Genomic DNA, 114,835 nt, shown 5'->3' with positions numbered 1-114,835 from the left:
CGGTCATCTCAAGATTTCCTGATGGTCGGTCAGAACAGTTCGAGCTCGCCGCCGGAATCCACCGTCGCCGTTTCCGGCACATGGAAATCGACCGGCGCGTTCGCGCACACGCACAGCGTCGCACCGACCCGCACGTCGCCATCGAGCGTCAGGTCGTATGCCGCCACGTAATCGGGGGCGAGCGCGGGCATGTAGTCGATGCTCGCACCGCTCAGCAGATACGGCGTCGACATCCCGAGATCGGGAAACGGCGTGGTCAGCGCCTGGTTGATCGCGCCGCAGCACAGGTTCGCAACTTCCATGAACGCTTCGGGCAGCGGCCGCTGGCTGCTCGTGCCCGCCGTCGTGCCGGCGAAATGGCGGCGGGTCGCGTCGTCGTCACTGAAGCGCAGCGCGAGCAACAGGCGGAAATGCAGCGCGGAGATCGTCAGCACCGTGACATGCTCGGGCACCTTCGGCTTCGAGCGCGGCCGCGCAGACGAGCGATCGGGCCCGTCATGTTCGTGGCCGGCGGACGGCCGGATGTCGCACGCGCCGCCGGACGCGAGCCGCGTACGCGCCGCGTCGAAGAAGATCCGTTCGAAGCCTGCCTTCGCCTGCTCGCTGATCACGCCGCCTCTCCTTCGATGCGCGCGTGCAACTGCCCGGCCAGCGTCTCGACGGTCGCGAGCGCGGCCGTGATCATCTTGCCGCCGGCCTGGATGTCCTGGAACGTCGCGGCCGTCACGAGATCGTTGCGGTTCAGGCTGTCGCGATAGCTGTTCGACAATTGCTGCGAGCGCGCGGCCAGCCCGCGCACCTCGCTCGCGACGATCGAGAAGCCGCGCCCGGCCGACCCTGCGCGGGCGGCCTCGATCGATGCGTTGAGCGACACGATCGACACGTGCGCGACGATCGCCGACAGCTCCAGGTTCTTCGTGCGCATGTCATGGTTCTGCGTGGTCAGCGAGATCATCTGCTCGTGCCAGCGCTCGAACGTGCCGGCGAGCCCGCGCAGCCGCGCGGCTTCGTCGGCGATCTTCATCGCATGCTGCGCGAGTGCGGCGCGGTCGGCCGACAGCGCCTGCAGCGCATCGCGCTGCGTGCCGGCCGCGGATACCTCGCTCGCGAGCGCGTCCTGAAGCTGCGCCTCACGGTGCGCCCACGCGTCGGCCGCCTCCGCATGCGCCGACACCGCCTCTTCCGCACGTGCGTCGGCTGCGTCGAGCGCGCCGCGCAACGTATCCGCATCGCGCTCCAGCGCAGCGACGAGCCGTGTGCGCGTCACGCGGAACACGACGGCCGCCACCACCGCGACCACCACGCCGCCCGCCAGCGCGGCGGCCATCTGAATCATCCAAGCCTGCACGATCACTTCGTCACTCCGCTGCGCCGATATCCGCGATGCGCGCACGCGGCTCGTGCACGGTGCCGTGAGCGGCACCATCTGCCGCGAAACGCGCCGGCAGCGACACGATCGTCTCGAACGCGCGATACGGCGCGCCGGCGCGATCGTCGGTGAAGCGCAGCGCGATGTCGCCGCCATCGCGTTTCAGGAAGTTGCGCACCGCGTCCATGCCGACGCCGCGCCCCGACACTTCGGTCACCGTTTGCGCGGTCGAGAAGCCCGGCCGGAAGATCAGCTCGGCAACGTCTTCGTCGGACAGCGCCGCTTCGTTGCCGGCATCGATCCAGCCGCACTCGCGCGCAATCCCGCGAATCCGGTCGAGCGCGAGGCCGCGGCCGTCGTCGCCGAGCACGAACCACAGCTCGCCGCCGCCCACGCCCACCGCGATGTCGATCGTGCCGGACGCCGCCTTGCCGGCCGCGCGCCGCTCTTCGGACGATTCGATGCCGTGGTCGATCGAATTGCGCAGCAGGTGCATGAACACGTTCTTCAGCGTCGCGGCGATCTCGCTGCGCACGCGCTGGCCGTGGCTGTCGATATGCACGACGGGCGCCGGCTTGCCGAGTTCGGCCGCGAGCGACGGCAGCGACTCGATCACGCCGCCGAGCGCGTCGCCGATGCCCTGCGTGCCGAGCTGGCTCAGCATGCGGCGCACGGCATCGCGTGCCGCGTGCCAGTCGGACGCGTTCGCCGGATCGGCGCCGTCGAGCACGCGCAGGCTCTCGCTGATGTGCGCGCGTTCGACCATCAGGAAGTCGGCGCCGTCCTGCACCGGTTCGCCGCTGCGGCCGAGCGTGACCGCATTGATCGTCGCGTAGTGTTCGACGGCGTCGCGCACCCGCGCCAGGTCGTCCATCAGCGCGTCGCGGTTCCACTCGGGGCCACCGTCCGCGCGGCGCAGCGATTCGTACGCCTGCTCCGCTTCGTGGACGATGTTCGTCAGGTGCTGGAGGCTGTACGTCCGCGCATTGCCCTTGATCGTGTGCATGTTGCGGAACAGCGCCGCGACGATCGAATGATCGGCGCGCTCGTGCTGGCGGATCATCCGTTCGTTCTCGCTGAGGAAGCCCTTCGCGCTGTGCACGAAGTCGTGGAACTTGTCCTGGCTGATCGACAGGATCTCGCCGATCATCTCGAGGCGGCGCTGCTGCTCGCCGGCCTGCGCGGTCAGCTCGCGGATTTCGGTCACGTCGCGCACGCACAGCATCAGGCGCACGACCGTGTCGGTCTCGTCGGTGATCGCCGACCAGCTCAGGTCGAGCCACTTCTCGCGGCCGTCGGGCATCCGCTTCGCGACTTCGTTGACGAGCAGGTGCTCGTTGAATTCGAAGTTCATGCTGTCTTCGCCGAGGCACGCATGCACGGCCGCATCGACCTGCGAGCGCGCATCGGCGCCGATCGCCGAATCGTCGAACACGAGCGCCATCAGGTCGCGGCCAGCGATGTCGTTCGTCTCGAAGATGGTTTCGAGGTACGCCGAATACTCCGCATGCACGACACCGCCCTCGACGACGGTCAGGATCCCCTGCTGCATGTTCTGCAGCATCGCCTGGATGTCCGCCGTCTTCTGCTTGAGCTGCGCGGCGTTCTCCTGGATCTTCTCGATCATCCCGTTGAACGCGACGATCGAATGGCCGATTTCGTCCATCCGGCCCACCGGCACGCGGCGCGTGAAATCCTGGCTCGTCGCGATCTCGCTCATCGCCGTCTGCATCCCGATCAGCGGGCGCGTAATCTGGCGATACAGCACGAAGCCGAGCGCGGTCAGCAGCACGATCACCGTGCCGGCGACGCCTGCGATCGCGGTCGCCGTGGTTGCGAGCATCCCGTTCAGCGCGCTGATCGCATCGTCCTTCTGGCGGTTCTTCTCGACCCGCAGCGTGTCGACGATGCTTTCGAGTTCGTCGCGATACTGCGCGACGTTCGCGAACAGGTACGCCTGCGCCATCTCGGCCTTGCCGTCCGCCTTCATCTTCACGGTGTCGTCGATCGCCGCGAAATAGTTCGCGACGCTGTCCTTCGCCTGCGTGACGAGGCCTTCCTGTGCGCGGCCGACCGCCGATTTCGCCTGCACGTCGAGCGCGGCGCGCAGCGCGGCCTGCTTCGCCTTCAGCTCGTCGCGCGCCTGCGCGGCGGTGTTCGCGTCGGGCGCGTAGACGAGCGTCATCGTCGCGATCTGGATGTTCTTCACATCGGCGACGAGATCGGCCGACGCGAGCGCGCTCGGCACGATGCCCTGGGTGACCTGACGCACCTCGGACGCGCTCTTGCGTGTCTGGTACACGGCATAGATGCCGATCGCGGACAGCGCGAAGAACGTCAGGACGACTAGCAGCGTAATGCGATGACGGATGGTCATGAGTACAGCTCCCCGCAGCGATCCGGCTTCGATCGCCCTTTGGTCTATTGAAAGAATGTGAGCGCCGAATTATCGGGGATGGTGTATGACTGTCCGATGACCGAAAATCAATCGGTCATTGACGAAAATGAAATGAATAATTGCGACGGAAAAAGCCTAAAGTTTTTTTCGGATTAGCCGTTAACTTCCGGCTGCCAAGGCCGGTGTGGCTGTGGAGGTTGCAGGATCGGCGAAGTAGCGGATATTCGTTGTTTTATTCGTGTTCCGCAAAATCAATTTTATTGAATGCCGGTAAAACGTTTGCGCATTATCCGTGAGGCGGTTTGTTTTGGCATCTTTTTATAACCGCGGCGGCGCAAGCGCAAAAGTTTCAGGTTGCGCGTCGTTCGCGCGAGCGTTCCGGCCCTGGCGCACGCGACCGGATTCATTCCATTCAGGAAACAATCAATCGCCTCCCGGCGATTCACCTCCCCGTCCGCACGATCTAGACTGTCGCATCGTTTCTCTCTCCGGACCCACGCGATGACCGACGCCCTGCCGCTGACCACCGATCCCGATTCGGGCCTCCAGTACCGGCTGCGCCCGGCCGCCGGCCGCCCCGTCGCGCGCCTGTTGCTGCTGCACGGCGTCGGCGGCCACGAAACCAACCTGCTGAACGTGGCCGACGGGGTCGATCCGCGCATCGAAATCGCGTTCGTGCGCGGCCCGCTCACGTTCGGGCCCAATCAGCATGCGTGGTTTCCGGTGCGCTTCGGCCCGAACGGCCCTGAAATCGATGCGGCCCGCGCGGACGCGAGCCGCGTGCAGCTGATCGCGCTGCTGCGCGCCTTCCGTGCGCAGGACGGCGCGGCATCGCGGTTGCCGGCCGTGATCGCCGGCTTCAGCCAGGGCGGCATCATGAGCGCCGCCGTCGGCCTCACGTCGCCGGACGACGTCACCGCGTTCGCCGTGCTGTGCGGGCGCATCCTGCCGGAAATCGATCCGCTGATCGCACCGCGCGACGCGCTTCGCCCGCTCCATGCGTTGATCGTCCACGGCCGCTTCGACGACAAGCTGCCCGTCGCCTGGGCCGACACGGCCGACGCGAAGCTCACGGCGCTCGGCGTCGCGCACGATACGCGCCTGTACGCGGCCGGGCACGAACTGACTGCGGAAATGGCCGGTGATTTCGGTCGGTGGGTCGGCGAGCGTACCGGGCTGAACCGACCTTGAACTGACCGCGCCGGCAAGCCGGCCCGCGAACGGGCCAGCGCATGCCGTCAAGCGTTCTGCGCAGGATCGGCAACGGCACGCGCAGAGGCAGGCGCGGCAACCGCCGGCTCGCGCTCGGCGCCGCGCTTCGCCAGCTTCCAGCCGACCGCCAGTGCAAGCACCACCACCGGAATCGTCGCGACCGTCCACGTGCCGCCCGGATAGTCGAACGCCATCAGCACCAGCACACCGGCCAGGAACGCGAGCGTGAGCCACGACGTGACCGGCGCGCCGGGCATCCGGAACGACACGGCCTTCAACTCGCCGCGATCGACCGCGCGGCGGAACAGGATCTGGCACATCACGATGAAGCCCCACGTCGTGATGATTCCGAGCGACGCCATGTTCAGCACGATCTCGAACGCCTGCGCCGGGACGATATAGTTCAGCGGCACGCCGATCGCATTGATCGCGACCGTGATCAGGATCCCGCCGTACGGCACGCCGCGCGCATTCATCCGCGATACGAAGCGCGGCGCCGATCCGCCCATCGCGAGCGAGCGCAGCACGCGTCCGGTCGAATAAAGGCCGGAATTCAGGCTCGACAGCGCGGCGGTCAGCACCACGACGTTCATCACCGTGCCGACGTACGGCACGCCGAGCTTGCTGAAGAACGTGACGAACGGGCTTTCGTGCGCGCTGTACGCAGTCCACGGCAGCAGCATCGTCAGCAGCACGACCGAACCGACGTAGAACAATGCAATGCGCCACATCACGCTGTTGATCGCCTTCGGCAGCACCTTGCGCGCATCGGCGGTCTCGCCCGCCGCGACGCCGACGAGCTCGATGCTCGCATACGCGAACACGACGCCCTGCACGATCAGCACGGCCGGCAGGATGCCGTGCGGAAAGATCCCGCCGTGATCCGCGACGAGATGAAGCCCCGGCATCTGCCCCGCAACCGGATGGCCGCTCGCGAGAAACACGGCGCCGACCGCGAGGAACACCGCGAGCGTGCCGACCTTGACGAGCGAGAACCAGAACTCCATCTCGCCGAACACCTTCACGCCGATCATGTTCATCACCGACACGATCCCGAGCGCGCCAAGCGCGAACACCCATTGCGGCACGTCGGTGAACACGGCCCAGTACTTCATGTAGATCGCGACCGCGGTGATGTCGACGATGCCGGTCGTCGCCCAGTTCAGGTAGTACATCCAGCCGGCGACGAACGACGCGCGCTCGCCCATGAACTCGCGTGCGTAGGACACGAAGCTGCCGCTGGTCGGCCGGTGCATCACGAGCTCGCCGAGCGCGCGCATGATCAGGAACGCGAACACGCCGCACACGAGATACACGAGCGCCAGCGCGGGCCCCGCGCTTTGCAGGCGCCCGCCCGCGCCGAGAAAGAGGCCGGTGCCGATCGCACCGCCCATCGCGATCATCTGCACGTGCCGCGGCTTCAGCTGTTTCGCATAGCCGGCTTCGTGCGCCGCGAACATCGCATCGGGATCGGCATGGCGGGAATCCGCGCCGCCGGCCGCATCGGCCGGGCGCTCGCTGGTGTGTTTCATCGTCAGTCTCCGTTGTTTGTTGGTGTGTCGCGCCCCGCTCCGGGGCGCTTTCGGACCGGCCACGCGCCGGCCGCCGTCAAAGCACGCGCGGCCGGATCAGCGCTTCGGGTTGCAGCGCCTCGTCGAGCTGCGCGACGGTCATCAGCGCGCGCTCCAGCACGACCTCGCGGATCGATTTGCCGGTTGCGTGCGCTTCGGCGGCGACGGCGGTCGCACGCTTGTAGCCGATGTACGGGTTCAGCGCGGTGGCCAGCGCGACCGAGCGCTCCATCGTGTCGCGCAGCCGCTCGGGGTTCGCGGTGATCCCGCTCACGCAGCGCTCCGCGAGCGTCGTGCAGGCGGCCGTCAGATGGCTGAAGCTGCGGAACAGCGCGCTCGCGATCACCGGCTCGAACGCGTTGAGCTGCAGTTGCCCGGCCTCGGCCGCGAAGGTCACGGTCAGGTCGTTGCCGAACACCTCGAACGCGACCTGGTTGACGACCTCCGGAATTACCGGATTCACCTTGCCGGGCATGATCGACGAGCCGGCCTGCATGGGCGGCAGGTTGATCTCGCCGAAACCGGCGCGCGGGCCGCTCGACAGCAGCCGCAGGTCGTTGCAGATCTTCGACAGCTTGACCGCGATGCGCTTGAGCACGCCCGACACCTGCACGAACGCGCCGCAATCCTGCGTCGCCTCGATCAGGTTCGGCGCTGTGCTCAGGTCGAGCCCGGTGAGGCGCCGCAGCGCGGCCAGCGCCTTCTCCGCGTACTGCGGATGCGCGGTGATCCCCGTGCCGATCGCAGTCGCCCCGAGATTGATCTCGCGAATCAGCCAGCCGGCTTCCTGCAGCCGCGCGATGTCTTCCGTCAGCATCACCGCGTAGGTCGAGAATTCCTGACCGAGCGTCATCGGCACCGCGTCCTGCAACTGCGTGCGGCCGAGCTTCAGCAGGCCCGCGAATGCGTCGGCCCGTTCGGCGAACGCATCGCGCAGCCGCGCCATCGCTTCGAGCAGGTGTTCGACCGCGAAGCACGTCGCAACGCGGATCGCGGTCGGGTAGACGTCGTTGGTGCTCTGCGCGAGATTGACGTGCTCGTTCGGGTGCAGGTATTCGTACTGCCCGCGCGCGTGCCCCATGATTTCGAGCGCGCGGTTGCAGATCACCTCGTTCGCGTTCATGTTGGTCGACGTGCCGGCGCCGCCCTGAATGACGTCGACGACGAACTGGTCGTGCAGGCGCCCTTCACGGATCTCGACGCACGCGGCGGCGATCGCATCGCGGTGTGGCCGCGACAGCAGCCCGAGTTCGCAATTGGCGTCGGCCGCCGCTTCCTTCACGGCCGCGAGCGCCATCACGAGGTACGGCAGCGACGCAATGGTGCGGCCCGAAATGTCGAAATTCTCTTTCGCGCGCAGCGTATGGACGCCGTAATAGGCATCCACCGGAATGCTTCGTTTACCTAAAAGATCCGCTTCGACGCGGAAGCCGTTTTCTGTCATCGTGCCCTCCTGAATGTCTCGTGCCGCTCGCCGTGAACCGCTTCCCGACGCGACGGGTTCGCATTCTATGCCTTTGCAAAAACAAGCTCGCCTCTGTATTATCGAAAGCGGTTTTGCGTGGGATGCAACAGCGAGAATCGAATGAAGAAAGGCGCAAGAGAAACCGGCATCGATCATCTGGGCGCGATGCGCGCGTTCGTGAAAGTGGTCGAAACGGGGAGTTTTTCGGCGGTCGCGAAGGAGATGCACGTATCGACGTCGACCGTCGCGCGCAAGGTCACGGCGATCGAGGACGCACTCGGCGTCGCGCTGCTGCACCGCTCCACGCACAGCGTGACGCTCACCGAAGCCGGCCACATCTACCTGGAACGCGCGGTCACGCTGATCGCCGATCTCGACGACACGCTGCGTGTCGTCGCCGAGCTGAATGCGCAGCCGAGCGGCCCACTGAAGCTCACCGCGCCGGTCGCGTTCGGCCGCCGCCATCTCGCGCCGCTGGTCGCGCCGTTTCTCGCACGCTATCCGACGATCCAGCTCGACGTGCGGCTCACCGACAACCACAACGACCTCGTGGCCGGCGGGTTCGATCTCGACATTCACGAAGGCGAGAATTACCTGGACAACCTGGTCGTCCACCGGCTGTCGCGCAACGACAGCATCCTGTGTGCGACGCCCGGCTATCTGGATCGCTGCGGTCGCCCCGCGACGCCGGACGACCTGAAGCAGCACAACTGCCTGCGCTACGCGCACCCGGAAGGCGATCCGCGCTGGCATCTCGCGAGCGACGACGCGCAGCACAGCGTGCTGCCGGCCGGCAATCTCGTCACCGATCATTCGGAACTGCTGCTCGAAGCGACCAGCGCGGGGCTCGGCATCGCGGAGTTCGAGATCTGGCTGGTACGCGACCTGCTCGCGAGCGGCCGGCTCGAAGCCGTGCTGCCGCGTTACCGGCTGCAGAACCGGCTGACGGGCGAATTCATCTACATCGCGTATCTGGCGAACCGGCGCAGCTCGGCGAAGCTACGCGTGCTGAAGGATTTTCTCGCGGAACACCTCGCGCAGATCGGCGAGCTGTCGGAACTGGAGCTTGCGAGGATTCGCGGGGGGCGCGTGTAACTCGCGCGTTCATTCGTACCCGCCCGCCAGCCGGTCAGCGAGCGGGCGCGCGCCGCTGCAGGCGCCCCGGATCGCGGGCCGGCGGCAGCGGCGCGGCGACGGCGCTCAGGCCGCCTGCAATTCGAACGGGAACGTTGCGTGACCGAACTCGACGCCCTGCGTGTTGAGCATCGGCGGCCGGTGGAAGCCGGCCAGTTGCGCGCGCTGTGCGGCCGTTCCGATCCGCAGCCGCTCGAGGACTTCGCTGACGACCATGTAGAGCACGTCGACATTGCCGTCCTCGATCTTCACCGAGATGCCGAGCGCGCCATCCGCGCCGAGCTGCCGCGTGCGCTCCGATGCGCGCACGCCGATCCCGTAGCACGCATCGGCGCCGAGCTTGCCGACCACCTGCCCGTCGAACGCGTTCATCAGCACCGTGCAATAGCGGCCGTCGCCTGCGACCAGTTCCGGATAGGCCGTCATCGCGCGATGAATGCGCGCCAGTGCGCGAACGCGATCGGTTACCGCGCCGCCCGCCTCCACCGCGTCCGCGCCGTCGGCCAGCGACGCGTACAGACGCGCGAGCCGATCCAGCGGGAACGCCGGCGTCGGCAGGTTGCACCCGTCGATACTCCAGTCCACCTCGTCGTCGCGCAGGCCGCACGCGTCGGCCACCCCATGCTTGACGCGCACCTGCATCGGATGGTCCGGCAGATGGTAGTCGGCGATTGCCGCGCCGATCGCCTGCGCGCCGGCCAGCATCCCGACATGCTTGCCCGAACAGTTGCTGCACACGCCGGTCGGCGTGTAGTCGCGCTTGATCCATGCTCGATACACCGCATCGGACAACGGCGGATGGCCGCCGCAACGCAGATCCGATTCGTGCGCGGCCACCTTCGCGAGCATGGCCCGCGTGCGTTCGATGTGACGGTCCTCGCTGCTGTGCGACGCGCACATCAGCGCGATGTCCGCATCGTCGAAGCCGAAGCGCTCCACCGCGCCCGTCTCGATCACCGACAACGCCTGCGCCGGCTTGGCCGCCGAGCGCGCGAGCGTCATCCGGAACGGATCGCCGAACCGGGCCAGCAACCTGCCGCGTGCGTCCACGACCGCCACATGGGCGACGTGCGTGTTCTCGATCGTATTGCCGCGGTACGTGACGACCGCTGCGCGTGGGGTGTCCATCGTGTCTTGTCTCCTTGCTCCGGGCCTGACTGCCGGGGCCCGTCCAACCGGTACCGCAGTGTAGCGAGTCGCCGCCGCCACGCGCCGGCCGTGCAATGGAAAGCGGTGTTGCACACGACGCAAAGGCAATCGCGCCCCCACGAATGCCTGACTGAATTAGTACAAAAACCATTCGATCGTTTACATATTTGGTACTAATCCGTACAATTGCGACCGCAAACGCGAATCATACGCATTTACATTGACGTTTTCCGATGCTGCGGACTGTGCTGTCCGCATCGCGAAAACGCGCCCGTTCACCGAACCTTCCGCTGCTTCCCGATATGCCTGCCCAGTTCAAGACGAGGCCTCGCGCCCTCGTGTCGGCGCTGACCTGCTCCGTTTTCCTGACGCCGCTGCTCGCTTCCGCCGCAACCGCTCCCGCTGCCGTTCCTGCCCCTGCCGCCGACCAGCCCGCGCCGGCCGCCGACGTACCGGCGACGCTGCCGACGATCGCGGTCCAGTCGTCCGCGCTGTCGGACATGCAGGTGAAGCGTTCGCCGTCGTACAAGTTCACCGCGCCGCTGCTCGACACGCCGCGCTCGGTCACGGTGATTCCCGAGCAGCTGATCAAGGAAAAGAACGTCACGTCGTTCGCGGACGCGCTGCGTTCGGTGCCCGGCATCACGTTCCTCGGCGGCGACGCGGCCGCGAACCCGTCGGCCGACCGTCCGGTGATCCGCGGCTTCGAATCGCGCAACTCGATCTTCGTCGACGGCATGCGCGACTCCGGGCTGCAGAACCGCGAGACGTTCGCGGTCGAGCAGATCAGCGTGATCAAGGGCCCCGACTCGGTCTACGCGGGCCGCGGCTCGGTGGGCGGCAGCATCGACATCGTCACGAAGACGCCGAAGAACGACGATTTCATCAACAGCAGCATCGGCTTCGGCACCGACGGTTACAAGCGCGCGACGGTGGACGCGAACCGCAAGATCAACGACACGACGGCCGTGCGCCTGAACGTGATGGGGCACGACGCGAACCAGGCCGGCCGCAACGACGTGTACAACAAGCGCTGGGGCGTCGCGCCGTCGATCGTGTTCGGGCTGAACACGCCGACCACGGTCACGGTCAGCTACTACCACATGAACTCGTACGACATGCCGGACTTCAGCGTGCCGTTCCGCGCGTCGGGCGGCACGCCGGTGCCGACCGATCGCGGGCAGTTCTTCGGGCTGAACACGCGCGACTACCGCTACGGGCAGACCGACACCGGCGAAGTGCGCGTCGAGCACAAGATCAACGACGACTGGAAGCTGAAGAACACGACGATGTTCGGCCGCTCGACGCTCGATTACGTCGCGACGAATCCGCAGATCCTCGCGTCGAACCCGAATATGCTGAGCCTGCAGGCAAAGAGCGGCAAGTACGCGCTCAACGGCTTCTCGAACCAGACCGAAGTCACCGGCAGCGCGAGCCTGTTCGGCATGAAGCACACGTTGACGGCCGGCGTCGAGTTCAGCCACGAACAGGCGCGCTACGAGGGCTATCTCGTGTCGGATTCGGCCGGCAACAACATCCGCTCGGGCGGCCCGTGCTCGGTGGCCGGCAACTGCACGCCGCTCGCCGGCGGCTGGAACCCGAACATGCCGTGGACCGGCAACATCGTGCTGAACGGCGACAAGGGCTTCCCCGGCGCGACGACGAACACGCGCACCGATACGGTGTCCGCGTACCTCTTCGACACGGTCAAGCTGTCCGAACGCTGGCAGTTCAACACGGGGCTGCGTTTCGATCGTTACGACACGACCGGCAAGCAGGCCGGCGTCGCCGACCTGTCGAATACGTCGAACCTGTTCAGCTACCAGTTCGGCCTCGTGTTCAAGCCGGTGACCAACGTGAGCCTGTACGCGTCGTACGGCACGTCGTCGAACCCGCCGGGCTCGAACGGCGGCCTCGGCGGCGGCACCGACCAGATCACCGCGACGAACCAGGACCTCGCGCCCGAGCGCTCGCGCAACATCGAGATCGGCGCGAAGTGGGACGTGCTGCAGGACCAGCTGTCGCTGACGTCGGCCCTGTTCCAGACCGAGAAGACCAACGCGCGCGTGAGCGACGGCCTCGGTCATACGGTCAACGCGGGCAAGCAGCGCGTACGCGGCTTCGAATTCGGCTTCGCGGGCAACCTGACGCCGAAGTGGCACGTGTTCGGCGGCTACTCGTACCTGAACGCGATCACGACCGACGCAGGCCCCGGCAGCCCGGGCGCCTCGGGCCTGCCGATGGTGATGGTGCCGAAGCACAACTTCACGCTGTGGACGAGCTACGACGTGATGCCGAAGCTCACGCTCGGCGCGGGCGCGACGGTGATGAGCCAGACCTATGCGTCCGTGTCGGCGACGACCAGGAAGTGGACGCCCGGCTATGCCCGTTTCGACGCGGCCGCGACGTGGCGCGTGAACAAGACGATGGACGTGCAGCTGAACGTGCAGAACCTGTTCGACAAGAAGTATTACGCGAGCGCGTACCCGATCTACGCAACGTGGGCGCCGGGCCGTTCGGCGATGGTCACGCTCAACTTCTATCAGTAACGCCGATGGCGGCGGGAGGGGGCGATGCGCCCTTCCCCGCCTCGCTCACCACGGCAGCGAATACGTCTTCACGTTCGTGAAGCTCTTCATCGCTTCCTGCACGCCCTCCTTGTATCCCAGCCCCGAATCCTTCACGCCGCCGAACGGCGTCACTTCGAGCCGGTAGCCCGGCACTTCGCGCACGTTCACGCTGCCGACTTCCAGCTCGGTGATGAAGCGCGTGATGTGGTCGAAGCGGTTCGTGCACACCGACGACGACAGCGCGTAGTCGGTGCTGTTCGACATCCGGATCGCTTCGTCGATGTCGCGAAAGCGCATGATCGGCGACACCGGGCCGAACGTCTCGTACTTCACGAGCGGCATGTCGGGCGTCACACGGTCGATTACCGTCGGCGAATACAGCGCGCCGTCGCGCACGTTGCCGACCAGCAGCCGCGCCCCGCGCGAAATCGCGTCATTCACCTGCTGCTCGCAGAACTTCGCGGCCGCCTCGTCGATCACCGTGCCCATGTCGACCGACGGATCGGATGGATTGCCGTACGACCACGCACGCGTCTTCTCGACAACAAGCTCGGTGAACCGATCGGCCACCGACTCGTGCACGAGCATCCGCTTGATCGCCGTGCAACGCTGCCCCGAATTCTTGTACGAGCCCGACACCGCGAGCGTGCTCGCCTCGTCGAGATCGGCGTCTTCCATTACGATGATCGGATCGTTGCCGCCGAGTTCGAGCACCGCGCGCCGGTAGCCCATCCGCGATGCGATCGACTTGCCAATCGACACGCCGCCGGTGAAGGTGATGAGATCGATCGCCGGGTTCGTGATCAGCTCGTCGGCGATTTCCCTCGGATCGCCGGTGATCACCTGCAGCATCTGGGGCGGCAAGCCGGCCTCATACAGGATGTCGGCAAAGAGGTAACACGACAGCGGCACCTTCTCCGACGGCTTCACGACGATCCGGTTGTTGGTCGCGACCGACGGCACGATCTTGTGCGCGACCTGGTTCATCGGGTGATTGAACGGCGTGATCGCCGAAATCACGCCGAGCAGCGGATCGCGCTGCGTGTACACGCGGCGCTTCTTGCCGTGCGGCGTCAGGTCGCACGAAAAGATCTGCCCGTCGTCCTTCAGCACTTCACCGGCGCCGAACGTCAGCACGTCGGCCACGCGGCCCGCTTCGTATGTCGAATCCTTGATGCACAAGCCGGCCTCTGCCGTGATCAACGCCGCGATCTCCGCCGTGCGCGAGCGCACGATGTCGGCCGCACGGCGCAGGATCGCCGCGCGGTCGTGGCGCGTAAGCGTCGGCCGGTACGCACGCGCAACCGCAAACGCGCGGCGCACGTCGTCCAGCGTCGCCTTCGGCACGGTGCCGACCAGCGTGCCGTCGTACGGGTTGCGCACGTCGATGACTGCGTCGCGCCACACGCGCTGCCCGTCGATGCGCAATGCTTCGTGTCGCACGCCGGATGCGGGAATCGGTTTCAGGACCGTGCTCATGTCGTCTCCGTCTTGGGGGCGCGTGATCGTGGCCACGCTTTCGGTTAATGCAGTAATTGCCGCGCGGGCTAGCGAACCACCACCAGCCCTTCGTATTCGAGGCAGCGGCACAGCGTCGCCCATGCCGGCGTATCGGGCCATTCACGCGCGCGGGCGTCGATGCGAATCGGCCGCCCGAATTCGCGCGACACGCACGCCAGCAGCGTGTGCGCGATGCCGCTGCGCCGGTAGGCCGGTTCGACGTACAGCCGCGTGAGCGACGGCGATCGCGCGGCACCACCGCCGTCGTCGATACCGAGTTCGCCGATCGCCTCGTCGTCGCGATATGCGACCGCTGTCGCGCGCGCGTCGTCGAACACGATGCGGATCACGCGCGCGCAGCGATCCCTGAACACGACGACGTGCATGGCGCCCTCCGGATGTCGATGCCGGCGAACGCGACACGCGCACGCCTCCCTGCGCCCCCGTACCGGGGAGTTATCCGGATCGTCCGGGCGCGACGAGTTGAGTATCGTCTTGCCACGTCGGCACGCAGTAGTGCCAGTCGACACATTTCATTGAGTCCACATCCGCGGCGCGACACGCGTATTCTCGCGACACCGCGCCCCTCGCGGGCCTGCGCCCCACCGCGCGCACCGCCTCGCGTTTTCCGTACCGATCACAGGAGGAAGCATGCCGAGTCGTACCCCGACCGCCCTATGGGCCCAGCAGTTCCGGCGGTCGTCGGCGTCGAGCCTGCAGGACCAGATCCGGCGCATGCTGGTGGCCGCGATCCTCGACGGCCAGCTCGCGCCCGATGCCGCACTGCCGTCGAGCCGCGAACTTGCCGACCAGCTCGGCGTCGCGCGCAACACCGTCGTGCTCGCGTACCAGATGCTCGTCGAAGAGGGCTACCTGATCTCGCGCGAACGCAGCGGGCACTTCGTGAACCCGAAGATGCTCGAGGGCGTACCGGGCTTCGCGACTGCCAAGCCCGATGCGCAGGCTGCCGGCAACGACGACACGCCAGGCCGCCCCGCATGGGAGAAGCGCATCGCGCATCCGCCGTCGAGGCAGCGCAACATCGTGAAGCCCGCGAACTGGCAGCACTATGAGTTTCCGTTCATCTACGGGCAGTTCGACCAGTCGCTGTTCCCGACCAACGACTGGCGCGAGTGCTGCCTGAAGGCGTTGTCGGTGATGGAGATCCGCAACTGGGCGCCCGACCTGATCGAGCGCGACGACGAATCGCTGATCCAGCAGATCCGCACGCGCGTGCTGCCGCGGCGCGGCGTGTTTGCGATGCCCGACGAGATCGTCGTCACGAACGGCTGCCAGCAGGCGCTGTACCTGATCGCGGACCTGCTGTGCGGCAAGCACACGACGGTCGGCTTCGAAAACCCCGGCTATCCCGACGCGCGCAACATCTTCGAGAACCGCAATGCGCGGCTGCTGCCGCTGCCGGTCGACGGCCACGGGATCGCGCCCGACGCGCTCGGCGACACGCTGTCGCGCTGCGACTACGTGTACGTGACGCCGAGCCACCAGTGCCCGACCACCGCGACGATGCCGGTCGAGCGCCGCCGCGCGCTGCTCGATTGCGCGCAGCAGCATGATTTCGTGATCATCGAGGACGACTACGAGAGCGAGAACACGTTCTCCGGCACGCCGCATCCGGCGCTGAAGAGCCTCGATACGGCCGACCGCGTGATCTACGTCGGCAGCCTGTCGAAGACGTTCGCGCCGGGCCTGCGGCTCGGCTACGTGGTCGGGCCGCGCGAGCTGATCCGCGAATTGCGCGCGCTGCGGCGGCTGATGGTGCGCCATCCGGTCGCGTACATCCAGCGCGCGTTCGCGACCTTCCTCGCACTCGGCCATCACGACGCGCTGCTGCGCCGGCTGGCCCATGCGTACAGCGAACGCTCGCAGGCGCTGATGGCCGCGCTCGATGCGCATGTGCCGGAAGCGCGCCATGTGCGCGTGACGGGGGGGGCTTCGTGCTGGGTCGAGGGGCCGCCGTGGCTCGACGCCACGCGTCTCGCGACCGACGCGCAGGAAGCCGGCATCCTCATCGAGCCGGGGAACGTGTTCTTCATGGACGACGCGGGCGACGCGCGACGCTGCTTCCGGATGGGCTTCTCCGCGATTCCGCTCGAGCGGATCGAACCCGGCGTGCGGGCGCTGGCGGAATGCATGCGGTCGCAAAAGCCGGGCGCCTGACCGGATGCGGACAGGTATCGCGCAGCGGATCGCGCGACGTCCCTCTCTCATCGATCAGCATCACGCATCCGGCAACGATCCCGACTTTCGTTGCACTGGAAGCATGTCATCCGTGCCGCGCGCGTCGCTCCCCTGCGACGCGCGCGGATGCCCGTCGCAACGACCGATCGCGCTGCCCTGAAGTGCAACTCGCGGTGTCGCGCCTGTGGGTTGCCTTTCAAGTACCGGCCGCCCTCACGCGCGCACGCAACACGCCTCGACTCGATCGGCACATTGCCACCCGCCTCGTCGCACGACACCGCGTTCGCCGCTCGCGCTCCGAATCCGTTTCGCTCGCCGATACCGCGCCACTACCCGTTCATCGTTTCCATTCGTTTAGTAAATCTAATAAAAACATTACAAACCCGTTATTCGGATTGACAACGAATTCATACGAATCCTAGTGTTACGACGCAACCAGACAGCAACAACCCACAGCGATCCCGGGATTCGATCGTCGGGATCGTCAAGGCAAAAGATGCATCTCCGACTGGAGGGGGCGATCATGAATCGATTCACGACGCTTGCGGCGTTGCTGGCCGCGGCGTGCGCGTTGAGCGGATGCGGTGGCGGTGACGGCAGCGACGGAACAGCGGCGTCGATACTGGCCGCCCATCCGGCGGAATCCTCGGCCGATGCGGCCGACACGACGAATCTCGACGACAACCGCAGCCTGTCGTTGACGCAGTACGTCGATCCGTTGATCGGCACGCTCGCGAGCAATTCACCGAACCCGGTGCCGGCGGGACAGGCCGGCAGTGTCGAACCGGCCGCCGGCCTGCCGTCGGGCATGGTGCAGTGGGCGCCCGACACCAACACCACGCCGGCGCCGAACAGCAGCCAGGAGCCGAACTCGCCCGCCGGCTACTACTACGACATCCACTCGATCCAGGGTTTCAGCCTGACGCACATGCCGGGTGCCGGTTGCAGCGGCAACAACGGCGAATTCCCGGTCATGCCGACCACCGACCCGGCGCAGCTCGCGCCAACCTTCAGTCATGCGAATGAAACGGCCAGACCGGGCTACTATTCCGTGCTGCTCGACTCGCAGATCAAGGTCGAGCTGACCGCCACCCTGCGCACCGGCTTCGGCCAGTTCGCGTACCCGGCCGGCAAACCCGCGCTGCTGGTGCTCGACGCGACCCGCACCAACACCAAGACGTCGACCACCGGCGCCATTACGCAGGTTTCCGGCAGTGCGATCTCGGGCAGCACGGTCGGCGGCGGCTTCTGCGGCAACTCGGTGCCGGTCCCCGTCTACTTCTACGCCGCCTTCGACCAGGCCTTCACGTCGGCCGCGATCTCGCACGGCGTGGCGCAGCTCGGCTTCCGCTCCGGCCAGACGGTCAGGATGAAGATCGGCCTCTCCTACGTCAGCGTCGCCAACGCAAAAGCCAACCTCGACGCGGAGAATCGCGGCTGGGACTTCGCGGGCGTACGCACGCAGGCCGACCGCATCTGGAACGACCGCCTCAACGGCATCCGCGTGGCGGGCGGCACGCTCGACGCGAAGAAGAAATTCTATACGGCGCTCTATCACGCGCTGTGGGCGCCCAGCACCTTCAGCGACGTGAACGGCCAGTACATCGGCTTCGACAACACCGTGCATCAGGTCGCCCAAGGCCAGCACGCGCAGTATTCGTCGTTCTCGGGCTGGGACATCTACCGCTCGCTGATCCAGCTGAAATCGATCCTCAACCCGTCCGAAACCAGCGACATGATCCAGTCGCTGATCAACGACGCGGATCAATGCGGCGCGATTCCGCACTGGGTCAACGACAACGTCGAGGACGGCGTGATGCCCGGCGACGCCGGTTCGCTGATCGTCTCGAATGCCTATGCGTTCGGCGCGCGGCGCTTCGATACGCGGTCCGCCCTGCAGCACATGGTGAAGATGGCGAACCTCCCCGGCACGGCGTGCAACAACGTGACCACCAACGGCGGTCGCGCGAGCTACCTGCAGACCGGCTACATCACCGGCGGCGAGTGGGGGCAGGCTTCGTCCACGCTCGAATACACGGGCAGCGATTTCGCGATCTCGCGCTTCGCGGGAGCACTCGGCGATACCGCCACGCAGCGCATGCTGCTGGGCCGCTCGGCCTACTGGCAGAACCTGCTCGACACCGCGCTGACGCCGCCGCTGATCGCGGCGCGCCAGTCGAACGGCGCGTGGATTCCCGAGACGCCGGGCAGCGGCGACAACTATGTGGAAGGCAATGCCGAACAGTACACGTGGATGGTGCCGTACGACGGCGCCGGCCTGTTCGCGCAGCTCGGCGGCAATGCGGCGGTGACGTCGCGGCTCGACCAGTTCTTCACGGTGCTCAATGCCGGCCTGAGCCTGCCCAACTTCTACATGGGCAACGAGCCGACCTTCGAGGTGCCCTGGCTCTACAACTGGGCCGCGCAGCCGTCGGGTACGCAGCGCGTGGTGCAGCAGATCCTGGGCAGCGCGTTCGGCACCGGCCCCGACGGCCTGCCGGGCAACGACGATCTCGGCGCCGTGTCGGGCTGGTATGTCTGGGGCGCGCTGGGCCTGTACCCGCAGATCCCCGGCGTGGCGGGCCTGGCGATCGGCAGTCCGCAGTTCCCGCAGATCGACGTACGGCTCGGCAACGGCCGCACGTGGCGGATTCGCGCCAAGGGCGCGCCCGCGTCCAATTATGTGCAGTCGCTGTCGATCAACGGTCGCACCCACGATGTACCGTGGGTCGCCTACGACGACATCGCGAACGGCGCGACGCTGCACTTCGCGATGGGCAGCGCGCCGTCGCAATGGGGCAGCCGGAAGCAACCGCCGTCGTTCGGCGTGCCGGTGGCGATCAACGCGGTCGACAGCTACAACAATCGTGGCTTCAGCGCGGACGGCGCGACCAATCCCGACGGCCAGGGCGCGGACTTCGACGGCAGCCTGTTCAGCTACTCGCTGAATGCGCTGGCAGCAGCGGGCGTGCAGCCCGGCAAGCCGTTCGTGGTGGCCGGCGCCAGCGTGGCGGTGGCCGGCGGGCCGCTCTCGCTCGACAATACCGTGACCGTCGGCCAGACCGTGATGCTGCCGCCGGGACCGGCCGGCACCGGCGTGGTGGTGCTCGGCTCGTCCAACAATGGCCCGAGCAGCGGCGCCGCGCAGCTGAATTTCGCGGACGGTTCGAGTCAGGCCGTCACGCTGACCTTCGACGACTGGACCCTGAACGGCGGCAGCGCACACGCCAGCGCGGCGGTCGCCGTCACGATGGCTTACCGCAACTCGGGCAGCGGCCAGCAGGACAACGTCAAGACCTACATCTTCGCGCAGAAGATTCCCGTGCCGCCCGGCAAGGTGGTGACGAGCATCGTGCTGCCGCGCCAGGTGAGCGCCGGCAAGATGCACGTGTTCGGCATCGGCATGACGGCATCCTGACGCCCGCATGACCGACGGGGATACATCGGGCCTCCCGATGTATCCCCTCGCCGGCCGGCGCTGCTGTCACGCGATCCCCGGCCGCCGTGACGTCATCGCGCAACGGCAACGGTTTCGCGACATGCCCCGGCGGCAGCTCTTCTTGCTCATCGCTCCGCGTCGATGATTTCCATCGATGCGCGTCAACGAACCCGCCGTCGGGAACCCACGGGGCACCGGTAGACCGGCGCACCGGGCCGGCTTTCCCCCTGGCCCAAGCGAAACCTCCCGACTGGCGCTACCGCCAAAAACGAGCGCTCACTAACGTGTCGATACCGCGTGCCGCATGCGCGCCCGCGCCTTGCGCACCGCCCACCATTCGACAGGAGACACGTTATGGCAGACACGCTCACCGGCCCCGTCACGGCCGCCACGCTCGCGGCATTTTCCGACGCATTCAACCGGCACGACGCCAATGCGTTGATGGGCTTCATGACCGAGGACTGCGTATTCGACGCGGCCGGTGGCCCCGACATTCACGGTACGCGCTTCGTCGGCCGCGATGCGGTACGCGCCGCGTTCGAAGCCGTGTTCAAGACCTTCCCCGACGCGCACTGGGGTCACGGCCGCCACACCGTCGCCGGCGAACGCGGCGTCTCCGAATGGGTGTTCACGGGCACGCACGCCGAAGGCTGGCGCATCGAGGCCGAAGGCTGCGACCTGTTCGAATTCCGCGACGGACTGATCGCCGTCAAGCGCGCTTTCCGCAAGGAACGGCCGAAGCAACCGGCCTGAGCGCGCCCCCCGGGCCACCATGCCCCGCGCGCATTTTGAAACGAATCATTTCATTTCATTCCACATTCCCCGGTAGCAGGTGCAATGGCTTGACCGGCTTTCCCAAGCAAATAGCATCTGGAACAAGACGTTCCGTTAATTGAACAATCGGAGACAACCCATGAGCGAACAATCCACTTCCCTGCGTGCATCGACCAGCGGCCCGCAGGACATGACGCCGTCCGAAGCCTTCGTCGAGACCCTCGCGGCCAACGGCGTGACCGACATGTTCGGCATCATGGGCTCCGCGTTCATGGATGCGATGGATATCTTCGCACCGGCCGGCATTCGCCTGATCCCGGTCGTGCACGAACAGGGCGCGGGCCACATGGCCGACGGCTATGCGCGCGTGTCGGGCCGCCACGGCGTCGTGATCGGCCAGAACGGCCCCGGCATCAGCAATTGCGTGACGGCGATCGCAGCGGCTTACTGGGCGCACAGCCCGGTCGTGATCGTCACGCCGGAAGCCGGCACGATGGGCATCGGCCTCGGCGGCTTCCAGGAAGCGAACCAGTTGCCGATGTTCCAGGAATTCACGAAGTACCAGGGCCACGTCACGCACCCGGCGCGGATGGCCGAGTTCACCGCGCGCTGCTTCGACCGCGCGCAGGCCGAGATGGGCCCGACGCAGCTGAATATCCCGCGCGACTACTTCTACGGCAAGGTCAAGGTCGAGATTCCGCAACCGCGCCGCCTCGATCGCGGCGCCGGCGGCGAGCAGAGCCTCGACGACGCGGCCGAGCTGATCGCGCAGGCGAAGTTCCCGGTGATCATCTCGGGCGGCGGTGTCGTGATGGCCGACGCGATCGAGGAATGCAAGGCGCTCGCCGAACGGCTCGGCGCACCGGTCGTCAACAGCTACCTGCACAACGATTCGTTCCCGGCGAACCACCCGCTGTGGTGCGGCCCGCTCGGCTACCAGGGCTCGAAGGCCGCGATGAAGCTGCTGTCGCGCGCGGACGTCGTGATCGCGCTCGGCTCGCGCCTCGGGCCGTTCGGAACGCTTCCGCAGCACGGGATGGACTACTGGCCGAAGGACGCGAAGATCATCCAGATCGACGCCGACCACAAGATGCTCGGCCTCGTGAAGAAGATCTCGGTCGGCATCTGCGGCGACGCGAAGGCGGCCGCCGTCGCGCTCACGCAGCGCCTCGAAGGCCGCACCCTCGCGAGCGACGGCTCGCGCGGCGACCGCGCCGACCAGATCGCGACCGAAAAGGCCGCGTGGGAAAAGGAACTCGACGACTGGACGCACGAACGCGACGCGTACAGCCTCGACATGATCGACGAGCAGAAGAACGAAAAGACCTTCAACGGCGGCCGCTACCTGCATCCGCGCCAGGTGCTGCGCGAGCTGGAAAAGGCGATGCCCGAGGACGTGATGGTGTCGACCGACATCGGCAACATCAACTCGGTCGCGAACAGCTACCTGCGCTTCAACAAGCCGCGCAGCTTCTTCGCGGCGATGAGCTGGGGCAACTGCGGCTACGCGTTCCCGACGATCATCGGCGCGAAGGTCGCCGCGCCGCACCGCCCGGCCGTGTCGTATGCGGGTGACGGTGCGTGGGGCATGAGCCTGATGGAAACGATGACCTGCGTGCGCCACAACATCCCGGTGACGGCCGTCGTGTTCCACAACCGTCAATGGGGCGCGGAGAAGAAGAACCAGGTCGACTTCTACAACCGCCGCTTCGTCGCCGGCGAACTCGACAACCAGAGCTTCGCGGCGATCGCGCGGGCGATGGGCGCCGAAGGGATCACGGTCGATCGTCTCGAGGATGTCGGCCCGGCGCTCAAGCGCGCGATCGACATGCAGATGAACGAAGGCAAGACGACGATCATCGAGATCATGTGCACGCGCGAACTCGGCGATCCGTTCCGCCGCGATGCGCTGTCGAAGCCGGTGCGCATGCTCGACAAGTACAAGGACTACGTGTGATGCCGCGTCGCTGACGCAAGCGCTGCCGGCCGTGCCCTCCCCGCACGGCCGGCACCCGGCCGGACGCCGTGCCCCGTGCGGGCCGCCGCATCCGGCCTTTTTTACTTCGAATTCCCGATGAAAGCCCTCGACCGCATTCTCGAATCCGCGCGCCGCCGGCCGATGCGCATCGCGCTGTGCGAAGCCGACGATCCGCGCGTGCTGCACGCCGCCGCGCGCGCGACGCGCGACGGCATCGCCCGCATCGTGCTCGTCGGCGACCGTGCCGCCATCCATGCGGCGGCCGCGCGCGACGCGATCGATCTCGACGGCATGACGCTCGTCGATCCGGCCGCCGCCGCGCACCGCGACGCGTATGCCGATGCCCTCCATGCGCTGCGCAAAGACAAGGGCATGACGGCCGACGCCGCACGCGACGCGGTGCTCGACCCGCTCTGCCACGCGAACCTGATGGTCCGGCTCGGCGACGCGGACGGCTCGGTTGCGGGCGCCGTGCATGCGACGGCCGACGTCGTGCGCGCGGCGATCCAGCTGATCGGCGTCGATCCGGCGTTCCGGATCGTGTCGAGCTTCTTCCTGATGATGCTGTGCGAGCCGTTCCACACGATCAAGGGCGGGCTGATCTTCTCCGACTGCGCGCTCGTCGTCGATCCGGACGCCAGCCAGCTCGCCGAAATCGCGATGGCCGCTGCCGACAGCGCGCACGCGCTGCTCGGCGAGGCACCGCGCGTCGCGATGCTGTCGTTCTCGACGAGCGGCAGCGCGCACCATGCGGCGGTCGACAAGGTGACGGCCGCGACGGCGCGCGTGCGCGAACTGCGCCCCGCGCTCGCGATCGACGGCGACGTGCAGCTCGACGCGGCGATCGTCGCGGAGATTGCCGAACGCAAGATCGCGCATTCGCAGGTCGGCGGCCATGCGAACGTGCTCGTGTTCCCGAGCCTCGAAGCCGGCAACATCGGCTACAAGCTTGCCGAGCGGATCGGCCGCGCAAAGGCCGTCGGCCCGCTGCTGCAAGGGTTGCGCCGGCCCGCGAACGACCTGTCGCGCGGCTGCAGCGCCGACGACGTCTATCACGTGATCGCGGCGACCACCGTGCAGGCGCACGCGGCCGCGCAGCGAGCCGCGGCCGGCGAGGCGGCACACGCATGACGGCAGACAAACTGGCGATCCTGATCGCGGTGATCGGCGCCGGCAGCTATTTCCAGACCGTCACGGGGTTCGGGCTCGGGATGATCGTGATGGGCGCGACGAGCGGCTTCGGGCTCGCGCCGCTCGCCACCGTCGCGACGCTAATGAGCGTCGTGTCGCTCGCGAACGGCGCGACCGCGCTACCCGGCCGGCTGCATCACATCGACTGGCGTGCGGTCGGCGCCGCGACGCTCGGCATCCTGCCGTCGGTCGTCGCCGGCGTGGTGCTGCTCGAATGCCTGAGCCGCTCGGCGGCCGACCTGCTGCAGCTGATCCTCGGCGCGGTCGTGCTGTACGGTGGCCTGAGTGCGGCGCTGCGCCCGACGCCGTTGACGGAGCGCTCGGACAATCGCAGCTTCTTCGTCAGCGGCCTGTTCGGCGGACTGCTGAGCGGGATGTTCGGCGTGTCGGGCCCGCCGCTCATCTTCCAGTTTTACCGGCAGCCGCTGACGCTCGTGCAGATCCGCTGCGCGCTGATCGTGCTGTTCACGACGACCTCGGCCACGCGCGTGCTGTACAGCGCATGCGAAGGCCAGCTCGATCGCGATATCTGGCTGCTGGCCGCATTCGCGACGCCGGTCGTGATGCTGACGACGATCGCCGGTCGCCACTACCCGCCGCCGCTGTCGCCGGTCGCGCTGCGACGGCTCGCATTCGGCGTGCTGATGGCGATCGGTGTCGGGCTGATCGCGACGTCGCTGCCGCCGCTGCTGCATCGCGGCTGATTCCTCGTCTCTTTCACCGCCGCGCACCGATCCAGCGCGCGATTTCGACGAGCCGCTTCATGTCGGGCGCCGACACGAGATCGATCGCGAGCCGGTGCCGGTAGTACGGGCCGAGATCGAGCCCGACGCCGAGCCCGAGCACTTCGATCTGGCCGGCCGCCTCCTGTCGCGCAACCACCTGTTTCAGATGGTTGTCGAGATAGAACGGATCGTTCGCGAGCGCCGTCGCGCCGTCCATCGGGCTGCCGTCCGAGATCACGACGAGGATCTTTCTGGCCTCCGGCCGCGCCGCGAGCCGCGCACACGCCCATTCGACCGCTTCGCCGTCGATGCCTTCTCGGAACAGGTCGGCCTTGAACAGCGCCGCAATGCCGGTGCGCGCATGCCGCCAGCGCGTGTCGGCATCCTTGAACACCAGGTGGCCGGTTTCGTTGAGCCGGCCCGGATGGCGCGGCTTGCCGCACGCGAGCCACGCCTGCCGCGCGCGGCCACCGTTCCACGCGAGCGTCGTGAAGCCCAGCACTTCGGTCGCGAGCCCCGCGGCGTCGCCCGCGCGGGCCAGCGTGTCGACCATCAGCGCGACGCCGTCGATCCACGTCTTCATCGAGCCCGAACAGTCGATCAGGAACGCAACTGCGCAGTCCGCATGCGGCCGCACGCGTTCGAGCCGGAACAGCCGCCGTTCGGCCGGCGAGCTGACGAGCTGCGCGAGCCGGCGGCCATCGAGGCGGCCATGCTCCTCGCCGAACGACCAGCCGTCGGCCTGCGGCACGACGAGCGCCGCACGCAGCACGCGGGCGAGCCGGGTGACGTTGATCCGCTGCGCGGCGACCTGCGCATCGAGCCGCTCGCGGTACTCGCGCAGCAACGCCGCGCGGATCTGCGCGGCCGGCCGCAACTCGCGGTCGTAGCGCGTCGTGTACGCGCGATAGACGGCGCCGCCGCCGTGCAGCACGACGCTGTCGCCCGTCTCCACCAATGCCGGCAAGTCGATGCCCGTGTCGTCGAAATCGACCCACAACGAGAAATTCGTAAGCGCATCGTCCTGCTCGCGTGCGTCTTCGGTCTCCGGATCGACGACGGCCGCACGCGCGTCCCGGATCATCGACGCAATGCGCCGCGCGAGCGCCAGCGCATGTTCCGCGAATTCACGCTGATCGTGCCGGCACCGGCGCAGCCCCGCGAGCTGCACGCCGATCTCGGGCACGATCGCCGCGCGCGACGCTTCGATCAGGTCTTCCGTTTCCTCGAGCACCGGCCAGCCCGTCAGCCGCGACCACGCGATCTGCGCGACCGTGTAGACCAGCATCCCGACATGCGTATCGGCCTGTCCCGACCGGTGAAACGCACGCGACCAGGTTTCGAAGCGATGGCGCAGGTTCTGCACGACGCCGCGCATCGCGGGTGGTGCAAGCGATTCGCAGCGCAGTTGCTCGAGCATCTCGAACAGCACGCGTTCGACGGGATCGCCGCCGGAGAACGCGCGATGCAAATCGGCATCGGAATGCAGGATGCGCAACGCGGCGCCATCGGCCGCGCCGCGCCACGACGCGAGATCGTCGTCGGCGGCCTGCGCGCGCAGGTGCGGCGCATGGATCGGCAACGGCCGCAGGTCGCGGCACACACGGCCCGCGCGGTAATGCAGCGCCGCATCGCGCGTCAGCGCACGCACGGTCGACGCGCCCAGCGCTTCGCGCGCGGAGGCACGGCGTGCCGCATCGCGACCGGCGCTCACCGCCCCGCCCCCGGCTCGCCGCCGCCGGCACGCGACGCGACCGCCAGTTCCTCGCCGAAGCAGCGCTGGTAATACTCGGCGACGACCGGCCGCTCGGCGTCGTCGCACTTGTTCAGGAACGTGAGCCGGAACGCGAGCGCCGGATCGCGGAAAATCTGGCAGTTCTCGGCCCAGTTGATCACCGTGCGCGGCGACATCAGCGTCGACAGGTCGCCGGTCGCGAAGCCGTTGCGCGTCAACTCCGCGAGGCTCACCATCGATTCGAGCAGCGGCCGGCCGGCTTCGTCCGCGAGTTCCGGCACGCGGGCGCGCACGATGCCGATCTCCTCGTCGCGCGGCAGGTAGTCGAGCGTCGCGACCACGTTCCAGCGGTCCATCTGCGCATGGTTGAGCATCTGCGTGCCGTGATAGAGCCCGTTCAGATTGCCGAGCCCGACCGTGTTCGCGGTCGCGAACAGCCGGAACGACGGGTGCGGATGGATCACGCGGTTCTGGTCGAGCAGCGTGAACTTGCCGTCGCGCTCCAGGACCCGCTGGATCACGAACATCACGTCGGGCCGCCCCGCGTCGTATTCGTCGAAGATCAGCGCGACCGGCCGCTGCAGCGCCCACGGCACGATCCCCTCCTGGAATTCGGTCACCTGCACGTCGTCGCGCACGACGATCGCGTCCTTGCCGACGAGGTCGAGCCGGCTGATGTGGCCGTCGAGGTTCACGCGCACGCACGGCCAGTTCAGCCGCGCGGCAACCTGCTCGATATGCGTGGACTTGCCGGTGCCGTGCATCCCCTGCACGAGCACGCGGCGGTTGCGCGCGAAGCCCGCGAGGATCGCGAGCGTCACGTCCGGGTTGAAGCGGTACGCATCGTCGACATCGGGCACGTGGTCGTCGCGCGCGCTGAATGCGGGCACCATCAGGTCCGAGTCGAAACCGAACCGTTCGCGGACCGACACCATGCAGTCCGGCTTGTTCGTCACCCCATCCATTGCGTTGCGCTCCTGTCGTTGCGTGTTGCGCAGGCGTCGATCGCGCCTGCGTCGATCCTGTTTACGGAACGATTCGTTCCGTTGCCGAAAATGCGTGCCGGGTTGCCGTGCCCGCCGCCCCGCGCGGCCGGCCTGCCGGGCCGTTCGGTACAATGGCCGCAGTCCAATTTCCGGAACGCCCGACATGCTGCCCGCGGATACGCCCACGCTGCGCGCCTTCGCGCTGCTCGAACATCTCGTCCAGGCCGGCGACGCCGTGTCGCTCGCCGATCTCGCGCGCGACGTCGATATCCCGAAGGCATCGCTGCACCGGATGCTCGCGTCGCTCGAAGCCGGCGGCCTCGTGATCCGCGAGCCGGGCCGCAAGAACGCGTATGCGATCGGGCCGCGCCTCGCGCGACTCGGCACCGGCGTGATGCTGCATGCGGGTGCGCGCCGGCTGCGCCACGCGATCCTCGAGCGGCTCGTCGCCGATCTCGGCGAAACCTGCAACCTGACCGCGCTGCACGACACCGAAGTCGTTTATCTCGACCGCGTCGAGGCCGACTGGCCGCTGCGGCTCGACCTGAAACCGGGCTCGCGCGTGCCCGCTTATTGCAGCGCGAGCGGCAAGCTGCTGCTCGCGCTGCTGCCGCGCGACGAACGCGCCGCGCTGGTGCGTGCGATGGCGCTGCCGCGCCACACGCCGAACACGATCTCCGACCCCGAGCTGCTCGAAGCCGAACTCGACCGCACCGCGCACAAGGGCGTCGCGATCGACAACGAGGAATTCGTCGCGGGTATCGTCTGCATCGCGGCGCCGATCCTCGGCGACGACGGCGCGTGCATCGCCGCGGTCGCCGTCCATGCGCCGGTGTCGCGCGCGCCGCTGTCGCGGCTGCTCGACCATGTGCCGCGCCTGCAGGAAGCGGCCCGCGCGCTCGCGGACACCTTCTAGTACGGCGCGGCCGCTCGCTTCCAGCGTCATGACGCGCGCTGGTAGTAGATGTTCTGCGGATGCCGCGCATCCGCGAAGAAGAACCAGCGTTCCGCGACCAGCCCCGCATACTGGATCACGAACGCCGCGCCGAGCGCGACGGCCGCCGCGACCGGTGTCGGCGCGAGTGCGCCGGCCCCCGTCAGCACGAACGGCACCGCGAACGCACCGATCAGGAAACCGGCCTTCACCGCGCGCAGCGTGCCGTTGCCCTGCCCGTGAAAGAATTCCTTCGTGTTGAATGCGCTGGCCGTGAAGCCGCGCGACTTCTGCTCGACCTTCTCGCTGCGGATCCCCGTCGCGCTCTGCACGGTCGACTTCGGCCGCAGCCGTGCATTGCGCGCGAGCGACGCGAGCCGTGCGACGCAGCCCGCGAGCGTCAGCACGCAGGCGGCCACCGCGAGCCGGCCGACCAGCGCCGGCGCGAGCCATGCCGCGCAGGCCGTCGCGAGCGTGCACCCCGATGCGCAGCCAAGCAGCACGAAGTTCACCAGCGTCAGCGGGCTCGCCCATTCCTGCAGGAAGCGCAGGCACGCGTAAATCATCGCGGTGCAGACGAACAACGCGACGCTCGCGAGCGCGCCCGCCGCGCCGATCAACAGCGTGCCGGGCCAGCCGAACAGGTGCGCGGCGCCATACGCGAACGCGCATGCGAGAAACACCGGCAGCGCGATGCATTCGCGCGACAGCCACGACGTGCGCCACATCGCGATCGCACGCCAGGCACGTTCGGGGTGGCCGAGATGGAAGAACGACGCGAACAGGCCAAGCACGCCGAGCACGACCGACAGCGCGGTGCCGGTCACATAGAACGCGGCGGCCACGTCGAGGCCGGCCAGCCGCGCCAGCGCCTCGACGATCACGAGCGTCAGCAGCAGGCCCTGTGCGGCGCCGCACAGCGTGGTGAGAAAAACGACCGAAAAGGCTGGGCGCATGGGAACTCCGTATGGTTCTGAATGAAATGCGTCGCGCTCAGCGCGGCGTCGCCAGCGACACGAGATCGATGTCGCCGCGCGACGCACGTGCCTCGAACGAATCGTCCTCGTTGCGTCCGTCCGACGCGCTGCCGCATCCGCCGCTGCTCCCGCAACCGCACGACGCTTCGGTCTTCACGCGCGGCAGGTAATGGTTCGACGGCCGCGTGCCCCATTCGGGCATCAGTGCATAGCCGCCGCGTTCGCGGATCGCGCGCGACACGTCCGATTCGGGATCGTGCACGTCGCCGAACAGCCGCGCCGACGTCGGGCACGCGAGCACGCAGGCCGGCTTGCGGTCGCGTTCCGGCAGCGCGTCGTTGTCGATGCGGTCCGCGCACAGCGTGCACTTCGTCATCTCCTTGCGGCCTTCGTCGAGCTCGCGTGCGCCGTACGGGCACGCCCATGCGCAGTACTTGCAGCCGATGCACTTGTCGTAATCGACCAGCACGATCCCGTCCGACTTGCGCTTGTAGCTCGCGCCGGTCGGGCAGACGGGCACGCACGGCGGGTCCTCGCAGTGCAGGCACGACTTCGGGAAGTGGATCGTGTCGGTCATCGGAAACACGCCGGCTTCGTACGTCTGCACGCGATTGAAGAACGTGCCGGACGGATCGTCGTCGTACGGACGCATATCGGCGAGACTGCCGGCTTCGCCCGACGTGTTCCATTCCTTGCAGCTCGTCACGCAGGCATGGCAGCCGACGCACACGTTCAGGTCGATGACGAGGGCCATCTGGGTCATGGTTCTGCTCCTTCGTTCAACGATCGTCGGACGTCGGGCCGGCCGACGCCGCGCGCCGCAGCCGCGCGGCGAATGCGCCGGTTCCCGCGAAATACGCCTGCACGCGCTGCAGCACGCGCGGCGTGCCGGGCAGCGCCGGCATCGGCGCGAACTGCGGCAGCGTCGTCGCCGCATCGGCTTCGGCCGGATAGATCCGCACCTGCACGTCGTACCAGCCGGCCTGCCCCGTAACCGGATCGGAGTTCGACATGCGCGCACCGGCGCGCGCCGCATCCGGCAACTCGTCGGTGATCACGTGGTTGAGCAGGAAGCCGCGCTGCGACTCGCCCGCGTCCGGCCCGAGATTCCATGCGCCCGACGCCTTGCCGATCGCGTTCCACGTCCACACGGTGCCGGGCTCGACGGCCTCGCTGTAGCGCGCACGGCAGCGTACCTTGCCCCACGGCGATTCGACGTAGATCCACGCGCCGTCGTCGATCTGCTGCGCGGCGGCCGTCACCGGGTTCACGAACAGGTGGTTCTCGCCGTGGATCTGCCGCAGCCACGCGTTCTGCGAATCCCACGAGTGGTACATCGCCATCGGCCGCTGCGTGATCGCCGCGAGCGGATAGCGGTTCGCATCGGTCAGCCCGCTTTCGAGCGACCGGTGCCAGAACGGCAGCGGATCGAAATAGCGCGCGATGCGCTCGCGCAGATGGTCGGGCGGCTGGCGGCCCGACGTGCGGCCCTGCGCAGCGAGCCGGAATTTCTGCATCACGTCCGAGTAGAGCTGGATCACGATCGGCACACCGAACTTGCGCATGCCGTTGTCGACCGCCCACTGCATGTACGGGCCGTTGCAGTTGCGCATGTACTGCAGCGGCTCCGGCAACCGGTGGTGGTACACGCAGTTGTTCTCCGCGTAACGCTTCCACTGGTCGGGGTTCGGCTCGCCGACGACGGCCTTGTCGCCGTCCTTGCCGCGCCAGCCGATCAGGAAGCCGGTGCCCGAATTCGGCGCGGTCTGGAAGTTGATGACGAAATCCGGATAGTCGCGGTACTTGCGCTGCCCGTCCGCGGTCGTGAAGGCCGGAAACTTCAGCCGGCTCGCCAGCTCGATCAGCACTTCCTGGAACGGTTTGCATTCGCCGGTCGGCGGCACGACGGGCACCCGTACCGAATCGACCGGCCCGTCGAATTCGGAAATCGGCCGGTCGAGCACCGACATCACGTCGTGCCGTTCGAGGTAAGTCGTGTCGGGCAGGATCAGGTCGGCGAACGCCGTCATCTCCGACGCGAACGCATCGCACACGACCAGGAACGGGATCCGGTACTCACCGTCGTCGCGCTTGTCGACCAGCATCTTGCGCACTTCCGTCGTATTCATCGACGAATTCCACGCCATGTTGGCCATGAAGATCAGCAGCGTATCGATCGGATAGGGATCGCCGCGCCACGCATTGGTGATCACCGAATGCATCAGTCCGTGCACCGCGAGCGGGTATTCCCACGAGAATGCCTTGTCGAGCCGCGCGGGCGTGCCGTCCGGATGGACGAACAGATCCTCGGGGCCGGCCGGCCAGCCGAGCGGGCCGGTCGCGAGCGGCGTGTTCGGCTTGATCTGGTCGGGATCGTTCGGCGGTTTCGCCGACGGCGGCACCGCGCGCGGATACGGCGCCTTGTGGCGAAAGCCGCCCGGCCGGTCGATCGTGCCGAGCAGCGACATCAGCACCGCGAGCGCACGAATCGTCTGAAAGCCGTTCGAGTGCGCGGCGAGCCCGCGCATTGCATGGAACGCGATCGGCACGCCCTTCACCGTCGCATGTTCCTTGCCCCACGAATCGGTCCATCGCACCGGCAATTCGATCGCGTGCGCGCGCGCGACCGTTTCCATCTCGCGGGCGAGGCGGCGGATCGTATCCGCCGCGATGCCGGTGATGTCGGCCGCCCATTCGGGCGTGCAATCGGCCACCTGTTCGCGCAGCAGCGTGAACGACGGCGCAACCGGCGTGCCGTCGTCGAGCGTGTAGCGGCCGTCGAGCGCAGGCTCGGCGCCATCCGTGTGGTGCAGCACCGCGCGGTTCGTCTTCGTGTCCCACCACATCCGGTTCTGCGGATACAGCGGGTTGACCTCCGGCGCATCGGCATCGCGCACGAACAGCCCGGACGTGTCGGCATCGGCACGCAGGTCGATCAGCTCGCCCGCGTTCGTGAAGCGAGACACGAATTCCATGTCGAACGCGTCGCGCGCGATCAGCTCGTGCATCAGCGCCATGAACAGCGCGCCGTCGGTGCCCGGGCGGATCGGAATCCACTCGTCGGCAATCGCCGCGTAACCGGTGCGCACCGGATTGATCGCGATGAAACGGCCGCCCGCGCGCTTGAACTTGCCGAGTGCGATCTTCAGCGGATTCGAATGGTGATCCTCCGCGGTGCCGATCATGAAGAACAGCTTCGCGTTGTCGAGGTCGGGGCCGCCGAATTCCCAGAACGAGCCGCCGATCGTATAGATCATCCCGGCCGCCATGTTCGCCGAGCAGAACCCGCCGTGCGCCGCATAGTTCGGCGTGCCGAACTGTTTCGCGAACAGGCCCGTGAGGGCCTGCATCTGGTCGCGGCCCGTGAACAGCGCGAAGCGCTTCGGGTCGGTCGCGCGCAGGTGCGACAGGCGCTTTTCGAGCACGTCGAACGCGACCTCCCACGACACCGGCTCGAACTGGGCATCGCCGCGTTCGGCGCCCGGCTTGCGCATCAGCGGCTGCGTGAGCCGCGCGGGCGAATACTGCTTCATGATTCCCGACGAACCTTTCGCGCAGATGACGCCCTGGTTCAGCGGATGCTGCGGATTGCCGTCGATATAGCGCACTTCACCGTCGCGCAGGTGTACGCGGATGCCGCAGCGGCATGCGCACATGTAGCACGTCGTGGTCTTGATGTCGGCCTGCTCGTCGCGCTCGCGTGCCCGATGTTCCATCGTCTGTCCTCGTTCGCGGATGACGGTGCGCCCCGCCGGGGCGCACCCGTGAATCGGTTCATCCATGCTATGCCGGCAGGCGGCCGACATAAAGTCGCATCCTCCGATCGGTCCTATCGGGCGGCCTGATAGTTGGCCGCGACATCCATCGGATCGCCCGCCGGATCTGCACGCGCGAAGGCCCGGCGCGCGCACCGGGCCTTCGGCGTCATGCGTTACCGCCCGTTACCGCGGCGGATACGCAAGCAGTTCGCTGTCGTCGAGATGCTCGCGACGGCTGCGGCGCGTCAGCCCGTATGCGACGACCAGCACGCCGAGGCTCGCGACGCCGAGCCACAACGGCTTGCGCTGGTCCGGGATGAACGCCATCGCGACGAGAATGCCGATCATGCCGACGATCGCGACCCAGGTCAGGTACGGATACGCCCACATCTTGACGCGCAGCTTGCTGGCGGCCACCGGGTCGAGACGCTTGCGCAGGCGCAGTTGCGAGAACGCGATCAGCACGTACACGAACAGCGCGACGGTGCCGTACGAATTGACGAGGAACGCGAACACGGTGTCGGGCGACACGTACGACATCACCACCGACGCGTAGCCGAACACCGTGCCGAGCAGGATCGCGCGCACCGGCACGCCGCGCTTGTTGACCTTCGCGAGCGCGGCCGGCGCGTCGCCGTGGCGGGTCAGCGCGAACAGCATTCGCGATGCCGCATACAGGCCCGAGTTGAGCGCGGACAGCACGGCCGTCAGCACGATCGCGTTCATCACGTTGGCGGCGGCCGGCAGGCCCATCACTTCCAGCGCGCTCACGTACGGCGTGGCCATCTGCGCGGAATTCCACGGCACCAGCGCGACGACGAGCGCGACCGACCCGACGTAGAACACCAGCACGCGCGTAATCACCGAGTTGGTTGCCTTCGCAACGGCCTTGGCCGGCTCCTTCGCCTCGGCCGCCGCGATCGTCACGATCTCGGCGCCGAAGTAGAACCCGGTGGCCGCGACCGCCCCGCTCATCACCGGCCCGATGCCGAGCGGCATGAAGCCGCCGTGGCCGAGCAGCGTCGGCAGCACGGCCGTGGTGTGCATCGACGCCGGCCACAGGCCGAGCACGTAGAGGCCGCCGAGGAACAGGAACACGATGATCGCGCCGACCTTGATCGACGAGAACCAGAATTCGAACTCGCCGTAACTGCCGACCGAGATCAGGTTCGTGAGCGTCAGCACGACCAGCAGCGCGAGACTGATGATCCAGGCCGGCGTGTCGGGCAACCAGAACTGGATCAGCTTCGCGCCCGCCACCGCTTCGAGCGCGACGACGATCACCCAGAAATACCAGTACATCCAGCCGGTGAGGAAGCCCGCCATCTTGCCCGGCCCGCGCCAGTTGCCGAACGCGAGCCGCGCGTATTCATAGAACGAGCCGACGGCCGGCATCGCACAGGCCATCTCGCCGAGCATCCGCATCACGAGCACGACCAGCCCGCCCGTAATCAGAAACGACAGGATCGCGGCCGGCCCGGTCTGCTGAATCACCACGCCGCTGCCGACGAACAGCCCGGCACCGATCACGCCGCCAAGCGCGATCATCGTCATGTGGCGCTGCTTGAGCCCACATTTCAGGTCACTCTGTTCCATCGAGGGTTGCATGTCTTCTCCATATCCAGTTGTCCGGCGCCGCCCGCGCATCACCGTCGGGTGAACGCGAGCGCCGCCGGCGACGGCGCGTGCAGGGGCGCCTGCAGCCCCGGCCGCACGGATTTCCGTTGCTTTTCTTGTGTTGGATGGCCCGGTGCGAGCGCGCTGCGCCGGGCCGGATGCACCGCGTTCAGGGTTTCTCGTCGTTCCTGAAGTACGACACGTAGAGCATTCGCTGCCCGAGGCGCCGGAACGGTGCGAACGGGTGGCCCGGCAGCGGCGACGTGAAGATCGGCAGCGTCTGGCGTGCGCCCTTCCCCGCGATCTGCTCGGCAAGGCGCCGGCCGGCCTGCTGCGAGTACGACACGCCGTTGCCGCCATAGCCGAGCGCGTAGTACACCGACTGCCGCGGATCGGGCTGGCACACGCGCGGCATCATGTCGTGGCTCACGTCGACCCAGCCCCACCACGAATAATCGATCTGTACGCCTCGCAGCGCGGGAAACTTGCGCGCCATCCCTTCCTTCAGCAATTCGAAATGGCGCGGGTTCGGCGCATCGTCGCCGGTGATCGCGCTGCGGCTGCCGATCTGCAGGCGGCGATCGGGCAGGAACCGGTAGTAGAAGCGCAGCGTGCGCGTATCGGTCAGCACCTGCGTCGTGCGGAAATTGCACGCGTCGATCTCGGCGTCGGTGAGCGGCCGCGTGACCATCGAATTCGACAGGATCGGCATCACCTTGCTGCGCAGCGACGGATGCAGCGTCTGCGCGGTGTACGCGCCGGTCGCGATGCCGACCGCACGGGCCCGCACGACGCCGCCCGGCGTACGCAGATGATGGACGCCGTCGATCGTCTCGAAACCGAGCACCGGGCTGCTCGTATGCACCTTCGCGCCGGCTTCGCGGGCGAGCCGCAGGTAGCCGAATGCGAGCTTCAGCGCATGGATGCCGATGCCTTCCGGCTCGTGCAGCGCGCCGGCCGCCTCGTGGTCGTCGATGAATTCGCGGCGGAACGTCTCCGCGCTCAGCAGTTCGGACGGATAGCCGAACACGTCCTTCCACACCTTCGCCTCGGCCGCGAGCTTCGCCATGATGCGCGGGCGATGCGCGATCAGGAAATGGCCGCCCGGCTGCGGTTCGCAGTCGATTTCCGACACGAGCGACTTGAAGTGCTCGAAGCCCTCGAGGATCTCGTCGTGCATCTTCAGCGCAACGTCCTTGCCCCAGCGTTCGATCCACTGCGAGCGCGACAGCCGGCCCGACGCGTTCTGCCCCTGCCCGCCGTTGCGGCTGCTGCAGCCCCAGCTCGTGCGGTTGGCCTCGAGCACGACGGCCTTGATGCCGTGATCCCGCGCGAGGCACAGCGCGGTTGCGAGGCCCGTGTAGCCGGCGCCGATGATCGCGACGTCGACATCGAGATCGCGCGTGACGGGGCCGTCGTCGGGCGGCGGGGTGCCGGCCGTCGCGACCCAGTAGGTCGGCGCGTACTGCTTGCCGCACCCGGGGCCCGGCGACACGAGCGGATCGTAGGTCGGGTCGTAACGCGTATCGTTCGGCCGGGCGCCGGCAAAGCCGCTCGCGGTGCCTTCGATGGAACGGGTCGACATGATCAGCCCTCCGACACGAGCGTGCCTGTTGCGCCGCAACGGGCGCGCGAGGCGATTGGACTGACTGATGCGGGGCGCGTGCCCGCCGCGCGGGCGAATGCTGCCGACTGCCTGTAGGTCATGCCTGTCTCCTGATCGTGCTCTTCGGGTCGATCGTGTGCAGATGCTTCAATGCGGCGATCTGTCGAGGCAAGTGTAGGCAGGCCGATTTTTCGCAGGTAGGTCCAGTGGACCGCATTCGCTTGGACCAGCGTGCGGGGCCCGCGGGCGGACCAGCGCGGCGGGCAATACGAACCAACGCGGGGCGACCGGCGGCGAACGGCAGCGCGGCGCGCGGAGCCGCTGGCGACCGGTTCGCCGATACGACCCCGCGCGCCGCGCCGCCCCGCCCGGCGCAACGTCACGTCGCGCGCACCGCGACGCCGGTCAGGTTGCCGCGTTTCTCGATCGCCCGCGCGGACACGATCGACAGGAGTGCAGACAACATCACGTAAACCCCGACGAGCCAGGGCGCGCCGCCGTTCACGCGCAGCAGCGCGGTTGCAACGATCGGCGTGAGGCCGCTCGCGAAGATGCCCGACACCTGGTAGACGAACGAAATGCCCGTGTAACGCACGTTCGCGTCGAACAGCTCCGCGAACAGCGCGGCTTCCGGCCCGTACGCCATCGCATAGAAGATCCCGAACGGGATCACCAGCGCGAGCCACACGGCGGGCAGGTTCGTCGACTGCGTCTGCAGCAGCCAGAACGCGGGCAGCACCGACAACCCGCACAGCGTCGCGCCCCACCGGTACACGCGCGCACGGCCCAGCCGGTCCGACAGGCCGCCGAACACCGGGATGAACACGCACATCACGACGGCCGCGCTCATCACGCCGAGCAGCGCGTCGCCGCGCGAGATCGACAGGTTGCGCGTCATGTAGCCGATCGAGAACACCGCGAACACGTTGAAGAACACGCCGTCGATGTAACGCGCCCCCATCCCGAGCAGGATCGCCTGCCGGTAGTTGGCGAGCAGCTCGACGACCGGCAGCTTCGTGTCGCGCCGCTGACGCTTGAGCGCGACGAACTCGGGCGTATCGGCCACCCGCGTGCGGATGTAGAAGCCGACCGCCACGAGCAGCAGCGACGCCGCGAACGCGACGCGCCAGCCCCACGCGAGGAACGCGGCGTCCGGCAGCACGCGCGACAGCAGCGCGACGACGCCGGCCGCAAGGCACAGCCCGATCGCAAGGCCGATCTGCGGCAGGCTCGCATACAGCCCGCGCCGGTGCGGCGGCGCATATTCGTACGCCATCAGCACCGCGCCGCCCCACTCGCCGCCCAGGCCGATGCCCTGCAGCACGCGCAGCGTCAGCAGCAGCACCGGCGCCCACATGCCGATCTGCGCGTAGGTCGGCAGGAACGCGACGCCGGCCGTCGACACGCCCATGATCAGCATCGTCAGGATCAGCGCGGACTTGCGCCCGACGCGATCGCCGAGATGGCCGAACAGCAGGCCGCCGAGCGGCCGCGTGACGAAGCCGACCGCGAACGTCGCATACGCGAGCATCGTCGACACGAACGCGTCGTCCGCCGGAAAGTACTGTTTGTCGAACACGATGCCGGCGACCACGCCGTACAGGAAAAAGTCGTACCACTCGACGGTCGCGCCGATCACGCTGGCCGCGGCCACGCGTCGGACGACCCGGGAATCGATTGCCATGCGAGCTTCTCCAGGTAAGGATGCGCCGCAACCTGCCCCGGCGCCGTGCCGGCGGGGGCATCGATGAGCGCGCGGCGGCCGTCCGGGCGCAGGAGCACGGGCCGCGCGGGCGCCCTGTCCTACGCGACTGCCTCGGCGGCCGGCGCGACGCTGCGGCCGCGATCGGCCTCGCGCGCGTCCTCGAGAATCATGTCGGACGCCTTCTCGGCGACCATCACGATCGGCACGTTGGTATTGCCCGATACGAGCGTCGGCATGATCGAGCAGTCGACCACGCGCAGCCCGCGCGTGCCGTACACGCGCAACCGCTCGTCGACGACCGCGAGCGGATCGCTCGCGACACCCATTTTCGCCGTGCCGGACGGATGGAAGATCGTCTGGCCGTATTCGCGGCAGAACTCGAGCAGTTCGTCGTCGGTCCGCGCGTCGGCGCCGGGCCGCACCTCGCGCTTCATCAGCGGCGCCATCGGCTCGGTGGCCGCGACGCGGCGCGCGAAGCGCACGCCGGCCACCGTCGTGCGGCGGTCGCGCTCGGTATCGAGATAATTCGGCTGGATCGACGGCGCGTCGCGCGCATCGTCGCTGCGGATCCGCACGGTGCCGCGCGATTCGGGCCGCAACTGGCAGATCGAATACGTGCAGCCCGGAAACGGATGCACGCTGCCGCCGGCCGAATCGGCCGACAGCGTCGAGAAATGGAACTGGATGTCGGGCGTCGCCGATTCGTCCGGCAATGCGCGGCAGAACATGCCGCCCTGGTTGATGCCGATCGCGAGCGGGCCGCCGCGGAACAGCGCCCATTGCAGCCCCATCTTCGCGCGGCCGACCCACGAATGCAGCGCGTCGTTGGTCGTGATCGGCTTCGTCACCTCGTAGATCAATCGCACCTGCAGATGATCCTGCAGGTTCTCGCCGACGCCCTTGCGATCGGCAACGACCGGAATCCCGTGCCGGTCCAGCAGCGCGGCCGGCCCGACGCCCGACACCTGCAGCAGCTGCGGCGACTGCAGTGCCCCGGCCGCGAGGATCACCTCGCGCAGCGCCCGCACCTCGTGCACCTTGCCGTGCTGCACGTAGCGCACGCCGGACGCCTGCGCGCCGTCGAACAGCACCTTCAGCGCCTGCGCATCGGTTTCGATGTGCAGGTTCGGCCGCCCGCGCGCGGGCTTCAGGTACGCGACGGCCGTCGAACAGCGCAGCCCGTTGCGCGTCGTGAGCTGGTAGTAGCCGACGCCCTCCTGGTCGCCCGTGTTGAAATCGTCGACCGTGCGCACGCCGAGCCGGTTCGACGCGGCGACGAACGCATCGACGAGTTCATGGCGCTGCCGGATCGCCGACGCCCACAGCGGGCCGCCGGTGCCGCGCGTCGGCCCGTCGCCGAGCGTGTTGTGTTCGAGCCGCCGGAAATACGGCAGGCACTCGCGCCAGCTCCAGCCGCGATTGCCGAGCGCGGCCCAGTGATCGTAGTCCTGCTGCTGCCCGCGCACGTAGATCAGCCCGTTGATCGAGCTGCTGCCGCCGAGCGTGCGGCCGCGCGGCCAGTACAGGCGGCGGTTGTGCATGTTCGGGTCGGGATCGGTATGGAAGCCCCAGTTGTAGATCGGGTGGAACATCGTCTTGCCATAGCCGATCGGCACATGGATCCACATGTAGTTGTCGGCGGGGCCGGCCTCCAGCAGGCACACCGTGTGGCGGCCGCCGTCGGACAGCCGGTTGGCGAGGACGCAACCGGCCGATCCCGCGCCGACCACGACATAGTCGAAGCTGCGTGTCATTCCGTGTCTCCGTTCCGGGTATGAGAAAAATCCGGTATGTTTCGTCCAAATTTATGGAGCACACGAAGCGCGTACAAGCCGATTTATTGTCCGTGCCGTGAATGTGGTACAAAAACCGTTCAATTCGTTTCATTTCTGCCGGACACGACCATCCCGGGACGCACGCCGATCCCGACGGAGGAGACACATGCGCGACACCGCCCCCGCGCCGCCCGATGGCGCGCCCGCCGACGACGCACGCGTGCTGCGTGCGCTCGCCGTGCTCGAAGCACTGGCCTCGGCCGGGCAGCCCTACACGCTGTCGCAGCTCGCCGCGCGGCTGCACATCCCGAAGGCGACGCTGCTGCGGCTGATCGAATCGCTCGAAACGCGCGGCTACGTGATCCACATGCCCGACTCGCGCGGCCACGACCGCGGCATCGCGCTCGGGCCGCGCGCCGCGCAGTTCGCGCTCGCGGCACTGTCGAACAACACGTTCACGCGTGGTTGCCGGTCGGTGCTGCGCGCGCTCGTCGACGTGCTCGGCGAGACCTGCAACCTCACCGCGCTCGACGGCGACACGGTGCTGTACGTCGAACGCGTCGAGACGACCGAGCCGCTGCGGCTCGAGATGCGGCCCGGCATGCGCGTGCCGCTGCATTGCACGGCGAGCGGCAAGCTGTTCCTGTCGCAGATGAATGCGCTGGAGCGCAACGCGATGCTGGCGCGGCTCACGCTGAAGAAGATGACCTACCGGACGCTGACCGATGCGCAGTTGCTCGCGGCCGAGCTCGACCGGCTCGCCGCGCGTGGCGTCGGAATCGACAACGAGGAATTCGTGCGCGGAATGGTGGCCGTCGCGGTGCCGGTGAAGGATGCCGCGAGCGGCCGCGTGCTCGCGGCGCTCGCCGTGCATGCGCCGACCGCGCGTGCGACGCTCAACGACCTGCTGGAGAACGTGCCGAAGATGCGCGACGCGGCCACGCGGCTCGCGCCGCTGCTGCATGGGGCCGACGGCGTGCCGCCGGGCTGAGGCGGCCGCACGCGCTCACCGCTTCATGCGAGGTGGTAGCGCAGCCAGAAGGTTTCGCGGCACGCGTTGTCGAATGTCAGCCGCGACGGGCTGATCGGCTGCGCATCGGGATGATGGAGCACGTCGTAGTCGATCCAGCATTCGGCGCACAGCAGGTCGGACGGCGCGCGGTCCTGCTCGACCGAGCGGCGCACGATCGCGCCGTTGTCGAAACGGTATTCGGTTTCGTCGCGCGTGACCTCGACCTCGTCGTCGGTCCAGCGGTCGTGCGACGTCGCGTGCGACACGATCTGCACCGGCCCGGCGAGCCCGTGGATCGCGGCGACGTAGGAAATGAGCTTGTCCATGGCGAGGCGGCGAACTGGCGGATGGCCGTTTCGCGCAACGCATGCAGCGCGAAACGGCCCGAGCGGCGAGTATAGCCGCGCGCCGAAGACCTTGCCGCCGACGGGGTTTCGCGCGCTGCGCGCCCGGCGCGAACGTCGCGCGCCAGCGCTCGCCCGTGCCGTCGCCGGCCACGTGCGCGAGTGCGCGCGAGATGCCGGTCGACTACGCGAACAACGCGTGCACCGCGTCGAGGTGCGGCGCGAGAAACGCCGCGCTATCGGTCTTGCCGGTGAACACGTCCGCTGCCCCGTCCGCCATCACGAAACGCATGTCCGTTACGCCCAGATAACCGAACAGCGTTCGCAGCCACGGCTCGAGGAAATTGCGCTGCGCCCGCTCCGCGCCCGGCCCGTAGAACCCTCCCGCCGCGATCACGAAGGTCGCGCATCGCCCGCCGAGCAACCCGCGCGGCCCGGACGACGTCGTTTCGATCGTCTCCCCTTGCCTGACGATGTGATCGAGCCAGAGCTTGAAGTGCGCGGACGGCCCCCAGTTGTGCATCGGCACGCCGATCACGTATTCGTCGGCGTCGCGCAGCTCGGTCGTGAACGTCGTCGACAATGCCAGCATCTCGTTTTGCTGCCCGGTACGCAGGTCCGGCGGCGTGAAGTTCGCCGCGATCCACGCCGCGTCGATCGGCGGCATCGCAATGCGACACAGATCCCGTTCCACGACGCGCCCGCCGGGATGCGCGCGCAGCCAGTTACGCGCATACGCCTGCGTCAGTTGGCGCGAAACGGACGCATCGCCCATTGGGCTCGAATCGATTTGCAATAACTTGAACATCGGAATTCTCCGGTTGAAAGCGATCCGATGTTATTCAACCCAAAGGTTGACTGTCAACCTTTGGGTTGAATATAATGCCGCCATGAGTCTCTCCACGAATCCACACGATCGTTCGCCCGACAGGCTGGACGCCATCTTCAGCGCGCTTGCCGATCCGACCCGGCGGTCGATACTCGGACGGCTGCGCGACGGCAGCCTGACCGTGGGCGAGTTGGCGGCGCCGTACGGCGTGAGCCTCAATGCGATCTCCAAGCACGTCAAGACGCTCGAGAAGGCGGGGCTGATCCGCCGCGAAATCCGGGGGCGCGAGCACGCGTGCCAGCTCGACGCGGCAAATCTCAAGGAAGTCCAGCAGTGGCTCGACCATTACGCCGAGTTCTGGGGCGAGCGGCTCGACGCGCTCGACCGGCATCTCGCCGCCAAGCGAAAACAGAAGCCGCCCCAGTCATGAGCGGTCATGCGATCATGGTCCGCAAGCTGCTTCATGCGTCGCGCGACGACGTGTTCGACGCATGGCTGGACGCGGACGGCCTGTGCGCGTGGATGCTGCCCGGCACGATGACGCATTGCGACGCGATGCTGGAGCCGCGCGTCGGCGGACGCTTTCACATCGTCATGCGCTCGTCGCGCATCGAGTACACACACTCCGGCGAATACCGGGTGCTGGAGCGCCCGTCGAAGCTGGTATTCACGTGGCAGTCCTCCTACATGAACCAGCAGGAAACGCTCGTCACGATCGATCTGTTCGACCGCGACGGCCTGTGCGAACTCGTGCTGACGCATGAGCGCGTACCGTCCGAGCTTGCGCCCAAAGGCGTCTCGATCGGCTGGCGGCAAATGCTGGACAAACTCGACGTGTCGCTACAGTCGCCGGGCGACGACACGATTGCGCGGCCGCGGACCTGAACCGCCGGGCCGCGGCCCTTCCCGCCCGCGCTACGCGTCGAGCGCGAGCAGCGCGAACGTCGCGAGCCAGTGCTCGCCCATGTAGTCGCCGGCCACGTGCGCGAGCGCGCTCGCGAGGTGCCGGTCGGCCGCGTCGAGCAGCTTCGCGCGTCGTGCATCGCCTTCCGGCAGCGCGCCGGCCAGTGCGCGCTGGCACCACGCGCGGCTCAGGTTCAGCCCGTCGAGGTGCGCGATCTTGCCGTCGCTGCGATCGCTGACCGTCGCCGGTTCGAACAGCGTTGCCGGCTCGCCGCGCGCGAGGTCGGGCAGGAAGCGCGCGAACCAGCCGTCGAATTCGGCTGCCGGCAGCACGCGTCGCATCAGCTCGGCTTCCATCAGCGCGGGCGACAGGAATTCGTCGCCCGACGGCTCCCACGCCTGGCACGCGACGTCGTTCAGGTGCCAGCGCTTCGCGGTATCGACGATCAGCGCCGCGAGCCCGTCGCGCTGCGTATCGCGTGCGAAATCGAGCGTGAGCGCCAGCGCGAACGCGGTGTTGAAGTGCGTCCCCACGCGCAGCGGATACGTCGCTTTCGGCAGGAAGGTCTCGAAGCGCGACACGAACAGGTCGGTGAGCGGCGCCATCGTCTTCGCCCAGCGCGCGGCCTGCGGCAGCGCGCCCTTCAGCGCGAGCCGCTCGAGCTGCGCGGATAGCGCGAGCAGCCACGCCCAGCCGTATGGCCGCTCGAAGCCGCTGTTGTGCGGCAGCGCGAGATACGCGCGTTCGCCGGCGACGTTCGCGTCGGTGAAATGCGCATCGACGGTCGCGACGATGCGCTCGGCCTCCGGCAATGCCGGGTAGCGCTCGAGCACGCTCAGCACGAGCCAGTAGCCGTGCACGCACGAGTGCCAGTCGTAGCTGCCGTAGAAGATCGGGTGCAGCGCGCGCGGCCCCTGCACGTCGTGCGGCCCTTCGAGTGAATGCGTGAGCTTGTTCGGATATTCGCGGGTCAGGTGCGCGAGCGCGAGCGACGCGAATGTCGAGGCGAGTTCGGGGGTAAGTCGGTCGGTCATGTGGGCATCTCGTCAGAAGCGGAATACGAACGCATACATCAGCAGCGTGTTCACCGCGAGCAGCAGCACGGCTGTCGGCCACTGCGCCTTGATCACGCCGTTCTTGTCCTTCAGTTCGAGCAGCGCCGCCGGCACGATGTTGAAGTTCGCGGCCATCGGCGTCATCAGCGTACCGCAGAAGCCGCTCAGCATCCCGATCGCGCCGACGATCGCCGGGTTGCCGTGGAACTGGTGGACGATCAGCGGCAGGCCGATGCCGGCCGTCATCACGGGAAATGCGGCGAAGCCGTTGCCCATGATCATCGTGAACAGCGCCATGCCGATGGTGTACGCCGCCACCACCGCGAACGGCGAATCGATCGGCACCCATTCCCTCACGAGCCCCGACACCACGCCGCCGACGCCCGCGACCGCGAACAGCGCACCGAGCGCCGCGAGCATCTGCGGCAGGATCGCGGCCCAGCCGACCGCGTCCATCGTGTGGCGCGCTTCCTTCACCGCATGCACGGGCGAATCGCGCAGCATCGCGAGCGCGACCACGAACGCGACGATCGTGCCGAGCACGAGCGAGATCAGCGTCACGCTCTTCGCTTCGACGAACGGGACGTGCTTGAGTGCGAACGTGCCGATCAGCGTGACGACCGGAATCAGCAGCGCGGGCAGGAACAGCCGGTTGCCGAAACGCTGCGCGAACGTCTCGCGCCGCGCGGCCGCCGCTTCACCGGCCTCGTCGGACTTGCCGCGCCCGAGCTTGCCGGAGCCGGCGATCACCGCCAGCGCGATCGCGAGGCAGCCCGTCACGAAATGCGGCAGCAGCGCGCCGAACAGGAACGTGACCGCATAGATCGCCCAGAACGCGAAATTGACGACCCGGCGCGGGTTCGTGCGGTCCGTCAGGTTGAAGCACGCGAACGCGGCGAACATCAGCCCCGCGAGCGTGTACAGCGATTCGAGGCCGATCATCGCGCGCCCCCCTGCTTCACCAGGCCGAAGCCGCGCGTCAGCCGGCGGTCGAGCAGCGCGAGGCGCGTGCAGTGGATCAGCAGCGCGGCGATCGCGGTCGGGATCGCCCACACCGACAGCTGCAGCGGCTCGATCGAGATCCCGTTCTGTTCGAGAAAACCCTTGATCAGCAGGATCGACTGGATCGCGATGAAGATGTCCTCGCCGAAGAACACGGCGACGTTGTCGACGCCCGACGCATGCGCGCGGATCTGCTGGCGGACCGACTCCGGCAGCTCGCCGTGCCGGCTGACGGCCGCGGCTTCGGCCATCGGCGCGATCAGCGGCCGCACCATCTGCGCGTGGCCGCCGAGCGACGTCAGGCCGAGCGCGGCCGTGGCCTGGCGCAGCACGAAGTACAGCATCAGCACGCGGCCGGTGGTCGCCGCCTGCACGCGCGAGATCATCCGCTTCGCCTGCTCCTTGAGCCCGTTGCGCTCGAGCAGCGCGATCACCGGCAGCGTCAGCCAGATCAGCCCCATGTAGCGGTTTTCGGTGAACGCCTTGCCGAACGCACTGACGATGTCGACAAGATTCAGCCCGCCCGCGAGCCCCGTCGCGAGCCCCGCGATCGTGACCACCAGCAGCGCATTGAAGCGCAGCGCGAAACCGATCACGACGATCGGCACCCCAATCAGCACCAGCATTTCCCCTCCTTGTGTCGGATGCGCGCCACCCAGGCAACGCGCTGCCGGCCCGGTTTCGACCGGGCTCGGACGGCGAAATCTAACACGAGACTTTATCGATAAAAAGTCGACAATTTGCCGGATCGGGTAAACGTTGAAGCGTGCAAGCACCGTGCCGGGGCCATGTGTCGGCCGTGTTTCATTGGACGAATCGATGGCGGGCCAGCCATCGCGGGCACGTTGGCCGCCGGTCGTGACACCGCGCAGCGGGGAAGCCTGCAACGGGCCGCCGCGCATGGCGGAGCCGGGGTGCGCCGACTACACTGGAAAGCATCGGCAACGGACGGGAGAGCCGCCATGATTGACGTATTCCAGACCATCGGCAGCCGCGCGTTCTCCGCTCATCTGGCGAAGGACGGGATGGTGACGCTGATGGAACAACGCCATGAAGTCGACCGCGTGACGCTCGCGACCGCCTATGCCGCGCTCGTCGAGGAGGCCGAGCAGGAAGGCGACCTGCGCGACGCGACGGTCGAAGGGATGATGCGCGCGCTGATCCAGGGCTACGCGCGCAGCCATTGACGACGCGGCCGCGCAGCCGCTGCGCGGCCCGATGCCCGGTACGGCCCGCTACGCGGCCGGCGTGCCGGCGCCCATGCCGAACCACCGGCCCTCGCGCAGTTGCCGGTAATCGGCCTGCGTGAAGATCCTCAGCAGGTTCGCCACTGCGCCGTTGCTGGCGCGGTCGCATTCCGTCATGAAAGCTTCGACCTCGTCTCGGCCGGCAAACAGGATCGTGCTGAAGTAGCGTTCGCGCTGCGCGTCGGACAGGTTCGTCGCGCTCAGCTGGTACGGATGATGAAGCGCCGCGAACAGGAAGTAGTAGCGTTCGGCATCGTCGCTCAGCACGCGCAGCGCATCGGAATCGACCGGGAAATCGCGGTGGAACGATGCATGCCCGCTCTCGATGTCGATCCTGTACAGCAACCGGCCGTCCCGCTCGATCACGATCGGCGCGTACGGGTCGCGGCTGAGCCGCAGGGTGTCGGGTGGCGTCATGGCGTCCGTCATTGCACGGTCAAATCCGCGCGCATCGCGTCGAATTCCGGCTTGTGCGCGTCGAAACCCGCGGCGGGCGCCGTATAGGACAGCCCGTACACGGTCGTCTCGCTCATCGTCGCGACGAGGATCTGCCGGATCGCCGTGCCGTCCGCACGATGCATGTCGCAGGTCGTCGCGAGCCCCGGGCGGCCGCCCAGCGGCGCCTGCCCGGCCGCCGTGCATTGCGTCGTCCAGCCGCGACTCCGGTAGCCGTCGACGATCACGTGCTGCATCGTGTCGAATTCGCGATCGAGGCCGGCCGCACCGTGATCGGTCCGCACGATCTGCATCAACGAAATCATGGCCTCGGCCGCGCCCGTCGCGTCGCGCTTCAGCGCGACCGCATTCGAGCCGGGCAGCGTCTTGCCCGCGCGGGTCGTCAGCGCGGGGCCGGCCGCCACCTCCCAGCCCGACGGCCAGGGGACGACGGCGGGCGTTTCCGCAACCGCCGCGGCGGACGCGATACACAGCCACGCGGCCATTGCCCGCAAGGGCATTTGAAAACGTGATGTCTCGTTCATGTCGTTCAGTGTGGTTCGCTCGACGGGGATTCCAGGCGCACGGCGCGCCATGATCGCACGGCATGCCGGCGACGGGCCAGCGGCGACCGGCTGTCGCGAGGCGCCCGCGGCGCACCTGGCCCGCCCGAGATCCGTCGGCCGCCCGCGATATGCCGCACAGTCATAGAGGAAACGCACTGAAACCGCACAATGCGCGAATTTTTCGATTGCCGCCGCCCGCGCCGCATGACAGCATGCGGGGCGTCGCCAACCCAAAAGAATGCCGTGCCGTCCGGCCGCCGAAGCCGCCCGGCGGCGCCGAACAGGCAAGCCCTCCCATGAACCCGGCCACCCTCCAACATTACGAACCGACCGGAGAATTCCGCTTGTGAACATCGGCATCGTCAACGACCTCCCGCTTGCCGTCGAGGCGATGCGCCGCGCGATCGCGCGACGGCCCGAGCACCGTGTGCTGTGGGTCGCGACCGACGGCGCGCAGGCCGTCGAACTGTGCGCCACGCAGCCACCCGACATCGTGCTGATGGACCTGATCATGCCGAAATTCGACGGGATCGAAGCGACGCGGCGGATCATGCGCTCCGAACGACCGTGCGCAATCCTGATCGTGACGAGCTGCATCGGCGCGAACGCGTGGCGCGTGTTCGAAGCGATGGGCGCCGGTGCGCTCGACGCAGTCGATACGCCGCGGCTCGGCGACGGCGCGGCCGGCGACACGACGAAGCTGCTGCTCGCGAAGATCGACCAGATCGGCCGCCTGCTCGACGCGCCGGGCGGCGCGCGCATCGCCGGCACGGCCGCCCGCGCCGGCGGCGGCCCGCTGATCGCGATCGGCGCCTCGGCCGGCGGCCCCGGCGCGCTCGCGTCGATCCTCGGCGGCCTGCCGGCCGATTTCAATGCGCCGATCGTGATCGTGCAGCACGTCGACCGCGCCTTCGCCGAAGGCATGGCGCAATGGCTCGACGGTCAGACCCGGCTCGCCGTGCGCGTCGCACGCGAAGGCGACCGCCCGCAACCGGGCGTCGCGCTGCTCGCCGCGACCGACGATCACCTGCGCATCACGCGCGCCGGCACGCTCGAGTACACGCGCGAGCCGGCCGCCACGCCGTATCGCCCGTCGGTCGACGTGTTCTTCAACAGCCTGACCGAGCACTGGCCCGGCCGCGTGATCGGCGTGCTGCTCACGGGGATGGGGCGCGACGGCGCAATCGGCCTGAAGGCGCTGCGGATGAAGGGCTACCATACGATCGCGCAGGACGAGGCGACGAGTGCCGTGTACGGGATGCCGAAGGCGGCCGCGACGCTCGGCGCGGCGCGCGCGATCCTGCCGCTCGGACGCATCGCGGGCGAGCTGGCGGCGCTCACGCGGATCTGAGCCCGACGATGAACACGCGCAACACCCATGCCGGCCCCTGCTACAACCGCAACAACCCGCATCGACCATGACCATTGACCTGACTCGCCCGCCGGGCGGTCCGACCGCGCCGCACGCCGACGTGCCGGCGATGGTGCTGCTGGTCGACGACCAGACGATCGTCGCGGAAGCGATACGCCGCGCGCTCGTCGACGAGGAAGGCATCGACTTCCACTACTGCCCGCGCTCGGACGACGCGATGGCCACCGCGATCGAGACGCGGCCGACCGTGATCCTGCAGGACCTCGTGATGCCCGGCACCGACGGGCTGAGCCTCGTGAAGGCGTACCGCGCGAACCCGGCGACGCGCGACGTGCCGATCATCGTGCTGTCGACGCAGGAAGAGCCGGTAATCAAGAGCGCCGCGTTCGCGTCCGGCGCGAACGACTATCTGGTCAAGCTGCCCGACCGCATCGAGCTCGTCGCGCGCATCCGCTACCACTCGCGCTCGTACATGAACCTGCTGCAGCGCGACGAAGCCTATCGCGCGCTGCGGCAATCTCAGCAGCAACTGCTCGAGGCCAACCTCGAACTGCGGCGCCTCACGCACTCGGACGGCCTGACCGGGCTGTCGAACCGGCGCTATCTCGACGAATACCTGGCTGCCGAATGGCGGCGCGGCACGCGCGAGCGCAGCGAGCTGTCGCTGCTGATGATCGATGTCGACAACTTCAAGCTCTACAACGACACGTACGGGCACGTGTCGGGCGACAGCGTGCTCAAACAGATCGCCTCGACAATCGAGCGCTGCCTCGGGCAGTCGGGCGATCTCGCCGCGCGCTTCGGCGGCGAGGAATTCGCGGTCGTGATGCCGGCCACGTCGCCCGGCGCCGCGCGGCTGCTCGGCGAAAAGATCCGGCTCGCGGTCGAGGCGCTGCGGCTGCGGCACGCGCATTCGTCGACCGGCAACACGGTGACGATCAGCATCGGCGGCGCGAGCATCGTGCCCGCGCCCGGCCTGCCGACGACCGTGCTGATCGAGGCGGCCGACCGCGCGCTCTATCGCGCGAAGCACGAAGGCAAAAACCGCGTCGAGATCGATGCGACACCGACGCCGCCCGGCGGCGGGTTCGGCGCGCCGCGCAGCGAATGACCGTGCGCGCCGCGCTTACGCGGCGCCGAGCCGGCGCGCGTAGTCGTTCGGGTCCAGCGGGCGGCTGAACAGGTAGCCCTGCTGCATGTCGCAGCCGATCTGCTGCAGGAACCACGACTGCGCCTGCGTCTCGACGCCCTCTGCCGTGACCTTCATCCCGAGCGAATGCGCCATCGCGACAACCGCCTGCGTGATCGCGACCGAGTCGTGATGATCGGGCACGCCCGACACGAACGAGCGGTCGACTTTCAGGTTGTGCAGCGGAAAGCGCTTCAGGTACGCGAGCGACGAATAGCCGGTGCCGAAATCGTCGACCGAGATCCGCACGTTCATGTCCGTGAGCGCTTCGAGCATCGGCAGCACGGTGTCCGTGTCGTTCATCAGCAGTCCTTCGGTGATCTCGAGTTCGAGCGCGGAAGGATCGAGCCGCGTTTGCGCGAGACAGCGATCGACCGATTCGACGAGCCCTTCGTGGAACTGCCGAGGCGACAGGTTGACGGCCAGCATCAGGTCGGGCGCAATCGTGCGGCGCCATTCGGCCGCCTGCCTGCAGGCCGTTTCGAGCACCCACTGGCCGATCGCGACGATCAGCCCGGTATCTTCCGCCACCGGGATGAATTCCGCCGGCGACATCGGCCCGAGCTCGGGGCTGTTCCAGCGCAGCAACGCTTCGGCGCCGACCGTGCGCCCGCTGCGCGCATCGACGACGGGCTGGTAGGCGAGCCGCAGCATGTCCGACGCGAGCGCGCGCCGCAGCGACTGCTCGACCGCGAAGCGGCGCTGCAGCCGCAGGTTGAGCTGCGCGGTGAAGAACGTGAAATGGTTGCGGCCGCGCTGCTTCGCGTCGTACATCGCCGAATCGGCGTTGCGCATCAGCGTGACCGCATCGTCGCCGTCGCGCGGCGCGACGCTGATCCCGATCGATACGCCGAGCCAGTACTCGTTGTTCGCGATCGCGAACGGTTTCGCGATCGCGTCGATCACCTCGCGCGCGAGCACCGCGAGGCGGTCGGGATCGTCGCAGTCGTCCACGAGAATCACGAACTCGTCGCCGCCGACGCGCGTGAGCGCATACCGGCTGCCCGCGCAGGCCGCGAGCCGCGCCGCGACACTGCGCAGCAGCGCGTCGCCCGCGTCGTGGCCGGCCGTGTCGTTGACCTTCTTGAAGCCGACGAGATCGATGAACAGGATCGCGACGCGTGCCGGCCGGCCCGCATCGTGCCCGCCGAACAGCTCGCGCATGCGATCGGCTAGCCAGCGGCGGTTGTAGAGGCCCGTCAGCGCATCGCGCGTCGCCAGGTAGCGCAGCTGCTGCTGCGCTTCGCGCACGGGGCCGATATCGTTGAACGACACGAGCACGGAGTCGGCCTGCGTCTCGCCCGGCCTCACGATCGGCACCGCGTTGCCGCGCACCCAGATGATGTCGCCGTCCGCCAGGCCGAAACCGACCGTGTAATCGAGCATCGGCCTGGCCGTCTCGAGCGCGAGCCGGCTCGGCCACGCATCGGGCGCGATCGGCGTGCCGTCCTCGCGCAGCTTGCGCAGGATCACCGTCGACAGCCGGCGGCCGACGAGGTCGCCCTTCACGCGCATCATCCGGTTCGCGCTCGGGTTGCTGGCGACCACGACGCCGTCGCGCGATACGACGAGAATCCCTTCGTTCAGGCTGTTGACGACGAGCCGGTGATGTTCCTCGCTGCGCGCCAGCTGCCGCGCGATCCGGTCCTGGTGCACCGCGAGCCCGACGCTGTTGCCGATGTCGCGCAACAGTTCGGTTTCCTCGTCGCTCGGCCGGCGCGGCCGGCGGTGATAGACGGCGAACGCGCCGAGCACGGCGCCCGAGTCGTCGAGAAACGGCACCGACCAGCATGCGCGCAGGCCCAGCGGCGATGCGATGGCACGGTAGTCGGCCCACAGCGGATCGGTTTCGATATCTTCGACGGCGACCATCCGGCGCTCGTACATCGCCGTGCCGCATGAGCCGGCCGCAGGCCCGATCGGCGCACCGTCGATCGCGGCGCTGTATTGCGCAGGCAACGACGGCGCCGCACCGACGCGCACGTGCACGCCGTCCGTATCGAGCAGCAGGATCGTGCACGATGCGCCGTCGCCGAGCAAAGCCTCGGCACGCCGGCAAACTTCGATCAGCAGTTCCGGCAGCGGGGTGTTGCGCGTGATCAGTCGCAGCACGCTTTGTTCGGACGCGAGCACTTCCGCCGCGAGCCCGAGGCTGTAACGAGAACTTTGCGGTTCGGTATTCAAGATGAATCCTGCCGTCTGTCCGACCGGGTCTGATGCGCCCGATTCGTTATCGATCTTCCGTGCCCTGTTTCGCCCCGGGTTTACGCCGATGCCCGGTGCGCCCCGTTTGCGCGCCGAGCCAAGGCGCGCCGAAATATATTTAACACCAATCCGTGACAACCGGCGTGTCCGCACACATCAGGGCTTACGCTCGGTTGCCGCTCCCCCGCCCGCGGCGGTCAGCTCGCCGAAAGGCTTGCGCGCCGCGCGACGACCTCGGGCGCCCCGGCGCGCCGGCGCCGAAACCGGTTCGTCAGATTGTGACGGCGCGCGGCTCCGTTCCCGGTCAATCGCCGGCGCCGGGAGGCGTGCGCGTCACGGCCTTCAGCGCATCGATCGCGGCGGCGACCGACACGCTCGCGGGCGCCGCATACAGCGCGCCGACCGTATCGGGCATCGTCGACAGTTTCAGCGGCAGCCGGCCGACGCGCTCGCCGGCTCGCGTCGCCAGATCGAATGCGCGGGCCGACTGCACGAACAGGCACGGCGACTGTTCGGCGACCGCGCGGTTGGTCTGCCACGACACCGATTCCATCAGCACGGACGGCGGCGCCAGGCCCGCCTTCGCGAACTCGGCGTCGAGCGCCGTGCGCGCGGGCGACCCCAGCGGCGGCGCGATCCACGGAAACGCGGCCGCGTCGCGCCAGCCGATCCGCGCGCGCCCGAGCAGCGGATGGCGCGGGCCGCAGACGACGATCATGTCGTCGCGGTACAGCGGCGCGACGTCGAGCCCCGCGCGTAGCGCCGACGCGTCGAGCCGGCACACGAGCAGGTCGAGCTCGCGGCGCTGCGCCTGCGCGAGCATCCGGTCGAGCGTGTCTTCCCGCACGTTGAGCTGCACCGGGCGGCCGGCTTCCCGCAACCAGGCGAGCGCGCCCGGAATCAGCTGCGGCGCCATGTTCGGCAGCAGGCCGATCGACACCGGGCGGCCGGCGCCCGTGCGCAGCGCGTCGAACGCCGGCGCGACGCCTCGCATGTCGGTCAGCACGCGGCCGATGCATTCGAGCAGCGCATCGCCGTACGCCGTCGGCGCGACACGCCGCGACGTGCGCTCGAACAGCGGCAGGCCGAGCGATTCCTCGAGCTCGCGCAGCCATTTCGACAGCGCCGGCTGCGTGATCGACGCCGCCTCGGCCGTGCGCGCGAAGCTGCGCGTGCGCCCGAGCGTGTCGAGCGTTTCCATGTCACGCACGCGCAGCCGGCGCAGCGCCTGCGCGATGCGCTGCTCGTGGGCCGGTGCGCCGGGCGGCGCGAGCGGTTCCGGGCGCGTACGGCCGGCCGGGGCGCGGGGGTCGAAGGTCACGGGCGTCTCCGTCATTCATGTTCGGCAGGTTATCGATCGATCCCGATCTTTCATCGATCGATACGCGATCCTGCCGCATAGTCGTCGGCATGAAAACCCCCGGCACGAGCCGGCACGACCAGGAGACAACCGACGTGAAAGACGATCAGGACACCCCCGCCCCCGAGCCCACCGCGCGGCGTCAGTTCCTCAAGCTGGCCGGCGCGGCGGTCGCGTCGGCCGGTTTCGGCGCCGACGCGCTGGCCGCGACGCCGCCGCCCGGCGCACCGGCCGCTGGCGTCGCGAACGTCGCCGGCGTCGATCCGGCGCCCGCGTTCCAGGGCGCGGCAACCGCACCCGCCACACCGCCCGCCGGCTACAACATCCTGTTCATCCTCACCGACCAGGAACGCCACTTCGACCGCTGGCCGTTTCCGGTACCGGGCCGCGAAGCGCTGCGTCGCGACGGCATCACGTTCATGCATCACCAGATCGCCGCCTGCGTGTGCTCGCCGTCGCGCTCGACGGTCTATACCGGGCAGCACATCCAGCACACCGGCGTGCTCGACAACGCGGGCGTGCCCTGGCAGAAGGACATGTCGCCGGACGTGCGCACCGTCGGCCACATGCTGCGCGATGCGGGCTACTACGCCGCGTATCTCGGCAAGTGGCACCTGAGCGCATCGATGCACGAAACCGCGAGCCCGTACACGGCGCCGGTGGCCGACTACAACCGTACGATCCGCGCGTATGGCTTCGACGACTATTTCGGCGTGGGCGACCTGATCGGCATGGTGCGCGGCGGCTACCAGTACGACGGGATCACGGCCGAAGCCGCGGTGAGCTGGATGCGCAACCATGCGCCGCGCCTCGCGAAGGAAGGCAAGCCGTGGTTCCTCGCGGTGAATCTCGTGAATCCGCACGACGCGATGTTCGTGAACACCGACACGAACGGCTCGACGGTGCAGGATGCGAACCATCCGATGCTCGGCAACGCGCCGCCGCCGAACGACGCGCTGTACCGCACGTCATGGCGCGACGTGCCGCTCGCGCCATCGCGACGGCAGCCGTACGACGAGCCGGGGCGGCCACCCGCGCACGGGATGTTCAACGCCGCGCATGCGAACCTCGTCGGGCGTTACCCGTTTACCGACGAACGCTTGCGCATCTATCAGGACAACTACTTCAACTGCGTCCGCGATTGCGACACGCACGTCGTGCGCCTGCTGCAGTCGCTGCAGTCGCTGGGGCTCGACGAACGCACGATCGTCGTGATGACGGCCGATCACGGCGATCACATCGGTGCGCACCAGCTCGTCGGCAAGGGTGCGACCGCGTACCAGCCGCAGAACCACGTACCGCTCGTGATCCGCCATCCCGCGTATCCGGGCGGCATGCAGTGCGATGCGCTGACGTCGCACATCGACATCGCGCCGACGCTGCTCGGGCTCACCGGCCTCGACGACGCACGGCTCGCGACGATCCGCGGCAGCGCGCTGAAGGGGCACGACCTCACGCGCTGGCTCGCGAAGCCGGCCGACGCGAAACGGCATGCGGCGCGCGACGCCACGCTGTTCAACTACGCGATGCTGCTGTACTACGACAGCGAATGGATGCTGAAGGAACTGAGTACGCTGCGGCAGAAAGGCGTGCCGGAGGACGAGCTGCTGCGCCGCGCGCTGGCGCAACAGCCGGATTTCCGGTTGCGCGGCACGATCCGCAGCGTGTTCGACGGCCGCTACCGCTTCACGCGCTATTTCTCGCCGCTCGAATTCAACCGGCCGACGACGCTCGAAGCGCTGTTCGCGCGCAACGACGTCGAGCTGTTCGACGTCGCGAGCGACCCGGGCGAGATGCGCAATCTCGCAACCGACCGCAAGCGGCACGGCGAGCTGCTGCTCGCGATGAACGGCCGCCTGAACGACCTGATCGCGAGCGAAGTCGGCGACGACAGCCCCGACGTGATGCCGATCCGCGACGGCAAGGTGCAGGTGCAGATCCGCAAGCAGCACTGACGGCCTGAACGCAGCCGGCCAGGGCGCGCGGAACACCGCGCGCCGCCCGTCAATCCTTCCGGATGTGTTCGGCCAGGAAGTCGATCAGCAGGCGCACGCGCGGCAGCAACCCGCGCCGCGACGGAAACATCGCGTGCACCACACCGCCCTTCGGCGCCCAGCCCGGCAGCACGTCGACCAGCGTGCCGTTGCGCAGGTCGTCCTCGACGACCATGCACGGCAGCTGCACGATGCCGACGCCGTGAATCGCCGCGTCGCGCAGCGCGTGCATGTCGTCGGTCACGAAACGCGGGTGATGGCGCAGTTGCGCGTGCGCGCCGTTCGGCCCGACCAGGTGCCACACGTGATGCCGCGCCGGCCCCCAGTCGAGGCTCGGCGCGCCGATCAGCTCGGCCGGGTCGGACGGCACCGCGCGCCCGGCCAGCCAGTGCGGCGCGGCGACCAGCCGCTGCGGGCTGTCGGCGAGCACGCGCATCACGAGATCGCTGTCCTCGAGCGGCGGGAAACGCACGCGCAACGCGAGATCGAATCCTTCGCTCAGCAGGTCGACACGGCGGTTCGTCGCCTCGAGATGCACGTGTACCTGCGGATGAATCGCCATGAAGCGCGCGACCAGCTCGCTCACGCGGTATTCGAGCAACGCGGTCGGGCAGCTGACGCGGACGATGCCGCGCGGCTCCGCGTGCCGCCGCTCGATCACCTCGCGTGCGGCGTCGGCCTCGACCAGCACGGCGAGACAGCGCTCATAGAATTCGCGCCCGGTTTCCGTGACCGTGAAATGACGCGTCGTGCGCTGCAGCAGCCGCACGTCGTACTGCGCTTCCAGCGCCGCGATGCGCCGGCTCAGCGTCGATTTCGGCACGTCCAGCGCGCGCCCGGCCTGCGTGAACCCGCCGTGCTCGACCACCTTCACGAAATAGTAGAGGTCGTTCAGGTCATCCATGATTGTTCCACCCATAGAACACTGACGGCATTTTAAGGGACTGGAACGCCGGTTGTTGCACGAATAGCATCCTGATTCGACGTGGATCGATGTCGTCGCGGCGGCCGGGATTTTTTCAGCCGGCGCCCTCGCCGGCCCGATCGATTCACTACGCTTGAAGCACTCGCCCGCCGCGTAACCGGCGCCGGACGTTTGCGACGGCGCGATCGCGCAGCCGCGGCGAGTGTCCCGACACCGCGGCCGCGCCACTCTGGCCCCACGGGATTCCACTTCACTTCCTGCACTGTCTCTGGAGGCAACCATGGCAAGCGAACCGGTTCGCGACCCCGCGAACGACCACCTGCTCACCCCGCAGAACGCGGCGTTCATCGTCATCGATTACCAGCCGGTCCAGGTGAACTCCATCGCGTCGATGGATCGCCAACTGCTGATCAACAACATCGTCGGCGCGTCGAAGGCGGCCGTCGCGTACGGCCTGCCGATCGTCCACTCGACCGTCAACGTGAAGACAGGCCTGAACAAGCCGCCGATCCCGCAGCTGCGCGCGGCGCTCGAAGGCTATCCGACCTACGACCGCACGAGCATCAACTCGTGGGAAGACGTCGAATTCCGCCGGGCCGTCGAGGCGACCGGCCGCAAGAAACTGATCATGACCGCGCTGTGGACCGAGGCATGCCTGACGTTCCCGGCGCTCGACGCGCTGAAGGCCGGCTACGAGGTCTACGTGGTGGTCGATGCGGTCGGCGGCACGTCGGTCGCCGCGCACGAAGCCGCGCTGCGCCGCATCGAGCAGGCCGGCGGCCAGATGATCAGCGTCGCGCAGCTGTTCTGCGAGCTGCAGCGCGACTGGGCACGCAGCGCCACCGTGCCGGCGTTCATCAACCTGTTCATCGAAACCGGCGGAACGGCCGGCATCCAGTTCTCGTACGACAAGAGCTGACCAGCCGGGCGCGCGCGGCCGCCGGTGTTTGCCGGCCGGCGGCGCGCGCCCGTGCCCGCGCCCGCGCCCTGCTCGTCAGCGCCGCCGCGGCCGCCCGGGCCGCGTTTTCGTATCCGTGATTCAATGTCGATGAAACCGGCGCCGCGCAGTTCGGCGGCACGGCGATATGCCCCCTCATCGAACGACCTTCACTGGATCACCATGACGAACCCTGCCGAAATCAAGGCGCTCGTTTTCGATGTCTTCGGAACGATCGTCGACTGGAGAAGCGGTGTCGCACGCGGCGCCGCCGCGTTCCTGGACCGCCACGCGCCGGCACTCGACCCGTTCGCGTTCGCCGACGCGTGGCGCGCCGAATATTCGCCGTCGATGGAGGAAATCCGCAGCGGGCGCCGCCGCTACGTGCGGCTCGACGTGCTGCATCGCGAGAACCTCGTGCGCACGCTCGACCGCTTCGGGATCGCGGAGGTACCCGACGCCGAGATCGACGCGCTCACGGCCGCATGGCACCGGCTCGACCCGTGGCCCGATTCCGTCGCCGGGCTGCACCGGCTGAAGCAGCGCTACATCATCGCGCCGCTGTCGAACGGCAATATCCGGCTGATGGTCGACGTCGCGAAACACGGCGGGCTGCCGTGGGACGCGATTCTCGGCGCCGAAGTCGCCCGGGCATACAAGCCGTCGCCGAAGGTCTATACCGAAGCGGTCGAGATTCTCGGCATCGCGCCCGCCGAGCTGTGCCTGGTCGCCGCGCACAACGGGGACCTCGCCGCCGCGCGGCAACTCGGGCTGTCGACCGCGTTCGTGCTGCGGCCGACCGAGCACGGGCCCGCCCAGACCACCGATCTGAAAGCCGACGACGCGTGGGATTTCGACGTCAGGAACCTGAACGAACTCGCGGACCGGCTCGGCTGCCCGGGTTGAATGCCGGCTGCGCGGCCTGCCCCTTCGCCGCGAGCGCGAGGCGCCGCCAGTTGCGCGCCGCATACCGGTGGGCCTGCCGCAACGCGATCCACAGGCCGATCTGCCGCACCGGCCTGAAGAAGCCGCGCGCGCTGAACACGGTGCGCCGCTCGACCCGCGTGGTGCCGTCGGCAACGGGCGTCAGCGTGAATTCGTCCTCGAGCAGCCCGACCCAGTCGCGGCACCAGACCGTCGACGCCACCATCCGGTAACGCAGCCGGCGATTCTCGTCGAGCACGAGAATCCGCTGGTCGATCGTGCCGCGATCGGTCGTGCACTGGCGTGTGTTGCCGACGGCCGGCGTGCCTTCGAGCACGCGGCAGCTGACCGGCTTCGGCACGCCGAGGCGGAACAGCAGCGGCCGCGTGTCGTCCATTCGCGCCTGCAGGAAATGCGGCCACACATGTTCGGGCCGGCAATCGAACGTCCATTGCGAATGAATTTCCACGACACACTCCTCACGGCTGCCGGTGCGCACATGATGGCACAACCGTCCCGACGCCACCGTTACTTCACGACCGCTCGCCATGCGCCGCGCGCATAGACGAGCAGCAACGGCAGCAGCGCCAGCGCGAACAGCAGGCTCAGCGCGAGGACCCACACCGGCCACGCCTCGGGGTTCCCCCGCGCCCAGTAGCGGTAAGGCACGCTCAGGAATCCGATTTCCATCAGCAGTACAGCGAGCGGCACGAACCCGTTCAGCACGGCCGCCATGCCGAAGCGGGCCGCGCCGTCGATCTTCCACCCGGCCCCGTAAGCCGCGATCAGGTAAATGAAATAGCCGAGCGTCGCGACCATCACCGCGCCGCCGGCCAGCAGGCCGACACTGCGCACGCTGCGTTCGTGCAGTTGACTGGCGCCGGGCGGCAACACCACGTCGATCTTCTCGCCGATTTCCGGCACGCCGCCCGAGCGAATGTTGCCCGGCAGCACGATCCGCTCGCCATCCGGCATCACGGCTTCCAGGATCGACGTGTACTTGATGCACCGGTAGCGCTCGGTCCGCCCGCTGCTGTCGCGACGCTCGCAGGTGTCCCACTCGGACTGGTAGGAGACGACGGTCGCCTCGTATTTCGGCGACACCGCCAATGCGTAGAGTTCGTCGCCGATCCAGTACGCGAACGGGAAACACAGCGACACCAGGCAAAAGCACACGAGCCACCAGAACGCGACCGCGCCGCCTGCCCCGCCCTTGCCGCCGGTTTGCCGGCGCACCATGCGCGACGCGAGCCAGTAAGCGGCCACCCCGAATACGACCGCACCGACCACGAACACCTTGCCCGCATGCGTCAAAGCCATCTGCCTTTCCCCCGATAGCCGGTCGAATCGCCGCCGGCCGTTTTCTCATCCAAGGTGAAACGTGTCGCCGCCGTCGCGACCGGCACGCCGCCTGCTATGCCGGCTCGCCGACAAACTTCATCGCGCCCGATTCGCCCGACAGCAGCGCACGGTTCGCGTCCGCCGCCGCGCGCAGGTAATCCCACAGCGCGGTCACGCGCCGCAGCTTGCGCAGATCCTCGCGGCACGTCAGCCAGAAGCACCGCGTGACGACCACGTCGTCCGGCAGCACCGGCACCAGCGCCGGCTGCGTGGCCGCCATGAAACACGGCAGGATCGCGAGCCCGCCGCCCTGCAGTGCCGCGAAATACTGCGCGATCACGCTCGTCGTGCGCAACCCGGCCGTCGCGCCCGGCACCGCGCGGTCCAGGTACAGCAGTTCGTTGCTGAACGCGAGATCGTCGACATAGCTGATGAACGCATGCTGCGCGAGATCGTCCGTGCACGTGATCGGTGCGTGGTTCACGAGATAGTCGCGCGTCGCGTAGAGCCGCAACTGGTACTCGCACAACTTCGTGACCACGTAGGGCCCGCGCTCGGGCCGCTCGAGCGTGATCGCAAGATCGGCCTCGCGCTTCGGCAGGTTGACGAAATGCGGGACCGGCAGCAGGTCGACCGTCACGTGCGGATGCTCGGCGCGAAACTGCGCGAGCTGCGGCGCGAGGAAAAAGCAGCCGAACCCTTCCGTCGACCCGATCCGCACGTGGCCCGACAGCGCCTCGCCCGTATTCGCGACCTGGTCGCAGGCGGACTGCACGGTCGTCTCCATCGCGTCCGCGTAGGCCACGAGCCGCTGCCCTTCGGCCGTCAGCGTGAAACCGCCGGAGCGCGACTTGTCGAACAGCAGCGTGCCCATCGCGGCCTCGAGCGCGCGGATGCGCCGCGCGACGGTCGTGTAGTCGACGCCGAGCCGCTTCGCGGCGCCGCTCGCACGCTGCGTGCGCGCGACTTCGAGGAAGAAACGCAGGTCGTCCCAGTTCAGGTTGCCGGAAACCGGCTCGGTGGCATGTCGCATCGGCGAGGAAAAAAGGGCGGGAGTCTCCGGGCCGGCCGTCGATATGCATAAATGCACATCCAACCGGTTTCTTTATCGGTACATGATGAATCTGCGCATAACTATACTCGACCGTGACCTGCGGACCACGAGCCGCGGCACCCACCACGGAGACACCATGCAGACCCGATCCACCCTCGATGAGCATGCGACAGTCGCGGCGCCGGCACCTGCCCGCACCGCGAAGCACTACCTGCTGGCCGGCTGGGCCAGCATGGCCGGCACGACGATCGAGTGGTACGACTTCTTCCTCTACGGCACGGCCGCCGCGCTCGTGTTCAACCGCATCTTCTTCCCGTCGCTGGACCCTGTCGTCGGCACGCTCGCCGCGTTCGGCACGTTCGCGGTCGGCTTCATCGGACGGCCGATGGGCGGCATCGTGTTCGGCCACTTCGGCGACCGGATCGGCCGCAAGTCGATGCTGATGATCACGCTGCTGCTGATGGGCGTGCCGAGCATGATCATCGGGCTGATCCCGTCGTACGACAGCATCGGCTACTGGGCCGCCGCGCTGCTGATCGCGATGCGCTTCCTGCAGGGGATGGCCGTCGGCGGCGAATGGGGCGGCGCGGTGCTGATGGCCGTCGAGCACGCGCCGAAGGGCCGCAAGGGGCTGTTCGGCAGCCTGCCGCAAACGGGCGTCGGGCTCGGCCTGATCCTGTCGTCGGTCGCGATGGCCGCGGTCGCCGCGCTGCCGGAAGCCGACATGCTGTCGTGGGGCTGGCGCGTGCCGTTCCTCGCGAGCATCGCGCTCGTCGGCCTCGGCTGGTTCATCCGCGCGAAGGTGCCCGAATCGCCCGACTTCGAGAAGATGCAGCGTCAGGGCAAGGCCGAGAAGTCGCCGGTGACGGCCGCGCTGCGCCGCCATCCGCGTGAAGTGCTGACGATCGTCGGCGCGCGCGCCGCCGAGAACACCTGGTTCTACATGGTCGTCACGTTCGCGCTCGCTTACGCGACGCAGCAACTGCACCTGCCGAAAGCCGAGATGCTGCATGCGATCACGGCCGGCGCCGCGCTGTCGCTCGTGACGATGCCGCTGTGTGGCCACCTGAGCGACCGCATCGGCCAGCGCCGGATGTTCGCGATCGGCCTCGTGCTGATGTGCGCGTTCGCCGCGCCGTTCTTCATGATGCTCGGCACGCAGCAGACGTCGTACGCATGGTGGGCGATCGTGCTCGGCCTCGGCGTCGTGTTCCCGATTCTCTATGCGCCGGAATCGCTGCTGTTCGCGCAGCAGTTCCCGGCGGAAATCCGCTACAGCGGCATCTCGCTGTCGGTGCAGCTGGCCGGCGTGATCGGCGGCGGCTTCGCGCCGATGATCGCGACGTCGCTGCTCAAGGCCGGCGGCGGCCAGCCGCACTACGTGATCGCGTACCTCGTCGGCTTCGGCGTGTTCGCGCTCGTGTGCACCGCATTGATGCGTCCGGCGCGCGCGTGAGTTCGCCGGCCGCATCCGATCGATTTCAGTTCAGCCTGCTGCCCGCCGTGCGTGACTGCGCGGCGCAAGCAGACGCCCTTTTTCATCGCCACACCGTTTTCCGGAGAGTTCCATGAACGCCGCAGTTCCCCAGACCACCCTCGCCCTGCCCACCGCCAAGCTGCTGATCGACGGCGCGTTCGTCGAATCGCAAAGCGCCGAATGGGGCGACATCGTCAATCCCGCGACGCAGGAAGTGATCGGCCGCGTGCCGTATGCGACGCTCGACGAGGTCGACGCCGCGATCGCGTCCGCGCAGCGCGCGTTCCAGACGTGGAAGACGACGCCGATCGGTGCGCGGCTGCGCATCATGCTGAAGTTCCAGGATCTCGTGCGCCGCAATCTCGAGCGGATCGCGCACACGCTGACGGCCGAGCAAGGCAAGACGCTGCCCGATGCACAGGGCGACATCTTCCGCGGCCTCGAAGTGGTCGAGCACGCATGCTCGATCGGCACGCTGCAGCAAGGCGAATTCGCGGAGAACGTCGCGGGCGGCGTCGATACCTACACGCTGCGCCAGCCGATCGGCGTGTGTGCGGGCATCACGCCGTTCAACTTCCCCGGGATGATTCCGCTGTGGATGTTCCCGATGGCGATCGTCTGCGGCAACACGTTCGTGCTGAAGCCGTCGGAGCAGGACCCGCTGTCGACGATGCAGCTCGTCGAGCTCGCGATCGAGGCCGGCGTGCCGCAAGGCGTACTGAACGTCGTGCATGGCGGCAAGACGGTGGTCGACCGCCTGTGCACGCACCCGGACATCAAGGCGATCTCGTTCGTCGGCTCGACGCGCGTCGGCACGCACGTGTACAACCTCGGCAGCCAGCACGGCAAGCGCGTGCAGTCGATGATGGGCGCGAAGAACCATGCGGTGGTGCTGCCCGATGCGCACCGCGAGCAGTCGATCAACGCGCTCGTTGGCGCGGGCTTCGGCGCGGCCGGCCAGCGCTGCATGGCGACGTCGGTCGTCGTGCTGGTCGGCAAGGCGCGCGACTGGTTGCCCGAGCTGGTCGAAAAGGCGAAGGCGCTGAAGATCAATGCGGGCCATGAGCCCGGCACCGATGTCGGCCCGGTCGTGTCGAAGGCCGCGCACGCGCGCATCACCGCGCTGATCGACGAAGGCGTGAAGGCCGGCGCGAAACTCGAACTCGACGGCCGCAACGTGAAGGTGCCCGGCTACGAGCAGGGCAACTTCGTCGGCCCGACGATCTTCTCGGGCGTGACGACCGACATGTCGATCTATACGGAAGAAATCTTCGGGCCGGTGGTGGTCGTGCTCGAAGCCGACACGCTCGACGAAGCGATCGCGCTCGTCAACCGCAACCCGATGGGCAACGGCGTGGGCCTGTTCACGCAGAGCGGCGCGGCCGCACGCAAGTTCCAGAGCGAGATCGACATCGGCCAGGTCGGCATCAACATCCCGATTCCGGTGCCGGTGCCCTACTTCAGCTTCACCGGTTCGCGCGGCTCGAAGCTCGGCGATCTCGGCCCGTACGGCAAGCAGGTCGTGCAGTTCTACACGCAGACCAAGACGGTCACCGCCCGCTGGTTCGACGACGACGCGACGGCCGGCGGCGTGAACACGACGATCGCGCTGCGCTGACCGGGAGCCCGCACATGGAAATCGCATTCATCGGACTCGGCAACATGGGCGGCCCCATGGCCGCCAACCTGCTCAAGGCCGGCCACGCGCTGACGGTGTTCGACCTCGACGCGCACGCGGTCGACGCCGCGGTGCGCGCGGGCGCGACGGCGGCCGGCTCGCCGCGCGAAGCGGCGGCACGCGGCGCAGTCGTCATCACGATGCTGCCGGCCGCGCAGCATGTGCGCGCGGTCTACCTCGGCGACGACGGCGTGCTGGCCGGCGCGCGCGTCGGCGCCACGCTGATCGACTGCAGCACGATCGATCCCGGCACCGTGCGCGCGGTGGCCGAAGCCGCGGCACAACGCGGCTTCCCGCTCGCCGATGCGCCCGTGTCGGGCGGCACCGGCGGCGCGCAGGCCGGCACGCTGACCTTCATGGTCGGCGCGGACGCCGCGCTGTTCGAGCGCATCCGCCCCGTGCTGCTCGACATGGGCAAAAACGTCGTGCATTGCGGCGGCACCGGCACCGGGCAAATCGCGAAGATCTGCAACAACCTGCTGCTCGGGATCTCGATGATGGGCGTGTCTGAATCGATGGCGCTCGGCGCGGCGCTCGGCATCGATCCGGCCGTGCTGGCCGGCATCATCAACACGTCGACCGGCCGCTGCTGGAGCTCGGACACGTACAACCCGTATCCGGGCGTCAGCGACACGGCGCCGGCCGCGCGCGGCTATGCGGGCGGCTTCGCGGCGAACCTGATGCTGAAGGATCTCGGGCTCGCGACCGAAGCCGCACGAAGCGCGCATCAGCCGGTGTGGATGGGCGCGCTCGCGCAGCAGCTCTATCAGTCGATGAGCCAGCAGGGGCTCGGCACGCTCGACTTCTCCGCGTGCGTGAAGCTGTACGAGGCGCAGCCGGCCTGATCCGAACGGCCGACGCCGGACGTACGCCGGCCCGCGATGTGCGTCAACGCCATCGCGGGCCGGTTTGCATGCGGGGGAAGGAAAACGCGGGGGCCGAATCGGGCACGGGCGGCACCGTCACGCCGCCGGTCGTTCAACCGCGCGGGTTCGATGCCGTCTCGAAGGTCGGATGGCACTCGAACGCGAGTTCGGAGCGCGCGTCGACGCTGGCGCGGCCGGACAGCGACTCCTGCTTCATGCTCGCGCGCATCCCGCGCTGCGTGCAGTAGTTGGCGGCTTCGCTGAGGGCCTTTTCATGGGCGTCGGCCCACGACGTCGACATGCCGACCGTGCGGGTCTTCACGGTGAAAACGTTCGGGTTCGACGTCGCGGCCACGTCGGAAGCGGTCGAACACGCGGCGAGCAAGCATGCAGCAGCCGCAATGGTCAACCATCGCAGGGTTCGAAAAGAGACTGGAATGGACATGGTGGGGGCAGGCGCACGCCGTTGGACGTGCATTGAGCAACATAGGCGTCAGTATGCCTGCTCGATCGCCGGAGATCATGCCCCTTTCAGTGAACACATTGTTTCGAATGGTTAAACGATGGCCGGCTCAGGCAAGATTTACAGCCCTCGTCGGCCGCCGTTCTCGTCCTGCAGGTCATTTCGCCCTGCCCGCACGCCGCGCCGGGCGTTCAGGCCGGCGCGACGCTCAATGCGCGCCCGCCTGCCGGATCCGCGCCGATGCTTCCGCCAGGTTCCGCCACGCCGGCTGCCCTGGCGCGTAGCGCGCCCGGATGTACGCGGCAAGCTCGGCCATCTGGCGGTCGTCGAACGCGTCGCCGAAGCCCGGCATGTAGCCGAGCCCGTCGGTGGCCGGCTGGTCGATCCCGTGGTGCAGCACGCGCAGCAGGTTGTCCGGCGTCGCCTGGCTGACGCTCGTGTTGAGCCCCATCAGCGGGCGCACGCCGAAATGCCCGACACCGCCCGATTCCGCATGACAGACCGCGCACGCCGCGTCGAACGCGCGGCGGCCGTTCTCGAGGCCGAGCGTCGCGACGGATTCCGCGCCGCGCGCCTGGCGGGTTGCCGCGTCCGCAGCGACGGCCGCATCGACCGGCGGCGACAGCGACGCCAGATAGTGCGCAATCGCCTGGACATCGGACTCGGGCAGCGCCGCGAGCCCCGCGACGACGGGCGCCATCGGCCCGGCCGCGACGCCGTGCTGCGCCGAGAAGCCCGTGCGCAGATAGTCGAACAGCGCGCCTTCGGTCCACGGCACGGGCGAGGCCGGCGACGCGACGAGCGGCGGCGCGGCCCATCCTTCCGCTTCGCCGCCCGACAGGTAGGCCAGGCCGCCCTTCTCCGCGCCCAGCGCGTTGCGCGGCGTGTGGCATGCGCCGCAGTGCCCGGCGCCGTCGACCAGGTACTTGCCGCGATTCCACATCGCGGAGCGCGCCGGATCCGGCGCGAACGGCCGCGTGTCGTGATACAGCCAGTTCCAGCCGGCGACGAGACGCCGCTGGTCGAGCGGGAACGGCAGTTTCGTCTTCGGCGGCACGTGCTTCACCGCCGGCTGCGACATCAGGTACGCATAGAGCGCGAGCAGGTCGGGCTCGCTCAGCTTCGCGAATGCCGTGTACGGAAATGCCGGGTACAGGTGCGTGCCGTCGCGCGAGATGCCTTCGCGCATCGCGCGTGCGAACGCCGGATACGACCAGGCGCCGATGCCGGTTTCCGGATCGGGCGTGAGGTTCGTCGTGTAGATCGTGCCGAACGGCGTATCGAGCGCGAGCCCGCCCGCGTTGGTCGCGCCGCCAGGCGCCGTGTGGCACACCGCGCAATCGCCGGCGAGGGCGACCTGGCGGCCGCGTTCGAGCATCGCCGCGCTCCACATCGCGCCGTCCGCGCCGCCGGACGCAACGGGCGCGATCGGCGCGGGGCCCGGCAGGATCGCGCACGCCAGCCCGATCAGCCCGCCGACCACGCCGCCCGCGCCGCCGCCTGCCAGCCAGCGGCGCCAGCGCGACGCGCGGCGCGGGGCCACGTGCAGCCCGTCGCCGGCATCAACCGGCACCGGTTGCGCAAGCGCCGCGCGAATGTGCGCGGCATCGAACGGCGGCGCACGAAAACGCACGCCCGTCGCGTCGTACAGCGCATTGGCAATCGCCGCGGCGGCCGGCGCCGCCGCCTGTTCGATCCGGCGCGCATCGTTCACGGACAATTCGCCGTGCGCACGATGCGCCGCCGCGTCGAACGCCACCAGCTCGTGTGCGATCGCGTCCGGCCGCGCGCCGGCCCCGGTCTCGTCGTGCGCGGGCCGCGCGGACAACCGGGCGCCCAGCACCCGCGAAACCGCCGCCTCGATCTGCCACGCGGGCAAGCCGGCCATCGACGCGCCGCCCGGCTCGCCGGCGCCCTGCCCGGCCACGACGCGTCGCACCGCGACGTCGCCCGTCGCGCGATCGACGTCGAGATCGACGACCCAGGCGGTCCAGTGCGGGTCGCCGTCATCGCGGATATCGCCGGATCGGGCAGCGGGCTCGCCCGCGGGCTCGCCATCGAACGCAAAGCCGCGGCCGCTGACCCGCGACGGCGCATTCGCGCGGGTCGCGACCGGTGCGCCCCATGCGGCGCGTTCGCTGACCATCCGGATCGTCTCGCGCGGCCCCGCATCCCGCGCGGCATCGAGGTGCTGCAGCCGCATCGCGACCGGGTCGCGTCGCAACGCGCCCGCGAGTTCGTCGACGAACGATTCGCGGGCAAACACGTGCGCGTGACCGGGAATCGCGCCGTCGGCATCGGCCAGTTCGACCGACGTCTGCGCATGCCGGTAGACGAACGGCGACGCAGAGCCGGCATCCGCCGGTGCCGCCGCCTCGCGAGACTCGTGCGTACCCGCGCCGGCCGCCTGCGCGCGATAGCGCCAGGTCGTCATCCGTCCGTCGGGCGCGGTCCGCGTTTCGATCTCGAACGATGCGTGCGCGGGCGCATCGCCGATCGGCCATTCGTAGCGTGCGCGGTGCGCGCGCAATGCGTCGGCGGCAGCGTCATCGCGCGTATCGAGCGCCGCAGCGTGCGCCGGCAGGCCCGCGTCATGCTTCATCGCCGTCTCGCAAATAGCGTGCGGCGCGATGCACCGCGCGGATGATCTCCAGATGCGTGCCGCAGCGGCACAGGTTGAAACGCAATGCATCGCGGATCGTCGCATCGTCCGGCGCGGGATTGCGGTCGAGCAGCGCCTTCGTGCTCATGATCATCCCGTTCAGGCAGTAACCGCATTGCGCGGCCTGCTCGTCGATGAACGCGCGCTGGATCGGATGCGGCGCGTCGCGCGATCCGAGCCCTTCGAGCGTCGTGACGTCGCGCCCGTTCGCGGCGGCGGCCGGCACGACGCACGAACGCGTGGCCTGCCCGTCGACCAGCACCGTGCACGCACCGCACTGCCCGAGCCCGCAACCGTATTTCGGGCCGTTGAGCGCGCAGTCGTTGCGCAGGACCAGCAGCAGCGGCGCGTCGGGCGCGGCCTCGTCGAAGCGGCGCGGCGTGCCGTTCACGCGAAACGCCAGCGGCCGCGACGGAGAAGCGGGATGGGACATGAATGGGATCCGGAATGCGGCGTGCGGGCCGGGGGGCGGCCGGCGGCGGGCACTGCCGCCGGCTGGCACCTGCCGGCGCACGCCCGACATTAACACGCCGAAATGCGCGCGTACCCGCGCGCCTCGATCCCCGCGCCGGCACAACGCCTGCCCGGCGCGGGCGCCGCGGGTACGTCAGGCCGCGGCCGCCACGTTGCTGCGCGACGGCGCCACGAGCGGCACATCGAACACGTCGTAACCGAACACCCACGACGGATCCTCGTTCGTGCGCAGCCACGTGTTGTTGTGCGACACGAGCTGCACCTTCGACGCGCGTGCCGCGCGGTTCGCCTCGTACAGCGCAAACGCGCCCGCGTAGTCGCCGATGCCGACTTCGTCGAGGCAGCGCGCGAGCATCGCGGCATCCTCGATCGCCATCGCCGCGCCCTGCGCCATGTGCGGCTTCATCGGATGACATGCGTCACCGAGCAGCACGAGACGGCCGCGGCTCCACAACGGCAGCGGATCGCGCTCGAGCAGCGGCCACTTGGTGATCGACGGCGAAACGTCGATCAGGTGCTGGATGTCGGCATGGAAACCCGCGAACGCCTCGCGCATCTCGTCGCGGCTGCTGTCGACCATCGACACGCCCTCGGGCCACTCGGCCTGCGGCACGCCCGTCACGTAGTAGTACTCGTCGCGCTTCTCGGTCACGTAGTAGACCATCATGTGACGATCCTCCGACCACCACTTCACGCACATGTCGTACGGCTTGTTGCCGAGCAGCGACGCCGGGAACACCGCGCGGTGCGCGACATAACCCGTGTAGCGCGGCGGTTCCGCACCGAGCAGGTGCTCGCGGATCCGCGAGTTCACGCCGTCCGCGCCGATCGCGATGTCGGCCGTCTCGACGCTGCCGTCGGTGAACGTCAGGCGCACCGCGCCGCCGGTGTCCTCCACTGCCGCGAGCCGCTTGCCGAAGCGGATCGTGCCGGGCGTGACCGCCTGCGTCATCAACGCATGGAAATCGCCGCGATGCACGGTCAGGTAGCTCGCGCCGTAGGCGTTGCGCGCGTAATCGCCAAGCGGAATCTGCGACAGCACGTCGGCCGTCTGCCAGTCGCGGCTGTACCAGAAATCCGGATGCGAACCCATCGTCTCCAGCGCGTCCTCGCAGCCGATGCGCCGCATGATCTTCATCACGTTCGGGCCGAGATGGATGCCCGCGCCGAGGCGCGAGAACGCGGGCGCCTGCTCGTACAGCGCGACGTCGTAACCGCCGCGCTGCAACAGTGCAGCCGCGGCCGTGCCGCCGAGACCGGCGCCGATGATTGCGATACGGGGTTTGCTCATGCGGATCTCCTGATCGTGGGCCCGCTGCCGAACGCGGCACGGATACGGGCGGATTGAATGGCATTGACATAGCGTACACACTCAATTTATTCAGGACAAGCGGATTGTTTGTCGCCGTCCCGGCATTCGGGAAAACACCAATAAATCCTCAATTCACCCCGTAAACAAACAGCCAATCCCTGTTTAACCTCATTTTGATCCATTGCCATTTTCAAATGTACACACTAGACTTTGCTCGACATCCGGCGGTCCCGCACCCGCGTGCCGCCCCACCCTTACCGACACGGAGCCTCCCGTCATGAGCAAGACCTACCGCATCGGCCAGATCGTGCCGAGTTCCAACACGACGATGGAAACCGAGATCCCGGCGATGCTGCGGCTGCGCGAAACGATCCGCCCCGAGCGCTTCACGTTTCATTCGAGCCGGATGCGGATGAAGAAGGTCGTCAAGGAAGAGCTCGCGGCGATGGATGCCGAATCCGACCGCTGCGCGATGGAGCTGAGCGATGCGCGCGTCGACGTGCTCGGCTACGCGTGCCTCGTCGCGATCATGGCGATGGGCCACGGCTACCACCGCGTGTCGCAGGCGCGCCTGACGAAGCACACGGCCGACAACGGCGCGCAGGCGCCCGTGCTGACGAGCGCGGGCGCGCTCGTCGACGCACTGAAGGTGATCGGCGCGAAGCGCATCGTCGTCGTCGCGCCGTACATGCTGCCGCTCACCGAACTCGTGGTCGACTACATCCGCAACGAAGGCTTCGACGTGCTCGCCTATCGCGCGCTGGAGATTCCCGACAACCTCGACGTCGGCCGCCACGATCCGGCGCGCCTGCCCGGCATCGTGAAGACGCTGCCGTACCAGGATGCCGATGCGATCGTGCTGTCCGCGTGCGTGCAGATGCCGTCGCTGCCGGCCGTCGCGCAGGTCGAGGCGATGACGGGCAAGCCGGTCATCACGGCCGCGATCGCGACCACCTACGCGATGCTGCGCGAGCTCGATCTCGAGCCCGTCGTGCCGGGCGCCGGCGCACTGTTGTCCGGCGCGTACTGAGCGCGGCCCTACCGACGGAGTCCATTCATGTCCTCGACATTCCTGTACGGCGCGAACATCCGCGCGAACGGCATCCGCCAGCATTACCTGCGCTACGGCGGCGCTTCAGGCGCACGCGCGTCGCGCCCGGCGATCGTGCTGATTCCCGGCATCACGAGCCCCGCGATCACGTGGGGCTTCGTCGGCGAAACGTTCGGCGCGGCATTCGACACCTACGTGCTCGACGTGCGCGGCCGCGGGCTGTCGGACGCGTCGCCAGCGCTCGACTACGGCCTCGATGCGCAGGCGGACGACATCGCGGCGCTCGTCGCGGCGCTCGGCCTGCCGCGCACGAGCCTCGTCGGCCACTCGATGGGCGCGCGGATCGCCGCGCGCGCGGCCCGGCGCGACATCCGCGGGCTCGCATCGGTCGTGCTCGTCGATCCGCCCGTATCGGGCCCGAACCGCCGCGACTATCCGGGCAAGCTGCCGTGGTACATCGACTCGATGGCGCTCGCACGCGCCGGCACGGACGCCGAAGGGATGCGCGCGTTCTGCCCGACCTGGACCGACGCCGAACTGCAGTTGCGCGCCGAATGGCTGCACACGTGCGACGAGCGCGCGGTGCGCGCAACCTATGAAGGGTTCCATGCCGACGATTTCCATGCGGACGCCGCGCAACTGGCCGTGCCGTCGCTGCTGATCACGGCCGAACGCGGCGACGTGGTGCGCGACGACGACGTCGCCGAACTGCAGCGCGCGACGCCGTCGATGCGGCACGTGCGCGTGCCCGATGCCGGCCACATGATTCCGTGGGACAACGCGGCGGGCTTCTACGCGGCGTTCGGCGACTTCCTCGGCGCGCCGCTCGCGGCCTGACCGCGCGGCACCCGCCCCTTTTCCTTCACGCCTTTACCGGAGCCGACGATGCCAGTCAGCGATACCCAACTGATCGACGCGTGGAAGCAGGTCCTCACGCTGTCGCGCCTCGAACCGGGCCAGACCGTCACGATCCTGACGAGCGCGGCCACCCACCCGCAGACGCTGTCGTGCGCGCTGATCGCGACGCAATCGATGGGCGCGATCGTCAACCGGCTCGACCTGCCGCCGGTGAACGGCGACAAGGCGTTCAGCCGCGACCCGCTCGCGTATCTCGGCACGACGCCGCTGACCGGCAACAAGGCCGCGATCGCCGCGCTGCGCGAAAGCGATCTCGTGCTCGACCTGATGACGCTGCTGTTCTCGCCCGAACAGCACGAGATCCTGAAATCGGGCACGAAGATCCTGCTCGCGGTCGAGCCGCCCGAAGTGCTGGTCCGGATGGTGCCGACGCTGGCCGATCGCACGCGCGTGCTCGCCGCCGCAAAGCACATCGCCGCCGCCCGCGAGATGCGCGTGACCTCGGCGGCCGGCACCGCGCTCGTGTGCCCGCTCGGCGAATTCCCGCCGACCGCCGAATACGGTTTCGTCGACGCGCCGGGCCGCTGGGACCACTGGCCGAGCGGCTTCGCACTGACCTACCCGAACGACCGCACCGCGCGCGGCACGATCGTGATCGATCGCGGCGACATCCTGCTGCCGCAGAAACACTACGTGAGCGAACCGATCGCGCTGACCGTCGAAGGCGGGTATGCGACGCGCATCGAAGGCGGCGTCGACGCCGACCTGCTGCGCGACTACATGGAAACCTTCGCCGACCCCGAGGGCTATGCGATCTCGCATATCGGCTGGGGGCTGCAGCCGCGCGCGCGCTGGTCGACACTCGGGCTGTACGACCGCGAGGCGACGATCGGGATGGATGCGCGTGCGTTCGAAGGCAACTTCCTGTTCTCGCTCGGACCGAACAACGAAGGCGGCGGCAACCGCACGACCACCTGCCACATCGACATCCCGCTGCGCCGCTGCACGGTCGAACTCGACGGCGCAACCGTCGTGCGCGACGGCCGCGTGACCGACCAACCCGCCTGACCGACGAGCCCCCGACACCATGAACGATCTTTCCCGTCACGCCGAAGCGAACGTGTACCGCCAGCAGGGTTTCGGCACGCCGCTGCCGCCACACGGCAACATCGGCCTGCTGATCGTCGATTTCGTGGTCGGCTTCGCCGATCCGGCGACGTTCGGCGGCGGCAACATCGCGCCGGCGATCGCGCGCACGACGCATGCGCTCGCACTGGCCCGCGAACGCGGCTGGCCCGTCGCGCACAGCCGCATCGTGTATGCGGACGACGGCAGCGACGACAACGTGTTCTCGCTGAAGGTGCCCGGCATGGCGACGCTGACCGAGCACCATCCGAACAGCGCGATCGTGCCCGAGCTCACGCCCGCGCAAGGCGAACTCGTCGTGCGCAAGACCGTGCCGTCGGCGTTCTTCGGCACGCAGCTGGCGCCGTGGCTCGCGCAGCGCGCGGTGCAGACGCTGCTCGTCGCGGGCGCCGTGACGAGCGGCTGCGTGCGCGCGAGCGTCGTCGACGCGATGTCCCACGGGTTCCGCCCGCTCGTGCTCGCCGATTGCGTCGGCGATCGGGCGATCGCGCCGCACGACGCGAACCTGTTCGACATGCAGCAGAAATACGCGGCCGTGATGCCGCTCGACGACGCGATCGCGGCGATCGACGCGGTACAGGCCCGCGCGCGCTGAGTCGCGACGGATCGCGGGCGGCGCATGTGTCGTGCCGTCCGCGATTGACGCTGCGCTTTTGGCGGCCTAGATTGGCTTCACGCGCGCCGCCGCCCGAACGCTCCCCGACGCCGCCGCCCGCCGGCCGCGCCGCCCCCGACAGGACATCTCCCCGTGAACCGCTCCGAACTGCTCGCGCGCGACGGCTGCCTGACCGTGATCCGGCCGCCCGCGCCGCCCGTCAAACCGGCCCCCGGCCAGCCGGGCAGCCTGTCGTCCTACATACCGGCCCTGCCGGAAGTCTTCGTCGCGATTCTCGACGACGGCCGCATCCTCGCATTCAACGGCCACGTCGATCTCGGCACCGGCATCCGCACGTCGCTCGCGCAGATCGTCGCCGAGGAACTCGACGTGCCTGCCGCGCGCGTGACGATGGTGCTCGGCGACACGGCCACGACACCGAACCAGGGTCCGACCATCGCGAGCGCGACGATCCAGATTTCCGCGACGCCGCTGCGCTGCGCGGCCGCGCAGGCGCGTCACGCGCTGCTGGCGCTCGCCGCCGAACGGTTCGGCGTCGATGCGGCGCGGCTGGCCATCGACGATGGCGCGATTTCGGCCGATGGGCAGGCGATCACGTTCGCCGCACTCGTCGCCGCGCAGCGGATCGCGCTGACGCTCGACCTGGACACCCGCACGAAGGCCCCCGCGCACTACCGGATCGTCGGCCGCTCGTCGCCGCGCGTCGATTTGCCCGCGAAGGCGACCGGCCAGCTCACGTTCGTGCACGACATGCGCGTGCCGGGGATGCTGCACGGCCGCGTCGTGCGGCCGCCGTATGCGGGCCACGACAGCGGCGCATTCGTCGGCACCTCGCTCGTCGACGTCGATCGCGCGTCGGTGGCCGACGTGCCGGGGCTCGTGGCCGTCGTCGTGCTCGGCGATTTCGTCGGCGTCGTGGCCGAACGCGAGGAGCACGCGATCCGCGCGGCGCGCCAGTTGCGCGTGACGTGGCGGCCGCTTCCCGCGCTGCCGCCGCTCGACGAGCCGGCTGCCGCCATCGCCGCCGCGCCGGCCAGGCGCCGCGTGCTGCTCGACGAAGGCGACGTCGAAGCCGCGCGAACCCGGCCCGATACGATCACGCTGTCGCGCACCTATGCGTGGCCGTTCCAGATGCACGGCTCGATCGGCCCGTCCTGCGCGCTCGCCGACTATCGCGAAGCGGGCGACGGACGGATCACCGTGTGGTCCGGCACGCAGAACCCCGTGTCGTTGCGCTGCGACCTCGCAACGCTCGTCGCGCGCGACGAAGCCGACCTCGACGTCGTACGAATGGAGGCGGCCGGCTGCTACGGCCGCAACGGTGCCGACGACGTATGCGGCGACGCGCTGCTGCTGTCGCGCGCAGTCGGCCGCCCGGTGCGCGTGCAGTTGTCACGCGCGGACGAGCATCTGTGGGAACCGAAAGGCGCGGGCCAGTCGATGCAGGTAACGGGCACCGTCACGCGCGACGGCCACCTGCTCGGCTATGACTTCACGACACGCTATCCGTCGAACGACGCGCCGCTGCTCGCGGCGCTGCTGACCGGCGCGATCGCGCCCGAGCCGCGCGTGTTCGAGATGGGCGACCGCACGGCCGTGTCGCCGTATGCGAGCCCGCATCGCCGCTTCGTCTGCGAGGATCTCGCGCCGCTCGTGCGCGCGTCGTGGCTGCGCGGCGTGTCGGCGTTGCCGAACTCGTTCGCGCACGACGCATTCGCCGACGAATGTGCGGCATTGACCGGCATCGATCCGCTCGCGTTCCGGCTACGCCACCTGCAGGACCCGCGCGCGATCGAGCTGCTGCAGGCCGTGGCCGAGCGCGCGGGCTGGACGCCGCGTGCGTCGCGCCCGCCGCGCGAACGCGACGGGCCGCGGCTCGCACGCGGCCGCGGGATCGCCTATGCCCGCTACGTGCACAGCCGCTTCCCCGGGTTCGGCGCGGCGTGGTCGGCGTGGATCGTCGACCTGAGCGTCGACCGCGTATCGGGCGAAATACGCATCGAACGCGTGACGGTCGGCCAGGACACGGGCACGATGATCAACCCGGATGGCGTGCGTCACCAGATTCACGGCAACGTGATCCAGGTATTGAGCCGCACGCTGAAGGAGCGCGTGCGGTTCGCGGACGGCAAGGTCGCGTCGCGCGAATGGGCAAGCTACCCGATCCTGACGTTCGCGGAAGTACCGGATGTCGATGTCGTGCTGATGCCGAGGCAAGGCGAACCGCCGCTCGGCGCGGGCGAATCGGCGTCGGTGCCGGGCCCGGCCGCGGTCGCGAACGCACTGTTCGATGCCACCGGCGTACGGTTCTACGCGCCGCCTTTTACACCCGAAACGGTGCGTGCCGCATTGCGCGAGGCCGGCCGGTTGATGCGCGCCGACGAGGCCGGCGCATCCGTCGCGGCGGGCGCGGCGTAGGCCGCGCCTGCGCCGCTCGCGCGTCACGCGTCGCCGTCGTCTTCCATCATCTTGCGCAGCAGGAACTGCAGCGCGACCCGTTCGCCCGGATTGAGTGCGCCATACGTGCGCTCCGTGACCTGCCGCGCAAACGGCACCGTGCGATCGATCAGCGCGAGGCCGGTCGCGGTCGCGCGCACGATCAGCTTGCGGCCGTCGTTCGGGTCGGGCAGCACCTCGATCAGTGCGCGCGTCTTCAGGCGCTCGACGACGCCGCGAATTGTCGCCTGGTCGATCGCGGTCGCCTTGACGATGTCGTTCAGCGAGCACGCCTGCTGCTCCTTGACCGCGCAGAGCGTGACGAACTGCGCAGCCGTGAGGTCCGAATCGGGGATCGCTTCCTGGAAGATCGATACGTGCCGCTGATACGCGCGGCGCAGCAGGTGCCCGACCTGGTCGTGAAAGTCGTAGGAATCCTTGGAAGACGCCATGAAAGTGCAGGCCCGCGCCGCAGGTAGGTGAAAGACAAGCAGTGTACACCCTCAAATCGGCGCGGCCGGCGGCCGGGCGGCCGCGTCACTGCGGTGCATCGGGTTTCGCTGCGCCGTGCACGCAACGCACCCGACGATCGCCTGACAGACGGGGATCTTTCGATCGCGACGCCGACGTGACGGCCTGCCGCGCACGTTCGCGGCGGCTGTCGCACACGCATTCGAGCGCCGCCGGATGCTTTCGCGCACACACTTCATTTTTGAGCGCATACGCACGACTTTCGTGCATGCGCCGATGCCAGTTCCGATCTTTTCAGCGTGCACTCCATATCGACAAAATCCCCTTCATAAACGCGGTTTTTATCGCGCAAACGCTTTCCTCAAGCTGACCGGATTCATGCCTGTGCGATTCGGTATTTTCTAGTGTGTACGCTATTTAATTGCCGTGATATACAGACTCCGGTGCGCAGCGGAACCTCCGCACGCGTCGATCGAGCCACCCATTCATCCGTCACACTCGAACAGGGGCAGTCCCATGTCTACCGCACACCCGAGCGCCGCCGTTTCCCCCGACGACGCGCTGCACGGCACTCTCTATCGCAAGGTCACGCTACGCCTCATCACCCTCTTCTGCCTGTGCTACTTCGCGGCCTATCTCGACCGCATCAACATCGGCCTCGCGAAGCTCCAGATGCTCGACGCACTGAAGTTCAGCGATACCGTGTACGGCCTCGGCGCCGGCCTGTTCTTCGGCGGTTACATCCTGTTCGAAGTCCCGAGCAATCTGGTGCTGCAACGCGTGGGCGCGAAGCTGTGGATCGCGCGGATCATGATCACGTGGGGCCTGCTGTCGGGTGCGACGATGTTCGTGCACACGCCGATGCAGTTCTACATCGTGCGCTTCCTGCTCGGCGCCGCCGAAGCCGGCTTCCTGCCGGGCGTGCTGCTGTACCTGACGCAGTGGTATCCCGATGCGCGCCGCGCGCGGATCGTCGCGCTGTTCATGGTCGGCCTGCCGCTGTCGAGCATGATCGGCAGCCCGATCTCCGGCTGGATCATGCGTGCGTTCGACGGCGCGCACGGGCTCGGCGGCTGGCAGTGGCTGTTCCTGCTCGAAGCGCTGCCGTCGGTGCTGCTCGGCTTCGCGGTGCTGCGCTGGCTGCCCAACGGCATCGAATCCGCGCAATGGCTGAACGCCGACGAGAAGCGCACGCTGCGCGCGAACCTCGACGCCGATCCGTCCGGCAACAAGAGCCACGCGCTCGGCAAGGCATTCTCCGATCCGAAGGTGTGGGCGCTCGGCCTGATCGACCTGTGCGTGCTGCTCGGCCTGTACGCGGTGAGTTTCTGGCTGCCGACGATCCTGCGCGACACCGGCGTGAAGGACGCGTATCACATCGGCTGGCTGATGGTGATCCCGAATGCCGCCGCCGTGCTCGCCACGCTGTACTGCGGCGCCAGCTCCGATCGCGCGCGCGAACGCCGCTGGCATATCGTCGTACCGTTCACGGTGTCGGCCGTCGCGCTGGCGGTCGCGGCTTCGTCGTCGCACGGCACGCTCGGCACGATTCTGCTGTTCTCGCTGATCAACGCAGGTGCGGCCGCCGCGATGCCGGTCGTCTGGGCATTGCCTTCGACGTTCCTGAAGGGCTCGGCTGCCGCCGGCGGGATCGCGTTCGCATGCTCGATCGCGAACCTCGGCGGGTTCGGCAGCACCTATTTCATCGGCTGGCTGCGCGACACGTTCCACTCGCAAAGCGCGGGGCTGTATGGGTTCGCTGCGTGCATGCTGGTCGGCTGCGCACTCGCGCTCGCGTATCCGGCCCGGCTCGTGAACCGCTGAGGCCGCGCGGCGCTGTCGTTTTTACAACCGCGCCGCGCGCGCGGTCCGCCCCGCCGCTCGTCCTCTCGCGCACGCCGCCGCACCGGCGCGTGCGCGCGTCCCGCCACCGCCCCGCCGTCGTTCATCGTCTCCCGCTGCGCAGGCACATCGCTTGCGTCATCCACGCGCCCGCCGCCCCGGCGGTCGACAGCCTTCCCCCAACCGGCGCTGCACACTGCGCGAACGCTCGCGCGGCGGTCCTGCATCGCCAGCAGGTTCCCTGAACGAGAGGACGACATGAAATCAATACGAACGATGGTGGCCTTGTGCTCGGTTATTGCCGTGCTCGCGGCATGCGGCGGCGACGGCAACGACGTCGGTACCGAACTCGGCATCTCGAAGCCGCAGGCACGCTTCATCAACGCGGTGCCGGCCGGCCCGAACCTCGACTACTACCTGAACGCGAAGATCGACCAGTCGGGCGTCGCCTACAAGGGCGTGACGCGCTATCACGACGTCGATTCGGGCACGCAGACCGCGAGCTACGACGTCTCGGGCACGACCACGACCATTGCATCCCAATCGTTCGGCGCAGCGAACGGCCACCACTACACGACGATCGCGCTGCCGAGCACGACGTCGCCGATCTCCATCGTCGACGATCCGTACGACAAGGGCCTGCTGTCCGACAAGGCGCGCGTGCGCAGCTTCAACGCGTCGCCGAATGCGCAGAACGTCGACGTGTACGTCGTCCCGCCGGGCACCGACATCACGACGCAAAGCCCGACGATGGCGGGCGCGGCGTACCAGAACGCGGTGCCGGCCACGACGCAGGATTCGATCTACCTGAACGGCGGCAGCTACCAGGTGATCGTCACGACGGCCGGCAGCAAGTCGCCGATCCTCAAGACCGCGCCGGTCACCATCAACAACAACGCCGACTGGCTGCTCCTGACGATTCCGTCGGGCGGCGTCGGCGACGTGACGCCGAACGACATTCACGTGCTCGTCGCGCAGGGCAACGACGCCGATTCGTCCGCGCAGGAACTCGGCCCGCAGTAAGGATAGCGAACGGTTGCGGTAGCCGGTGCGATCGGGCCGGCCACCGCGACCTCGCACACCGGCATCAGTCGTCCCGCTCGAAGCGGATCACATGCTCGGCGCGCGTGCCGTCGCCGCGTTCGATATCGACCTCGCCGACATGGCGCACGCGCCAGCCCGGCCGCGTCGCGATCTGCGGCAGGTTGCCGGACGGCCGGCTCTCGATCCCGCCGAGGCCTTCGTCCGGCGTCTCGACCGCTTCGTCGAGCGACGCGTTCGAGTAGATCACGTTGTCGTGCCACTTCGACGCGCCCGCAGCCGCTTCCATGCCCTTGCCGTCGACGTCGACGGTGCTGTCGGTCATCGCCATGTTCGCGTTGTCGAGCGTCGGGATCCGGGCAGCCGCGCGCCGCACCGGGTCGCCGCTGCCGACCGCCGGCGTGCCGCGCTCGATCGGCGGCAGGCCGGTCGGCGTCTTCGCGGCGATGGCCTCCGGCGTCAACGGGCGCCGGGCCGTCGCGAGAGGCCCGGAATCGGCTGGCGGTTGTTTCGGGTCAGGGTTCGATTGATCGCTCTGCATCGCACCTCCTTGTCCGGCCGGCATGCGCCGGGCCGTGAATCGCTACATCGCTCCTTGCAAATCTTTCACGCGCCCGGCCGCGCGCACGCACGCCGCCCGGCGCCAGTGCCCGGCCGGCACGGTACTCGAAAAAGCGGGCAGACCGCCGGTACGCAACCGGCGCGCCGCCCACCCGGCCAACCGCGCATCAGCCGCCGCTTGCACCGCCCGGCGCGGAGGCCGCACCCGGCATGCTCGCGCCGCTGTCGGCGCTGCTGCCGGCCGCGCCGCTGCCCGGCGTGCCCGGTGCTGCGGTGGACGGCGCGGCCGACATGCCGCCCGTCGCGCTCGAATCGGAACTCGCGCCGCCCGCGCTGTCGCTGTCGCTCTTCTTCTGGCAGCCCGCACCTGCCGCCAGCCCTGCAATCAGGATGCCGGCGAAGACGGCTCGCGATACATGACGAAAGGAATATCGCTGCATGACACCTCCGCTGATGTCGATGTGGATGGAGCCCGCTTGCGAGCAATTTGCGTGCCGCGCCCTGCCGCTGCTGGCCGACGCCTTCCATTCATTTTTCAAATGACGCCCAGCCGAATATTTAATTTCCCATGGCCGTGGCCGCCGCCCATACTCGCGAACAAATCCGAGACATAACGTCCACGGCGGCCGGGCCGGCGCTGCGTACACACGCTGCCGGTTTCGCGCCCCGCACATGGAAGGAGACAACGGCGTGCAACTGGAAGCCACCCACCGCCCGGGCATCGTGCTCGGCGCGGACGACGCATCGTATCGAACCGATTCGGCCACGCGCGACCCTGCGCTGAGCCCGCGGCTGCACAATCCCGACCTCGCGCCGACCAAGACCGAGGGCCGGACCTGGGGCCGCTACAGCATCTTTGCGCTGTGGACCAACGACGTACACAACATCGCGAACTACTCGTTTGCGATCGGGCTGTTCGCGCTCGGCCTGTCGGGCTGGCAGATGCTCGCGTCGCTCGCGATCGGCGCGGTGCTCGTGTACTGCTTCATGAACCTCACCGGCTACATGGGCCAGAAGACCGGCGTGCCGTTCCCGGTGATCAGCCGGATGAGCTTCGGCATCTACGGCGCGCTGCTGCCCGCGATGATCCGCGCGGTGATCGCGATCGCCTGGTTCGGGATCCAGACCTATCTCGCGTCCGTCGTGCTGCGCGTGCTGCTCACGGCGATCTGGCCCGGCCTCGCCGCGTTCGACCAGAATGCGATCTTCGGGCTGTCGACGCTCGGCTGGATCACGTTCGTCGCGATCTGGCTCGTGCAGATCGGCATCCTCACGTTCGGGATGGAGATGGTCCGCAAGTACGAGGGGCTCGCCGGCCCGGTGATCCTCGTGACGACGCTGTCGCTCGCCGCATGGATGATCAGCCGCACGGGCGGCCATCTCGCGATGTCGATCGGCAAGCCGATGACCGGCTTCAGGATGTGGACGGAAATCTTCGCGGGCGGCTCGCTGTGGCTCTCGATCTACGGCACGCTGGTGCTCAACTTCTGCGATTTCGCCCGTTCGTCGCCGAGCGCGAAGACGGTGCGCGTCGGCAACTTCTGGGGCCTGCCGGTCAACATCCTCGTGTTCGCGACGATCAGCTTCGTGCTCGCGGGCGCGCAGTTCAAGCTGAACGGCCACATCATCCACAGCCCGACGGAAATCATCGCGACGGTGCCGAACAAGCTGTTCCTCGTGCTCGGCTGTCTCGCATTCCTGATCGTCACCGTCGCCGTGAACATCATGGCGAACTTCGTGGCACCGGCGTTCGTGCTGACGAGCCTCGCGCCGCACCGCCTGTCGTTCCGCCGCGCGGGCCTGATCAGCGCGACGATCGCCGTGCTGATCCTGCCGTGGAACCTGTACAACAGCCCGATCGTGATCGTCTACTTCCTGTCCGGCCTCGGCGCGCTGCTCGGCCCGCTGTACGGGATCATCACGGTCGACTACTGGCTCGTGCGTAAGCAGCGCGTGAACGTGCCCGACCTCTATACCGAAGCGCCGGGCGGCGCCTATTTCTACACCCGCGGCGTGAACCGCAAGGCGCTCGCGGCGCTCGTGCCGTCCGCGCTGATCTCGATCACGCTCGCCGTCGTGCCGGCCTTCAGCGCGATGACGCCGTTCTCCTGGCTGCTCGGCGCGGCCATCGCGGGCAGCGTGTACTGGCTGCTGGCCGATCGCAAACGGCAATACGAAGAGCGCTCGGGCGAGCACATCGCGGTCGCCTGCGCGCAACACTGACACACACGCATACGGAGAGCCCCGATGAGGATCCTGGTAGTCAACGTCAACACGACCGAGTCGATCACCGACGCAATCGCCGCGCAGGCGCAGGCCGCCGCCTCGCCCGGCACGGAGATCGTCGGGCTGACGCCGCGCTTCGGCGCGGAATCGGTCGAAGGCAACTTCGAGAGCTACCTCGCGGCGATCGCCGTGATGGATCGCGTGTTGAGCTACGACGAGCCGTACGACGCGGTGATCCAGGCCGGCTACGGCGAACACGGCCGCGAAGGCCTGCAGGAACTGCTGACGGTACCCGTCGTCGACATCACCGAAGCCGCCGCGAGTGTCGCGATGCTGCTCGGCCATCGCTACTCGGTCGTCACGACGCTCGATCGCACGGTGCCGCTGATCGAGGATCGCCTGAAACTCGCCGGGCTCGACGCACGCTGCGCATCGGTGCGCGCGAGCGGCCTCGCGGTGCTCGAACTGGAAGAAAATCCGGCCCGCGCGATCGAGTCGATCGTCGGCCAGGCGCAGCGCGCGGTGAAGGACGATCACGCGGAAGTGATCTGCCTCGGCTGCGGCGGGATGGCCGGCCTCGACCGGCAGATCGAGGAATGCACGGGCGTGCCGGTCGTCGACGGTGTGTCGGCCGCGGTCGCACTCGCCGAGTCGCTGGTGCGCCTGAAGCTGAAGACGTCGAAGGTCCGCACGTACGCGCCGCCGCGCCCGAAGCGGATCGTCGGCTGGCCGGGAACCTTCGCAAAATGACGCGCCGCCGGCCGGCAGTCGCGTCGCGCGCGGTCACGGGGGCGCCGGGAGGCGTATCGGCATGCGGGACCCGCTAGACCCGGCCGCCCTGCCCCGCGGCGCGGCCGACGCCACGGGCGCGCTCGACGTGCTCGACGCACGGCTGATGCGCATCCTGCTCGTGCTGCTGACCGAGCGCACCGTATCGCGTGCGGCCGTGCGCCTGAACATGTCGCAACCGGCGACGAGCGCGGCGCTCAAGCGGCTGCGTACGCTGCTCGGCGATCCGCTGCTGGTGCGCAGCCGTTACGGGATGGTGCCGACCGAGTTCGGCGCGCGGCTGATCGAGCCGCTGCGTAACGCGCTGCGCGTGATCGACTTCATCCGCATCCAGCAGCCGACGTTCGACGCGCGCACGTCGGTGCGCACCTACCGGATCGGCTGCCCCGACTACCTGAACGTGCTGTTCGTGCCGAAGCTCGTCGCGCTGTTCCGCGAGCGCGCGCCGGACGCGCAGCTCGTGTTCCATCCGCTCGGCGACGGTTTCGACGACGAGCGCGCGCTGGCCGACGGCGAACTCGACGTCGTGATCGACAACCGCCCCGCACGCCAGTCGCGCTTCCGGCAGGACGACCTGTTCGACGACCGCGTCGTGTGCCTGATGCGCGCGACGCATCCGCTCGCCAGGCGCGGCGCGATGACGGCCGCCGATTTCGCAGCCGCGCCGCAGCTGTGCCCGACGCCGTCGTGGCTCGAAGCATCCGGCGCGATCGACCGGCAGCTCGAACGCGTCGGCCTGCAGCGGCGCATCGTCGTCACGCTGCCGCACTTCGAACTTGCCGCGCATGCGCTCGTGCGCACCGACATGATCCTCACCACCACGTACCGGCTCGCGCGGCACTATGCGAAGCTGCTGCCGCTCGCTGCGGTCACGCTGCCGGCCGAACCGCCTGACATCGTGTACCGGATGACGTGGAACGAATCGGGATCGTGTGCCGAGGGCGTGTGCTGGCTGCGCGGGCTGATCGCGGAAGCGACGCACGCATGGCTCGACGCCGAGGCCAGGTTGCCGGCCGTTACCGCAGTAGCCGCTGCCGGTTCCGACGCGGATGCACGGATGTCCACGCCGCCCGTCGCCGACACGCCGGAGCCCGCACGGCGCACTCGCCGCCGACAGGCGACGCATTGCCGCGCATCGCACCCGGCGCACGTCGCGCACGCGGCACGCATCCATCGCATCGCGACGAAGCCGCACTGACCGGCGAGCCGGCTGACGGCGATGCGCTGACAGGCTGCAAGATCGCAGCCGCGTGCCGCGTCAGACGTGTCGCGCCAGCACGAGCAGCACCGACAGCGAAACGATCGATCCGAGCGTCGACAGCAGGATCGTGCGCGACGTCACCTGCGCTTCGCGCCCGTAGAATTCCGCGAGCATGTACGGCCCCGTGCCGGTCGGCAACGCGGCGAGCACGACGGCGATCTGCGCGAGCACGGGCGGCATCGCGAACACGCGCACGCCGAGCCACCATGCGAGCGCCGGCTGGACGAACAGCTTCACCGCCGTCAGCGCGACGCTGCCGCGCGCCGCGGTACCGGCCCCCTCGCGCTTCTCCGCGAGAAACAGCCCGAGGCTGACCAGCGCACACGGGCTTGCGGCCGCCCCGAGCAGCTTCAGGAAGGTCTCGACGGGCGCAGCGAGCGGCACCTGCGCAGCCGACACGCATACGCCGACCAGCGGCGCGACGATCAGCGGGTTGCGCAGCAGCGCGCCGGCCACCTTCCACATCAGCTTCAGCGGCGCGCGGTCGCGCTGCAGTCCGATCTCGATCAGCACGATCGCACCGGCGAACAACACGCATGCGACGAGAATGGTCGCGATCGTGGTCGGCGTGAGGCTGCCGGGACCGAACGCCAGCAGGCACAGCGGAAAGCCGAGATAGCCGGTGTTCGGATAGGACGCGGCGATCGCATCGATGCTCGCATCGGCCAGCCCGCGCCCCGCGAACAGGCGCCACGCGAGCACGCCGCCGAACACGAGCGCACAGGTCAGCGCGAATGTCGCCACGAACGCCGGCTGGTAGAGCTGGTGCCACGATGCGTGCGCCATGATCTGGAACAGCAGCGCGGGCAGCGCGAGCCACACGACGAACCGGTTGAGCTCCGACGCTGCGGCCGGCCCGAGTACGCCGCGCCGGCGGCACAGGAACCCTGCCGCGATCAGCCCGAACACGGGCAACAGAATCTCGATCGTCGATGACATCTTGAATACGCTGCGTGAAACCGGAACGCGCCAGCTTAATGGTTCCGTGAAAGCCCGTCCAATACGCAGCGCATGCACGCCGGCCCGTCACTCCCCGTTACGCGCCATCGCGCATCGGTTGCGTAAGCAACTTGTATGCTACGACGGCCGCGCCGAGCGCGAGCACGCCGCTCATCGTCAACGCATCGGCGAACCCGCTCGAGAACGCGACGGGGGCCGCCCGCGCCAGCGTGCCGGCGGCCGACGGCGGCACGCGGCCGAGCGCCTGCGCCAGATCGCCGGCCAGCAGGCTCGACATGAACGGCGCATCGGCGAACGCGCGCAGGCCGGGCGTGGCCGACAGCAGGTCGTCGAGCCGCGCGTGCGTGCTCGCCGCCAGCACCGCGCCGAGCACGCCGACGGCCGTCACGATCGCCGAGAAGCGCGTCGTCGTGCTGATGCCCGACGCCATGCCGGTGCGGTTCGGTGGCACGCACGCCATGATCGCCTTCTGCGTGTCGCCGTTCATGATGCCGGCGCCGCACCCCGTCACGAACATGCCGATCGCGACGAGCCGGTAGTCGCCGCTGGCCGTCAGCGCCGCGGTCACCAGGTTGCCCGCGCCGATCAGCGCGAGCCCGCCCGCCAGCACACCGCCGGACGACACGCGCGCGGCCAGCGCCGCGCCGAGCGACGGGCCGGCGATCATCGCGAACGCGAACGGCAGCATCCCGAGCCCCGCATCGATCGCCGACATGCCGAATGCGTTCTACAGGTACAGCGGCAGGAACGTCATCATCACCTGCGCGCACGCCGCATACCCGAACATCGCGAGCACCGCGCCGACGAAGCGCGGCTGGCGAAACAGCGCGAGATCGATCATCGGCCGCGCCTGCCAGCGCTCCGCGCCGATGAACGCCGCCAGCAGCGCGGCGGCGAGCGCGAGCCGGCCCAGCGTCGCGGCCGACAGCCAGCCGTGCGACGGTGCGCCGATCAGCGCCGCGATCCCGCAGGCGAGCGCCGCACCGAACAGCAGGCTGCCGGCGGCGTCCACGCGTTTCGCATGCGGATCGTTCGATTCGTCGATCGCGACGCACGCGCCGGCCGCCAGCAGCAGGCAGACGGGCAGGTTCAGCAGGAACACCCAGCGCCATCCGATCCATTGGGTAATCGCGCCGCCGACGAGCGGCGCGATGGCCGTCGCGATCCCCATGCACATGCCCCAGATCGCCCATGCGCGCGCCCGGTCGCGCCCGTCCGGAAACCGGTTCGCGATCACGGCAAGCGCCGCGGTCAGCAGCAGCGCGGCGCCGCCGCCCTTCACGGCGCGCGCGGCGATCAGCCAGCCGGCCGACGGTGCGATGCCGCAGCCAAGCGACGCGAGAAAGAAGAGCGCGAGCCCCGTGAAGAGCATCCGCTTGCGCCCGAAGCGATCGGCGAGCCCGCCCGCCGGCAGCAGGCACGCGGCAAACGCGGTCATGTACGCGCTCACGACCCATTCGATGTCGGCGAAGCTCGCGTGGAAGCTGCGCGCGATGCTCGGCAGCGATACGGCCACCACGTTCGTGTCGAGCACGATCAGCGAACAGGTTGCGGACGCGACGGCAAGCGTCGCGGCGGCAGGCAGGCGGGCGCCCGCGCGCGGGGCGGCAGCCGCGCCCGTACGCGACGCCGGTGAAGACTGGGACATCGGCAACTCCGGAACAGGATCAACGAGCCGTATGCTAGGCTTGCCCGGTGTTGCCTGTCATTGACACTTCCCAGCTGTTTTATTAACGAAAACTGCAATCATGGACCGGCTCGAATTCCGTCACGTACGTGCGTTCCTGAGCGTCGCGCAGCACCTGCATTTCGCGCGCGCGGCCGAAGCGCTGGACATGGCGCCGCCCGCGCTCACGCGGCAGATCCAGGAAGCCGAGCGCGTGCTCGGCGTGCGGCTCTTTCACCGGTCGCGCCGCGCAGTCACGCTGAGCGCGGCCGGCGAGGCCTATCTCGCCGAAGCGAGCGCCGCATTCGAGCATCTGCAGCGCGGCCGCGAACTTGCCGCGCTCGCCGAACGCGGCGAACTCGGCCGGATCGAGATCGGCTACGTGTCGTCCGCCGTCTATTCGGGCACGCTGCAGCGCACGGTCGGCGCGTTCCGCGCCGCGCACCCGCGCATCGAACTGAACCTGCGCGAGGTGCCGATGGACGACGTCGCAAACCAGCTCGACGCGGGCCGGCTCGATCTCGCCTACGTCCGTCCGCCGCTGCCGCTGCCCGGCGGTCTGCGGATCGTCACGCTGCAGCGCGACGTGTTCGTCGCGGCCGTACCGGCCGATTCGCGCTACGCGGCGATGACGGCCGTCCGCGCGGCCGATCTCGCCGACGCACGCTTCGCGGTGCCCGAACAGGAACGGGGCACGCTCGAAGTCGCGCGCCGCGGCCGCTTCGCACCGGTCATCGCCGCGCGGCCGGGCGGCCTGCTCGCGGTGCTCGCGTGCGTGTCCGTGAACAGCTGGGTCGCGGTGATTCCCGATGCGCTCGCCGGCTGCGTGTCGTTGCCGGGTGTCGTGTACCGGCCGATTGCCGGCAAGCCGATCACGTCGGAGCTCGCGCTCGCGCACCGGCGGTTCGAAAAGGCGCCCGCGGTGCGGGCATTCCTGCGCACGGTTCCGCCGGCCGCTTAACGCATCCGCACGACGCATCCGCGACAGCGCCCGGGCGCCGGGCCGTTACCGGCCCTAGCGGGGCTCGCCGCGCGAATATGCATTTCACGATTCGATGTTTGTCGGCCGGAAACCGATTCCGTAACCTGCCCGGCAGCCGCGCCGCACGGGCGCGGGTTACCGAGGACATGCCGCCGATGAATCGCTCTTCCGCTGCAGCGCGCCGCCGCGCGCTGCAGCGTCTTGCCGCCCTCGCCGCCGCGCCGCTCGCGGGCGGCATCGCACTGCCCGCCCGCGCGGCCGGCACCGACCTGTCGAGCGTCACGCTCGTGCTCGGCGACCAGGCCGGCGGCCTGCGCGCGCTGGCCGAAGCCGCGCGCGTGCTGGACGGCACGCCCTACCGGTTCCGCTGGGCCAATTTCCAGGGCGCCGCGCCGCTGTTCGAGGCCCAGCGCGCGGGCGCGATCGATCTCGCCCCGGCCGGCGACCTGCCGGTACTGACGGCCGCGCTCGACGATCCGTCGTTGCGGATCGTCGCAACGCGGGTCGGCTCGTCGGCGTCGCTCGGCATCGTCGTCCAGCCCGACTCGCCCATTCGCACGGTGGCCGACCTGAAAGGGCAAACCGTCGTCGTGTCGTCGGCGCGCGGCAGCATCTCGCAATACCAGTTGTACGGCGCGCTGCGCGAACACGGCCTCGCCCCGCGCGACGTCGACGTGCGCTTCGTGCTGCCCGTCGATGCATTCGCCGCGTTCGAGGCGAAACGGATCGGCATCTGGGCCACGTTCGACCCGTATTACGGCCATGCAGTGCGACGCGGCGCACGCATCGTCCGCGACGGCAGCGGCATCAATTCGGGGCTCGCGTTCCTCACGTCGCCGGTCGAGACGCTGAACGACGGCGCGAAGCGCGCGGCGCTCGCGGACGTGCTCGCACGGCTCACCCGCGCCGGCCAATGGGCGCTCGCGCACCCGGCCGACTACGCGAACGTCTACGCGTCGCTCACGCGCCTGCCGCCCGACGCGGCGACCGACATCGCCCGCCGGGCCGCGCTCGCGCAGCGCAGCCTCAGCGGCGCCGACATCGACGTGCTGCAGCGCGTCGCCGATCGCGCGGCGGCGGACGCGATCCTGCCACGGCGCGTCGACGTCGCGTCGATTGCGGTCCGGAACGTGTCGGCCTGAGCGCTGCCGCGCGTGGCGGCGTTCAGCGCGGCAGCGCCATATCGAGGTCCGGCAGGTCGTCGCCGAACGTCGACGCGACGAGCGTGCGCATCGCGGCGACCAGCAGCGTCGGCCCCGACTGGTTGAACGTGCAGCGGTCGCCCGCGGCCGGCACGGCCCGGTGCAGCACGGCACGCCATGGCCCCCGCCCGCCGTCGCGCTCGAACGCGTCGAACGGCAGCCGCTCGACGATCGGGCCGCCGTCCGCCCAGGACGACGATGGCGCGAACGGCGTCGGCACGCCGCCCGCCACGCGAATCGACGTGCATCCGGACGCGTCGGCACGCGGGGCGTCGTGGCCTTCCGCGATCGCGACCCAGTAATCCAGCGGCCCGCCGGTCAGCTCCTGAACTTGCATAACCCTCTCCGTCACCGTCATTCCAGTCGACATGCTAACCGTTGCGCCCGCACGCGTAACCGCCCCGGGGACGGCGCTGCAGCGCCCCGCCGGCGGCCGGCCGCATCGCTGAAACCCCTCCCCCGCACAAACCCGCGCACCCTGTCACCTGCGCGTCATTCGTGCGTAGAATGATCTGACGGCTGCCCGCCCGGCCCGCGGCCAGCCAGCCAGACCATCACAAACACAAACGCGCGCCGATCCGGACCCGTTTCCACAAGTTCGGCGACAACAGGACCAGACAATGCGGCGCAGACCGGATCTCACAGGGGGACGTATGTCCAGGCACACCCTGAAGCCGTTGGTATCGCTCGTCGTGCCTTTTCACGACGAGGCGGAAGCGATCGATGCATTCTTCGCGACCACCCTTCCCATCCTCGAATCGGTCGAGTCGGTCCGTTTCGAGATCGTCTGCATCAACGACGGCAGCCGCGACGGCACGCTGGACAGGCTGATCGACATCGCCGCCGGCGATCCGCGCGTGCGCATCGTCGATCTCACCCGGCGCTTCGGCAAGGAGGCCGCGCTCACGGCCGGCATCGACGAAGCCGCCGGCGCGGCCGTGATCCTGATCGACGCCGACCTGCAGGATCCGCCGGCACTGATCCCCGCGATGCTCCAACGCTGGCTCGCCGGCGCCGAGGTCGTCGCCGCGAAGCGCACCGACCGCATGTGCGATCCGCTGATGCAGCGCGTGGCCGCCGCACTCTATTACCGCGTACACAACCACCTTTCCGAAGTCGAAATGCCCGAGAACGTCGGCGATTTCCGGCTGATGGACCGCCAGGTCGTCGACGCGCTGCGCGCGCTGCCCGAGCGGCGGCGCTTCATGAAGGGCCTGTTCGCGTGGGTCGGCTTCCGCACCGAGATCATCGAATACACGCGCGCGGCACGCAGCGGCGGCCGCTCGAAATTCTCCGGGTGGCGACGCTGGAACTTCGCACTCGAAGGCATCACGAGCTTCAGCACCGTGCCGCTGCGCGTGTGGACCTACATCGGCCTCGTGTTCGCCGCGCTCTCGTTCGTCTACGGCGCTTACATCGTCATGCGCACGCTGCTGTTCGGCAATCCCGTGCACGGCTACGCGTCGCTCATCTCCGCGATGCTGTTCGTCGGCGGCATCCAGCTGATCGGCATCGGCGTCATCGGCGAATACCTCGGCCGCATCTATCACGAATCGAAGCAGCGCCCGGTCTATCTCGTGCGGCGCCGTTATCGCGCCGATGCCCATGCTGGCCAGCAGCCCGCGCGGCATGCCGCCCAGCCGGACGGCTCGAAGCTGCTGCAGTTTCCGGTCCGGCGCGTCGCCGCGTCCCGGCGCCGGCAGGCGGCAACCCTCGCCGTGCAGACGCCGCGCAATCTGTCGGTCAAGTAGCGCCGCATGGATATTTCCGGTTCGTCGATGCAAGGCGACGCGCGCCCCGTCCGCGTCTGGCTCACCCCCGGACGCATCGCGCTTTACAGCGTGGTCATGCTGGCGGTCGGCGTGCTGTTCGCGTCGATCCTGGTCTGGATCGGCGCTCGCTCGACCGATCCGGGCACGTTCCGCCCCGGCTCGGGATACATGGTGTTCTGGTCCGCGTCCCATCTGATGCTCCACGGCTCGCCCTGGCAGGCCTACGACGTCCCCACGTTTTCGCGCGTGCTCGCCGGGCTGTTCCCGTCGACCGGACGCTTCGCGTTCCTGCCGTGGCTGTATCCGCCGTCGTATCTGCTGGTGGTGGCGCCGCTCGCGCTGCTGCCCTATGCGATCAGCTATCCGCTGTTCATCGCACTTGGCATCGTGCTGCTCGGCCTGGCGGCCTGGCGCGTGTCGGGGCTCGCCGCCGTGCCCGGCGCGTCACGCATCGGCTGGCTCGCGCTGCTTGCCTGCCCGGGCGTGCTCGTGACCGCGATGTACGGACAGAACGCCATGCTGACCGCCGCATGCGCGGCGTTCGCCGTGTATTGCGTCGACCGGCGGCCGATCCTGGCCGGCTTCTGCATCGGACTCCTGTCGGTCAAGCCGCAGCTGGCGTTGCTGTTTCCGTTCGTGCTGATTGCCGCGCGTGCATGGCGCGCGTTCGCGTGGGCCGCGGCATTCGCGACCGCGTTCACCGTGCTCGGCATCGCGACGGGCGGCATGGAATCGGTCCGGCTGTTCCTGCAGAATGCCGGCGCGCTGCGTTCGCTGATCATCGAGCATGGCGTACCGTTCTGGTTTGCGTCGCCGACGCCGTTCGCGGCGTTCCGGCTCGCCGGCCTGTCGCCCGCACTCGCCTTCGCCGGGCAAGCGGTCATCGCGGCGATCGCGATCGCCGCGGCGTGCTTCGTCTGGCGCCGGAGCCGGGACGCACGGCTGCGTGGCGCGGTGCTGGTCGTCGCGACGCTGGCCGCGAATCCCTATGTATGGCACTACGAACTGTCCTGGCTGTGCATCCCGATCGCATGCATGATCACCATCGGATCGCAGCACGGCTGGCGGCGGGGCGAGCAATGCATCGTCGTCGCCATGTGGGCGCTACCGCTGTACGAGTTTCTGAATCCGTGGATGAAGCTGCCGCAGATCGGGCCCGCCGTCACGGCGATCGCGCTGCTCGTGCTGCTGCAGCGCGCGTGCGCGCTCCCGTCGTCCCCCGAGCGGCGATAAGCATCGTTCAAATCGCTTCGAGGTCCGGCAGGTCGCCTTCAAACGTCGACGCGACGCGCGTTCGCATCGCGTCGACCGGCAGCGTCGGCCCCGACCAGTTGAACGTGCAGCGCTCGCCCGCGGCGGGCACGGCCCGGTGCAGCACGGCACGCCATGGTCCCGCCCGCCGTCGCGCTCGAACGCGTCGAACGGCAGCCGCTCGACGATCGGGCCGCCGTTGTGCACGCACGCGTCATCGCCTCCCGTCCTGCGGCAAGCCAACCGGGTCATCCCGGACACGATTGCGCACCGGGTTACGCCCGCGCAGCGCGGCGCCGCCACCGGTCTCGATGTCCAGCCCGTCATCCTGACGCTCGTACGCCCACCGCCGCACCCGCGTCATTTCGTGTTACGAATCTCCGATTCCTGCCTACAATGATCAGAATGCCTGTCGTCTGGCCCGCAGCGGACGACAACCGGATTCATACGGTGCAGCGCAGGCCGGATCTCTCGGGGGACGTATGTCCGCGCACGCCAGAAAACCACTGGTATCGCTCGTCGTGCCGTTCCATGACGAGGACGAAGCAATCGGCGCATTCTTTGCGGCCACGCTGCCCATCCTCGAATCGGTCGAGTCGGTCCGTTTCGAGATCGTCTGCATCAACGACGGCAGCCGCGACGGCACGCTGGACAGGCTGATCGACATCGCCGCCGGCGATCCGCGCGTGCGCATCGTCGATCTCACCCGGCGCTTCGGCAAGGAGGCCGCGCTCACGGCCGGCATCGACGAAGCCGCCGGCGCGGCCGTGATCCTGATCGACGCCGACCTGCAGGATCCGCCGGCACTGATCCCCGCGATGCTCCAACGCTGGCTCGCCGGCGCCGAGGTCGTCGCCGCGAAGCGCACCGACCGCATGTGCGATCCGCTGATGCAGCGCGTGGCCGCCGCACTCTATTACCGCGTACACAACCACCTTTCCGAAGTCGAAATGCCCGAGAACGTCGGCGATTTCCGGCTGATGGACCGCCAGGTCGTCGACGCGCTGCGCGCGCTGCCCGAGCGGCGGCGCTTCATGAAGGGCCTGTTCGCGTGGGTCGGCTTCCGCACCGAGATCATCGAATACACGCGCGCGGCACGCAGCGGCGGCCGCTCGAAATTCTCCGGGTGGCGACGCTGGAACTTCGCACTCGAAGGCATCACGAGCTTCAGCACCGTGCCGCTGCGCGTGTGGACCTACATCGGCCTCGTGTTCGCCGCGCTCTCGTTCGTCTACGGCGCTTACATCGTCATGCGCACGCTGCTGTTCGGCAATCCCGTGCACGGCTACGCGTCGCTCATCTCCGCGATGCTGTTCGTCGGCGGCATCCAGCTGATCGGCATCGGCGTCATCGGCGAATACCTCGGCCGCATCTATCACGAATCGAAGCAGCGCCCGGTCTATCTCGTGCGGCAGCGCTTCCACGCGCAGCGTGACGCAGCCGCGCATCCGGCGTCGACGCTGCTGCAGTTCCCGCTCAAGCGCCCGCACGCGGCCCGCCGCCGGACGCCACTACCCGCGGCGGTGGCCGGCCACGGCGCGCGGAAAGCCTCCGCCAAGTAACCGCGCATGCGACGCATGGATCTCCCCCGGCAATCGGCGCGATCGGCGGCCCCTCCCCTGCGCGCCTGGCTGACACCCCGGCGCGTCGTTGCATACAGCGCCGTCGCGCTCGCGTGCTACGCGCTACTCCTCGCACTCTGGATATCCGTCATACGTCACGCGCCCGCCACCGCCCTGTCACGTCCGGGCGCCGGCTACGCGGTGTTCTGGACGGCGTCGTACGTGATGCTGCACGGCTCGCCGTGGCAAGCGTACGACTTGCCAACCTTCGCGCGGCTGGCGGCCGAACTGTTCCCGCAGTTCCGCCACGAAAACTTCGTCGCGTGGCTGTACCCGCCCACCAACCTGCTGCTCGTGACGCCGCTGGCGCTGCTGCCCCATGCGATCGGCTATCCGCTGTTCGTCGCGTTCGGTGTCGTCGTATTCGGTTTCGCCGCATTACGCGTATCGGGCCTCGGCGCGCTCCCCGGCGCGGCACGTGCCGGCGGGATCGCGCTGGTCGCCGCTCCGTGCGTGTTCGTCACCGCGATGTTCGGGCAGAACGCGTTCCTGACCGCGTCGTGCGCGGCGCTGGCCGTCCGCTGGGCGGACCGCCGGCCGATGTGGGCCGGCCTCTGCATCGGCCTGCTGTCGGCCAAGCCGCAGATGGCGCTGCTGTTCCCGTTCGTGCTGGTCGCGACGCGCGCATGGCGCACGATCGCGTGGGCCGCGCTCGCCACCACCGCGTTCGCCGCGTTGAGCGTCCTGATCTGCGGTGTCGAGTCGCTACACCTGTTCGTCGCCGGTACGGCGCTCGCGCGGTCGCTCCTCCTCGAGCAAGGCGTCGTGTTCTGGCTCGCGTCGCCTGCGCCATTCGCCGCCTTCCGTCTCGCGGGCCTGCCGCCTGGCATCGCGTATGCCGCGCAGGCTTGCGTCGCGGCGCTGGCGATCGCCGTCGCCTGCGTCGTATGGACGCGCTCGCGCGACGTCCGCCTGCGCGCGGCGGTGCTGGCGGTCGCGACGCTCGCGGCGAACCCGTACGTGTGGCACTACGAGCTCGCCTGGCTCGGCATCGCGATCGCGTGCATGCTGGCGGCCGGCTGGCAGGACGGCTGGCGGCACGGCGAGCAGACCGCGATCGCGCTCATGTGGCTGCTGCCGGCCGTCGAATACCTGAACCCGTGGCTGCAATGGCCGCAGGTCGGCCCGGCCGTCACGCTGTTCACGCTGCTCGTGCTGCTGCGCCGCGCCGGCCCGGGCGCTCAAAACGCGAGGCGCGGCGGCACGTATACGCCGTAGTACGGCCCCACGCCGGTCGCGACGCCCGTCATCTTCACGCCGGCGACGAAATGGCCCTGGATGTACTTGGACGAGCCGCCGAGCGACACGTCGATATGGAACGGCGCGAATGCGACGATCGGCACGGTGGTGCTGGTCGCGGTCTGCGTGACGACCGGCACCACCACCGTCGTGCCGACCGGCACCGACGCGTAGAGCGCCGTCTTCGAGCCGGTCGCGAGATTGATGCTGTCGCCGATGTTGAGCGTCGTCGGATTGCCAGTCGCCATCAGCCCCGCAATCGTCGACGCGTCGGTCGCGGTCGACTGAAACGACGTCCACTGCCCGCCCATGCACAGCAGGCCATAGATCTGACCGTTCGTGATCGAGAATTCAAACGGCTGGCCCGTCAGCGGATTGATCAGCGGCTGGTTGGTCGCCGCGTTCCAGTACAGGTTGTACACGCACTGGTCGATCGCGACCGGAAACAGCCCGCCTGCCCCGATCCCGCCCGGCGCCGCCAGCACCGCCACCGCGGTCGCGCTGTCGGATGCGCCGGGAATCCCCAGCAACCCGGCGAGCAGCAGCGGAATCGAGCCGCCGTTCACGCCGGGCGCGCGCGACACGGTGACCTGCACCGCCGGCACGTCGTACGTGCCGGGCGTGATGGTCGTCGGCTGCATCGACGCGGGGCTGCGCGTGACGTTCCAGTATCCGGTGGTCACCGTGCCGGTCGACAGCGCCGCACCGGCCGCCGAGTTCAGCGCGATCACACCGTTCGCCGCCGGCGCGGCCTGCGACCAGTTCACCGCGCCGCCGCTCGGCGACATCATCGCATCGGCCCCGGCGAGCGCGGCCGCATCGGCCGCGTTCTGCAGCTGGTTGTTCACCGTGACCACCCACGCGATATCGATCGCCAGCGCGCCGAACGACAGCAGCGGAATCAGGAACAGCAGGAAGAACAGCGCGACCGAACCGCGCTGCCGCACGGGGCCGACCGGTTGCGTGGCGGTCACGTCATTCATAGAGCATCACCGACGTCGCCGAGACCGTCACGGGGCCGGTCAGCGCGCTGAACGCGGACCCCAGCACGAGCCCCGAGTACGTGTAGGTCACGGTCACCGTCAGCGCGGTGCCCGACGTCGTGCCGTTCGCCTGCGTCACGGTCACCGCCGGTGTCGTCGCCGTGCCGCCGGTGATCAGGCTGTTCTGCATGGCGGTCTGTGCGATGCCGGCGATCTGCGTCGTGGTCAGCATCGGCACCCGCAACATGACGCCGGCGCGCGCCGCCTCGCGGCTCGCGTTCGTGATGACGGCCTTGTCGCACAGGATCAGGCTCGTGTCGATGATGCCGATCAGCACCATCAGCAGGAACGGCAGCATCAGCACGAACTCGAGGGACACGACGCCGCGCGCGCGGCGCGCGCCCGTCGCCCCGCGTGTCATTTTGCAGCCCCCGCACCCGGCGGTGCGACGCCCGGTTCCAGCGCCGCGCCGGACAGTGGCGGCGGGCTGCCGGCCCCTCCGGCAACCCCTGCGCCCCCGCGCGACGCAAGCCGCGCGCGCACCGCCTGGTAAAAGCGCAGGTTGTCGGCCACCGCCGATGGGGGCAAATCCGCGGACAGCAGCTTCTTCGCCGAATCGGTGTTGCCGAGCACGCCGTACGCGAACGCGAGGTTCTGGCGCGCCTGCCACGGCGCGGACGGCAGCCCGGCGACGTCGAGCAGCACGTTCACGCCCTCGCGCGGCCGGTTGCTCAGCACGAGCGACAGCCCAAGGTCGACGCGCAACCCCTGCGCGTCCGGATGCGCACGCAGTGCCTCGCGATACACGGCCTGCGCATCCGCATGACGCCCCTGCAGGTCGAGTACGGTACCGAGCCCTTCCGCCGCGAGCGGATGATCCGGCTGCGCGGCCAGCAGGTCGCGATAGCGCTGCGCGGCTTCGTCGAGACGGCGCTGCCGCAACGCGACGCGCGCGAGCCCGAGCCGCGGGCCGAGCTCCGCGGGCGCCTGTCGCTGCGCTTCGTCGTAGAGGATCCGCGCGCGCTCCAGATCGCCCGCGCGGTAGTTGACGTCGCCGAGCCCGAGGCGCGCCGCGAGCGAATCGGGATGCTTCGCAAGCACCTTCTCGTACAGCGTCGACGCGAGATCGACGTTGCCGCCCGCGAGCGCGCTGTCCGCGATGCGCAGCTCGGCCTGCGGGTCGTCGCTCCGGTGCGACAGCACCGGCCGCGTCTGGATGCCCGGCGTGCCGCAGCCGGCCAGTACCGGCAGTACGGCCGCGAGCGCGAACGCGCGTACGACGGATCGTGTCATCTGAATACCTCGAGCAGGCGAATCGCCGCCGGGCCCGCCGCGATCAGGCAAACCGTCGGCAGGATGAACAGCATCATCGGCAGCGTGATCTTCGGCGCCAGCTTCGCGGCCCGCTCCTCGAGCGCGACGATCTGCTCGGTGCGCTCGGTGCGCGACAGCGTGCGCAGCGCCTGCGTGATCGGCGTGCCGAACCGCTGCGACTGCGTCAGCGTGGTCGCGAGCGAGCGCGCCGACGTGAAATCGACGCGCGTCGCGAAATGCGCGAGCGTCGCGGATACGTCGCCACTCAGCGTCAGCTCGTCCGCGCATACGGTCAGCTCGTCGGCGAGCGGCGGGCAGATGCGCGACAGCTCGTGCGCGACGCGCCGGATGCCCGACGCGAGGCTGTTGCCGGCCATCGTGCAGATCACGAGCAGGTCGAGCGCGTCCGGAAAGCACGCGGCGATGATCCGCCGCCGCCGCCGGATCATCGCGCCGAGCACGTATTCAGGCACGATCACGCCGATCACGAACGCGGCGATCATCGCCAGCGCACGGATCACGAAGTATTCGCCGAAGCGCGGAATGAGCGGGCTGAACACGATCGCGCCGCACGCGAACAGCACGCCGCAGCTCAGCTTGATCCCGATCATCGACGACACCGCACGGCGCTCGCGAAAGCCCGCGCGCGTCAGCTGCAGGCCGAGCTTGACGCGCTGCATCGGGTCGAGCACCGGCAGCCGTTCGCCCAGTTGCGCGAGCCGGCGCGTCAGGTCAAGGCGGACCCCGCCCGGCTGCAGCCACCCCGCCACCGGTGCAGGCGGGTGCTGCCCGGCCGCCTGCCGCACGCGCGCGGCGATCCGCTGGCGGGTACCGCCGCCGGGCGTGGCGAGCGCCACCGCGACACAGGCGAGCAGCAACAGCAACTCGAGGCCGCGGGCGGCCAGTATCGACATCGTCATCGCGCGGTATCCAGTCTCGAGATCTTGCGGATCACCAGCAGGCCGACCGTCAGCAACCCGGCCGCGATCGTCAGCATCGTGTGTCCCGCGTGCGTCCTGAACAGCAGCATCACGTAATCGCGGTTCACCAGGAACAGCGCGCCGATCATCACGAACGGCACCGCCGAAATGATGTTCGTCGTGATGCGCCCTTCGGCGGTCAGCGCACGGGTCTTCAGGCGGATGTCGCGGCGCGTGCGGATGATGCTCGACAGCTCGTCGAGCGTTTCGCCGAGACTGCCGCCGGTTTCGCGCTGCAGCAGCAAGTAGACGGTGAAGAACGAGAAGTCGGCGATCGTCAGCCGGTCCGCCGCCTGTGTCAGCACGTCCTTGAGATCCGCGCCGACGCGCAGGCTGTCGCCCATCGACCGGAACGTCGCGCGCACCGGTTCGGCCGCACTGTCTCCGACCATGCTGATCGCCTGCGTGACCGGAATGCCCGCGCGCACTGCCCGCACGATCACGTCGATCGCGTCCGGGAACGCTTCGAGAAAGCGGATCCGGAAGCGCTCCACCAGCGCACGGTAGCTGGCGCGCATCGCGACCAGCGGCAATCCGGCGTAGATCAGCGGACGCAGGAAGCCCGGCGGCCCGATCAGCTTCACCGCGACGATTGCCGCGATCGCGCCGGCGATCGTGCTCGTGACGACGATCTTCACGCCGCCCTTGCCGCCTACCGCGCGCACGCGCGTCACGCGGCGCTGCAGCCAGGCGCGCAGGCGGCCTTGACGGCGCTCGAGGTTGAACAGCGCGACGCCGGGCGCGGCGGACCCGTGCCCGTCGCGCCCGGCGAGCAACGGCGACAGCCGGCGCAGCCGCGCGCGGATGCGCTGGGCCGGCGTGTGGCTCGCGCGGTCGAACAGCGACGACAGCACGAGCCCGATCGCGAGGATCATCACGAACGCGCCGGCCGCGAACAGGTCGGCGGCCCTCATTGCCGGAATACCTCGGCGAGCGCATCCTCGACACCGTAATACGCGGCACGCGCCGCGAATCCCGGCCGCAACGGCGACGCCTCGAACACGCCCTTCACCGCATCGCGCGTCGTGTCGCCTTCCTGACGGAACGCGAACAGGTCCTGCGTGATGACGACCTCGCCTTCCATCCCGACGATCTCGGTGATCCGCGTCACGCGCCGCACGCCATCGCGCATCCGCTCGATCTGCACGAACAGGTGCACGGCGCTCGCGATCTGGCGCCGGATCGACAGCAGCTGCAGGTTCGCGTTCGCCATCATGACCATGCTCTCGAGCCGGCTGATCGCATCGCGCGGCGAATTCGCGTGAATCGTCGTCATCGAGCCGTCGTGACCCGTGTTCATCGCCTGCAGCACGTCGAACGCCTCGGGGCCGCGAATCTCGCCGAGGATGATGCGGTCGGGCCGCATGCGCAGCGCGTTGCGCACGAGATCGCGCTGCGAGATCCCGCCGAGCCCCTCGGTATTCTCCGGCCGCGTCTCGAGGCTGACGACGTGCGGCTGCAGCAGTTGCAGCTCGGCCGCATCCTCGATCGTCACGATCCGTTCGTGCTGCTCGATGTGCTGCGACAGCCCATTGAGCAGCGTCGTCTTGCCCGAGCCGGTGCCGCCCGAGATCACGATGTTCAGCCGGCACGCGCACGCGACCTTCAGCACCTGCAACATCGGATGCGATATGTTGCCCTGCTGCGCCATCCGCGCGAGCGTGATGTCGCGCTTCGCGAACTTGCGGATCGAGATCGACGGGCCGCGCATCGCGACCGGCGGCAGCACGACGTTCACGCGGCTGCCGTCGGCGAGTCGCGCGTCGACCATCGGGCTGCTCTCGTCGACGCGCCGCCCCACCGCCGCCGCGATCCGCTGCGCGACGCTCGCCACGTGCGCGTCGTCGCGAAACTTCAGCGCCGTGAGTTCGAGCCGGCCCGCTCGCTCGACATAAACCTGGTCGGGCCCGTTGACGAGGATGTCGGTGACCGTATCGTCGGCGAGCAGCGGCTCGATCGGCCCGACGCCGAACATGTCGTTCAGGATCGCATCGACGATCAGCACCTGCTCGCCGGCCGTGATCTTCAGGCGCTCGCGCTCGACCGTGTGCGCGGCCACCTGCTCGATGCCCGCGCGCACCTCGTCGCGCGTCTTCATCAGCGCCGCCGACATGTTCATCGACGCGAACACCGCACTGCGGATCGCATCGAACTTGCTCGACCGGATCAGCGCCTCGTGGGTATCGGCTGCCACCGGCGCGCGGGCCGGCGCCGACGCGGGCACCGGCACAGGCGCTGGCACGTCCACCGGGGCCGGCACGGGCTCGCGCGCCACGGCGGGCGTGGCGGCCGGCTCGGGGTCCGCCGGCGGCCGGTTGCGGGTACCGAACGTCACGATCCCTTCCTCCACCTGGCGAACCGCGCATACCACGGCTCGGCGACGACCATCGGCTCGCCGGTGATGCCGTTCGCGAGCTGCCGGATCTGGTCGACGAAGCCATACCGCTTCGCACCTTCGATCGGCTCGCCGAGGTTCTCGGCGACGGCGAGCGTCTGCGGCTCGTGCGGCAGTTCGTGCAGCTTCGCGCCGCCGAACGCCTCTTCGAAATCGACCGGCTCGACGCGGCCCGCGACCGGCGCGAGCGGATTGTTCAGTACCATCGACAGCAGCCGCTCGCCGGGCAGCTCCCGCACGAAACGCACGAGCCGCGCGGCCTCGTATGCGGCGTGCACCGAGCGGTCGACCACGACATGGACGAGATCGGACGCGACGAGCGCGTCCTCGAGCAGCTTGCCGGCGCTGCTTCCCACGTCAAACAGCACGTAGTGGAAACGGTCCTTCAGCATGTCGACCAGGCGCGCGACGGCCTCGTCGCCCAACGGCGCGTCGGCGCCGTACGCCAGTTCGGCGGACAGGACGTGCAACCGGTCGCCCTTCGTCACGAACATGCGCTCGAACAACGCGTCGTCGGGGCGCTGCCCCATGTTCAGCAATTCGATCAGCCCGTTGTTGCTGGACAGCCCGAACATCGAATTCGCGCCGCCGCCATGCAGGTTCAGGTCGACGTAGGCCACGCGTCGGCGCTTCTCGCCCGCCAGGAAGCGCGCGAGGCTCACCGTGATCGTGGTCGCACCGACGCCGCCGCGGGCGCCGACGAAGCTGACGACCTTGCCGGTGCGCGCCTGGACGACCGATTCCGTCGCCGTCAGCGCGCGCCGCATCAACTCGACGGTCAGCGGCTTGACGATGTAGTCCTGCACGCCGATGCCGAGCAGGTTGCGAAACAGCCCGACGTCGTTCTGCGTACCGATCGCGATGACCCGCACCGACGGGTCGCACACGTCGGCGAGACGCATCAGGTCCGACACCGGCAGCACCGAATCCGACACGTCGATGATGAGTTGGCGCGGCGAACGCTCGTACTGCTGCAGCAGCCGGATCGCATCGTCGCAGGTGCCCAGCTGCAGCTGGGTGCGCGTGATCGACAGCTCCTGCGTGACGCGACGTATCACGTCGTGGCTGCCCGAATCGGATACGACCGCGACGAGATCGGCCGCGCCCGCGGACGTGGCGCGCCTGGCGTTCTGACGGTCGAGGAGGTTCATGGGCGGCATCGTGATGGCATCCGGTCCGGTCAATGGCTGGGCGAGACGGTCGTCTGCGTTTTGCCCGGCGTCGGCACCTTCACGCGATCCTCGACGTAGCGGCGCACCGCGTCGGCCGCGGTCTGCGCGTCCGCGCCGCCGTACGGCACGGGTGCGACGAGATCCTCCGGCCGCGCGAGCATCGCCGCGAGGTTCGCGTAGGTCGCGCAGCCGAACGGCACGCCGGGCCGCGCGTACCCCGCGTCGACGAGATGCGATGGCTGCATCAGCTTCGCGCAGTCGGGCGGCACCGCGTGCGTGCCGTCGAAGCCGATCGCACGCGCATCGGGCAGGTTGACCGGCGGCGGCGCCGACAGGCAGCCCGCGAGCACCAGCGGTAGCAGTGCGGCAACGGTCGATCGGGTTCGCATGCGCGCTCCTCCTGTTCAGTACACGAAGCCCGCGGCGCCGACGAGGCGTGGCGTGTCGCCCGACAGCAGGTCGAGCCCCAGGTTGCGCTGCACCGCGAACTCCAGGTCGCTGCTCGGCCGCGCGACGGTGTCGATCGCCTGCTCGAGCTGGCCGGGCCCGGCCGGCTGCACGATGTACGGCGTGACGATGACGACCACTTCGGTCTTGTTGTCCTGGAAGTTCTTCGACGAAAACAGGCGGCCGATGATCGGCAGCCGGCCGAGCCCCGGAATCTGCGATACGGTGTCGGCCGTCTGGCTCTGCAGCAACCCGCCGATCGCGAAGCTCTGCCCGCTCGACAGCTCGACCGTCGTCTCGACGCGCCGTACCGTGAGCCCCGGCACCTTGACGCCGCCGGTCGTCACGCTGTTGCTCGCATCGATCTCGCTCACTTCCGGCCGCACCTTCAGGCTGATCCGGTTGTCGGCGAGCACGGTCGGCGTGAAATCGAGCGACACGCCGAACGGCTTGAACTCGACCGTGATCGCACCGGTCGACGAACCGGCCTGCGCAACCGGAATCGGAATCTCGCCGCCCGCGAGGAAGCTCGCGGTTTCGCCGGACATCGCGGTCAGGTTCGGTTCGGCGAGCATCGTGATCAGGCCCTCCTGGTCGAGTGCGTCGAGCACCACGTCGATCGACCAGCGCCCCGCGCGAAATCCGCCGAGCACCGAGAACGCGCCCGCCGGCGACAGGTTGAACAGGCTCGTCGTCGGATCGAACAGCGTGCGTCCGTTGAACAGCCCGCCGACGAAGTTGCCGGCGCTGCCGAGCGAGCTCCAGTTGATGCCGAGCTGCTGCGTGATGTTGCGGCTCACCTCGGTCACCCGAACGCGCAGGTTCACCTGGATCGGGCGCGACAGCGTGAGCCGGTTGACGATCTTTTCCTTGTCGTGCAGGTACGGCGTGAGCGACTGCATCACGGCGTCCGCGTCGGCCGCGCCCGGCACCTTGCCCGACACCATCAGCGAGCCCGGTGCGCCGGACACCGCCAGCTTCAGCTGCGGAAAGCGGCTGTCGAGCACGCCCTGCAGCGACGCCGTGTCGACCTGCACGATCACCGTCTTGCGCAGGATCGGGCGATGGTTCGCGCCGAGCGCGATCAGCGTCGTCGTGCCCGCCTTCTTGCCGAACACGAACACGGTGCGCGGCGACGGAACCTGGATGTCCGCGATGGCCGGATCGGCGACGAACATCGCGGCCGCGGGCTCGGGCAGCGACAGCAGCTCCCCTTTGCCGGTCGCGATCGACAGCGCCTCGCCCGCGGCCGGCGCCCGCGCGACCTGCGCGGACGCGCCCCCGGACGCCAGGACGCAGGCCAGGCCCAGGAAAGCGATCGAACGAACCATGCGCACCATGCGTGTTCCCGTCAAATGCCGGCCGCCGGGCGGGCGGCCCGAATCGTCAAGCCGTCATTGCGCCGCCGCTGCCGGCGGCGGTGCGGCGGCCTCCGCCGCAACGTTGGCGCCGCCTGGTGTCGCGGGCATCGCCGGCCAGGACGGCAGCCCGGACGGCAGCGGCGGCAGGCCCGGCGTGCCGGCCCCGCCGCCACGCGCTCCGTCGTCGACCGACGAGCCGCGATAGATCACGACCGCGTTGCTTCGCCACGCCGGCCGCGCGCCCGTATCCGGCCCGGTGGACGGCTCGCGTGCAGCCTCGCGGGCCGCGCGCGACACGTCACCTGCCCACACGGGCTGCGTATCGGGCTCCTGCTCGGCGCCGCCTGCCGGTTGCCGCCGGTCGCTCGTCGCGAAACTGCGCAGCGCGAGCGACAGCGAGCCGAGGCGAGTCGCCACCAGCACGACCTGCGCGGTGCGCGGCGCGACCTCGAGCGTGACCGTGCGTGCGCGCGCCGTCGCGTCCGGCGCGCTCGCGGGCGGCTTCGCACGCTGGAATTCGGAACCGACCGCGAGCACGCGCGCGCGCCGCACCACCGTCTCCGCTTCGAACGTGCCGGGCGACGTCGCCGAGCCGCCGATCTGCTGCGTCAGCAATACGTCGACGAAGTCGCCCGGCTGGATCAGCCCCGCGTTGCCCGACACGTCGTCGACCGGCACCGAGATCGCGCGCATGCCGGGTTGCAGCGCAGCCGCGAGAAAATCCGGCGCCCCGGCGGGAATCACGTTCTCGACGCGAATCGGTGTGCCCGCGCCAACATGGTTGCGCAGCAGCGCGCCTTTCAGGTCCGCGCCCGGCTGCGACTCGACGAACGCGCCAGCGGGCACCTGCGCGCGCGGCATGCGCTTCCATGCCAGATCGTTGTCGCGCAGCAGCAACCCTTCCGGCAGATCGGCGGCGGCGACCCGCACGCGCGCCTGATCCGTTTCCGCGGGCACCGACGGCGTCGACGCGGCGACGTACAGTTCGCGCAGAATGAACGCACCGATGCCGGCGGCAACGACGAGCACGGCCATTCTCAACGGTTTGGGCATGGCGGCGTGCGTCCCCCGGCTAGGTAAGCGAAACCGTATGTGGAAACGACGCCCAGACGGCCAGCGTGCCGCCGAGCGCGAGCGCAACGCCGTACGGCACGCCGCGAGCGGCGAGCGCGCGGACCGGCGCGTCGCGGCGCGGCCGCGACGCCAGCAACGCGAGGCCGCACAGGAGACCGCCCGCGCCGACACTCGTCAGCACCGGAAACACCAGTGCCGGGCCCGCCCACAGGAATACCGCCGCCGCCAGCTTGACGTCGCCTCCGCCGATCCAGCCCGCGTGGCGCATGCCGCCGAACAGCAGCAGCACCGCCGCGCCGGTCGCGACATGCCCGGCCAGTGGCGCGAACCCGTCACGCGCGAGCGCCGCCGCGACGAAATAGAGCGCCGCGAACGCCAGCACCGCGCGATTGGACAGGCGCCGGTCGCGCAGATCCTGCGCGGCGAGCGAGGCCAGCAAGACCGTGGCCACCGACTGCACGAGCGTGAGCATGGGAGAGCCGTCCGTCGATACGCCCCGGCCGGATACGTTCTACCGCTGCGGATCCCGGTGTGCGTCGGCGGCGCGCGGGTTCAGGGGATCAGATCAGGCTCGTCACCTTGTTGATCAGCGTTGTGAACACGCTCGGCAAGCCGCCGCTGGTGCTGCTGAGGATCACGCCGACCGCCGCCAGCGCGACCACGACGATACCGGCCAGCACGGCATATTCGAGCGAGCTGACGCCGCGCTCGTCACGCAGCAGGGACTTGACGTATTGCAGCATGGCAACCTCCGTGTAACGGGTCGGTGACCGACCGTTGAACGAAAAGACGCGCTGTTGCTCCGGCGGTTGCGCAGGACCTTCGCCCATTGCGATCCATGCGCGCAACCCTGGCACGAGGTCGCGCGCATCCCCCCGGAATCCTCCCGACTACTGCAAGCGCGACGCGCAACGACGACGTCGATCGTTGCGTGCCTGCGCCCTTGGCGCGGTCTGTTCCACACGAAGCAACCGCGCCGATTCGTCTAGGGTATAGACAATTTTTCAGGCGAATTCAAATAATTTGGCGTCGGAATGCATTTATGGATTTCCCCCTTCAACGGTGAAAGCCGTGCCGCTCATTTGCCGTCATTTTTTCTCGCGGCACTTCGAATGATTCGCGTACCGAAACAGGCAAGGCATCTGTTGAGGCACATGATTTACCGATCGGCAACCGAACCGTTTCCATTCGCTTTATCGGCATGCGGAACCGATCCAGATACACCCGTCTCACCGCGACGGCCCTGTCGATCCGGCAAAAACGACGTGCTCGCATCACGTCTTCCCGATTACCCTTCCCCGTCTTTCCGCCCCGATTAGGCAAGCGATTTCCACGCTGATTCATGCTCGCCGGCATCGCGATTTTCCATTCGGCAATTGCCGGATTCAGCATCCTGCTTCAATCGATATGATTGGAATCCTGAATTGATTTCCAATGCATGTGAGTGCGGCGCTCGTCCGCACATGACGGAACGCCATGCACGGCAGTCCGCAAAGCGCCGATAAGCATAGTTCAAATCGTTGCTTGTCCGCCCCCGGCACGTCATCGAGAATGACCCGACGGGCTCAGGCCCGGCCTCGTCCCCCAACGTCCCGGATCCAACGATTCATGCTTCCACTGCGCCTGCTGCGATCGCTGCTGATCGCGTCCCTCGTTGCGTTGCCGGCCGCTGCCGCGCACGCCGGTCAACCCGCCACCATCCGCATCGGCGTCGCCCAGCAAGGCGCCGGCGATCCGCCGACCTTCGGCGGATCGAGCGCCGCCACCGTGCAGTTGCAGCAACTGGTCGAAAAGGAATTCGCCGCCGACGGCATCAAGGTGCAGTGGCTGTTCTTCAAGGGCGCAGGGCCCGCCGTCAACGAGGCGATCGCCAACAAGGCGCTCGACTTCGCGTACCAGGGCGACCTGCCGGCCGTGCTCGCCCGCTCGAACGGGATCAGGACGCACCTGCTGCTCGCCGCGAGCGTGCGCTCGGGCGTCAAGATCGCGGTGCCGCCCGATTCGACGATCCGTTCGATCAACGAGCTGAAAGATCGCCGCGTATCGATTTTCCGCGGCACCAACCTGCAGCTCGTCGCCGATAACGCGCTCGCGAAGAACGGCCTCGGCGAACGCGACCTGCGCGTGATCAATCTCGACTCCGCCAGCTCGCTCGCCGCGCTCGCGTCGAAAGGCATCGATGCATCGGTGGGCGACTATCAGCTGTACAAGCTGCGCGATGCAGGGCTCGCGAAGATCATCTACGAATCGCAGAACGACGGCCCGCAACTGACGCGCCAGACTCACCTGCTCGTGCTCGACGATTTCGAGCGCGCGCACCCGGACATCGTGCAGCGCGTCGTCACCGCGTTCGTGAAGGGCGCGCAATGGTCGTCCGACGAGGCGAACCGCGATGCGCTGTTCAAGCTGTGGGCGAAGAGCGGCGTGCCGTATGCGTCGTGGCAAGCCGACTATGCGAACCAGCGCCTGAAGGACCGCCTGTCCCCGCTGATCGACCCGTTCCTCGTCGCGCGCTACAAGGCCGTCGCACAGGATGCGCTGAACCTGAAGCTGATCCGTCAGCCGGTCGACGTCGATGGCTGGTTCCAGCCGAAGTATCTCGACAATGCGTTGCGCACGCTGAAGCTCGACCACTACTGGCAGCGATACGACGCAGCCGGCAAGCCCCTCTCCTGATCCGGACCCGCCCCGATGAGCGACACCGCGTTTCCCGTCCCGTCGTCCGAGCCGCACGCGCTCGCCGCGCAGCCGCGCCGCGCGGCAGGCGTGCGGCGGCTCGCGTGGCAACTCGCGCCGTGGGCGCTGCCCGCGCTGCTGTTCGCACTGTGGACCGTCGGCAGCGCACGCGGCTGGATCGCGCCGCAAATCCTCCCGCCGCCCGAGCGCGTGGTCGAATCGCTGAACGATCTCGCGACGAGCGGCGACCTCGCACGCCACACGCTGATCAGCCTGCAGCGCGTGCTCGTCGGCTTCGCGGCCGGCACGCTGCTCGGCTTTTCGATCGGCGTCGCACTCGGCCTGTCGCGCACGCTCGAAGCCTACCTGCTGCCGAGCTTCAATGCGCTCGTGCAGATTCCGGTGCTCGGCTGGCTGCCGTTCCTGCTGCTGCTCGTCGGCGTCGGCGAACCGCTCAAGTACCTGCTGATCGCGCATGCGGCACTCGTCCCCGTCACGCTCAGCACGTTGCAGGGGTTTCGCCAGACGCCGCCCGCCCTCGACGAAGTCGCGCGCGTGTTCGGCTACACGCGCCGGCAACGCATCGTCCACGTCGTACTGCCGGCCGCGATTCCGACGCTCGCGACCGGTGTACGGCTCGCCTTCACGAAGTCGTGGCTCGCGCTGGTCGTGGTCGAGCTCGTCGCATCGTCCGAAGGGCTCGGCTACCTGATCGTGTACGGGCGGCAGCTGTTCCAGCTCGATCTCGTGATGGCGGCCGTGGTCGTGGTCGGCGCGGTCGGCCTGCTGATCAACCGGGCGCTCGACGCGCTCGAAGCGCGCCTGCGCCGCGGCGTGCCTTCCGCGTTTCGCGGCTGAACCGGCCTGCCCGCCCAATCGAAGGAGACTCACCCGTGCCACATTCCGCCACGCGGGACGAAACGCCGGACACTACGGCCGCCCGCCGCCTGCATGCGCCCGACTGGCGCGGCTTCGTGCTGCCGCTCGTCGCGTTCGCGCTCTGGTGGGCCGCCGCTTCCGCACACCTCGTGAAAAGCGGGCTGCTCGTCGGCCCCGCCGACGTGCTGCACACCGGATGGGCGCAGGCCACGAGCGGCGCGCTCGGCCGCGCGCTATCCGCGTCGCTCGCACGCGAAGCGTGCGGCTTCGCGATCGGCGCGACGGGCGGGTTGCTGCTCGGCGCCGCGCTCGGGCTGTCGCGCGTCGCCGCGCGGACGGTCGGCCCGAGCTTCGACACGTTCAAGCAGATCTCGCTGTTCGCGTGGATTCCGCTGATTTCCGTATGGTTCGGCCTCGGCGACGCCGCCAAGGTCGTGTTCCTGTCGCTCGCCGCGCTGCTGCCCGTCGCCGCGCACACCTGCGACGGCATTCACGCGGTGCCGCGCGCGTACGTCGACGTGGCCCGCGCGCTGCGCTACTCGCGGCTCCAGCTCGTCCGCTACGTGATCCTGCCGGCCGCGTTGCCGTCGATCTTCACCGGGCTGTATCTCGGCCTGATCTATTCGTGGCTCGCGACGCTCGGCGCCGAATACCTGCTCGTCGCGGGCAGCGGGATCGGCAACACGTTGATCGACGGCAGCGAGCAGTTCCGGATGGATCTCGTGCTGTTCGGGATCATCGTCGTCGGCGTGACCGGCTGGGCACTGAATGCGATCGCGCGGGCGATCGAGCGCACGGTGCTGGCCCGGCGCGGCGACCTGTCGCGCTGATCGCCCTTTCCTTTCCTGCCGCTCCTCTCTTCGCACCGCCATGACGACCCTCGCCTCCGATTCGCTCGACATCCTCCATGTGAGCAAGCACTACGCACAACGCGGCGCAGCGCTCGCCGTGCTCGACGACGTATCGCTGCACGTGCGCGCCGGCGAATTCGTCACGATCGTCGGCGCCAGCGGCTGCGGCAAGTCGACGCTGCTGCGGCTGGTCGCCGGGCTCGACACCGACTACACGGGCGAAATCCGCGCCGGCGACGAGCGCGTGCGCGACACATCGCTGCAACGCGGCATCGTATTCCAGGATCATCGGCTGTTCCCGTGGCTGACCGTCGAGCAGAACATCGGCGCCGCGCTGCGCAACGCGCCGCTGGACGCCGCCGCGAAACGCCGCGCGATCGCGGATCACATCGCGCTCGTCGGGCTGAACGGCTTCGAGCACGCCTTTCCGAACCAGTTGTCGGGCGGGATGGCGCAACGCGTCGCCATCGCGCGCGGCCTCGTGAACCGCCCGCGCGTGCTGCTGCTCGACGAACCGTTCGGCGCGCTCGACGCGCAGACGCGTACTCGGATGCAGAACGAACTGCTGCGCATCTGGGAACGGGAGCGCATCACGATGATGCTCGTCACGCACGATGTCGACGAAGCCGTCTATCTCGGCGACCGCGTCGTCACGATGGCGCCGCGCCCGGGCCGCATCGAGCGTATCGTCGACGTCGCGCTGCCGCGGCCGCGCCGGCGCGATTCGCCTGAATTCGCGCGATTGCGCAACACGGTGCTCGCCGATTTCGGCGACAGCGAACCGCCGCGCGACGACGGCACGGGCGGCAAGCGCATCGACACGCCGCGCCCGCACCGGATCGGAGAATGGCGGCTCGCCTGGTAGGCGCGCGATGGGCCGCGTCGTTCAGCACCACGACACATATCGTTCATCGCAGCGCGCACGCTAAGGTTGTGAAGATTCATCGGTTCCGGTTCCGCACGGTCCCTGCTTGAATGGAGATTCGACCGACCCGACTCCAGGAGACTCCCGATGTCCGAAGTCCAGCACGCCGCTCACCCGTCTTCGCATGCTTCGCACGCCGCGCCGCGTGCGGCCGCCGTCCCGCTTCAGCTTCGCCAGGTCGCCGGCCGGATCGGCGCCGAGATCGCCGGCGTGCGTCTGTCGGCCGCGCTCGACGACGCGACGTTCGACGCGATCCAGGCCGCACTGCTGCGCCACAAGGTGCTGTTCTTCCGTGGCCAGCAGCATCTCGACGACACCGCGCAGGAAGCCTTCGCACGCCGCTTCGGCAAGACGGTCGCGCACCCGACCGTGCCGTCCGTCGACGGCAGCACGCACCTGCTCGAACTCGATTCCGCGCACGGCGCCCGCGCCAATTCGTGGCACACCGACGTGACCTTCGTCGATGCGTACCCGAAGATCTCGATCCTGCGCGCAGTCGTGATTCCGCCGTTCGGCGGCGATACCGTCTGGGCCAACACGGCCGCCGCGTACACGCACCTTCCCGACCCGCTGCGTGCGCTCGCCGACACGCTGTGGGCGCTGCACACCAACGCATACGACTACGCGTCGACGCACGTGCATGCCGACGACACGCAACTGAAGCGCTATCGCGAAGTGTTCACGTCGACCGTCTACGAAACCGAGCACCCGGTCGTGCGCGTGCATCCTGAAACCGGCGAGCGCACGCTCTTGCTCGGACACTTCGTGCAGCGGCTCAAGGGGTTGTCGTCGCAGGATTCCGCACACCTGCTGCAGGTGTTCCACGAGCATGTGACGCGCCTCGAGAACACCGTGCGCTGGAACTGGCAGGAAGGCGACGTCGCGATCTGGGACAACCGCGCGACGCAGCACTACGCGATCAACGACTACGGCGATGCGCGCCGCGTCGTGCGCCGCGCGACCGTGCACGGCGACGTGCCGGTCGGCATCGACGGCCGCCAGAGCGTCGTGCTGAAGGGCCCGGGCGCGACGCTGCAGTAACGCCCACCGATCGCGGCGGCGCCCGTTGCCGCGCGCCGCCGCGCGATTCCCTGCAGGACACCCGACCATGAACCTTCCGCCCCCGGCCCAACGCTTGCACGCGCAACGATGTCGGCCATCCATCCCGCCCACTTCCGCCAGGAGCGTCGCATGAGCGCCCTACTCGAACCCGCCGCCCAGCCGGTCGACGTGATCCCGCTGTCCGCCCATATCGGCGCGGAAATCCGCGGTGTCGACCTCACGCAACCGTTGACCACGCCGCAGATCGCGGCGATCCGCGCCGCGCTGCTGACATGGCGCGTCATCTTCTTCCGCGAGCAATTCCTCACGCACGAGCAGCATGTCGCGTTCTCCGCGCAGTTCGGCGAACCGACGGTCGGCCACCCGGTGTTCGGGCACGTCGACGGTCACCCTGCCGTCTATTCGATCGCGAAACTTCGCAAGGCGACGCGCTTCGAAGGCGAACCGGTGCGCCGGCCGTGGACGGGCTGGCACACCGACGTGACGGCAGCCGTCAATCCGCCGTGGGCGTCGATCCTGCGCGGCGTAACGATCCCGCCCTACGGCGGCGACACGCACTGGACCAACCTCGTGCGCGCCTACGAAACGCTGTCCGCGCCGCTGCGCGGCTTCGTCGACGGCTTGCGCGGCATTCACCGCTTCACGCCGCCGGCCGGTGCGCGCGCCACCGGCGCGTTCGACGAGGCCGTCGAACGCCGCCCGCTCGTGACCGAGCATCCGCTCGTGCGCGTGCATCCGGAGACCGGCGAACGTGCGCTGTATGTGAGCCCGAGCTTCCTGAAGTCGATCGTCGGGCTCGCGCCGCGCGAAAGCCAGGCGTTGCTCGAACTGCTGTGGGAACACGTGACGCGGCCGGAATTCACGATCCGCTTCAAGTGGGAACCGCGCAGCATCGCGTTCTGGGACAACCGGGCGACCGCGCATCTCGCGCCCGTCGACATCTTCGATCTCGACTTCGACCGCCAGCTGTACCGCACGACGCTGACCGGCGACGTGCCGGTCGGCCCCGACGGCCGGCCGTCGGTCGCGCTCGAAGGCTCGCCGGTCGAAGCGGCGGCGGCCGTCGCGCTCAACTGATCGCCATCGGCACCGGCGCGCCCGGGCGCGCCGGCCCCTTCTCCGTCAATCGAGCCACACGCCGTCGAACCGGTGCCCGCCGAGCGGCGAAAACGTCAGCCCGTGGACCCGCTTGGAAATCGGCAGCGACACGATCGACGTCGCGATCGGCGTGAACGGCACCTGGTCCTTGAACACCACCTGCGCCTGCTCGTACAGCGACGTGCGTTTCGCGACATCCGCGTTCGAGCGCGCCGCGCCGACGAGTCGTTCGAAATCCTGATTGCACCACTTCGCGAGGTTGCTGCCGTGCACCGCGTCGCAGCCGAGCAGCGTGCCGAGCCAGTTGTCGGGGTCGCCGTTGTCGCCCGACCAGCCGTACAGGATCGCGTCGTGCTGGCCGTCGTGCTTCGCGCGGCGGTTGTATTCGCCCCATTCGTAGCTGACGATCTTCGCGCGCACGCCGATCTTCGCCCAGTCCTGCTGGATCAGTTGCGCCATCAGCTGCGCATTCGGGTTGTACGGGCGCTGAACCGGCATCGCCCACAGCGTCAGGTCGAAACCGTTCGGGAAGCCGGCCTGCGCGAGCAGCGCCTTCGCGGCGGCCGGGTCGCGCGGCGCATCCTTCAGGCGCGGGTTGTACGACCATTGCGCGGGCGGCATCGGGTTCGTCGCGATCTTCGCGTCGCCGTTGAACACGGTCTTCACGATCGCCGCCTTGTCGATCGCGATGTCGAGCGCGCGCCGCACGTCGACGCGATCGAGCGGCGCATGCTGCGTGTTGTACGCAACGAAGCCGACGTTGAACCCCATTCCCGAGAACAGCGACAGTTTCGGGTCGCGCCGCACCGTCTCGAGATCGGCCGGGCGCGGGAACACCGACACCTGGCACTCGCCGGCCACCAGCTTCTGCAGCCGCGCCGCCGGATCGGGCGTGATCGCGAACACGAGGCGCGCGAGCTTCACGTCGTCCGGTTTCCAGTAGTCGGGGTTCGCTTCGTAGCGGATCAACGCATCCTTCTGGTACGTACGCAACAGGAACGGCCCCGTGCCGACCGGGAACTGGTTGATGTCGGACTCGCGATGGCGCGCGGCAAGCTGCGCCGCATATTCGGCCGACAGCACCGATGCGAACGCCATCGCAAGATTGCGTACGAACACGACGTCGGGCGTCTTCAGCACGAAGCGCACCGTGTAGTCGTCAACCTTCTCGATGCGCTCGACGTTGCGGTCGAAACCGAGATCGCTGAAGTACGGAAAGACGACCGGGTAGGCCTTGCGAAACGGATCGTCGGGATCGAGCATGCGGCGGAACGTGAACACGACGTCGTCGGCCTGGAACGGCCGCGTCGGCTTGAACCATGCGGTCGTCTGGAATTTCACGCCGCGCCGCAGGTGGAACGTGATCGTGCGCTGGTCGGGCGACACGTCCCAGCTCGTCGCCAGCGACGGTTCGAGATCGAGCGTGCCGCGCTTGAACTGCACGAGCCCGTTGTAGATCGTGTACGTGCTCGCGTCGAAATCGGTGCTCGTCGTGTGCTGGCCGGGATCGAAGCCGGCCGGGCTGCCTTCGGTGCAGTACACGAGCGTCTTGCCCGCGGGCGCGGCGAACGCGTGAGTCGCTGCGCCCGCGAGCAGCAACGACGCGGCGATGCAGCGGAGCGCGACCGCGGCATGCGATACGCCGCGCACCCGGCGCGCGGCTGACGAAACGAAAGGATTCTTCATGATGGCAGAGGGAAGGAAAGGCTGTCATGCGAATGACGACGGACGATCTTCGCGCGCCTCGCGCCGATCGCTTACCAATTAATTCGGCGTTGCTTATCGACACGGCTGCATCCCGCTGCCCGTGCGCGGGAACGTCCACGCAAGCGCCGGACGACGGCCCGGTGGCCGTTCGCGCCACGGCCTTCCGGCCCCCTGCAGATTCTCCGGAATGGGTGCATCGTATCGGCTGGCAAACAACGGCACCGGCACGCCGGGATCCACCCGGCACGGCTGCGCCGCCGATTCCTGGAGAACCCACGATGTCGAACAGCCCCGATACGTCCGCTCGCCCCGTGAAGTCGCCGGGCCCCGACCATCCGATCACGGTCGAGCCGCATCCGTCACGCGTGGTGGTCAAGGTGGCCGGCAAGGTCGTCGCCGATACGCGCCGCGCGCTGGCACTGCGCGAAGCCAGCTATCCGGCCGTGCTCTACCTGCCGCGCGAAGACGCCGACATGGCGCTGCTGCAACGCACCGACCATGCGACCTACTGCCCGTACAAGGGCGATTGCGCGTACTACTCGATTCCCGCCGGCGGCGCACGTGCGGTCAACGCGGTATGGACCTACGAGCATCCGTATCCGGCCGTCGAGGCGATTCGCGGACACCTCGCGTTCTATCCCGATCGCGTCGACTCGATCGAGGAAAGCGCCGCCGGCGCGGATTGAGCAGCGCTGATTTGCATATACGCATTCGTTGGTTGGCCGCCGGGCGGCGCCGCCGTATCGTCCTGAATCCGGCGCGGGCCGGCCCGTTGCGTGCCTCGCCCGCATCCGGCCCGGTCCTGCGCCGGCCGCGCCGCCTTCGTGCGCGGCCCGAGAACCCGCTCGCAGGACGCTCCGATGAACGACACACCGCACGCAGACGTTGAAACGACCCCGGCGAACCCGCGCCGCCGCCAGTGGCTGCACGGCGCGGCCGCCGGGCTGGCCGGGCTCGCGCTCGGGCCGCTCGCGGCCCTGCCCGCCCGGGCCGACGACGGCGGCACGCGGCTGCGCATCGGCTTCCAGAAATACGGCAACTTCGTGGTGCTCAAGGCACGCGGCACGCTCGAGAAGCGTCTCGCGAGCCAGGGTGTCACCGTGCAATGGCTCGAATTCCCGGCCGGCCCGCAACTGCTCGAAGGGCTGAACGCCGGCGCGATCGACGTCGGCACGGTCGGCGAAACGCCGCCGATCTTCGCGCAGGCAGCCGGCGTCGATTTCGTCTACATCGGCAACGAGCCGCCCGCGCCGCAGGGCGAGGCGATCGTCGTGCTGCCCGATTCGCCGATCCGCACCCTCGCGCAACTGCGCGGCAAGAAGGTCGCGTTCAACAAGGGCTCGAATGTCCACTACCTGCTGGTGAAGGCACTCGAGCATGCGGGCCTCACGTATGCCGACATCCAGCCGATCTACCTGACGCCCGCCGACGCGCGCGCCGCATTCGTGCAGCGCAGCGTCGATGCGTGGGTGATCTGGGATCCGTACCTGGCCGCCGCCGAGCGGCAGCTCGGCGCGCGCGTGGT

100 protein-coding genes and 2 pseudogenes (2 of these 102 only partly in view) are annotated in these 114,835 nt (G+C 68.7%); 46 read left to right on the top strand and 56 right to left on the bottom strand.

What is annotated here, in order from left to right; all coding sequences use genetic code 11:
• The 4 genes in view from OHZ10_RS24730 to OHZ10_RS24715 are tightly spaced (at most 22 nt apart) and all read right to left on the bottom strand, a layout consistent with a single transcriptional unit that may run on beyond the window.
• Window positions 1-7 carry the 5' portion of a chemotaxis protein CheX gene (locus OHZ10_RS24730; protein WP_059237102.1) on the bottom strand. It extends 953 nt beyond the left edge of the window, so the window shows 7 of its 960 coding nt (coding positions 1-7); its start codon is at window positions 5-7; its stop codon lies off the left edge, out of view.
• A gap of 22 nt (window positions 8-29) precedes the next feature.
• Entirely contained in the window at window positions 30-611 is a 582-nt protein-coding gene (locus OHZ10_RS24725) for a hypothetical protein (RefSeq protein WP_059237103.1), read from the bottom strand.
• Window positions 608-1,336 (bottom strand): methyl-accepting chemotaxis protein, encoded by a 729-nt coding sequence (locus OHZ10_RS24720; RefSeq protein ID WP_059240753.1) that lies wholly within the window; start codon window positions 1,334-1,336, stop codon window positions 608-610. Before OHZ10_RS24720 ends, OHZ10_RS24725 begins: the two co-directional genes overlap by 4 nt.
• 22 nt (window positions 1,337-1,358) lie before the next feature.
• Window positions 1,359-3,746 carry an MCP four helix bundle domain-containing protein gene (locus tag OHZ10_RS24715; protein ID WP_342705956.1) on the bottom strand — a complete coding sequence of 796 codons (2,388 nt, stop codon included), beginning with the start codon at window positions 3,744-3,746 and terminating at the stop codon, window positions 1,359-1,361.
• A 522-nt stretch (window positions 3,747-4,268) separates the two neighbouring features.
• Here OHZ10_RS24715 and OHZ10_RS24710 point away from each other — a divergent pair.
• Complete coding sequence (locus OHZ10_RS24710; protein WP_059237105.1) at window positions 4,269-4,958, top strand: alpha/beta hydrolase; 690 nt, start codon at window positions 4,269-4,271, stop codon at window positions 4,956-4,958.
• Window positions 4,959-5,005: 47 nt separating this feature from the next.
• Here the strand turns inward: OHZ10_RS24710 and OHZ10_RS24705 are convergent, their stop codons facing one another.
• A complete protein-coding gene (locus tag OHZ10_RS24705) occupies window positions 5,006-6,511 on the bottom strand; it encodes an amino acid permease (RefSeq protein WP_174991905.1) in 1,506 nt (501 codons plus the stop codon).
• A 76-nt stretch (window positions 6,512-6,587) separates the two neighbouring features.
• Window positions 6,588-7,994 (bottom strand): aspartate ammonia-lyase, encoded by a 1,407-nt coding sequence (locus OHZ10_RS24700; RefSeq protein WP_059237107.1) that lies wholly within the window; start codon window positions 7,992-7,994, stop codon window positions 6,588-6,590.
• A gap of 141 nt (window positions 7,995-8,135) precedes the next feature.
• Between OHZ10_RS24700 and OHZ10_RS24695 the strand changes: the two genes are divergently transcribed.
• On the top strand, window positions 8,136-9,110 hold the full coding sequence (locus OHZ10_RS24695; protein ID WP_059237108.1) for a LysR family transcriptional regulator: 975 nt from the start codon (window positions 8,136-8,138) through the stop codon (window positions 9,108-9,110).
• 105 nt (window positions 9,111-9,215) lie between these two features.
• Here OHZ10_RS24695 and OHZ10_RS24690 read toward each other — a convergent pair whose 3' ends face one another.
• Window positions 9,216-10,277, bottom strand: coding sequence for an asparaginase (locus tag OHZ10_RS24690; RefSeq protein ID WP_059237109.1), 1,062 nt, complete (start codon window positions 10,275-10,277; stop codon window positions 9,216-9,218).
• Between the two features lie 323 nt (window positions 10,278-10,600).
• Here OHZ10_RS24690 and OHZ10_RS24685 point away from each other — a divergent pair, with 323 nt between their 5' ends.
• On the top strand, window positions 10,601-12,847 hold the full coding sequence (locus OHZ10_RS24685; protein WP_342705955.1) for a TonB-dependent receptor: 2,247 nt from the start codon (window positions 10,601-10,603) through the stop codon (window positions 12,845-12,847).
• A gap of 45 nt (window positions 12,848-12,892) precedes the next feature.
• Here the strand turns inward: OHZ10_RS24685 and phnY are convergent, their stop codons facing one another.
• Both phnY and OHZ10_RS24675 read right to left on the bottom strand, forming a co-directional pair.
• Entirely contained in the window at window positions 12,893-14,347 is a 1,455-nt protein-coding gene (gene phnY / locus OHZ10_RS24680) for a phosphonoacetaldehyde dehydrogenase (RefSeq protein ID WP_342705954.1), read from the bottom strand.
• 68 nt (window positions 14,348-14,415) lie between these two features.
• Window positions 14,416-14,754, bottom strand: a complete 339-nt coding sequence (locus OHZ10_RS24675) for a GNAT family N-acetyltransferase (protein ID WP_174991908.1) — start codon at window positions 14,752-14,754, stop codon at window positions 14,416-14,418.
• Between the two features lie 265 nt (window positions 14,755-15,019).
• Between OHZ10_RS24675 and OHZ10_RS24670 the strand changes: the two genes are divergently transcribed.
• The 6 genes from OHZ10_RS24670 (at window position 15,020) to OHZ10_RS24645 (ending at window position 24,653) form a co-directional block, all read left to right on the top strand.
• Complete coding sequence (locus OHZ10_RS24670; RefSeq protein WP_342705953.1) at window positions 15,020-16,546, top strand: PLP-dependent aminotransferase family protein; 1,527 nt, start codon at window positions 15,020-15,022, stop codon at window positions 16,544-16,546.
• A 544-nt stretch (window positions 16,547-17,090) separates the two neighbouring features.
• Entirely contained in the window at window positions 17,091-19,985 is a 2,895-nt protein-coding gene (locus OHZ10_RS24665; RefSeq protein ID WP_342705952.1) for a GH92 family glycosyl hydrolase, read from the top strand.
• A gap of 375 nt (window positions 19,986-20,360) precedes the next feature.
• Window positions 20,361-20,759 carry a nuclear transport factor 2 family protein gene (locus OHZ10_RS24660; RefSeq protein WP_047850193.1) on the top strand — a complete coding sequence of 133 codons (399 nt, stop codon included), beginning with the start codon at window positions 20,361-20,363 and terminating at the stop codon, window positions 20,757-20,759.
• 160 nt (window positions 20,760-20,919) lie between these two features.
• The gene (xsc, locus tag OHZ10_RS24655; RefSeq protein WP_059237115.1) at window positions 20,920-22,737 is read left to right on the top strand and encodes a sulfoacetaldehyde acetyltransferase; all 1,818 of its coding nucleotides are present in this window, start codon (window positions 20,920-20,922) and stop codon (window positions 22,735-22,737) included.
• Window positions 22,738-22,854: 117 nt separating this feature from the next.
• On the top strand, window positions 22,855-23,889 hold the full coding sequence (gene pta, locus OHZ10_RS24650; protein WP_342705951.1) for a phosphate acetyltransferase: 1,035 nt from the start codon (window positions 22,855-22,857) through the stop codon (window positions 23,887-23,889).
• Window positions 23,886-24,653, top strand: a complete 768-nt coding sequence (locus OHZ10_RS24645; RefSeq protein WP_059237117.1) for a sulfite exporter TauE/SafE family protein — start codon at window positions 23,886-23,888, stop codon at window positions 24,651-24,653. Before pta ends, OHZ10_RS24645 begins: the two co-directional genes overlap by 4 nt.
• 13 nt (window positions 24,654-24,666) lie before the next feature.
• Here the strand turns inward: OHZ10_RS24645 and OHZ10_RS24640 are convergent, their stop codons facing one another.
• Window positions 24,667-26,388: a cobaltochelatase CobT-related protein gene (locus OHZ10_RS24640; RefSeq protein WP_342705950.1), complete on the bottom strand. Its 1,722-nt coding sequence runs from the start codon at window positions 26,386-26,388 to the stop codon at window positions 24,667-24,669.
• Window positions 26,385-27,374, bottom strand: a complete 990-nt coding sequence (locus tag OHZ10_RS24635) for an AAA family ATPase (protein WP_059237119.1) — start codon at window positions 27,372-27,374, stop codon at window positions 26,385-26,387. Before OHZ10_RS24635 ends, OHZ10_RS24640 begins: the two co-directional genes overlap by 4 nt.
• Window positions 27,375-27,558: 184 nt before the next feature.
• Here OHZ10_RS24635 and OHZ10_RS24630 point away from each other — a divergent pair, with 184 nt between their 5' ends.
• Window positions 27,559-28,311: an IclR family transcriptional regulator gene (locus OHZ10_RS24630; protein ID WP_059237120.1), complete on the top strand. Its 753-nt coding sequence runs from the start codon at window positions 27,559-27,561 to the stop codon at window positions 28,309-28,311.
• A 26-nt stretch (window positions 28,312-28,337) separates the two neighbouring features.
• Here OHZ10_RS24630 and OHZ10_RS24625 read toward each other — a convergent pair whose 3' ends face one another.
• From OHZ10_RS24625 to OHZ10_RS24595, 7 genes are all read right to left on the bottom strand, one after another.
• Entirely contained in the window at window positions 28,338-29,285 is a 948-nt protein-coding gene (locus tag OHZ10_RS24625) for a dimethyl sulfoxide reductase anchor subunit family protein (RefSeq protein ID WP_342705949.1), read from the bottom strand.
• Between the two features lie 37 nt (window positions 29,286-29,322).
• Complete coding sequence (locus OHZ10_RS24620) at window positions 29,323-30,069, bottom strand: 4Fe-4S dicluster domain-containing protein (protein WP_059237122.1); 747 nt, start codon at window positions 30,067-30,069, stop codon at window positions 29,323-29,325.
• Window positions 30,070-30,085: 16 nt separating this feature from the next.
• The gene (locus tag OHZ10_RS24615) at window positions 30,086-33,022 is read right to left on the bottom strand and encodes a molybdopterin oxidoreductase family protein (protein ID WP_174991914.1); all 2,937 of its coding nucleotides are present in this window, start codon (window positions 33,020-33,022) and stop codon (window positions 30,086-30,088) included.
• 225 nt (window positions 33,023-33,247) lie between these two features.
• Window positions 33,248-34,672, bottom strand: a complete 1,425-nt coding sequence (locus OHZ10_RS24610) for an amino acid permease (protein WP_059237124.1) — start codon at window positions 34,670-34,672, stop codon at window positions 33,248-33,250.
• Window positions 34,673-34,850: 178 nt separating this feature from the next.
• On the bottom strand, window positions 34,851-36,266 hold the full coding sequence (locus OHZ10_RS24605; RefSeq protein WP_174991915.1) for an NAD(P)/FAD-dependent oxidoreductase: 1,416 nt from the start codon (window positions 36,264-36,266) through the stop codon (window positions 34,851-34,853).
• A 400-nt stretch (window positions 36,267-36,666) separates the two neighbouring features.
• Entirely contained in the window at window positions 36,667-37,971 is a 1,305-nt protein-coding gene (locus tag OHZ10_RS24600; RefSeq protein WP_174991916.1) for an MFS transporter, read from the bottom strand.
• A 119-nt stretch (window positions 37,972-38,090) separates the two neighbouring features.
• Window positions 38,091-39,746: a choline dehydrogenase gene (locus OHZ10_RS24595; protein ID WP_340625110.1), complete on the bottom strand. Its 1,656-nt coding sequence runs from the start codon at window positions 39,744-39,746 to the stop codon at window positions 38,091-38,093.
• 187 nt (window positions 39,747-39,933) lie between these two features.
• On the opposite strand from OHZ10_RS24595, the gene OHZ10_RS24590 reads away from it, so the two are divergent.
• Window positions 39,934-40,758 (top strand): IclR family transcriptional regulator, encoded by an 825-nt coding sequence (locus tag OHZ10_RS24590; RefSeq protein ID WP_059237128.1) that lies wholly within the window; start codon window positions 39,934-39,936, stop codon window positions 40,756-40,758.
• A gap of 23 nt (window positions 40,759-40,781) precedes the next feature.
• On the opposite strand, the gene OHZ10_RS24585 is transcribed toward OHZ10_RS24590, so the two are convergent.
• A complete protein-coding gene (locus OHZ10_RS24585; protein WP_059237129.1) occupies window positions 40,782-41,105 on the bottom strand; it encodes a hypothetical protein in 324 nt (107 codons plus the stop codon).
• Between the two features lie 202 nt (window positions 41,106-41,307).
• Window positions 41,308-41,931 (bottom strand): FMN-dependent NADH-azoreductase, encoded by a 624-nt coding sequence (locus OHZ10_RS24580; RefSeq protein ID WP_342705948.1) that lies wholly within the window; start codon window positions 41,929-41,931, stop codon window positions 41,308-41,310.
• 82 nt (window positions 41,932-42,013) lie between these two features.
• Here OHZ10_RS24580 and OHZ10_RS24575 point away from each other — a divergent pair, with 82 nt between their 5' ends.
• Both OHZ10_RS24575 and OHZ10_RS24570 read left to right on the top strand, forming a co-directional pair.
• Entirely contained in the window at window positions 42,014-42,382 is a 369-nt protein-coding gene (locus OHZ10_RS24575; RefSeq protein WP_059237131.1) for an ArsR/SmtB family transcription factor, read from the top strand.
• Complete coding sequence (locus OHZ10_RS24570; protein WP_342705947.1) at window positions 42,379-42,837, top strand: SRPBCC domain-containing protein; 459 nt, start codon at window positions 42,379-42,381, stop codon at window positions 42,835-42,837. The genes OHZ10_RS24575 and OHZ10_RS24570 overlap by 4 nt, the downstream gene beginning before the upstream one ends.
• Window positions 42,838-42,867: 30 nt before the next feature.
• On the opposite strand, the gene OHZ10_RS24565 is transcribed toward OHZ10_RS24570, so the two are convergent.
• Genes OHZ10_RS24565 through OHZ10_RS24555 form a run of 3 tightly spaced genes read right to left on the bottom strand, consistent with a single transcriptional unit; the run spans window position 42,868 to window position 45,539 of the window.
• Complete coding sequence (locus tag OHZ10_RS24565) at window positions 42,868-43,890, bottom strand: DUF2891 domain-containing protein (RefSeq protein ID WP_059237133.1); 1,023 nt, start codon at window positions 43,888-43,890, stop codon at window positions 42,868-42,870.
• Between the two features lie 12 nt (window positions 43,891-43,902).
• Entirely contained in the window at window positions 43,903-44,853 is a 951-nt protein-coding gene (locus OHZ10_RS24560) for a DUF979 domain-containing protein (RefSeq protein WP_059237134.1), read from the bottom strand.
• Window positions 44,850-45,539, bottom strand: a complete 690-nt coding sequence (locus tag OHZ10_RS24555) for a DUF969 domain-containing protein (RefSeq protein ID WP_174991922.1) — start codon at window positions 45,537-45,539, stop codon at window positions 44,850-44,852. The genes OHZ10_RS24560 and OHZ10_RS24555 overlap by 4 nt, the downstream gene beginning before the upstream one ends.
• 336 nt (window positions 45,540-45,875) lie before the next feature.
• On the opposite strand from OHZ10_RS24555, the gene OHZ10_RS24550 reads away from it, so the two are divergent.
• Window positions 45,876-46,100 (top strand): hypothetical protein, encoded by a 225-nt coding sequence (locus tag OHZ10_RS24550; protein ID WP_027782734.1) that lies wholly within the window; start codon window positions 45,876-45,878, stop codon window positions 46,098-46,100.
• 48 nt (window positions 46,101-46,148) lie between these two features.
• Here the strand turns inward: OHZ10_RS24550 and OHZ10_RS24545 are convergent, their stop codons facing one another.
• The gene (locus tag OHZ10_RS24545) at window positions 46,149-46,577 is read right to left on the bottom strand and encodes a hypothetical protein (protein ID WP_174991923.1); all 429 of its coding nucleotides are present in this window, start codon (window positions 46,575-46,577) and stop codon (window positions 46,149-46,151) included.
• Between the two features lie 8 nt (window positions 46,578-46,585).
• Window positions 46,586-47,116: a DUF4946 domain-containing protein gene (locus OHZ10_RS24540; protein ID WP_342705946.1), complete on the bottom strand. Its 531-nt coding sequence runs from the start codon at window positions 47,114-47,116 to the stop codon at window positions 46,586-46,588.
• Window positions 47,117-47,507: 391 nt separating this feature from the next.
• Here OHZ10_RS24540 and OHZ10_RS24535 point away from each other — a divergent pair, with 391 nt between their 5' ends.
• A complete protein-coding gene (locus OHZ10_RS24535; RefSeq protein ID WP_059237137.1) occupies window positions 47,508-48,512 on the top strand; it encodes a chemotaxis response regulator protein-glutamate methylesterase in 1,005 nt (334 codons plus the stop codon).
• Window positions 48,513-48,579: 67 nt separating this feature from the next.
• Complete coding sequence (locus OHZ10_RS24530; protein WP_342705945.1) at window positions 48,580-49,644, top strand: diguanylate cyclase; 1,065 nt, start codon at window positions 48,580-48,582, stop codon at window positions 49,642-49,644.
• Between the two features lie 15 nt (window positions 49,645-49,659).
• Here OHZ10_RS24530 and OHZ10_RS24525 read toward each other — a convergent pair whose 3' ends face one another.
• Together OHZ10_RS24525 and OHZ10_RS24520 are read right to left on the bottom strand one after the other, a co-directional pair.
• Window positions 49,660-51,906: a putative bifunctional diguanylate cyclase/phosphodiesterase gene (locus OHZ10_RS24525; RefSeq protein WP_174991926.1), complete on the bottom strand. Its 2,247-nt coding sequence runs from the start codon at window positions 51,904-51,906 to the stop codon at window positions 49,660-49,662.
• A 325-nt stretch (window positions 51,907-52,231) separates the two neighbouring features.
• Window positions 52,232-53,248, bottom strand: coding sequence for a LysR substrate-binding domain-containing protein (locus OHZ10_RS24520; protein WP_059240755.1), 1,017 nt, complete (start codon window positions 53,246-53,248; stop codon window positions 52,232-52,234).
• 134 nt (window positions 53,249-53,382) lie between these two features.
• On the opposite strand from OHZ10_RS24520, the gene OHZ10_RS24515 reads away from it, so the two are divergent.
• On the top strand, window positions 53,383-55,242 hold the full coding sequence (locus tag OHZ10_RS24515) for a sulfatase-like hydrolase/transferase (protein ID WP_342705944.1): 1,860 nt from the start codon (window positions 53,383-53,385) through the stop codon (window positions 55,240-55,242).
• A gap of 49 nt (window positions 55,243-55,291) precedes the next feature.
• Here OHZ10_RS24515 and OHZ10_RS24510 read toward each other — a convergent pair whose 3' ends face one another.
• Entirely contained in the window at window positions 55,292-56,185 is an 894-nt protein-coding gene (locus tag OHZ10_RS24510) for a LysR substrate-binding domain-containing protein (protein ID WP_342705943.1), read from the bottom strand.
• Between the two features lie 301 nt (window positions 56,186-56,486).
• Here OHZ10_RS24510 and OHZ10_RS24505 point away from each other — a divergent pair, with 301 nt between their 5' ends.
• Complete coding sequence (locus tag OHZ10_RS24505; RefSeq protein ID WP_059237141.1) at window positions 56,487-57,125, top strand: hydrolase; 639 nt, start codon at window positions 56,487-56,489, stop codon at window positions 57,123-57,125.
• A 201-nt stretch (window positions 57,126-57,326) separates the two neighbouring features.
• A complete protein-coding gene (locus tag OHZ10_RS24500; RefSeq protein WP_059237142.1) occupies window positions 57,327-58,049 on the top strand; it encodes a haloacid dehalogenase type II in 723 nt (240 codons plus the stop codon).
• Here the strand turns inward: OHZ10_RS24500 and OHZ10_RS24495 are convergent.
• The 3 genes from OHZ10_RS24495 to OHZ10_RS24485 all read right to left on the bottom strand — a co-directional run bounded on the left by OHZ10_RS24495 (window position 58,003) and on the right by OHZ10_RS24485 (window position 60,441).
• On the bottom strand, window positions 58,003-58,536 hold the full coding sequence (locus OHZ10_RS24495; protein ID WP_342705942.1) for an SRPBCC family protein: 534 nt from the start codon (window positions 58,534-58,536) through the stop codon (window positions 58,003-58,005). The genes OHZ10_RS24500 and OHZ10_RS24495 overlap by 47 nt on opposite strands.
• Before the next feature lie 59 nt (window positions 58,537-58,595).
• Window positions 58,596-59,387: a uracil permease gene (locus OHZ10_RS24490; RefSeq protein WP_342705941.1), complete on the bottom strand. Its 792-nt coding sequence runs from the start codon at window positions 59,385-59,387 to the stop codon at window positions 58,596-58,598.
• Between the two features lie 94 nt (window positions 59,388-59,481).
• On the bottom strand, window positions 59,482-60,441 hold the full coding sequence (locus OHZ10_RS24485; protein ID WP_342705940.1) for a LysR family transcriptional regulator: 960 nt from the start codon (window positions 60,439-60,441) through the stop codon (window positions 59,482-59,484).
• Between the two features lie 157 nt (window positions 60,442-60,598).
• Between OHZ10_RS24485 and OHZ10_RS24480 the strand changes: the two genes are divergently transcribed.
• From OHZ10_RS24480 to mmsB, 3 genes are all read left to right on the top strand, one after another.
• Window positions 60,599-61,918: an MFS transporter gene (locus OHZ10_RS24480; RefSeq protein WP_174991930.1), complete on the top strand. Its 1,320-nt coding sequence runs from the start codon at window positions 60,599-60,601 to the stop codon at window positions 61,916-61,918.
• A gap of 112 nt (window positions 61,919-62,030) precedes the next feature.
• Window positions 62,031-63,557, top strand: a complete 1,527-nt coding sequence (locus OHZ10_RS24475) for a CoA-acylating methylmalonate-semialdehyde dehydrogenase (protein ID WP_059237147.1) — start codon at window positions 62,031-62,033, stop codon at window positions 63,555-63,557.
• Between the two features lie 14 nt (window positions 63,558-63,571).
• Window positions 63,572-64,462 (top strand): 3-hydroxyisobutyrate dehydrogenase, encoded by an 891-nt coding sequence (gene mmsB, locus OHZ10_RS24470; RefSeq protein ID WP_342705939.1) that lies wholly within the window; start codon window positions 63,572-63,574, stop codon window positions 64,460-64,462.
• A gap of 133 nt (window positions 64,463-64,595) precedes the next feature.
• Here mmsB and OHZ10_RS24465 read toward each other — a convergent pair whose 3' ends face one another.
• The 4 genes from OHZ10_RS24465 to OHZ10_RS24450 form a co-directional block, all read right to left on the bottom strand.
• Window positions 64,596-64,928: a hypothetical protein gene (locus OHZ10_RS24465; protein WP_059237149.1), complete on the bottom strand. Its 333-nt coding sequence runs from the start codon at window positions 64,926-64,928 to the stop codon at window positions 64,596-64,598.
• A 226-nt stretch (window positions 64,929-65,154) separates the two neighbouring features.
• Window positions 65,155-67,548, bottom strand: coding sequence for a c-type cytochrome (locus OHZ10_RS24460; protein ID WP_342705938.1), 2,394 nt, complete (start codon window positions 67,546-67,548; stop codon window positions 65,155-65,157).
• The gene (locus tag OHZ10_RS24455) at window positions 67,538-68,041 is read right to left on the bottom strand and encodes a (2Fe-2S)-binding protein (protein WP_174991934.1); all 504 of its coding nucleotides are present in this window, start codon (window positions 68,039-68,041) and stop codon (window positions 67,538-67,540) included. Before OHZ10_RS24455 ends, OHZ10_RS24460 begins: the two co-directional genes overlap by 11 nt.
• Window positions 68,042-68,215: 174 nt before the next feature.
• Entirely contained in the window at window positions 68,216-69,373 is a 1,158-nt protein-coding gene (locus OHZ10_RS24450; protein ID WP_340625118.1) for an FAD-dependent monooxygenase, read from the bottom strand.
• A gap of 298 nt (window positions 69,374-69,671) precedes the next feature.
• Between OHZ10_RS24450 and OHZ10_RS24445 the strand changes: the two genes are divergently transcribed.
• The 5 genes from OHZ10_RS24445 (at window position 69,672) to OHZ10_RS24425 (ending at window position 75,483) form a co-directional block, all read left to right on the top strand.
• A complete protein-coding gene (locus OHZ10_RS24445; RefSeq protein ID WP_059237153.1) occupies window positions 69,672-70,424 on the top strand; it encodes a maleate cis-trans isomerase family protein in 753 nt (250 codons plus the stop codon).
• A 27-nt stretch (window positions 70,425-70,451) separates the two neighbouring features.
• Entirely contained in the window at window positions 70,452-71,282 is an 831-nt protein-coding gene (locus tag OHZ10_RS24440) for an alpha/beta fold hydrolase (RefSeq protein WP_059237154.1), read from the top strand.
• Between the two features lie 48 nt (window positions 71,283-71,330).
• Window positions 71,331-72,371, top strand: a complete 1,041-nt coding sequence (locus OHZ10_RS24435; protein WP_059237155.1) for a hypothetical protein — start codon at window positions 71,331-71,333, stop codon at window positions 72,369-72,371.
• Window positions 72,372-72,390: 19 nt separating this feature from the next.
• A complete protein-coding gene (locus tag OHZ10_RS24430; RefSeq protein WP_059237156.1) occupies window positions 72,391-73,044 on the top strand; it encodes an isochorismatase family protein in 654 nt (217 codons plus the stop codon).
• A 153-nt stretch (window positions 73,045-73,197) separates the two neighbouring features.
• On the top strand, window positions 73,198-75,483 hold the full coding sequence (locus OHZ10_RS24425) for a xanthine dehydrogenase family protein molybdopterin-binding subunit (protein WP_342705937.1): 2,286 nt from the start codon (window positions 73,198-73,200) through the stop codon (window positions 75,481-75,483).
• A gap of 23 nt (window positions 75,484-75,506) precedes the next feature.
• On the opposite strand, the gene OHZ10_RS24420 is transcribed toward OHZ10_RS24425, so the two are convergent.
• A complete protein-coding gene (locus tag OHZ10_RS24420; RefSeq protein ID WP_174991938.1) occupies window positions 75,507-75,953 on the bottom strand; it encodes a MarR family winged helix-turn-helix transcriptional regulator in 447 nt (148 codons plus the stop codon).
• Between the two features lie 535 nt (window positions 75,954-76,488).
• Here OHZ10_RS24420 and OHZ10_RS24415 point away from each other — a divergent pair.
• Both OHZ10_RS24415 and OHZ10_RS24410 read left to right on the top strand, forming a co-directional pair.
• Complete coding sequence (locus OHZ10_RS24415; protein ID WP_059237159.1) at window positions 76,489-77,796, top strand: MFS transporter; 1,308 nt, start codon at window positions 76,489-76,491, stop codon at window positions 77,794-77,796.
• Window positions 77,797-78,072: 276 nt separating this feature from the next.
• Complete coding sequence (locus OHZ10_RS24410) at window positions 78,073-78,837, top strand: DUF4397 domain-containing protein (protein ID WP_342705936.1); 765 nt, start codon at window positions 78,073-78,075, stop codon at window positions 78,835-78,837.
• 64 nt (window positions 78,838-78,901) lie between these two features.
• Here the strand turns inward: OHZ10_RS24410 and OHZ10_RS24405 are convergent, their stop codons facing one another.
• Both OHZ10_RS24405 and OHZ10_RS24400 read right to left on the bottom strand, forming a co-directional pair.
• A complete protein-coding gene (locus OHZ10_RS24405; protein WP_342705935.1) occupies window positions 78,902-79,396 on the bottom strand; it encodes a DUF3005 domain-containing protein in 495 nt (164 codons plus the stop codon).
• A 187-nt stretch (window positions 79,397-79,583) separates the two neighbouring features.
• Window positions 79,584-79,856 (bottom strand): hypothetical protein, encoded by a 273-nt coding sequence (locus tag OHZ10_RS24400; RefSeq protein ID WP_155627205.1) that lies wholly within the window; start codon window positions 79,854-79,856, stop codon window positions 79,584-79,586.
• Between the two features lie 232 nt (window positions 79,857-80,088).
• Between OHZ10_RS24400 and OHZ10_RS24395 the strand changes: the two genes are divergently transcribed.
• The 3 genes from OHZ10_RS24395 to OHZ10_RS24385 all read left to right on the top strand — a co-directional run bounded on the left by OHZ10_RS24395 (window position 80,089) and on the right by OHZ10_RS24385 (window position 83,629).
• A complete protein-coding gene (locus OHZ10_RS24395) occupies window positions 80,089-81,639 on the top strand; it encodes an NCS1 family nucleobase:cation symporter-1 (protein ID WP_342705934.1) in 1,551 nt (516 codons plus the stop codon).
• A gap of 24 nt (window positions 81,640-81,663) precedes the next feature.
• Entirely contained in the window at window positions 81,664-82,392 is a 729-nt protein-coding gene (locus tag OHZ10_RS24390; RefSeq protein ID WP_048025762.1) for an aspartate/glutamate racemase family protein, read from the top strand.
• 61 nt (window positions 82,393-82,453) lie between these two features.
• Window positions 82,454-83,629 (top strand): LysR family transcriptional regulator, encoded by a 1,176-nt coding sequence (locus OHZ10_RS24385; protein ID WP_342705933.1) that lies wholly within the window; start codon window positions 82,454-82,456, stop codon window positions 83,627-83,629.
• 60 nt (window positions 83,630-83,689) lie between these two features.
• Here OHZ10_RS24385 and OHZ10_RS24380 read toward each other — a convergent pair whose 3' ends face one another.
• Together OHZ10_RS24380 and OHZ10_RS24375 are read right to left on the bottom strand one after the other, a co-directional pair.
• Window positions 83,690-84,631: an AEC family transporter gene (locus tag OHZ10_RS24380; RefSeq protein ID WP_059237163.1), complete on the bottom strand. Its 942-nt coding sequence runs from the start codon at window positions 84,629-84,631 to the stop codon at window positions 83,690-83,692.
• Window positions 84,632-84,728: 97 nt separating this feature from the next.
• Window positions 84,729-86,300, bottom strand: a pseudogene (locus tag OHZ10_RS24375) (MFS transporter).
• A 100-nt stretch (window positions 86,301-86,400) separates the two neighbouring features.
• Here OHZ10_RS24375 and OHZ10_RS24370 point away from each other — a divergent pair.
• Both OHZ10_RS24370 and OHZ10_RS24365 read left to right on the top strand, forming a co-directional pair.
• Entirely contained in the window at window positions 86,401-87,279 is an 879-nt protein-coding gene (locus tag OHZ10_RS24370; RefSeq protein ID WP_256086559.1) for a LysR family transcriptional regulator, read from the top strand.
• Between the two features lie 176 nt (window positions 87,280-87,455).
• Complete coding sequence (locus tag OHZ10_RS24365) at window positions 87,456-88,442, top strand: ABC transporter substrate-binding protein (RefSeq protein ID WP_342705932.1); 987 nt, start codon at window positions 87,456-87,458, stop codon at window positions 88,440-88,442.
• A 22-nt stretch (window positions 88,443-88,464) separates the two neighbouring features.
• On the opposite strand, the gene OHZ10_RS24360 is transcribed toward OHZ10_RS24365, so the two are convergent.
• Window positions 88,465-88,839, bottom strand: coding sequence for a phage protein NinX family protein (locus OHZ10_RS24360; RefSeq protein ID WP_342705931.1), 375 nt, complete (start codon window positions 88,837-88,839; stop codon window positions 88,465-88,467).
• 316 nt (window positions 88,840-89,155) lie between these two features.
• Here OHZ10_RS24360 and OHZ10_RS24355 point away from each other — a divergent pair, with 316 nt between their 5' ends.
• Both OHZ10_RS24355 and OHZ10_RS24350 read left to right on the top strand, forming a co-directional pair.
• The gene (locus OHZ10_RS24355) at window positions 89,156-90,253 is read left to right on the top strand and encodes a glycosyltransferase family 2 protein (protein WP_342705930.1); all 1,098 of its coding nucleotides are present in this window, start codon (window positions 89,156-89,158) and stop codon (window positions 90,251-90,253) included.
• A gap of 6 nt (window positions 90,254-90,259) precedes the next feature.
• Window positions 90,260-91,507 (top strand): glycosyltransferase family 87 protein, encoded by a 1,248-nt coding sequence (locus tag OHZ10_RS24350; RefSeq protein WP_059237168.1) that lies wholly within the window; start codon window positions 90,260-90,262, stop codon window positions 91,505-91,507.
• Between the two features lie 7 nt (window positions 91,508-91,514).
• Here the strand turns inward: OHZ10_RS24350 and OHZ10_RS24345 are convergent.
• A pseudogene (locus tag OHZ10_RS24345) lies at window positions 91,515-91,726 on the bottom strand (phage protein NinX family protein); the annotation flags it as partial.
• Window positions 91,727-92,007: 281 nt separating this feature from the next.
• Between OHZ10_RS24345 and OHZ10_RS24340 the strand changes: the two are divergent.
• A complete protein-coding gene (locus OHZ10_RS24340) occupies window positions 92,008-93,087 on the top strand; it encodes a glycosyltransferase family 2 protein (RefSeq protein ID WP_342705929.1) in 1,080 nt (359 codons plus the stop codon).
• Window positions 93,088-93,102: 15 nt separating this feature from the next.
• Window positions 93,103-94,365, top strand: a complete 1,263-nt coding sequence (locus tag OHZ10_RS24335; protein WP_342705928.1) for a glycosyltransferase family 87 protein — start codon at window positions 93,103-93,105, stop codon at window positions 94,363-94,365.
• Here OHZ10_RS24335 and OHZ10_RS24330 read toward each other — a convergent pair.
• The 13 genes from OHZ10_RS24330 to OHZ10_RS24270 all read right to left on the bottom strand — a co-directional run bounded on the left by OHZ10_RS24330 (window position 94,329) and on the right by OHZ10_RS24270 (window position 105,504).
• Window positions 94,329-95,369, bottom strand: coding sequence for a TadG family pilus assembly protein (locus OHZ10_RS24330; protein WP_342705927.1), 1,041 nt, complete (start codon window positions 95,367-95,369; stop codon window positions 94,329-94,331). The genes OHZ10_RS24335 and OHZ10_RS24330 overlap by 37 nt on opposite strands.
• Window positions 95,362-95,790 carry a TadE/TadG family type IV pilus assembly protein gene (locus OHZ10_RS24325; protein WP_059237172.1) on the bottom strand — a complete coding sequence of 143 codons (429 nt, stop codon included), beginning with the start codon at window positions 95,788-95,790 and terminating at the stop codon, window positions 95,362-95,364. Before OHZ10_RS24325 ends, OHZ10_RS24330 begins: the two co-directional genes overlap by 8 nt.
• Window positions 95,787-96,662 (bottom strand): tetratricopeptide repeat protein, encoded by an 876-nt coding sequence (locus OHZ10_RS24320; RefSeq protein ID WP_174992688.1) that lies wholly within the window; start codon window positions 96,660-96,662, stop codon window positions 95,787-95,789. Before OHZ10_RS24320 ends, OHZ10_RS24325 begins: the two co-directional genes overlap by 4 nt.
• Window positions 96,659-97,603, bottom strand: a complete 945-nt coding sequence (locus tag OHZ10_RS24315) for a type II secretion system F family protein (protein ID WP_174992689.1) — start codon at window positions 97,601-97,603, stop codon at window positions 96,659-96,661. Before OHZ10_RS24315 ends, OHZ10_RS24320 begins: the two co-directional genes overlap by 4 nt.
• Window positions 97,600-98,577: a type II secretion system F family protein gene (locus tag OHZ10_RS24310; RefSeq protein WP_342705926.1), complete on the bottom strand. Its 978-nt coding sequence runs from the start codon at window positions 98,575-98,577 to the stop codon at window positions 97,600-97,602. Before OHZ10_RS24310 ends, OHZ10_RS24315 begins: the two co-directional genes overlap by 4 nt.
• Window positions 98,574-99,998, bottom strand: a complete 1,425-nt coding sequence (locus OHZ10_RS24305; protein ID WP_342705925.1) for a CpaF family protein — start codon at window positions 99,996-99,998, stop codon at window positions 98,574-98,576. Before OHZ10_RS24305 ends, OHZ10_RS24310 begins: the two co-directional genes overlap by 4 nt.
• On the bottom strand, window positions 99,995-101,218 hold the full coding sequence (locus tag OHZ10_RS24300; protein WP_059237176.1) for an AAA family ATPase: 1,224 nt from the start codon (window positions 101,216-101,218) through the stop codon (window positions 99,995-99,997). The genes OHZ10_RS24305 and OHZ10_RS24300 overlap by 4 nt, the downstream gene beginning before the upstream one ends.
• 20 nt (window positions 101,219-101,238) lie before the next feature.
• Window positions 101,239-101,619: a CpaD family pilus assembly lipoprotein gene (locus tag OHZ10_RS24295; protein WP_059237177.1), complete on the bottom strand. Its 381-nt coding sequence runs from the start codon at window positions 101,617-101,619 to the stop codon at window positions 101,239-101,241.
• A gap of 15 nt (window positions 101,620-101,634) precedes the next feature.
• Window positions 101,635-103,017: a type II and III secretion system protein family protein gene (locus OHZ10_RS24290; protein WP_174992693.1), complete on the bottom strand. Its 1,383-nt coding sequence runs from the start codon at window positions 103,015-103,017 to the stop codon at window positions 101,635-101,637.
• 54 nt (window positions 103,018-103,071) lie between these two features.
• Entirely contained in the window at window positions 103,072-104,091 is a 1,020-nt protein-coding gene (cpaB, locus tag OHZ10_RS24285) for a Flp pilus assembly protein CpaB (protein WP_059237179.1), read from the bottom strand.
• Between the two features lie 19 nt (window positions 104,092-104,110).
• Window positions 104,111-104,584, bottom strand: coding sequence for an A24 family peptidase (locus OHZ10_RS24280; RefSeq protein ID WP_059237180.1), 474 nt, complete (start codon window positions 104,582-104,584; stop codon window positions 104,111-104,113).
• Window positions 104,585-104,672: 88 nt separating this feature from the next.
• Window positions 104,673-104,855 (bottom strand): Flp family type IVb pilin, encoded by a 183-nt coding sequence (locus OHZ10_RS24275; protein ID WP_041493341.1) that lies wholly within the window; start codon window positions 104,853-104,855, stop codon window positions 104,673-104,675.
• Between the two features lie 313 nt (window positions 104,856-105,168).
• Window positions 105,169-105,504, bottom strand: coding sequence for a hypothetical protein (locus tag OHZ10_RS24270; protein WP_342705924.1), 336 nt, complete (start codon window positions 105,502-105,504; stop codon window positions 105,169-105,171).
• Between the two features lie 216 nt (window positions 105,505-105,720).
• Between OHZ10_RS24270 and OHZ10_RS24265 the strand changes: the two genes are divergently transcribed.
• The 6 genes from OHZ10_RS24265 to OHZ10_RS24240 all read left to right on the top strand — a co-directional run bounded on the left by OHZ10_RS24265 (window position 105,721) and on the right by OHZ10_RS24240 (window position 111,582).
• A complete protein-coding gene (locus tag OHZ10_RS24265) occupies window positions 105,721-106,788 on the top strand; it encodes an ABC transporter substrate-binding protein (RefSeq protein WP_342705923.1) in 1,068 nt (355 codons plus the stop codon).
• A gap of 15 nt (window positions 106,789-106,803) precedes the next feature.
• Window positions 106,804-107,646, top strand: a complete 843-nt coding sequence (locus OHZ10_RS24260; RefSeq protein ID WP_174992696.1) for an ABC transporter permease — start codon at window positions 106,804-106,806, stop codon at window positions 107,644-107,646.
• 35 nt (window positions 107,647-107,681) lie between these two features.
• The gene (locus OHZ10_RS24255) at window positions 107,682-108,497 is read left to right on the top strand and encodes an ABC transporter permease (protein ID WP_174992697.1); all 816 of its coding nucleotides are present in this window, start codon (window positions 107,682-107,684) and stop codon (window positions 108,495-108,497) included.
• A gap of 40 nt (window positions 108,498-108,537) precedes the next feature.
• Window positions 108,538-109,383 carry an ABC transporter ATP-binding protein gene (locus OHZ10_RS24250; RefSeq protein WP_342705922.1) on the top strand — a complete coding sequence of 282 codons (846 nt, stop codon included), beginning with the start codon at window positions 108,538-108,540 and terminating at the stop codon, window positions 109,381-109,383.
• 147 nt (window positions 109,384-109,530) lie between these two features.
• Window positions 109,531-110,484: a TauD/TfdA family dioxygenase gene (locus OHZ10_RS24245; RefSeq protein ID WP_342705921.1), complete on the top strand. Its 954-nt coding sequence runs from the start codon at window positions 109,531-109,533 to the stop codon at window positions 110,482-110,484.
• Between the two features lie 150 nt (window positions 110,485-110,634).
• Window positions 110,635-111,582, top strand: a complete 948-nt coding sequence (locus tag OHZ10_RS24240) for a TauD/TfdA dioxygenase family protein (protein WP_342705920.1) — start codon at window positions 110,635-110,637, stop codon at window positions 111,580-111,582.
• Window positions 111,583-111,627: 45 nt separating this feature from the next.
• Here the strand turns inward: OHZ10_RS24240 and OHZ10_RS24235 are convergent, their stop codons facing one another.
• Entirely contained in the window at window positions 111,628-113,289 is a 1,662-nt protein-coding gene (locus tag OHZ10_RS24235) for an ABC transporter substrate-binding protein (protein ID WP_059237187.1), read from the bottom strand.
• Window positions 113,290-113,588: 299 nt separating this feature from the next.
• On the opposite strand from OHZ10_RS24235, the gene OHZ10_RS24230 reads away from it, so the two are divergent.
• Window positions 113,589-113,996 (top strand): DUF427 domain-containing protein, encoded by a 408-nt coding sequence (locus OHZ10_RS24230; protein WP_059237188.1) that lies wholly within the window; start codon window positions 113,589-113,591, stop codon window positions 113,994-113,996.
• Window positions 113,997-114,170: 174 nt separating this feature from the next.
• Window positions 114,171-114,835, top strand: the 5' portion of a protein-coding gene (locus tag OHZ10_RS24225; RefSeq protein WP_059237189.1) for a sulfonate ABC transporter substrate-binding protein. 328 nt of this gene lie beyond the right edge of the window; the window shows 665 of its 993 coding nt (coding positions 1-665); the start codon lies at window positions 114,171-114,173; its stop codon lies beyond the right edge, outside the window.

Source organism: Burkholderia arboris (assembly GCF_038723655.1).
Classification (GTDB): domain Bacteria; phylum Pseudomonadota; class Gammaproteobacteria; order Burkholderiales; family Burkholderiaceae; genus Burkholderia; species Burkholderia arboris.
The sequence above is the reverse complement of the archived record's forward strand: the minus strand, read 5'-3'. Positions and strand labels throughout refer to the sequence as shown.

Bases quoted from the DNA above. Each gene is read 5' to 3' on its own strand.
- OHZ10_RS24265 (WP_342705923.1), top strand. From the start codon at position 105,721: ATGCTTCCACTGCGCCTGCTGCGATCGCTGCTGATCGCGTCCCTCGTT.
- OHZ10_RS24240 (WP_342705920.1), top strand. From the start codon at position 110,635: ATGAGCGCCCTACTCGAACCCGCCGCCCAGCCGGTCGACGTGATCCCG.
- OHZ10_RS24280 (WP_059237180.1), bottom strand. From the start codon at position 104,584: ATGCTCACGCTCGTGCAGTCGGTGGCCACGGTCTTGCTGGCCTCGCTC.
- OHZ10_RS24660 (WP_047850193.1), top strand. From the start codon at position 20,361: ATGGCAGACACGCTCACCGGCCCCGTCACGGCCGCCACGCTCGCGGCA.
- OHZ10_RS24610 (WP_059237124.1), bottom strand. From the start codon at position 34,672: ATGCAACCCTCGATGGAACAGAGTGACCTGAAATGTGGGCTCAAGCAG.
- OHZ10_RS24445 (WP_059237153.1), top strand. From the start codon at position 69,672: ATGAGCAAGACCTACCGCATCGGCCAGATCGTGCCGAGTTCCAACACG.
- OHZ10_RS24460 (WP_342705938.1), bottom strand. From the start codon at position 67,548: ATGAAGCATGACGCGGGCCTGCCGGCGCACGCTGCGGCGCTCGATACG.
- OHZ10_RS24530 (WP_342705945.1), top strand. From the start codon at position 48,580: ATGACCATTGACCTGACTCGCCCGCCGGGCGGTCCGACCGCGCCGCAC.
- OHZ10_RS24465 (WP_059237149.1), bottom strand. From the start codon at position 64,928: ATGTCCATTCCAGTCTCTTTTCGAACCCTGCGATGGTTGACCATTGCG.
- OHZ10_RS24485 (WP_342705940.1), bottom strand. From the start codon at position 60,441: ATGCGACATGCCACCGAGCCGGTTTCCGGCAACCTGAACTGGGACGAC.
- OHZ10_RS24560 (WP_059237134.1), bottom strand. From the start codon at position 44,853: ATGATCGGCCTCGAATCGCTGTACACGCTCGCGGGGCTGATGTTCGCC.
- OHZ10_RS24615 (WP_174991914.1), bottom strand. From the start codon at position 33,022: ATGGAACATCGGGCACGCGAGCGCGACGAGCAGGCCGACATCAAGACC.
- OHZ10_RS24570 (WP_342705947.1), top strand. From the start codon at position 42,379: ATGAGCGGTCATGCGATCATGGTCCGCAAGCTGCTTCATGCGTCGCGC.
- OHZ10_RS24500 (WP_059237142.1), top strand. From the start codon at position 57,327: ATGACGAACCCTGCCGAAATCAAGGCGCTCGTTTTCGATGTCTTCGGA.
- OHZ10_RS24695 (WP_059237108.1), top strand. From the start codon at position 8,136: ATGAAGAAAGGCGCAAGAGAAACCGGCATCGATCATCTGGGCGCGATG.
- OHZ10_RS24315 (WP_174992689.1), bottom strand. From the start codon at position 97,603: ATGACGATGTCGATACTGGCCGCCCGCGGCCTCGAGTTGCTGTTGCTG.
- OHZ10_RS24270 (WP_342705924.1), bottom strand. From the start codon at position 105,504: ATGCTGAATCCGGCAATTGCCGAATGGAAAATCGCGATGCCGGCGAGC.
- OHZ10_RS24670 (WP_342705953.1), top strand. From the start codon at position 15,020: ATGCCGAGTCGTACCCCGACCGCCCTATGGGCCCAGCAGTTCCGGCGG.
- OHZ10_RS24330 (WP_342705927.1), bottom strand. From the start codon at position 95,369: ATGAATGACGTGACCGCCACGCAACCGGTCGGCCCCGTGCGGCAGCGC.
- OHZ10_RS24335 (WP_342705928.1), top strand. From the start codon at position 93,103: ATGGATCTCCCCCGGCAATCGGCGCGATCGGCGGCCCCTCCCCTGCGC.
- OHZ10_RS24575 (WP_059237131.1), top strand. From the start codon at position 42,014: ATGAGTCTCTCCACGAATCCACACGATCGTTCGCCCGACAGGCTGGAC.
- OHZ10_RS24705 (WP_174991905.1), bottom strand. From the start codon at position 6,511: ATGAAACACACCAGCGAGCGCCCGGCCGATGCGGCCGGCGGCGCGGAT.
- OHZ10_RS24545 (WP_174991923.1), bottom strand. From the start codon at position 46,577: ATGACGCCACCCGACACCCTGCGGCTCAGCCGCGACCCGTACGCGCCG.
- OHZ10_RS24555 (WP_174991922.1), bottom strand. From the start codon at position 45,539: ATGCTGGTGCTGATTGGGGTGCCGATCGTCGTGATCGGTTTCGCGCTG.
- OHZ10_RS24365 (WP_342705932.1), top strand. From the start codon at position 87,456: ATGAATCGCTCTTCCGCTGCAGCGCGCCGCCGCGCGCTGCAGCGTCTT.
- OHZ10_RS24480 (WP_174991930.1), top strand. From the start codon at position 60,599: ATGCAGACCCGATCCACCCTCGATGAGCATGCGACAGTCGCGGCGCCG.
- OHZ10_RS24630 (WP_059237120.1), top strand. From the start codon at position 27,559: ATGCTGCCCGCGGATACGCCCACGCTGCGCGCCTTCGCGCTGCTCGAA.
- OHZ10_RS24420 (WP_174991938.1), bottom strand. From the start codon at position 75,953: ATGGCGTCTTCCAAGGATTCCTACGACTTTCACGACCAGGTCGGGCAC.
- OHZ10_RS24605 (WP_174991915.1), bottom strand. From the start codon at position 36,266: ATGTCGACCCGTTCCATCGAAGGCACCGCGAGCGGCTTTGCCGGCGCC.
- OHZ10_RS24310 (WP_342705926.1), bottom strand. From the start codon at position 98,577: ATGAGGGCCGCCGACCTGTTCGCGGCCGGCGCGTTCGTGATGATCCTC.
- OHZ10_RS24710 (WP_059237105.1), top strand. From the start codon at position 4,269: ATGACCGACGCCCTGCCGCTGACCACCGATCCCGATTCGGGCCTCCAG.
- OHZ10_RS24625 (WP_342705949.1), bottom strand. From the start codon at position 29,285: ATGCGCCCAGCCTTTTCGGTCGTTTTTCTCACCACGCTGTGCGGCGCC.
- OHZ10_RS24690 (WP_059237109.1), bottom strand. From the start codon at position 10,277: ATGGACACCCCACGCGCAGCGGTCGTCACGTACCGCGGCAATACGATC.
- OHZ10_RS24235 (WP_059237187.1), bottom strand. From the start codon at position 113,289: ATGAAGAATCCTTTCGTTTCGTCAGCCGCGCGCCGGGTGCGCGGCGTA.
- OHZ10_RS24505 (WP_059237141.1), top strand. From the start codon at position 56,487: ATGGCAAGCGAACCGGTTCGCGACCCCGCGAACGACCACCTGCTCACC.
- OHZ10_RS24385 (WP_342705933.1), top strand. From the start codon at position 82,454: ATGCGGGACCCGCTAGACCCGGCCGCCCTGCCCCGCGGCGCGGCCGAC.
- OHZ10_RS24440 (WP_059237154.1), top strand. From the start codon at position 70,452: ATGTCCTCGACATTCCTGTACGGCGCGAACATCCGCGCGAACGGCATC.
- OHZ10_RS24360 (WP_342705931.1), bottom strand. From the start codon at position 88,839: ATGCAAGTTCAGGAGCTGACCGGCGGGCCGCTGGATTACTGGGTCGCG.
- mmsB (WP_342705939.1), top strand. From the start codon at position 63,572: ATGGAAATCGCATTCATCGGACTCGGCAACATGGGCGGCCCCATGGCC.
- OHZ10_RS24355 (WP_342705930.1), top strand. From the start codon at position 89,156: ATGTCCAGGCACACCCTGAAGCCGTTGGTATCGCTCGTCGTGCCTTTT.
- OHZ10_RS24320 (WP_174992688.1), bottom strand. From the start codon at position 96,662: ATGACACGATCCGTCGTACGCGCGTTCGCGCTCGCGGCCGTACTGCCG.
- OHZ10_RS24585 (WP_059237129.1), bottom strand. From the start codon at position 41,105: ATGGACAAGCTCATTTCCTACGTCGCCGCGATCCACGGGCTCGCCGGG.
- OHZ10_RS24595 (WP_340625110.1), bottom strand. From the start codon at position 39,746: ATGACACGCAGCTTCGACTATGTCGTGGTCGGCGCGGGATCGGCCGGT.
- OHZ10_RS24715 (WP_342705956.1), bottom strand. From the start codon at position 3,746: ATGACCATCCGTCATCGCATTACGCTGCTAGTCGTCCTGACGTTCTTC.
- OHZ10_RS24395 (WP_342705934.1), top strand. From the start codon at position 80,089: ATGGAAGGAGACAACGGCGTGCAACTGGAAGCCACCCACCGCCCGGGC.
- OHZ10_RS24260 (WP_174992696.1), top strand. From the start codon at position 106,804: ATGAGCGACACCGCGTTTCCCGTCCCGTCGTCCGAGCCGCACGCGCTC.
- OHZ10_RS24620 (WP_059237122.1), bottom strand. From the start codon at position 30,069: ATGACCCAGATGGCCCTCGTCATCGACCTGAACGTGTGCGTCGGCTGC.
- OHZ10_RS24600 (WP_174991916.1), bottom strand. From the start codon at position 37,971: ATGGCAATCGATTCCCGGGTCGTCCGACGCGTGGCCGCGGCCAGCGTG.
- OHZ10_RS24340 (WP_342705929.1), top strand. From the start codon at position 92,008: ATGTCCGCGCACGCCAGAAAACCACTGGTATCGCTCGTCGTGCCGTTC.
- OHZ10_RS24390 (WP_048025762.1), top strand. From the start codon at position 81,664: ATGAGGATCCTGGTAGTCAACGTCAACACGACCGAGTCGATCACCGAC.
- OHZ10_RS24380 (WP_059237163.1), bottom strand. From the start codon at position 84,631: ATGTCATCGACGATCGAGATTCTGTTGCCCGTGTTCGGGCTGATCGCG.
- OHZ10_RS24410 (WP_342705936.1), top strand. From the start codon at position 78,073: ATGAAATCAATACGAACGATGGTGGCCTTGTGCTCGGTTATTGCCGTG.
- OHZ10_RS24250 (WP_342705922.1), top strand. From the start codon at position 108,538: ATGACGACCCTCGCCTCCGATTCGCTCGACATCCTCCATGTGAGCAAG.
- OHZ10_RS24675 (WP_174991908.1), bottom strand. From the start codon at position 14,754: ATGCACGTCGTCGTGTTCAGGGATCGCTGCGCGCGCGTGATCCGCATC.
- OHZ10_RS24350 (WP_059237168.1), top strand. From the start codon at position 90,260: ATGGATATTTCCGGTTCGTCGATGCAAGGCGACGCGCGCCCCGTCCGC.
- OHZ10_RS24590 (WP_059237128.1), top strand. From the start codon at position 39,934: ATGCGCGACACCGCCCCCGCGCCGCCCGATGGCGCGCCCGCCGACGAC.
- OHZ10_RS24325 (WP_059237172.1), bottom strand. From the start codon at position 95,790: ATGACACGCGGGGCGACGGGCGCGCGCCGCGCGCGCGGCGTCGTGTCC.
- OHZ10_RS24400 (WP_155627205.1), bottom strand. From the start codon at position 79,856: ATGCAGCGATATTCCTTTCGTCATGTATCGCGAGCCGTCTTCGCCGGC.
- OHZ10_RS24700 (WP_059237107.1), bottom strand. From the start codon at position 7,994: ATGACAGAAAACGGCTTCCGCGTCGAAGCGGATCTTTTAGGTAAACGA.
- OHZ10_RS24685 (WP_342705955.1), top strand. From the start codon at position 10,601: ATGCCTGCCCAGTTCAAGACGAGGCCTCGCGCCCTCGTGTCGGCGCTG.
- OHZ10_RS24510 (WP_342705943.1), bottom strand. From the start codon at position 56,185: ATGGATGACCTGAACGACCTCTACTATTTCGTGAAGGTGGTCGAGCAC.
- OHZ10_RS24370 (WP_256086559.1), top strand. From the start codon at position 86,401: ATGGACCGGCTCGAATTCCGTCACGTACGTGCGTTCCTGAGCGTCGCG.
- OHZ10_RS24295 (WP_059237177.1), bottom strand. From the start codon at position 101,619: ATGCGAACCCGATCGACCGTTGCCGCACTGCTACCGCTGGTGCTCGCG.
- OHZ10_RS24415 (WP_059237159.1), top strand. From the start codon at position 76,489: ATGTCTACCGCACACCCGAGCGCCGCCGTTTCCCCCGACGACGCGCTG.
- OHZ10_RS24300 (WP_059237176.1), bottom strand. From the start codon at position 101,218: ATGCCGCCCATGAACCTCCTCGACCGTCAGAACGCCAGGCGCGCCACG.
- pta (WP_342705951.1), top strand. From the start codon at position 22,855: ATGAAAGCCCTCGACCGCATTCTCGAATCCGCGCGCCGCCGGCCGATG.
- OHZ10_RS24720 (WP_059240753.1), bottom strand. From the start codon at position 1,336: ATGATTCAGATGGCCGCCGCGCTGGCGGGCGGCGTGGTGGTCGCGGTG.
- OHZ10_RS24475 (WP_059237147.1), top strand. From the start codon at position 62,031: ATGAACGCCGCAGTTCCCCAGACCACCCTCGCCCTGCCCACCGCCAAG.
- OHZ10_RS24290 (WP_174992693.1), bottom strand. From the start codon at position 103,017: ATGGTGCGCATGGTTCGTTCGATCGCTTTCCTGGGCCTGGCCTGCGTC.
- OHZ10_RS24230 (WP_059237188.1), top strand. From the start codon at position 113,589: ATGTCGAACAGCCCCGATACGTCCGCTCGCCCCGTGAAGTCGCCGGGC.
- OHZ10_RS24540 (WP_342705946.1), bottom strand. From the start codon at position 47,116: ATGCCCTTGCGGGCAATGGCCGCGTGGCTGTGTATCGCGTCCGCCGCG.
- OHZ10_RS24455 (WP_174991934.1), bottom strand. From the start codon at position 68,041: ATGTCCCATCCCGCTTCTCCGTCGCGGCCGCTGGCGTTTCGCGTGAAC.
- cpaB (WP_059237179.1), bottom strand. From the start codon at position 104,091: ATGCCCAAACCGTTGAGAATGGCCGTGCTCGTCGTTGCCGCCGGCATC.
- OHZ10_RS24565 (WP_059237133.1), bottom strand. From the start codon at position 43,890: ATGACCGACCGACTTACCCCCGAACTCGCCTCGACATTCGCGTCGCTC.
- OHZ10_RS24665 (WP_342705952.1), top strand. From the start codon at position 17,091: ATGAATCGATTCACGACGCTTGCGGCGTTGCTGGCCGCGGCGTGCGCG.
- xsc (WP_059237115.1), top strand. From the start codon at position 20,920: ATGAGCGAACAATCCACTTCCCTGCGTGCATCGACCAGCGGCCCGCAG.
- OHZ10_RS24450 (WP_340625118.1), bottom strand. From the start codon at position 69,373: ATGAGCAAACCCCGTATCGCAATCATCGGCGCCGGTCTCGGCGGCACG.
- phnY (WP_342705954.1), bottom strand. From the start codon at position 14,347: ATGAGCACGGTCCTGAAACCGATTCCCGCATCCGGCGTGCGACACGAA.
- OHZ10_RS24580 (WP_342705948.1), bottom strand. From the start codon at position 41,931: ATGTTCAAGTTATTGCAAATCGATTCGAGCCCAATGGGCGATGCGTCC.
- OHZ10_RS24645 (WP_059237117.1), top strand. From the start codon at position 23,886: ATGACGGCAGACAAACTGGCGATCCTGATCGCGGTGATCGGCGCCGGC.
- OHZ10_RS24435 (WP_059237155.1), top strand. From the start codon at position 71,331: ATGCCAGTCAGCGATACCCAACTGATCGACGCGTGGAAGCAGGTCCTC.
- OHZ10_RS24635 (WP_059237119.1), bottom strand. From the start codon at position 27,374: ATGGATGGGGTGACGAACAAGCCGGACTGCATGGTGTCGGTCCGCGAA.
- OHZ10_RS24550 (WP_027782734.1), top strand. From the start codon at position 45,876: ATGATTGACGTATTCCAGACCATCGGCAGCCGCGCGTTCTCCGCTCAT.
- OHZ10_RS24490 (WP_342705941.1), bottom strand. From the start codon at position 59,387: ATGGCTTTGACGCATGCGGGCAAGGTGTTCGTGGTCGGTGCGGTCGTA.
- OHZ10_RS24245 (WP_342705921.1), top strand. From the start codon at position 109,531: ATGTCCGAAGTCCAGCACGCCGCTCACCCGTCTTCGCATGCTTCGCAC.
- OHZ10_RS24405 (WP_342705935.1), bottom strand. From the start codon at position 79,396: ATGCAGAGCGATCAATCGAACCCTGACCCGAAACAACCGCCAGCCGAT.
- OHZ10_RS24275 (WP_041493341.1), bottom strand. From the start codon at position 104,855: ATGCTGCAATACGTCAAGTCCCTGCTGCGTGACGAGCGCGGCGTCAGC.
- OHZ10_RS24430 (WP_059237156.1), top strand. From the start codon at position 72,391: ATGAACGATCTTTCCCGTCACGCCGAAGCGAACGTGTACCGCCAGCAG.